Origin of the sequence: Shewanella gelidii (assembly GCF_014647855.1) — a bacterium.
Classification (GTDB): domain Bacteria; phylum Pseudomonadota; class Gammaproteobacteria; order Enterobacterales; family Shewanellaceae; genus Shewanella; species Shewanella gelidii.
Genome location: NZ_BMPZ01000002.1, coordinates 346,028 through 461,370, shown reverse-complemented (window position 1 = coordinate 461,370; position 115,343 = coordinate 346,028). Strand labels below are relative to the sequence as shown.

The window sequence follows — 115,343 nt, the reverse complement described above, 5'->3', positions numbered from 1 at the left end:
CACATGCTAAACAAGGATAACTACAATGATACTGAATCACTTAATGGGGCTTTACACTCATCCGAAACAAGAATGGAAAGCAATTGAACAAAACCATGAGGAGTTAATGTCGAGCCTCAGCCACGTTTTAGTCATTGCACTTATCCCCGCCATTTGCAGTTATATTGCTAATGCACATATCGGTTGGAACCCAGGCGCAGGTGAGCCACTATTTTTGACAAGCCAAAGCGCACTGTTTATGTCTGTGGGGATGTACGTCGGCTTAATTGGCGGTGTTTTTGGTCTTGCTTACTTAGCCCTTTGGATGGGAAAGACATTTGATGCAAACCCGAATTTTTCGCAAGCCTTTGAGCTAGCTTCATACACAGCAACCCCGCTATTTATGGTTGGATTTGCGGCACTATATCCAACACTTTGGTTTATCATGCTTGTTGGACTCGTCGGCTTAACTTATTCGGTTTACCTTCTATATACCGGCGTCCCAATCATAATGAACATCCCCGAAGAAAAAGGCTTTATTTACGCAAGCTCCGTTGTCACAGCAGGACTAGTTTTACTTGTCGCTTTAATGGCAAGTAGTATTATCCTGTGGAGTATGGGATTTGGCCCAATGTACCAATAGCCTAAGCTTCAGAAAGCAACGCTGTTCCATGCCCCAAAGGCTGACACAAAATAAAAAAGAAGGCTATAAGCCTTCTTTTTTTAGTTTGCAATCATTATCAATTACGCAAATGAATCTCTTAACGGTACCGTCAAATTAAACACCAAATGCGCTTCACTTGAGTCTTGGTTATCAGCACAGTAATAGCCTTCACGTTCAAACTGATATGCTCGCTCGACTTGCGCATCTACTAAACTCGGCTCAACAAAGCCATTCACGACAGTTAGTGAGCTTGGATTTAGCACCTCGTCGACAGTATCTGCAGCTGCAGGATTAGCATCAAGGAATAAACGCTCATAAAGTCTAAACTCCGCAGGCTTAGCAGAAGAAGCTTCGACCCAATGAATCACGCCTTTTACTTTACGCCCATCACTTGGGTTCTTACCAAGCGTTTCAGGATCATAGGTACAATAGACGGTCGTCACATTTCCTTCAGCATCTTTCTCACAACGCTCGGCCTTAATAACATAAGCATTACGCAACCGGACTTCTTTGCCCAAAACCAAGCGCTTATACTTTTTATTTGCCTCTTCACGAAAATCTTCAGTATCAATGTAGAGTTCGCGTCCAAAAGGTAGTGTGCGAGTCCCCATTGATTCAATATTCGGATGTGCTGGTGCCGTCAGTTGCTCAAGTTCACCTTCAGAGTAGTTTTCAATCACAACCTTGATAGGCTTGATCACGGCCATAGCACGTGGTGCATTCTCGTTGAGCTCTTCACGAACACATGCATCGAGCACGCCCACTTCAATCATATTCTCTTGTTTTGTAACACCGATACGATGACAAAACTCTCGGATAGAAGCCGGTGTATATCCACGACGACGTAAGCCGGCAATCGTTGGCATTCTAGCATCATTCCAGCCAGTAACTAAGCCACGCTCAACCAAGTCGTTTAGCTTACGTTTAGACATTAAGGTGTATTCTAAATTTAAGCGAGAAAACTCATATTGACGCGTTCGGTTTGGCGCTTGAAAGTCATCTAAGTTATCCAAAACCCAATCATATAAACGGCGATTGTCTTGGAACTCTAATGTACACAACGAATGCGTAATATCTTCGATTGCATCTGAGATACAATGTGTAAAGTCATACATGGGATAAATGCACCATTTATCGCCAGTTTGATGATGGTGCGCATAGCGTATGCGATAAATCACCGGATCTCGCATGCACATAAACGAAGACGCCATATCAATTTTGGCTCTTAGCGCGCATTCACCCTCGGAAAATTCACCAAGGCGCATCTTTTCAAATAACTCGAGGTTTTCTTCTGGTGTAGTGTCGCGATACGGACTATTTTTCCCAGGTTCCTTCAAAGTGCCACGATATTCTCTCGTCTCTTCGGCATTTAAGAAGCAAACGTAAGCTAGTCCTTTTTCAATCAGCTCTACCGCATATTGATGAAGCTGATCGAAATAATTTGATGAATAGCGAATATCGCCATCCCATTGAAAACCTAACCAACGCACATCTTCTTGGATAGAGTTTACGTAATCGATATCCTCCTTTTCAGGATTGGTATCATCAAAACGTAAATTACATTGCCCTTTATAATCTTTAGCAATGCCAAAGTTCAGGCAAATCGACTTTGCGTGCCCAATGTGCAGGTATCCGTTTGGTTCCGGCGGGAATCGGGTATGTACACTGGTATGCTTACCGCTTTCTAAATCTTCATCGATAATGTTTCTGATGAAGTTGCTTGGACGAACGTCAGTGCCCATTTCGCTCATGGAATTCCTCTTAGCCACACATAATAAATTTTTGACAAACTGCAATGATCCTATAGATCTCGCGTAGTTACAATGCCCAAATTAACAATTTACGTCAATGATTGCTTAAAATCGGTGAGTCAAAAGCCCATAAAAAAAGCAGCTCAACATGAGCTGCTTTCTAATCGTCCGCTAACTCGCTCTATTCTGTGATAATTTTAATTGTCGGTATGATTTCTTGTGAGCGGGCACCTTTGCGTTTTAACCAATGGTAAAACACAATCAAAGCTCCGCTAAAGAACACTATCCAAGCCGTGGATTGCAACGGGTGCGCATTGAAGGTTGCTGCCTGATATACAACCGTTGCGACACCGTAAGCTAACCCAAAGGTCCATAGCGCCGAAAAGCGAGCCCATTTTGCACCATACTCAGCCACCAGCGCGCCAAGTGCTGCAACACATGGGGTATAAAGCAAAATAAATAGTAAATATGCAAAAGCGGCTGCCGTTGTCGTAAATCCAGATTTCAAAGCCGCAAATGTCGAACGGTCAACGCCCTGCTCTTCAGCTGCAATTTCTTCACTCGAGACATCACCAACTGAAATTGAAAGCGGATCTTCCGGTGCAATTCCAAATAGATTTTCAGGAATGGTTGCCAATGCCTCTTGCATACTGTCGCTGATCGAGGCAAGTTCTTCGCCACCTTCGTCGGCCGAGCTATAGAGGCTATTCAAAGTCCCCACAACCGCTTCTTTAGCGAAAATTCCCGTAATAATTCCAACCGTTGCTGGCCAATTATCTTGTTCTACACCCATAGGTGAAAAAATCGGCGTAACTTTTTGGCTCGCAACACTTAAAAACGAACCTTGGCTATCTTGGTTACCAAAGCTACCATCCACACCAATTGAGTTTACAAAGTTCAGTAAAGTGACCACCACGACAATGGTTTTACCAGCACCGAGAATAAAACTCTTCGTGCGCTTACCGGTTCGTGACATCACAGCTTTTACTTTCGGCAGTTCATAACTCGGCAATTCCATCACCACCGCACTGCTACTACCCGGCAATAAAGTACGGCTTAGCATCAATCCCGTACCAATCGCTGCAAAAATACCTATGATATAAAGAAGAAAGACTAGGTTCTGTCCGGATTCTGGGAAAAACGCAGCGGCAAAAAGCGCATATACAGGAAGGCGTGCACCACAGGACATAAACGGTGCCATCATGCCAGTAACAATTCGCTCACGCTCACTACCGAGGGTTCTCGTTGCCATAATTGCAGGAACCGAGCAACCGAAACCGACAATCATAGGCACGAATGCTTTCCCCGGTAATCCAATGCGACGCATTAAGCCGTCAATCACGAACGCCGCCCGAGCCATATAACCTGAGCTTTCTAAAACTGACAAAGCAAAGAACAATGCTGCGATTACCGGTATAAAAGTCGCGACCGTCTGAATGCCCTGACCAATACCACCGGCGACAATCGTCACTAACCAATCTGGTGAGCCCATATTCGAGAGGGCTGCGCCCATATGGTCCACAAAAATTGCACCCGCAGTAATATCAAAAAAATCAATAAACGAGCTGCCAACATTGATGCTGAACATAAACATCAAATACATCACGAACAGGAATACAGGGATACCAAGGATTGGATGTAAAACAAGTTTATCAAGCTTATCACTCATGGTTAACGCATCATCTTCGACGACAGAAGCGCGGAAAACAGTTTCTACAAAATTGAAGCGAGTGGTCGCAACCATGATTTCAATATCTTTGCCTTGGCGGCTGAGCTCGTCAGTTACTTGGGTAACTTCAGACTGCATCTTGCTATTCTTGCAGGTTCCACACCCAAGGCCATTGCCTAACATTGCTAACGCACGCCCCCGAACGAGCTGACTATCTTTACTCTGCAGCGCGTTGACACCAGCTTCAATAGCATCATCATATTCAAGTACTAGAGCTTCTTCTGATACGCGACCTTCAAGCAGATCGACAAATTGCTCTTTGACACGTTCTACATCTTGCTCTTTTCTCGAGCAAACCCCGATAACTGGACAACCTAACTCCGCACTCATTTTCCCGAGGTCAACACGGATCCCGCGTTTAGTTGCGGCATCAATTTTATTAATGACCACCACCATGGGTATCCCTAACTCTCGCAGCTGCGCAGTCAGGTAAAGGTGGCGTTCTATATTCGTCGCGTCGACAAGGTTAATAATGCCGTCAATATGTTGATCCGCGAGATATTGCTGAGCAATTTGCTCATCTAAAGAACAGTCGCAAGTTTTACCCGCAGGCAATAAGTCATAAATTCCAGGGAGATCGGTTAGGAAAACATCGGTATCTTCAATAGCAAATTGACCGGTCTTCTTTTCAACAGTTACACCCGACCAGTTACCCACCTGTTGGTTGGATCCCGTCAGAGCGTTGAATAAAGTTGATTTGCCAGCATTTGGGTTGCCGACTGTGACGCAATGAAACTGCTTAGTCATTAGCTTTAACTACCTCAATAATGTCGGCAAGATCTCTGCGCATACATAGTTTACTGCCACGAATATCAAGCTCAAGTCCTGAGCCCATAGGCGCTCTTCTGAGCATCGTAAAACGAGTATTTGGGGTAATCCCCATCGAAAGCAATTTTCTTTTCACTGTCTTTGGAAGGTTTATTTGACCAACTTCGGCAATCATGGCTCTTTCACCAGGATTTAACTGACTCAATTTCATTTATACTCCAACCATCAACAGCTCTTGCCACTTTAATGCTAGCGATTTTATCTGAACTTATAGGGCAATGATTTTACCTAGATCAAACTTTCAAACTGAAATGATAATAGTTTTCACTTATATTCATTTAAGAAGAATTTTGAAGATCCCTATCTAAATTATCATCACGCCAAATCGCAAACGAAAATGATTATCAATTTAATTCACCCAAAAGTCTAGTCTGATATCGATGCAATGTCGGGGCAACCCACAGTGACACAGGTCACACATAAACCAAGGTCGAACATCCCTATTGTTGGGCGCTTTGATTTTAGAAGACGCTAGCGGTCGATACCCACCATAGGAGCGCCAGCAGGAAAAAGTTACATTCCGGTGTTATATAACAACGAGTTAGCAATCATTGGCACATTCCCAAATCACACTTCAGCCAATAAAAAAAAACCAACAACTACCTCTAAAGGTATAGTAAGACCTAGCTCACAAAATAGTCGGTCATTTCCTGTTAAAAAGTACATAATTGGTTTGTTAATAAATGCGACAATTCCAATCAGTTAAATCTTGTTGACGAAATATGCCTTAATCAAATGGGTTTCAATTAGAACAATAACGAATTGCAGGGAAAATTATGATGAGACGCTTTAGCTTAAATACCGCCACAAAAGCCTTATTGGGAGCCGGTATGCTCTCATTCGTGCTTGTTGGGTGTGGCAGCGACGGTAAAGACGGAGAAGATGGCAAAGATGGTGTCGTTGGTGTCAGCATTGATACAACCTCTAGCCTCACAGCAACGTTTACCAATGCTTCAATAGATGCAGGAACAGTTACCGTTGATTTCGAACTAACCAATGCCAATGGTGTTGCTGTTTTAGGCCTCAACAAAGATTATGACCTTAGATTTGGTATTGCTCAGCTCACGCAAGTATTCGAAGCTGCTGGCGATGCTCAAGTGGATAGAGGCTTACAATGGCAAGCCTATATCAATAGCCAAAAGGAACCAAATCCAGATTGGATCCCGGAGGACGACGATAATTTAAGTCCGTCAACACAGTTCCAAGCAGGTGTTGAAGCGGCGAAGAACTGTGACGATTGTTTAATTGATAACCTTGACGGAAGCTATACCTACACTTATCAAATTGATGTCGCTAATGTTACCACCCCACTCCAAGTAACCTACAACGCCGACAATACCCAAAGAGCAACCCTCGAACTAAAACTTCCACAAATCACGGCAAACGCGGCTTATGATTGGCAACCTTCTACGGGCGCAACCGAGGGGATTACCAGTAGGGAAGTCGTTTCAATTACGGCCTGCTACCAATGTCACCAGCCTGAAAGCTTAGCTTTACATGGCGGCCGCCGACTTGATTTAGAAAACTGTGCATCCTGCCATACTGCAACGTCTGGCGATCCAGAATCAGGCAACAGTGTGGACTTCACCTACATGATCCACGCAATTCATAAAGGCAACGAACGTATGATTGCCACTGAAGAGGGTATGGTCCCTGCACCGTATAAAGTCATTGGCTACGGTGGTGGAATGCATGATTATGGCAACGTGATGTTCCCTCTATATCCCGCGACTGACTGCTCATCTTGTCACGTCGAAGGTGAAGGTGCTCCGGCAGATGCAGCATTGTTTAAAGCAGATAAGAGCAATACAGCATGTATTGCTTGTCATACTGAAAAACCATCCATGAACCACTCCAGCACTGATTGTGTGGCTTGTCATAATGCGACCGATCCATACAACGGCACCAACAACGCTGAAAAACGTCATGGTGATGTCAACAAACGTTATCAAGTGAGTAAACTGTATTCTGCAGTGTTCACAAATATTGCACCTGCTGGTCAAGGCTTAAGCTTTGATGTGCAACTGCTTGACGATAGCGGCAATCCGATTGCTAAAGAGTTTGTTTACAAAAAAGGCTTCTCTAAGCCGTATATTGTCGTCTCTTGGGATATCGATAAAGATTACCCGGCCTATGAGACGGGCAGCCGTTACTCAGAAAGACGTATCGATTTATATGATGACACGCAATCTGTTTATGATACTGCAAGCAAAACATTCAGCGTCACTAGTGCCAACATCGTTTTGCCTGCTGATATCAACGGTAAATCATTTGAGCTTCTTCCCTTAGTGAAAACCTGTTTCAACACTGGAGGTTATGGTGTCGACGAAGTCAATCCGATGGCATGTTACGACACTGAAGGTGAACTCTTAAATAATGCTGCACCAGCATATATTCAAGATCAGCCACTCCGGTTTACTTGGAATAACGGCTATAGCGATACAGCAGCAACCGCGCGCCGCACCATTATCGATGATGCGAAGTGCCATGCCTGTCACGGAGCGGAATTCTATCATGACTCAAATGGTGTGAATTGTATGTCGTGCCACACACCAGATAAATCACTCAAAGAGTCAGTGCGAGGATCTGGCGAATTTGATAAACCAACAAGCTTTGCCTATAAGGCACACCATGCTGACGGCCATTACCTCAAATATGCAGGTGTACAGTCTGGTACCGTATTGAAGACCGACTGCTCTACTTGTCATACCGATGGTGGCTTTGCTTTAGGCCGCTCTAGCGACCGAGTTTGGCACTATCCAAATCTTGATACCAAAGATGCTGATGGTGTTTGGGTCTCATCAGACGCAGGAACCTGTTTGAGCTGTCATCAACCCTATCTTAATGATGCAGCCATCAATCACATCGAAATCAATGGCGGCATTATCGATGGTGTTGACGCAGATGATGTACGTACTCGCGCTAAAGAAACCTGCTCTACTTGTCACTCGAGCGAGCAAGTTCTGAGCGTTCACGGGCATTAGTCCGATATCGTTATTCATGGCAGGAATGGAGAGCAAATCGCTCTCCATTCCATACCACTGAATATCACTCGACTAGTAACACCTTTTAAATACAGGTGTTTAATCAGTTATTTTATCAGCATGTTTTAAACATATTGAAAATTAATAGAAATATACACAACGGAAATATCAAATACCTCTAAATGAATATGAGGACCTGTGTCACATTAACGCTTACAATATGCGGATTTTAATCTTAGATTAAGCTAGCATTTTTGTAGGGAAATTTGATTTTCCGCATCGATTTAGAGACTGCATTGCGATCTGTCTTTGCTTATTTACCTCAGTCTCATTGTTATCGATGTCTAACCTATGCAGGGAAAAACGATGACCATGAACAATAATTCTAAAAAAAGCATAATGTTAATCGCTAGTGCGATAACGTTAGCATTAACTGGGTGTGGTGGTAGTGATGGCAGTTCAGGTGAACCTGGAAATCCAGGCGGCCCCGCTGCAGAAGCCATTGAAACGCTCCACCTTAAAGTGACAAAAGTTACTTATACAGATGGCTCACCGAGCATAGAAATCTATGCCACTAACCAGAATGATGAGCCCATTGTCGGTATCCAAGATTTTGGTGTGAAAGCCGCTCAGCTGTATCCGATGGGAACCACTGGCGCCGGCAATAGTGCCCAATGGCAAACCATTAGTATTCGTTCAAACCCTGCAGTCATCGTCGATAACAAAAACGGGAGCTACACCGCAACCGTTCCGGTTGAAAATCTCAACCAAGATCTAACTCAAAGATTTAATGTATATGCCGGAGGCCCAGACGCAACTCTGCTTGATGGTGTCACATCCCTACCTCGCCGAGAAATTGTCGCAGATTATGATGGTGAAGGTTACGCGGCAAAGTACACAAAAAATGTTGTGTCTCATCAAGTTTGCGCTAAATGCCATACCGAAGGCGAAGCACTAACTCGTCGCCATGGCAGCTATCAAACTCACGAAACCTGTGCGACTTGTCATAACGGTAGCTTTAACGAAGACACACAATGGAACCATTTAGTCCATAACATTCACAACGCAAACAAAAGCTTCACTGATAAATACGACAATGAATATACCGGTGAAGCCGCTGAAGCACTGCTACAAAACAACTGTCAATCGTGTCATGTTGAATCCGAAACCCTTACCGAGTGGGCAAACTACACGCGCGTTCCTACCATGGAGACGTGTACAAGCTGCCACACCAATATTGACTTTAAAGCAGGTGAAGGCCACTCCCAGCAAGACAACAATGCCAATTGTATCGCTTGTCACAATAGCCAATGGACAGCTGAAATTCATAGTGAGCAAGCCCTGGCCAAAAAAGCAGTGATCGATCAACTCGGTCTTAGTGCATCACTTGTCGGTAATTCCGATGACACCGCAACACTGACCATCAGCTTACTCGATGCAAACAGCCAAGCGGTTGATATCAATAGCATGCTTAGCAAAATTCAACGGGTTGAAGCCACCACAAATGTGGGACCTAATTTCCCGCAGCTGGGCTATCGTGGCAAAGACAGCCTAAACCTCGTCGAAAATGGCATACTACAAGACGGCGCCAGTATCGTTGATGGTAACCTTGTTCGCATCACCCCAGCATTGCCTTTTGGTGATGGAGATACGGATACCGCATTCAGCTTTATTGGCTTCTCAGTCTGTGTCGAGGGCGCAACTATCATTGACTGTGCACCGGACGGCAGTAGTGAATATACTGGCATGAAGGCCGAACTCGCTTTTGGTACAAAATCAGGTAATGCCGCATCAATGCGCCATATTGACTCGGTAAACTTTGCCAGCTGTGAAAATTGCCATGGTGACACTTTTGATATCCATAAAGGTTCACATCACCCAGGCTTTGTGATGACCGAGCAACTCGGCCGCGAGATAAACGGTGAAATAGTTGTTGGTATTGATGGCTGTGTTTCCTGTCATACACCAGACGGCACTTATGCTGGCGGGGTGAATAAAGGGGCAATCGAAATGAAGCTACACCGCACGCACATTGAAGATGCCTTTGCTCTTGTCGGCGGTGATTGCAAACAATGTCACAACGATCTGAATTTAGATGCATTTAAAGTCAAAGGTGCATTAGCAACTGCCGGCGGTCTCTACACCACACCGGTCACCGCAACCTGTACTTCATGTCATACCATAGGCTCTCCTTACATGGTTCATAGTAAAGAGTTTCTCGAAGCAAACGGCGCAGTGGTTGACGGCGATAAGGATACTGCAAATCAAGCGGTGACCTCTGAGTCTTGCTTGTTCTGCCACAAACCTACAGTCGACGACCATACCAAGTTGAATTAATCACTTGCTCACACGGGGAGACAACTCTCCCCTTCTTTTATTGGTTCGAGCAAATTGGGAAACGATATATGAAAATCATAAAGCGAATAAAAACTGTACTTGCGATCACAGCAGCCTCCTGCTTGTTGATGGTCAGTGCAATATCGCCAAGCTACGGGGCAAAATGGGACAAAACCATGACGCCAGATGAAGTAGAGGCAAGCCTAGATCTCAAATTTTCTGAGGGGAAATACTCTCCCAAAGGCGCAGATACTTGCTTGATGTGTCACGGCAAAGAAAAAAAGGTCACCGCACTTTTTCAAGGCGTGCATGGCGATACCAATTCAAGTAAAAGCCCTATGGCAGGATTGCAGTGTGAAGCATGCCATGGTCCATTAGGTCTGCATAATCGTGGTGGTAAAGAGCCAATGATTACCTTTGGCGAAAAATCCACATTAAACACGCAAAAGCAAAATAGCGTCTGTATGAGTTGCCATACCGATACACAACGCATGGCTTGGACTGGTGGACATCACGATAACGCTGATATTGCTTGTGCATCATGCCATCAGGTGCACGCCGCCAATGATCCAGTACTATCGAAAGAAACCGAAATACAAGTTTGTACCAACTGTCATACCAAACAAAAAGCAGAGCTGAACAAGCGCTCTAGCCATCCGATTAAATGGGCCCAAATGGTGTGTACTGATTGCCACAACCCACATGGCACCCTCAGCAATGCGGATTTGGTAGCACCAAGCACCAATGACAATTGCTATGCCTGCCATGCTGAAAAGCGCGGGCCAAAGCTCTGGGAGCACTCCCCTGTCACTGAAGATTGTTCAACCTGCCATAACCCACATGGTTCGGCCAACGAAGGCATGTTAAAAACACGCGTACCACAGTTGTGCCAGCAATGCCACGCAAATGATGGCCATGCGAGCAATCCGAACTTCGGCAACACGTCTGCGGGCTCTTCTGTCAATGACAACGCATTTACTGGCGGCCGAAGCTGTCTGAATTGTCATAGTCAAGTACATGGCTCGAATCATCCGTCAGGCAAGTTACTACAACGTTAATCAGGAGTGCTACCGATGAAATTTAACTTAAATTTGATCACTCTCGCCTTGATTACGAGTGCGGGAACTACCTTAAGCGATGATGTCCAAGCAGCAACGGGCTACAATCTTTCCAACGCAAAAACCGAAACGGTTAAATTTGATAAATGGGTTTGCAAGCGCTGTAAACCCACCGTTGGATATCAAGGCCAAATTGGCGTGGGCGCAGGCTATCACGACAGTGATGACCTACATTCGAGCAATGCATTTGCAACCGAAGATGAGTTTGTCGGTAAGCTCGACGCTAATGTGCGATATAAAAGCGAAACCGGTTATCAAGCCAGCCTAAAAGCAGAAAACTTGGGGATGGAAAACGGTCGTTTGAGCGCAGAAGCTGGGAAGGCAGGGCAATACAAACTGGCTGTCAATTTAAGACAATTTGCTAGTTATCAAAGCCAAACCGTTCAAACCCCTTATCAAGGCGTGGGACACGATCAGCTTAATGCACCCATTGGTTGGCAAACTGCAGGTTCTAGCAGCCAAATGCCTATGCTTGAACAAAGCTTGCAACCTTTTGAGCTATCATTAAAGCGCCGTCGAGAAGGAATTCGTTTCGACTACCAAGCACCATCCAGTTGGTCTGGCTATATCGGCTATCAGCATGAACAAAAAACAGGAATAAAAACTGCATCAGGTAGTTTCTACAATCAGTCCATCATGTTGCCAGAGCCAGTGGATACCAGCACAGATCAGCTTAATGCCGGCCTCAATCTACACGGACAGAATTGGTTTGCAAACTTAAGCTATACTGGCTCAAAGTTTGATAACGACCACAACCAACTCGGTTATGACAATTTGTTCAACCCGACATTTGGCGCTCAAACAACTGGCTACATGGCGCTTGACCCTGACAATGAATCCCATCAGTTTGCCCTGCAAGCAAGATATATGCTTGATAACACGGTCTTCAGTGGACGTTTGCACTACGCAAATATGACCCAAGACCAAGATTTCGTTCAAATGGGTTACCTATATCCAATGCCCGTACCATCATTGGATGGTCAAGTTGATGTTTCTGGGCTGACGTTAAAAGCGACCACCCGTATGAGCCGGGCACTACAAGTCAATGTTAGCTATGACTATTACAGCCGTGACGATGACACCCAAGTCGAAGCTTGGACTCAGTACACGGTCAGTGATGTCAACGGCGAAATTTATTACAACCTGCCCTATGATCATGACAAACACCTTGCGAAAATTAGTGCGAACTATCGTTTAGCACGAGGAATGAAGCTAGAAGCCGGATTGGACTATCGCAAAGATGAGCGAAACTACCAAGATCGTGAAACAACGGATGAGCAAACTTTGTGGGCCAAATATAGCCTAACGAATATTCCGATGTGGAACTTCTACCTCAAAGCCGACTACGGACAAAGGGATGGCTCTAAGTACCAAGCTTCTCAATGGACGTCGTCACAGTCCAACGATTTGCTGCGTAAATATCACCTTGCTGATAGAAAACGGAGTCAAATAGAGGCACGAGTGAGCCATACACCTACTGATGCACTAACGCTAGATTTCGCTGCGCGTTTCGCCCTTGATGATTATAATAAAACTCAAATAGGCTTAACCGAGTCAGAGGATATCGGTGTTGATTTCAGTCTGAGTTATCAGGTCTCGGATGATCTATATTGGAGCGGTTTTTATAGCAACCAAGTCATTGAATCAACCCAAGCTGGCAGCACCAATTTTGGGGCACCGAATTGGTCGAGCCAAGTTGAAGATCAAGTCGATGTTGTCGGTGTCGGTATGGACTATCAAAACTTGATGGATAACAAACTAGCCCTTGGAATCGACTATAGCTACTCAAACTCAGATAGTAACACCCAAGTCACCCAAGGACTCACGGGCGACTATGGTGATTATTACGCCAAAGTTCACAATATCAACCTCTATGCAAAATATCAGGTCGATAGCCAAATGAGCTGGCGATTTGACTATCAGGTCGAAAACTATAAAGACAATGATGCTGCAAATAGCATTGCAGCCGATGATATATGGAACGTTGTTAGTTTTGGTTCACTCAATCATGACTACACTGCGCATCTTGTTATGATCAGCTTGCAGTACAAGCTTTAGTTTCGTAAGAAAGCTTACGAACCAAGCTCACAATCCGTCATTTCTTTTAAAAGCCCGCAATTTGCGGGCTTTTTTATACTCAACCTCTGCGAACACAAAACCAAAACCATCGACAGGTGTTGAATAAAAAACGTTCAACATTAGCAATAAGCAAGATATTCTTGCAGCAAAGCTTGAATTCAGCACAAGTTTGATAGATCGTGACAACAATCTTCATCACCAATGTTAAAAATATGCGTTTAATACTTCTTTTATTACTGCTCATTTCTAGCCCTGCATTTGCGTTTTCACAACAAGGAAATACAGCAACGCTCATGCTATTTGTTGGGCTTGGGGGCTTTACAACGGCGAACTTGTTACTGCAACTTGCCTTCTATTTATCCGGGCGTTTACAACATCCTACATTTCTTCGTCGTTACGTGAATTTATCATTAATTCCAAGTGGATTGATGTTACTTATCGCTTTATGGGATTTTGCAGGCTTTGGCCCGCTGATGATGAATCTTGGTGGCATCTTGATTGCGGCAGCATTTGCGCTTATTCCATATCAACTCGTGCAACTCAAACAAATCAGCAGTCAACGCCCATGGTTATTATCCGCTGCCGCAGCTACCTTTGCCGCCATCGGAGCCTTTCTTGCGCCGGTTAATCTATTTGCTATCGCATGCGGGCATGTTGCTTTGCAGCAACAAAGCAAACTCAAAATCATCGATGGTGCAATCGTACTCATTAGCTATGGCGTGCTCGGTTACTGGATTTGGCAAACTGCCCAGAGCTGGATCTAAATTAAGTAGCCAGAGCTGGATTTAGATAAGTGCCCAGAGCGGGCGTCTAAATCGGTGTTTTCTTCTAGGCTGAGCAATCGCTCATAGCTAAAATAGAGGAAAACCCAAGGCAAGGTTGAATGAAAGCCAATGATAATTCGGCACCCGCAATCCAAACTTTAATGAAAAAAGGATGATAAAAAAACTTTAGCCACGCCTAAAATACAACCAAAGCGATATACTCTACCGAACAAACTGACGATGATGGTCCAAAGCATGGAGGTGTTGGACTTGCATTGAAACGATGAATTCACCGCTGATCAAGGTACAGCAAGAATTCAGGTTTAACAGGTCAAAACGAGATAAAAGGGATTTACTACATGAAAAGAAATCTAGCAATTTTGTTGTCAGGATTTATTTTAATCACCACTGCAGCATATGCGCTGCTCCCGAATTCAACGCTATTTAAATATTTGGTTCATGCAGAGCGAAGCTTGGCAGGCCTCGAGCTAAAGCGAATCCATGTTGATGGATTAGACATTGAATACCTGCGTGGAGGAAGTGGCCCAACATTAGTTTTGCTCCATGGGTTTGGGGCGGATAAAGACAACTGGAATCGAATTGCTGGCGACCTTGTGAATTACTTTGATGTCATTGCCATTGATTTGCCTGGTTTTGGCAACAGCACAAAACACATGGCATTAGACTATGATGTACGCTCCCAAATCGACCGTCTAAAACGGATCATCGATGCTTTCAAACTGGTAAAGTTTAATCTCGCAGGCAGCTCTATGGGGGGGTACATTGCTGGGAACTTTGCCGCTCAATACCCCAGTGCAGTCGAACATTTATGGTTAATCAGTCCTTTTGGAGTTGAGAACTCGAAAATCAGTGATATGTTTACAGCAACTCAAGAAGGCAAACACCCCGTCGTTTTACCGCGGACAGAATCAGAGTTCTTACAGCTGTTCGACTTTTTGTTTGTTGAGCCACCTTTTGTTCCTTCACCCATCGTGAATCATCTCGCCAATAAAGCGAGTCAAAACGCCGAAATCAATACCAAAATATTTGAGCAAATACATCGAATGCAAAATGGAGAACCACATCCAGATTTGCCACTTGACCGAGCCCTAAAAAACTATCGTGGCCCAGTCTTAATTTCTTGGGGAAGCAAAGATAGAATATTACATGTGTCGGGCGCAATGGAGCTTAAGCAAGTCATCCCCCATGCAAAACTAGACATCACCCCAAATATTGGCCATTTACCCATGATGGAATCGCCTTCGACAACGGCGAATTCATTCCTCTTATTTACAGCGGCTCTCTAATTTACAGAGCATAGGGCCATGATACAGCACCAGTTTGACACCATTAAATGACAAGCTTTAACCTATGCGTGTCTTCTGTCATTCAGTGACAAAACAAACGCCACATCCGTAACTGTATTTGACACGCAGGCACTCTATTCTTGCGGCTTGGTGCTTTGATAACTCCGAAATAGTGCGCACCACACATGCATAGCAACAGTGGAACGATAGCGATTGAACGAGTCAAACACTGCGATTTGCGGTTCACAACGGCGAACTTGGTAAAACAATGTTCATTTTCAATAAGATTGAGCGGTTATAGTTGCGGCCTGTTAAAGACAAAGGATAAAATATGCCTCTGCATACGGCGAGGTATCCTGAAGAGATACCGCTTCAATCGAAGGCTTGTCACCATGGATATCATGAATAAAAAACACTATAACTTCAGCAGCTTTGTATTTGCTTCTCTGATTCTAGGCATACAAGGGTGCGGTGGTGGCGCAGGTAGCCAAGATGATATTCAGGTCTCCCAAACGGAATACAGCTTTTCTCCGCTGTATGTCAATTTACTCTCTGCCGCCAATAGTTCGCATGACGACCCCATGGTTGATGTTTATTATCAGCAAGGAAGTAATGAATCATACCAGATTGTTGAAAACCTAAGATACTTGCAAAGCGTCAATACCTATTCTTTTGGATGGACCGGCTTACCACAAGCCAATGCAACATTTACAACCCGAGACGCGCTGAACAATCAAGCTCTGCTAACAACAAGCAATTTGACATTAAATGGAAACCAAACTGATTATTTTTTGCTGCTAACCGGCGCCATTGAGCAAGCGAACTCCATTCGAGTGCAGCGTTTACTCAAACAGCAAGGTGAAGATCCTACGGTACGCTTTTACCATGCCAATCCATTTTATGATGGCCCATTAGATATCTACAACGTGACCACACAACAAAGAATTGTAAGCAATCTGGCACGCTATCAGGCTTCTGCTGCAATTCGTTTTGATCAAAACGTGGCGCAAACTCCTGTCATTATGGTGCCAGCAGGAGTAAGCCCTGACTATACCAATACCAGCGGCTACTTGTTTCAACACACCTATGACACACCAACGACACAGCATTTATACGTTTTAACCTCAAACCAACCATCAAACTGGCAAAACGTTTCGCTCAGAGATTAACGCCTGCTTGGGTAAACCCATCAAAAGTCGACTGAAGGCGACTGTTAGCGTTCATTTCCTGAGCGCTAACGAAATTGCAACAAGCAAAGTTCAATGACTACAGACTCCGACCACCCGCTCGTCCAATGCACGTGGGTTAACAACTTGATTTAAATTGATAATAGATTACATCAGAACTAATTGAGCTAGATAGACGAAGCATATACCTGACAACTTAAGCATTAACAAATAATTAGCCTTTCATTACAGCTCACACGCGCTTTTTTGAACAAACATTTCTGGTTCACGGATTTATCTTTAGCCCTTGATGCGATATAACTCATACAGTAAAGTGAGCACCCTTTAGAAAAATGCTCCATTCTTTACCGCACGACAGATTGAGCACGACACAATAACAATAGAGATGGCCAGTCACATGACATCCAGACACACGCGTCAAGCAACGGCTTCTGAAGAAGCGCTTATGCGCATCTTTACAGTACCCGAAGCTCCCGAGTCCGCGTTAAGCATCATTGAGCAACGCCTGTCAGAAAATCTTACTGGTTTTCTGGGTGAGAGCATTGTCGCGGTAGAAAAGCCGCTTTCCTCAATTGAGCAGGATTTTCTGACGCATGAAATTCCGCAGTTACCGAGTTTTGTATCCGATTATGCTGATGAAATGATGCAGAAATTGGTTGCCCACTCGGTACATACTGCGTCGCCTAGCTTTATTGGCCATATGACTTCTGCACTCCCCTATTTTGTGTTACCACTTTCGAAAATGATGGTGGGCTTAAACCAAAATCTGGTCAAGATAGAAACGTCTAAAGCATTTACCCCGCTCGAACGCCAAGTGATCGGCATGATGCACCATTTGATTTATGGCCAGTCTGCTAGCTTTTATGAACAGTTAATGCATAGTGCAAACCACGCACTCGGCGCATTTTGTTCTGGCGGCACAGTCGCTAATATCTCTGCTCTATGGATTGCTCGAAACAAACTCCTACAACCCGATGGTGAGTTTACCGGTATTGAGAAACAGGGTTTACATCGTGCACTGCGCCATTACGGATACGATGATTTAGCGATATTGGTTTCTGAGCGAGGCCATTATTCTCTAGGTAAAACTGCTGACCTTTTAGGTATCGGCCGCGATCAAATTATCCAAGTTCCGACCGATGCCGACAATAAAGTTGACGTGACACTCATGCGTCAATATGCACAAAAACTTGCAGCGAAAAACATCAAAGTCATGGCCATTGTGGGCGTCGCGGGTACGACAGAAACTGGAAGCATCGATCCTTTGCCGGAACTCGCAGCATTAGCGCAAGAAATCGATTGTCACTTTCATGTTGATGCAGCATGGGGGGGCGCAACTTTGCTCTCCAGCAAATACCGCGCGTTATTGAAAGGGATCGAGCTAGCAGACTCCGTCACGATTGATGCCCACAAACAAATGTATGTCCCCATGGGCGCTGGAATGGTTATTTTCAAAGATCCGAGTTCAGCAAGCGCGATTGAACACCATGCAGAGTATATATTGCGTCGTGGTTCAAAAGATTTAGGCAGCCAGACCCTAGAAGGCTCTCGCCCAGGCATGGCTATGTTGGTTCATGCCTGTATGAAAATTATTGGCCGCGACGGATACGAGATCTTAATCAATAACAGTATTGAGAAAGCGCGCTACTTTGCCGACCATATCAAACAGCAACCTGACTTTGAATTAGTTACCAATCCAGAATTATGCTTACTCACTTATCGATATGTGCCTATTGCTGTCAGAAACGCGATGGATATTGCCCGTGAACGAGGTGACACTGAGCTATTAGCCCGCTTTAATACACTTCTTGATGGGCTAACCAAGTTTATACAAAAACGCCAACGTGAAAACGGCAAGTCATTTGTATCTCGTACTCGAATTACGCCTGAGCGAGACTTCAAACAACGCATTGTCGTCTTAAGGGTCGTACTCGCAAACCCTTTGACCACCCGTGAAATTTTACACGATATCATTGCCGAGCAACGCCAACTGGCAGAGCAGAATATTCGCTACTTACCGCCGCTCCTAGAGCTAGCGAGCTCAGTAGCAACCCCACAAGCGTGTTGAGCAAATGAAGGCTAGTCGATAAATCCCTATGAAAAAAGGACGCCTTGCGCGTCCTTTTTCATCAATTCATACATTATGATCTTAGCGCTTCTCCTTGAAGCCAATCCTGTAATCGCTTCATCCCCTCATCCATCGAGATTAAAGGTGAGTAATTCAGATCATTCTTTGCCGCACTAATATCAAAATAGTGACTCGTTGATAGCTGCCGCGCGACAAAACGCGTCATCATCGGCTCCTGTTGCTTCCCTAAAGCACGATAGAGGATTTCTAATACTGAACCCACGGCATACGCCAACCGTGCCGGTACACGCTTTGATACCGGTGGCAAAGCCGCTGCGGCAAGAATTCGATTAAGCATTTTTGCCATCGTAATGGGTTCGTCGTTACTCAGGTAGTAAGCTTTACCTGCACATTTAGAATCTGGTGACATTAACTCTAAAGCCGCAAGTAGATGAGCATATGCTGCGTTATCGACAAAAATAGTATCAACTAACTTGTCTTGCTGTCCCACTAACTTTAACCGACCAGCTTTTGCTCTCTCGATAACACGCGGCACGAGGTGTGGGTCTTCCGGGCCCCAAATCAGGTGCGGACGCAATGCAACTGTCTTTAGCCTCGCTGAATTGGCATTAAGCATCAGCTGCTCAGCAATCGCTTTCGACTCACCATAATGATTTAAAAAATGTTCTGCATAAGGCGTAGACTCATCGATCCCAGACTCATCTTGGCCATCAAAGGTTACACTCGGCGTACTGGTGTACACCAAATAATGAATATTAAGCGCTTGGCATGCTTGAACAATATGCGTTGCACCCGCCACATTAGGTGAGAAATAACTCGCTTTGCTCCCCCAAACTCCGGCTTTAGAAGCCACATGAAAAACTAAATCACATCCTTGCATGGCTCGTTCTAATTCGGCTGCATTGGCGATATCGCCTTGGCGCATATCCACTCCAAGAGCTGTCATTTCTGGGTAGCTAGATCGTGCAAAGCCCGTCACTTTGATGCCTTGAGACAATAGACGTAAGCAAATAGATTTCCCTAAAAACCCTCCCGCCCCAGTCACAAATACGCGCTTTACCTTGGGTTTTAAAGCTTTTAATACTTCGACTTCAAGCGGATGTAAGGGAAGTTCCGTCGCAACCATTGGTTATTCCTTTGCGTATTTTTGTGCCCAAACCGCTAATTTTTCACGGAATATTTTCGCATTGTGGCGAATATCTACTGGGAAATCAGGATGGATTAAAAAGCGGTCAATGCCATTGGTTTGAGGGTGCTTTGAAGCCAAATGACATAATTCATTGTAAAGCTTGCCGGTTTCATCACAGCTCACCTCTTGACTCAATTCGATACAGATCAGCGGAGTCGTCACCTCGGCAATTTTTATAGCGACCAATGCTGAACGCTTTACTTTGGGGTGTGTATTGATAATGCGCTCACAAGGAATGGAAAAATAGCGTTTTATACCCGCTGAATTGCCACTGGCACCGTCACATTGTTCGCCATCAAAATCCGCATGAGAATAAATGGCAACATCAACTCGGTGGGCCTTACGACCGCACATCCATAGCAAGCCTTTATCGTCTAAATAGCCTAGATCTCCCATACGATGACGAATAGAGTCACCATCTTGAATTTTAGCAGCCAGAGTCGCACTCTCCCGACAATAGTAGCTTTGACTCACCATGGGACCTTTGACCACAATTTCTCCGATTTGATTTGGAGGGAGCCGCTGCGCATCTTGCCATTGCACAATATCAGATTCATCAATGGCAATGATGTCAATTTCAACGCCAGATATCGGCGAGCCGACACAAATTCCGCCACCATTATCTGTCTTAGCCGTGGTTTCAAATAACGCCTTACTGCCGATTTTACTCAAGGGCAAAGATTCAGTGGCACCATAGGAATTTAAGACTTCTACCCCAGGGTTGAGCATTTTGCTAAAACGCTCAATGGATGCAATTGTGGCTGGTGCCCCCGCGGAAATCACTCGCTGGATACTGGAAAGCTGCCTTGGCGGTGTCGCATCCAAACGCACACCTGCTTGGCCTAACCGCTCAATCAAGGCTGGATTCACAAACATATTGCTGCATTGGTATGCTTCAATGGCAGCAAATAGATAGTCAGGGTTTGCGGTGATCGGCTTACTGGCATCCATATCGGGCACTATCGATGCCATCCCTAGCGCAGGACCAAACAAAGAAAATAGAGGAAATGTCGCCAAATCTCGCTCACCAGGCTTAATTTGGTAATCTCGCGCTAACGCATCAATTTGCGCTTCAAACATTTGATGGCTGTATACCACGCCTTTTGGCGTTCCCGTGCTCCCGCTGGTAAACAATATTGCCGCCATGTCCGCATCTTGCTTCGTCACCATAGGGTACTCAGCTAAATTTGGCTGGCGCATCATTTCACGATAACTGGTATCACAAGCCATCACCGCTGCCAATAGACGTTCAGCTGGAGAATGGTCACCAACCATCACTCGGTGTCGAATACTTGCTTTGCCCCAAGCAAATAATTTTCGAGCGAGATGAGCTTTGGGGATCCCAATAAATGCATCCGGTGCAGACTCAATAAAACACTGCTGTAGGTTTTTCACTCCCATTCCTGGGTCGACCAAGATGGGAACAATACCCGCTTTAAATAGGGCAAACGTCAATTCAAAAAATTCAAGGCTAGGCGTTACCATTAGCACAGCTTTCATCCCAGCTTTTAAGCCCTGCTGATTCAGGGCAAAAGCGAGCTGATCACTGCGGCGATGAAGCTCACCAAAGTTGAGTTCAGCATATTGAGCCGTGGTCGCCTTGCGGCCAAACCGACGGGGATGAGATTGCACAGCGACAGCCAGTTGCTCGGGAAAGTGCTTTGCAGCATGACGTAGATGACGGCAAAGATTGGCTTTGCCGCTATCGGTCATCGACGATGTGTTGATTTGGGGAGCATGGGTTTGTTTTCGGGGCATTAATCTGCCTCCCCAGGGACCTCTTTGGCTTCATGGTTAGACAGAAAGTCTTGAATATGACCAATCACCTCTTCCGCCGCATCTTCTAGAATATAATGACCACAATCAGCAAACTCATGAATTTGCGCATGGGGCATTTTTTGCTTCCAGACATCAAGGAAGTGCTTATCAAAGACAAAATCTTGCAAACCCCAACAAATTAAAGTCGGCACTTGTGCCTCTGCAAACTGTGACAAGCTATTCTCAATGTCGGTAACGAGTTGGTAGTTACGATCTCCGGGCTTTAATGGAATATCTTGCACAAACCGCAAAGTAGAAATTCGATTCGCCCACGAGTTAAAGGGAGCCACATAAGCTTTACGAATATCGGCAGCCATAGGTTTACGCTTGACTCCCACATAGGATGCAGCAGATGAAAATGCATTCAGCCCTCGCACCAGAAGCGTTCCCAATAAGGTATCACGACAAATGCGCAATCCAAGAGGAAACGGCTTGCTTGAAGGCAAATGAAATGCTGCCGTATTGAGAAATACCAGCTGTTTAATTCTATCTGGATGTCGCGCTGCGTAACCCATGCCAATCATCCCCCCCCAATCATGTACAACCAGGGTGATATTCTCTCGAATATTTAAACTCTCAAGCAGCGCCTCTAAATCATCGATACGGCAGCTTAAGGTATAATCATAACCTTGGTCATCGGGCTTATCAGATAAGCCTGTACCAATATGATCAGGCACAACGCATTGATGTGTATCGGCTAAAGCAGTCACGAGATTACGATAGTAAAACGACCAGCTAGGGTTACCGTGTACCATCACGACGGGTTCACCTTGCCCCTCGTTGATGTAATGCAGCTTATGACCATTGCGGTCGAGAAAGTTTCGCTTAAAGGGAAGCAGAGCGTCCAACATGACGTTTCCTATTATAATTAACCCCAGACTTACTCTTGCAATTGGCGTGAGTGAAATTCTGGGGTTACGTTTATTCTTTAACTAATAAGGTCGAATTAATCTGTTCAATCAAGCCGCAGCTTTACCACTTAATACCAAGCATCATGCAGTTTAGTCCGCTACCAATACCGAGGAAACTGACTTGATCGCCACGCTTCAAAAAGCCTTGGTCATGCGCCATTGCGGCGGTCACGGGTAAGGAAACCGTGCCCATATTGCCTAGACGTTGGTAGGTTGGAAACTCTTTCTCTACCGGAATATTTAATGCACTTAACACTTGCTTACGGTTAGAAGCTCCCACTTGGTGGCAAATCACTTTATCCACTTGCTCGACGACCCAGTCCCGTTGAACCAAGAAGTGATCCCATGTTGATTTCGCTAACCCAACGCCTTCTTTCAACAAAGAGACAGCATCGGTACGCATAAATTCACGGTAAAGTTTCTGGCCAGCTTCCTGTAATCCCCACTGACACAAGTTGTGATGCTCGGGTGCCGATAAATGGCTTGCTCCCAGCAACTGGTGCTGACGATCATTCACAAGGGGTAAGCTGCCATCGGTCAAAATAACGGCCACCGCACCTGATCCACCGGTCAAAGTCGCCAGTGATTGTGCAAAATTAGGCATCGTTGGCTCTTGCAACATATTATCAATGGTCACATCAACAATATCCCGCGCTGATTCACAAGATACAACCATGCCAGCTTTTATTTGCCCAAGCTCAATACGATTTGCGATATCTAAGATCCCAGATAAAACACCTAAGCAGGCGTTACTGATGTCATAAATCGCAGTGTCTTGAGACACCCCAAGCTCGGCGGCAATACGACAAGCCGTCGCTGGTTCGTGCTGATCACGGCACACACCGGTATATACCAATGCGCCAATGTCTGCGACATCAATGCCAGTTTCTCGGACAGACTTCTGCGCAGCAGCAATTGCACCATCGGACAACCGATGACCTTTCGGCCACCAGCGACGCTCGGTAATACCGGTCAAAGCAGCCAATTGCCCCATTGGAATGCGAAACTTTTGATAAAGCGGGGTCAAACGAGTTTCCAAATCTGAACTGGAAACTACTTCAGGGGCCAGTTCGTATGCCAGGCTATTAATAAACACGCGGGAATATTTCATGAAACTGTTTTATTTACTCACAATACCCGGTCATATTCACCCGGTACTTAATTGTTATTCTTAACTGGTGCGACATTTGAACAAGAAAAGGCGAATGATTCAATAAAAAACCCAAATTAGTAGCTCGTTCAAAAGCCTTGTCAGCACTATTTTCATTTGCAGCACATTCTACAGCATCTAGATTTAATCAGAAAATCAAAGAATAAAACTGAAGAAACATCATGTTATCCATCATTTACAGCAAAGCTTTGCTCACTCTTGTGCCATGTTGCATGAATTAAAGCATTTCTAGGGGTTAACTGAACGTCACAAAACGCTTGTAACGAAACGCAATAGCCCTGCTCTTCCAGAAAACAGCATCGATCAAGTAGCAACCACAGCTCTATAATTGGCCGGAACAAGTGGGCCACCAGATCAATCCGGCGCGTTAAGCGCTGCCGCTGAATACCCAATAACAGAAATGCATCAAAATCTATCGCGGGGTTCAGCTCCAGATTTTTCTGAGCAGCAGCCCAATGGCAAAACTCAACAAAGTTACCACTTAACTGGCTTTGCTTGACTGTGGGGATGGGTAAATATTCATCCACGCCTCGCGTTTGCCGCTGCAAACTATCAAAAGCAAGCCGCCAAGCCACTTCTTGTAATCGAAGAGCCTGTTGCTTGGGGTTAGCGATCACGCTTTGTTGTAATGGCAATTGTAAATCACGGCGACTAAGCCGCATTGCGCTCGCTTGAGCCACTTCTGATATTGGTTGATAGGTTTTATGTTGGATCAAATGATAACAGCAAGGCGAAAGGCTAACCGCTTGGGTCTGCGCTTGGCTCGCTTGCTTTAGCAATGTCACATGTAAATCACCACAAGCATGCAAAGCAACTGCATGCTGCCGACATTTAAATGGGCTTGGGTGCAGTTGAAATGCATCAGCACAGATAAAAGTTTGCGGTAATTGTTTTTGCAATGCCAATTGCTCCCCGGCATCACATAATTGCGCTTGCCACTCCAAGCTAACCACTGGCACCTGAAAACGACTCGCCAATAAACGCCCTAAATGCCCTTTCCCCGCACACCATTCGAGAACCGGCCGCGAATCACTGGACTGATTGTGAAGAGACTTGTTTTGAGGAAATTTGTTTTGAAGAAGCTTATTCTGACAAAGGCTAGATACATTCTCGCCTTGAATATCATCGTTCTGCTGCGAGTATTGACGGTTTAGATAGCCATCACTGAATTGACTGATGGCATCACTAAACGCGCAAATTTGTTGCCATTTACGCCCTTTAATTCCTGCGCTGAGGCGACTCAACTGCTGGGAAGTAAAATGACTTGCCGTTGAATGAGATACATCAGGGTGCGCTATAGACTGGTCGCAATGGATGCTGCTTCCCCCAGCCACTTGATCCCACGTTCCCTGAAACAAATGCCAACGCCAATCTAACTTGTCAGCGCGAGTTCCACTAGCACTCCTTTGGGTTTGTACCTGTTGGGAGACATCTTGTTTGAGTGCAGGCAGTAACTTCTTTATTAACTGTTCGGCATCGCGATCGATATCATCAATCTGGGCATCTTCGATCGCCCAAACCACCTGACTTAATGCGGGAAAATCACCCTCCCATGGTAAGCCCTTCGCTTCAAAGGGAGCGACTTGCCACAAACAACGACTTTGCAGTAATAGGGTATCCAGTTGGTGAAACAGACGGGAAAATTCAGATTCCAAAAGCAGTAGAACTCAGCGATAAACAAGTGTGAAGATCATATCACAGCAATGCCCATGACGCCTGTCTACACACTCAAGAATCTCTGTTGCAGTTACCGATATAAATAGCTTTTGTCTATATACGGTTCAATCCCAATAATGGGATTGGAAAAACGCCTTTATTTTCTCAAAGCTCAAAGCTCAAAGCTCAAAGCTCAAATTCCATAGTTTATGCTCATAAACTATGGCAATAAACATTGCCATCACTCAAGAGAAATTGTCCATACTGATCAATAACAAATTTTTGAACCTTCGCAGGCTTTCGCGAGGTACATCTGCTCGTCGGCCAAGCGGATGAGCTGCTCATCATCAAATTGGTCATCTGGTTTCAGGCTCGCAATCCCCATACTAAGAGAAGAATCCGGATAACGTTTTTCATATCTATCGATGATGTATTGGCAAATCCGTGCTGCATCAATCAATTTGCACTCAGGTAATATCAAGCAAAACTCATCGCCACCGTAACGACAACAAATGTCCACTTCACGCACACTCTCTTTCATCGCTTGACCAATATGCTTGAGCATTTCATCTCCTTTGATATGCCCTTGCTGATCGTTCACCAATTTAAATTTGTCCACGTCAAAATATACCAGCGATAGCTCCGTCCCACGGCGTTTGGCCGAAGACATTTCTCGCCGCAACCCTTCTTGCATGGCCCGTTGATTGGAAATTCCGGTTAAAGGATCGATTTTCGCTTGTGCCTCAAGCTGTTTAGTACGCTCCTGCACTTTGGCTTCTAGGCTTTTTGCGTACGCCTCTGTCTTGCGTTTGGCAGATTCGATTTCACCGACGAGGCTGTCAATGTAGGTATCAAAAACTAGGGTCGTATCAAAAAAGATGAGCCCGTTCAATGCAGTGACTGTGTCATAGAGCAGATCTTGATCTTTAATATTGTCCCGCAAAATGCTAACTATCAAACCTTTCAGGGTTTTAACCGCTGACAAATACAATTTAGGTTCAACACCGATCCGCTTATGGACGAGACCAATCCGCAATCGGTTGTTCACATATTCACCGTCATAGATCCCAGAAAACAAATCCAATACATAGCGACGCTGAGCATTCGTTAACCGCTGCAGCGTATCGGCATCACCAATCAATAGAGAGATTTCTTCAACGCTGGTTTGACGCTGGTAAAATTCTTCAACAATGAGATCAATATTTGTTTCAATTAAATGCTTTTGATTGGCTATCAGCGTTAGTGATGCTTCATCAAGATCAAGCAGCTTCATACGCGTGTTGATCTCCTCATCATTAATCCGCATTTGTTCTAAAAGCGTTGTATCCGTTCTTCGCATCAGCTAATCCTTACTGAATATATTTATCGATTCTACATCTCTTGCGTAAAAGGCTTCGGTCTTTGCATGAAGATGCAAGGCTCTTGACCTGCCGTAATTAAGGTGATTCATTTTAAGCTCAAGCACTCTCAAGCTTGTTTTAAACTTAACCGCTCGCAAGCATATTTTCAATTTATCAAAAGTAGGGTTCGACTTTTGATTCATGCCTCACCGAGGGACTACCAAGCGAAATCCATAACAATTTCCCGTCCATTAGCTCAACAAGCACGCTTACACAACAGGCACACTTTGGTTCAAACTTACATTCAATTTTGTCGCTATTTGCTGAATACAGGCTTCTTTATCGACAACCCATAAGCCATAGCTCACCGGTAAGACTTCTACACCAGCTCGCTTAAATAATTTATAGGTGTTGAGTTCAAAGAAGTCTTTCCAAGGTCCAGGGAAACCAATCAAGTCAATCGCAAGATATCGGTTCTGGTAACGACACAGAATATCAACTTCGGTTCCTGCAATGGTATACCCGGGCCAAGTTTTGACCTCTAGCATTGCAAGCTCTTTCACAACCTCATTTTGAAACTCATCAAGTTCAGTCACCGTAGAGTGTGTCGCTTCAAACTCATTCATTGTGCCTAAATACCGTCGTAATAAATTGCTTTTTGGCAGCAGCGTTTCATCAATTGACAAAAACAGGATTTGCTTCTGTCTTGCTCTGGTAATCGTCACGTTGAAAACATCGGCTTTGTTCAGGTAAACCGCTGCACGTTTTGATTCATTATCAACAGAGAAAGAGATAAGCATAATGTCTCGTTCTTCTCCCTGAAACCCAAAAGGAGTGGCCGAACGCAGCTTATGCTTGAGAATTTCAGCTTCACTGAAATTGGCCCCAATCTCTTTGGCAATGTATTCCGCTTGATGCCTAAAAGGTGAGATAACTCCAATGCTGTGACAGATACCAGCGCTCAAGTCTTCGCTAACTTGCTCTCGAATAGCGGCGACGACTTGAGCCGCTTCGATATGGTTGATTCCCGAGCTATCACGTACGCCTTCTAACCGATTCAAGTGCAGATGACCACTACTGGTACACGGCCTGTGCTGCATCACCTTGAGTTTGCCCTGATAGAACGACTGATTACTAAAGTGGATTAACTCGGGTTTACTCCGAAAGTGTTCATCCAAGAATGCGAGTTGATCATGGCTACTCAAAGCACTTAAGGTCAGGTCGAGAATGGAGCTATCTCGATAACTCGTTATTCCCTCGGTACTGAGTGACAATTCATATTTCGACATGATCTGCGCTTCTTTGCTTTTTGCTAAGAAGGAGTAATGTCGTAGCTGTTTTGTATCGCCCACCACCATCGCTCTCTTAGCTCTATAGAGCGCGGGCAAGCAACTACTAATATTGCATTGTGTTGCTTCATCGATAATGACCAAATCAAACATTTCAGCTTTCAGCGGCAGCACTCGGTACAAGGTATTTAAGCTGACCAGCCATACGGGAAATGCCGACAGCAATGCTGAATACTCTATGTTGTCAAACAACTCAAATTGCCGCTTGGATGTTCGACTTCTTATCGCTTTATTAAACGCTTGCAATGATTGGCGCTGTGTTTCCACTAAGGTTTTTAAATTGGTATTTTTAAGTGCGCTGAGATAACCGCTTGCGAGTTGCTCCCTACTTTCATGTTGATTAATGATGTCATTTAGCGACGACCACTGCATGACGAGTTTGCGAATGCCACTGGTCGCCAAGGCTAAGTAGAGCCGCTTCACCCATTGGATATCGCGCTCTTCTAGCCCTTTTAAGCGTTGGCCTCTCACAATTGCTTTATGGCAAAACTTCACAAAACGAGCTTCTGCTTTATCAAGTGAACGATTGAGCTTTTTAAGTTCCGACTCACGTGCAAGCGGTTCTTGGTTTAATTCTTCGTTGAAATACCCTGATAATAGATCAGCAATATAGCTTTTTAGCTTCTTTAAAAACTCTTTCTGCCCTGCTCTGATAGATACATCACTAAGGCCAAAATTCTCATCCAACTTGTCTGCAATGACGTCTAATGCCGCATCATTGTTCGCGACAATCAGCACAGATTCCCCTCTTGCCATATGCTCTGCGGCAATCGCAGCGATAGTATAGCTCTTTCCGGTACCCGGCGGCCCAGAAGCGCAACCTAAACTGGCATTGGCCGCAATAGATATAATTTTCTTTTGCGGCGTCGACAATAGACCTGGTAGGTAATTGAACTTCAATGGTTTACTGGCTTGAGCTGGGGCCTTCGGGGAAAAAAGGTGATTGATTGGTGATGACAATTGCGGAGACTCAATCAGCTCTTCTAATTCATGTAGCACGCCTCGGCTGCTGGTCGAACGCTCCACAAAAACTAACATCGATGCAGGCAGTAGTGTGGCTGTTTTTCGCCTCAGGGCACGCTTAATTTCATCATTGCCTACCAAGTTCGGAAACTTTAGTAGCTCAAGAGAATTAAGCGCTAACGGGCAGTCTTTAAGCCATGATGTCCATAAGGAAGGCGATTGAATATGCGTCATATTATCGACGACGGGCATGGTATGCCCTTCTGGCATCAGCAATTCTATTAACGATTCATTGATCTCTGGCGCAGGGTTGTTCACTGAGAAGTAATAATAATCGTCTTCTTTATCGATTGTTGCTTCGTTAAATAAAAGTGGTGATACGACTTGCTTCATCTCTCCTTTTATTTCTACCTTCCCTACCAAGATAAAGCTCGCGTAAAGCAGCACTCGCTCGCGTTGATAGACCTCAACACGCTTCATCATCTGCTCGCCAAAACTGCTTGGAATTGGCAGACGAGGGAGGAAACCGGTGCCCAAGTCATCTTGGCCTTCTAGCACCAGTCGATCTTCATCTTTCAGCTTATTCAGGTTCCACAAATTTAGATCGGCACTATCTTCTTTATAGCAATCACGGTAGTAGGAAAGAATATTGGGGAGGCTCAAGGGCAAAATTCCATTTTAAGTTCGTGTGTAGCACTTCAATCTAGGAGAAACCCCAGATCATTCCTTTTACAGTCAATAACTAGGCATCCACGATACAGTGAGAGCAAATCAACTTCGCTAACAACAAGCGGAAAATGCAGTATGTGAACACAAGAATACTACACGACTTTGCCACCTAGCAATGTTCCTTCATTCACAAAAACACCCTATTTCTCTTATACTTGTTACGAAATAAATGCCCAAACGTTATCAGCATTTTGAAACACAACGAATACAGCTAGGACACTTCTCCACGGTTTATTGTGTCGTTAGCCGCAACCCGATGCCATGCAGCCAATTTATATGGTTTCCAGCACCTCGTTGGCAATATGTGCACCATTGCATGGGATTGAATTTGTGTGATTAAACCACTTTCACTAAAACAAAATAATACAGGAGGATTCGCGCTTGCCTCTTGAATACATGCCATACATGATGCTTAATAAGTAAAAACTAAAAAGGAATTTTTGAATGCTATCCCCTTGTGTTGCACGCTGTGGCTTAAATGATGACAACTATTGTATGGGCTGCTACCGGCATATCGATGAGATTGTTGGGTGGGGACAAGCTGACGAATCTCGCCAACAGGCAATTATTAGCGCACTTGCAGAACGAAAACAGAAATATGAAGGGATGGTAAACCAGAAGACACTCAATCGAGAGCAATGGCTTGCTTCTGAGTCCAGAATTGCAAACCATTCAAATAAATCTAAAAACTAGCTAAAAAATAATGCCGTGCAAGGTTATTTTTTATTTCCCATCATCGCTTTCAGATCTGCAAATGGGTTGTGTGTCGCGGCTTCAACTTGATTCTCTTGAGTCGAACCGTATTGAATCAGCTCTTCATATTTAGAATGCTCATTGTCATGACAATACAAACACAATAGTTCCCAATTTGAGCCGTCTGAAGGGTTATTATCATGGTTATGATCCACGTGATGCACCGTGAGTTCACTTAAATTTTTATGCGTAAACTCTCGCGTACAGCGACCACAAATCCACGGATAAAGCTTTAATGCTTGCTCGCGATATCCCTTTTCTCGATTTTGCTTATATTCACGTGCTTCGGCTAGCACTTTATCTAATTTACTCTGCTCTTGACTCACGTTTTTCTTCGCCATTTTCGAAATTTATCAAATAATTATAGCATGGCACCTCACCTATAAAAGCGCGCTTTAAACACTTTTTAGGTCAAAGCTACAAAATAATTAGCCTATATAAAAAAAGCTTATAGTACATAACCTTACCTTATAAAGGTGACTGCCAAAAGTCATAACAAAAGTCAATCACTTTTGACTTACAATGGTCTGATCTGTATGGTCTGCGACAAAATAAAATTCAATTTGAGTATGAGGCTCTTATGAAAAAGACTTTATTGGTCGCTGGATTCCTAATGGGCTCACTACTTAATCCGCCTGCTTTTGCTGCTGAACAATGTGGCAAAGTCACCATTGCCGACATGAACTGGAGCTCAGCTTCATTAATGGCAAATGTCGATAGATTTATCCTAGAGCACGGTTATGGCTGTGAAGCTGAACTGGTACCTGGCGACACCATGCCAACAAGCACATCTATGATTGAAAAAGGCGAACCAGATATTGCCCCAGAGATGTGGAACAATAGTGTAAAAGAACTCATCGAAAAAGGCGTCGCCGCTAAGCGAATCGCAGTCACGGCACCATCACTTGCAGACGGCGGTGAAGAAGGTTTTTGGGTACCCCAATACATGGTCGATAAAGACCCAAGCTTAGCAACAATCGCAGGGGTCATGGCAAATGCCGCGTTATTTGAACACCCTGAAGATGACGATAGGTCAGCATTTTATGGTTGTCCTGCTGGGTGGGGTTGTCAGCTTTCTGCAGAAAACTTATATCGTGCACTTGATTTAGAAAGTGCTGGCTTTGATCTGATTGATCCGGGTTCAGGTGCAGGTCTTGCTGGTGCCATTGCTCGCGCATACGAACGCAATAAACCTTGGTTTGGTTATTACTGGGCCCCCACCGCTGTACTGGGTAAGTACAAGATGGTTAAGGTTGATTTTGGTACTGGTGTAGATGTTGAGCACTTTAGAAACTGTATCGGTCAAGCCGAGTGCGAAAACCCAAGAGTCTCTATGTATCCTTCAGCAGACGTGAATACGGTCGTTACGACCGAGTTTGCAGAGAGCTCCCCAATCATTGTCGAGTACCTGACCAAGCGCGCGTTCACCAATGCTCAAATGAACGAACTTCTCGCATGGATGGAAGACAACCAAGCTGACGGTATGATTGCCGCTGAGCATTTCCTTTTAAATAGCCCTGAGCTTTGGTCACAGTGGGTGTCCGCTGATGTTGCTAAAAAAGTTACGGCTGCTGTTAACGATTTATAATCGATTTTAAAAGCGAGGTCCTATTGGGCCTCGCTTTTTTTATGCGCCAAATATAGACCAAAATCAGGTTTATAGTTTCATTTTTTGACTCGTCCCCATGAGTTAAATGCATTTGTTAATTTTTTAGATTAGAGGTTAAATACCTATGGCTGACTCTTCTTGGCTCAGCAAGTTTCCGAAGATGGATCGCTCTACGCTTTTGGAAATCCGCAAAACCCTTGATGGACTCTACCGCGACTTTTCCCGTGAATACGGTGATTTAATTGAGTCATTTTTTGACCCACTCCTCGACTTTTTGATTTGGTTCGAAAAGTTGCTTGTTCAGTCGCCTTGGTGGGCGGTACTCATATGTATCACTGGCTTTGTTTATATGGCCAGTCGCTCGAAAAAACTCTCTGTAGGTGTCGTTGTTGCATTTTTGCTCATCGGTTACTTTGGCATGTGGCAAGACACGATGCGAACCCTCAGCATTATTACCGTGTGTACTTTGCTCGCTATAGCCCTGGGAGTCCCTATCGGCATTCTGATGGCGCGATCTAATCGCGTGCAATCCGTCGTCACACCAATATTAGATGTAATGCAAACCATGCCGGCATTCGTATACCTGATCCCTGTCGTAATGTTACTGGGCATCGGTAAAGTACCTGGTGTTATCGCGGTCATCATTTATGCCATTCCACCGGTGATACGACTTACAAACCTTGGCATACGCCTCGTCAATAAAGAAGTACTTGAAGCAGCAACGGCATACGGCGCTACCCCGATGCAACGACTGCTTGGCGTTCAATTGCCCTTAGCCGGTCCCACGATCATGGCCGGTATAAACCAAACCATTATGATGGCACTCGCCATGGTGGTAATCGCCTCGATGATCGGTGTGAAAGGTTTGGGCCAACCGGTTCTAAAATCTATTACCAATCAATACTTCACCCTCGGCTTATTTAACGGATTAGCAATTGTTGCTTTAGCAATTATTTTCGACCGTACATCTCAGGCCTATGCCAAACGCACACAAAAACATGTTCAGGGCGGTCACCATGACTAATCAACAAAACAAACCCGTCATTCAAGTGAGAGACCTTTACAAAGTTTTTGGTAAGCATCCAGCGAAAGTGATGCCAATGGTCAAAGAAGGGTTAGCGAAAGATGAGGTTTTTGCTAAAACCAATCATAACGTAGGTTTACGCTCGATTAATTTAGATATTGAGCGCGGCGAAATCTTCGTCATCATGGGCTTATCAGGCTCAGGGAAATCGACCCTGATCCGCCACTTCAATCGGCTTATAGAGCCAACTGAAGGCAAAATTTTGGTAGAAGATGTGGACGTCATGAAGCTCTCACCAAAAGAGCTAGAAACGTTTCGTCGTTACAAAATGTCCATGGTATTCCAAAGCTTTGGTCTATTACCCCATCACACTGTCATTGATAACGTTGCATACGGTTTATCTATTCAAGGCGTTGACAAAGCAACGCGCAATGCCAAAGCACATCAGTGGTTAGAGACCGTAGGCCTCAAAGGTTATGACGATCAATACCCCGCACAACTTTCGGGTGGTCAACAGCAACGTGTCGGGTTAGCACGCGCATTGTGCACCGATGCGGAAATCTTGTTAATGGACGAAGCATTTTCGGCACTTGACCCGTTAATCCGCAGTGAAATGCAAGATCAGCTCATCGAGCTCCAGAAAGATCTCAACAAAACCATTATCTTTATTACACATGATCTTGATGAAGCCCTGCGTATTGGCGACCGCATTGCAATCCTTAAAGATGGCAATCTGGTTCAAGTCGGTAAGCCCGTTGATATCTTGCTTAACCCAGCGGATGACTATGTTGAAGCATTTGTAAAAGACGTGAATCGTCCGCGCGCTTTAACCGTAGAAACCGTCATGCGCCCGCCAGCGCACCGCCTCACCGCAGATACCATTGGCGAGGCACTCAAAGAAATGAAGCGTATTCCGTCTAACTACGCATACTATATCAACGAAGATGGTTTCCAAGGCGTTGTCTGTCAAGAAGCGTTAGAAGAAGCCGCAAAAGATGATTTAAAAGCGCCGATGGATGAATTTGACACCGAAGGCGTTGAACCCGTCTTACCGGGGGCGTCACTGGAAAGTATCATCCCTGAGACCTTAGAAGCAGACTTCCCTATCCCTGTTGTTGATGCAGATGGTGACCTTCAAGGTGAATTATCACGAACACATCTTGCAGGAGTCCTTTCGGACTTCTACGAGACCGAAGAAACACAACAATCTGAAAAACAATAGGATAATCATAATGCGCACTACCCTAGCCATGTCGTTGGTCGCCTTAGCGCTTGCGTCTAATGCAAACGCAAATACGGTTGACCAAGAGCTTGAGTCGCTAAAAGCAAGAATTGCCCAGCTTGAATCAGACAAAGCAAATGAAGAAGCTGCTGCTGAGACAAAAACGAAACTGAACATAGGTGGCGCAGCTCGCTTTCAATATGCCTACCTAGACTACAGTGAGAGTAACAAAGACCGCGGTGGCGATTTTGACTTTGATGTTTTCCGCCTTGATGTGGATGGTTCACACGGCGACCTACTTTTCTCTGCTCAGTATCGCTGGCACCAATACATGGATATCGTCCATCACGCTTGGGTTGGTTACGACTTTGACGAAAAGCAGCAAGGTAAAATTGGTATCACTCAAGTGCCATTTGGCATCTTAACGTGGGCATCAAACAGCTTTTTCTTCAGTTCAAACTTCTATACTGGTTTAGAAGATGACTACGATTTCGGTCTCAACTACACCTACAAAACAGATATAAATCGTTTTGATTTTGCTTTCTACAAGAATGATGAGCTCGGCGGCATCGACGGTTATGTTTCTGACCGCACTGAACGTTATTCGTATGACGTTATTGGCGTGCGCGCTGACGGCGAAGGCACTTATGATGCACCAAGCATTGAAGTGGGTGAAACAAACACCCTTAACCTACGTTACGTACACAACTTTAAGTTTGATGATGTGGCACTGGAGCTCGGTGCTTCGGGTCAAATGGGTCAACTTGAATTTGCTGATAACACAGATGGCGATCACACCGCTGCAGCTATTCACGGCGTCGTCAATTACGATCGCTGGAATGTGAAACTACAGCTCACTGATTATGAATATGACGTGGAAGGTATGGATGTTGAGCAAATGGTTGTAGGTGCGTATGCGTTCTACGATTCAATTCCTGCAGAAGCAACCAGCTATATGGCAAACGTGGCGTACAGTCTTCCTGTTGAGCTAGGTCCGATTTCTAACCTAACCTTCTACAATGATTACACGGTCGTAACTGACAAACCCGGTGCACTAAAAGACACCTTTATGAACGTTACCGGTGTTGCCATTACCTCAGGTGGACTATACACCTACGTTGATTTCGTTGTCGCTGAGAACCAGCCGTTTATTGGCGGCAGCATGGTCGGCGACGGTGATACCAACAAGCGCCTTAATATCAACTTTGGTTATTACTTCTAAGTTGAACAAGCTTTAGCATATGGGGCCTCGCCGCCCCAACAAAAAAGCCGGCATGGTTTCAAATTCGTTTTTGAAATCATGCCGGCTTTTTAATTAAAAATTTGGCCTTAGAACTCTTTTTCCATATCTTCATAAGAAATATGTCGCACATCTTTACCTTTGACGTAGTAAATAATGTACTCACAAATATTCTTACAACGATCACCCACACGCTCGACTGCACGCGCAGCCCAAAGCACATCGAGGATATCTGGAATTGAGCGCGGGTCTTCCATCATAAACGTCATTAGTTGACGGATAATCCCCTCATACTCTTTATCAATTTTAGCGTCAGACTTATGTAGCTCTAACGCGGCATCCGCATCCATACGTGCTAATGCATCTAGGGTAGAGTTGAGTGTACGAGAGGCATGTCGTCCCATATTCTCAATGCTGACCAACAGCGGTTTTTGAGCATTAAGATCTTTATCTAATGCTGCTTTGGCAATGCGTGTACATGAATCGCCAATTCTTTCAAGATCGGTGATGGTTTTTGAAATCGCAATAATCAGGCGCAAATCGCTCGCTGCAGGCTGACGCTTCGCAATAATACGGGTGCACTCTTCATCAATCGAGACTTCCATACCATTCACTTTATGGTCACCACTTATCACTTTCTGCGCAAGTTCAGCATCCATAGCAATTAATGCATTCAAGGCACTTTCGAGCTGCTGTTCAACCAAACCACCCATGGCCAATACTCGGTTGCGAATGTCTTCTAGCTCTGCGTTAAACTGACCTGAAATATGCTTATTTGGATTGATATTTTCCATAAAAATCGAACCTTTTCCTCATTCAAATTGAAGTCGCTTAACCGTAGCGTCCAGTAATGTAATCTTCCGTCTTACGTTTCGTTGGCGTGGTAAAGATCGTATTGGTGTCTGCATATTCGATAAGCTCACCCATATACATAAACGCTGTTTGATCAGAAACACGAGCCGCTTGTTGCATATTGTGCGTCACAATGACGACGGTGTATTTAGACTTCAAATCAGAGATCAATTCTTCAATCGTTAGCGTTGAAATCGGGTCAAGCGCTGACGTTGGTTCATCCAAAAGTAAAACTTCGGGCTCAATCGCAATCGCGCGAGCAATCACCAAACGTTGTTGCTGACCGCCTGAAAGACCAAATGCGTTGTCATGCAAACGATCTTTTACTTCATCCCATATCGCAGCGCCGCGCAGTGACCGCTCCGCAGCCTCATCCAGTTTGCGGCGGTCATTGACACCTTGAAGACGTAAACCATAAACCACATTCTCATAAATTGACTTCGGGAATGGGTTTGGGCGCTGGAATACCATACCGACATTACGGCGTAGCGCAGCGACATCTACTTTTTTGTCATAAATATTTTGACCATGCAGCAGGATTTCACCTTGAATATTGCACGTCTCAACCAAGTCATTCATACGGTTTATACAGCGTAATAAAGTAGATTTACCACAACCACTTGGTCCAATAAAAGCAGTCACTTGCTTCTTCGGGATCTTCATCGAAACATTGAACAAAGCTTGCTTGTCGCCATAGCTTAAATTCAAGTCACGGATCTCAAGAGCGGTTTGCTCTTGGCTTAAGTTTTCTAAGTCAATTTTTGGGGTATTCATTACTGATGAATCTATAGCAATCATGTTCTGTCCTAATTAATTCAGGATAATCGTTAATTAATGCTCAAGCGAACGAAATTTTTCGCGTAAATGGTTTCGCACACTAATGGCCGTTAGGTTTAACGCCACAATGACAGACACCAGCAAGAAAGAAGTCGCATACACCAATGGGCGCGCTGCTTCTACGTTCGGGCTTTGGAAGCCCACATCATAAATATGGAAGCCTAAGTGCATGAACTTACGCTCTAAATGCACAAACGGGAAGTTCATATCAATCGGTAGAGTCGGTGCAAGCTTAACCACGCCAACCAACATTAATGGCGCAACCTCACCCGCAGCACGGGCAACGGCTAAAATTAATCCGGTCATAATTGCAGGACTCGCCATCGGGATAACAATGCGCCACAGGGTTTCAGCCTTAGTTGCACCAAGCGCTAAGCTTCCTTGGCGCACAGCACTTGGGATCCGGCTTAGGCCTTCTTCCGTTGAAACAATCACAACCGGTAATGTCAAAATTGCGAGGGTCAGTGCTGACCAAATAACACCTGGAGAGCCAAATGTCGGTGCAGGTAATGCTTCTGGGTAAAACAATTGGTCAAGAGAGCCACCAACCATATAGACAAAGAACCCAAGTCCAAATACACCATAAACAATTGACGGTACACCCGCTAAGTTAATCACGGCAATGCGGATCATTTTAGTAATAGGGCCTTTCTTCGCATATTCATGAAGATAAATAGCAGCGACCACACCAAATGGAGTAACGATGACAGCCATCAACATTACCATAAATACGGTACCAAAAATCGCTGGGAATACACCGCCTTCGGTATTCGCTTCGCGAGGATCATCACTTAAGAACCGACCAACGCCAACAAACCAGTGTCCTACTTTTTCGATAGCAGACAAACGATTCGTATAGCTGACGTCGATAATGCTATCGAGCTTTAGCGTGACATCTTGACCACGCATATCCTTGACAATTACTGCATCACGCCCAGCTTGATCACGCAAAGAAAATAGCTCTTTTTCTAGAACAAGGTAATCATCATTCAGTTGCTTGGTTTGGTCGATAATTTCTTGTTTACGAGTCGCGGTTAAGTCACCATCAAGCTCATAGCCTCGTTCTTTGAGGCGTAATCTCTCCAACTCGTAGTTGATAGTACCAATATCGCTTTTTTGTAGATCTAAGGCTCGTGCCGTCAAGTCTGATGAACGCTCAATCAGTTGCATTAACTTCTCTTGCACACCTTCGCCATCTATGCGTTTACCCGCTTCAACTACGGCGATTGGATAACCATAAAAGTTACCATTTTTAGTCCGCTCTAAAACGGCCACATCAGAAGGTTCTTCACGAGAAATGATGTCAGTCGCAAGAATCCATCTAAAATCTAACCCAACAAATTCACGGTTACCGGTTTTCACAAGGTAACGTTTAACCGTGTCCCCTGGGTGTTCGTTAAACTTGTGGCCAGCGGATACCAAGCGCTCAGTTGGTACCTCTTCAACATCATAAATCTCACCGATGAGAATAGATCGCTCACCTTGCTGGTTTTGCAACTCCCATTGATAAACGGTTGCTGGCCAGAAGTAGCTCAAGCCACGCCAAGCAATTAATAGCAATAGCCCCAATACCGCAATCAAACTGAGACTCACTGCGCCGCCAGTCATCCAAATCCATGGAGAGCCTGATTTAAACCACTTACCCATTGTAAGCACCCCTTTGGATCTCTGGAAAAATAACTAAATGCTTCATTTAAAATCCCCTATCACAGTGAGCTGTAGCGTTCACGCAGGCGTTGACGAACAACTTCTGCGATAGTGTTAAACAAGAAAGTAAAGATAAAGAGCACAAATGCCGCGAGAAATAGTACTCGGTAATGGGAGCTACCAATTGCAGACTCAGGCATTTCAACCGCAATGTTTGCAGCAAGCGTTCTCATGCCTTCAAACACACTCCACTCCATAATTGCCGTGTTACCTGTGGCCATAAGCACAATCATGGTTTCACCCACCGCACGCCCAACGCCCATCATGACGGCAGAGAAAATACCTGGGCTTGCCGTAAGCAATACCACACGCGTCAGGGTTTGCCACTGAGTTGCACCCAACGCCAAACTACCATTCGATAAATGACGTGGCACCGAGAACACTGCATCTTCAGCAATAGTGAAAATGGTCGGAATGACAGCAAAGCCCATTGCGATCCCCACCACTAAAGCATTTCGCTGGTCAAAGGTAATACCTAGCGTATTGGTAATAAACTGACGTGTATCGCCACCAAAGAGTGCAATTTCAATCGTCGGGCTAATCGCAAACGATGCCCAGCCAACAAAACACAGCACAGGGATCAACATCAGCTCTTGATAAGTATCAGGGAAACGCTGCTTCACCGAAGCTGGCAAGTTATGCCAAATAAATGCAGTACCGAGAATAGAGAGTGGTAGCAGGGTTATCATCAATAAAATGCCCGGCAAATGTTCTTCAATTAACGGCGCTAACCAAAGTCCAGCTAAGAAACCTAGGATTACGGTTGGCAATGCTTCCATAATCTCAATGGTTGGCTTAATAAAACTACGAACCGAAGGAGACATAAAGTATGCGGTATAGATTGCCCCAGCAATCGCAAGCGGTGTTGCGAACAGCATGGCATAAAATGCAGCTTTCATGGTGCCAAATGCCAATGGCATTAAGCTAAGTTTCGCTTCAAAGTCATCGGAGCCTGAAGTCGACTGCCAAACAAATTTCGGCTCGGGATATCCTTCGTACCAAACCTTGTGCCATAACGCACTCCATGACACTTCAGGGTGAGTATTCGACACACTAAATAGGTGCAGCTGGTTGCCCGCCTCAACCACTAATGCATTTGAACGCGGGCTAAAACCAAGGGTTTTCGGCTGAGCGATATCAAATTTTTCTTGGAACACCTGGCGTTCACTGGTCGTATAAAGCAATGTCAGTTCACCTTGCTCACTGACCACGGCAAAGCTCTTTCGGTAAAACTCTGTGGTGGCACTCGCGACGCCTTCTAAACCGTCGAAACTACGAATTTCTTCATAAAGCCGGCCTTTATCACTACGAACTTGAAACAGCTGTATCACTTCACCGTCGCTATAACTTACAAGCAGTGAGCTCGCACCCGCCAAAAGACTCACGTTAGTAATTTTTGCTTTGCCATGAGTCATATCAATAACTTGAAGAAGGCTAACTTCATCAATATCTCGAATATCATAGACAAAGATTTTGTTTCCCGTTTGCAACATCAATTGACGCTGATCCGGGGTAATAAAATAGTTCTCCACTTGAGTCGGCGCATCTTCAATCACCACTTGCGTTGCAACCCACTCGACCTCTTCGGTCATCATGTTTTCTTCACCTTCAAGGCGATTAACATGCCAGACATTTACGTCATCTTGGTATGCAAATGTCATAAAGTCGCTAGCATATACATAGGCGAGACGATTGAGACGATGACCTTGCTCATCAACTGTCATAGGTTGCGAGCCAGCAGGAAATCCAATTTTTGGTGTAATGGTGCGCACATTGTTCGGATACGTCACACCGAACTCTACATTCACCATCAATACCTGGCCATTACTTAAGCCCAATGCAAAACCCTGCTCCGCAGGAGAAGAAGCCGCACTGCTCACCACCTCAACGCCCTCAGGAAGCTGAGGTTGATAATGGAGAATTTCTTGCTGGGTATTGACACGATAGAACTTGGTTTCACCCGATGGCGCAACACGATACATAATTTCGTTTTGCTCATCTGTACCAACCAACAATGCCTTTTCACTCCCTTGAGCAAGTTCAATTTGCGTCACGGGTGTCACTTGGGCACTATCAAAAATTGGCTTAACGACATACAGTAAATAGAAAAAAATCAGCAACAAAGCAACAAACACCATGGTACCACCGACTGTGACTCCCCATCGTGCTGCTTTGTCCTTAAATGCTCTGCGGCTTGCGCCTTCGCCCATTAAGATTGAGCTAGTTGCAGGAACAGGTGAAGAAACCTGATTTTCCATTAAGAACCTCTATTATTAATAAATCTAACGACTGAATCTGAGTTTTATTCGCTTGTATTCACAGGGTGTGAGGGACACAATCGAGTAATAAAATCAGGCGCTATGCTAAGTGGCGCTGATTATATGACGCAAAGATGACAGTAGTGTTACACTGCTGGCAATCTCATCAAATGGAGAAAAACATTCTATGCTACGCTATTTATTAACGCTGCAAGTTCCTGATAGAAAAGGTTTAGTTGAACAAATCGCCCATGCAGTAAGTCGTCATGGTGGGAACTGGCTCGACTCAGAAATGCGTCATATGGACGGCATATTTGCCGCAATATTACTGTTAGAAGTAGAAAGTAAGCATTGGGATGACTTAGTTGAAGCATTGGAGTGCATCGAAGGCCTTGCATTAACTTATGCGAAAACTCAAAAGAAAATAAAACCGTTGCAGCGAGTGAGTTATAGTTTAGTCGCTTATGATCGCCCAGGGCTTGTCCATGATGTATCTAACATCATCAATGGTTTGGGGATCAATATAGAACAATTTAGTAGTCAATATGAAAGTGCAAGTCATACCGGTATCTCACTATTCCGAGCAACTATTGGCTTGAGCTTACAGGATTTATCAGTTGAAGATACGCTCGCAGAATCCTTATATACCATTGGCGATGACTTGGTACTTGATCGCCTTTCATAGCCAACCGAAAAACGTTGCAGTCATGATTCAGCAGCGCAGATGCGCTGCACGCAACATCCTTCATAAATAGCGATAGTCCAACCCTATTCTCAAATTCAAACCCGCAATCAAAACTTCTTGTGACAAACATTCAAATAATTAAGACCCGTCACACTAAAGCTAGCCGTAGCCTATATTATAATCAGTAGGAGCTTTGCGCTAAATTACTTTTTTCGCATATAAATGATGTCTGAACTGACCTATCAATATAAGCGGCTTTAACGTTCATACCTCGGGGATGTCTTGAATAGGCCCTTGAAACCCACCGGAGCATTCACCCAATTGGCTTACAGATGGCGCGTAATCATAGCAGCAACTTTAATGAGCGGCATATTAGGCTTATTCGGCACCGCAACTCATAGCTACGCAAAAAGTAAACCAACACACGTTTACCAATTTGTGGCGATTCAAGGCTTGATTGAACAAGAAATTGCTTTGGATATATTTCAGCGCATTAGCGAGCAAGCACAACTCAACATCACGGTCAGTCCACTTCCCGCAAAACGAGCAGAACATTCAGTTTTTAACGATATTAAAGATGGAGAAATTCTGCGGATTTTTGAATATGGAAAAAACAACCCCAAGGTTATACGTGTCCCAACGCCCTACTACAAACTAAGAACCGCAGTATTTTTCAATAAAAATAAACCACTACAAATCACTCAAGCCAGTGAGCTCGCGCAATATCGAGTTGGCGTGGTCCGCGGGGTGAAGCATACACAAGTGATAACGAGAGGCTTAAACAACGTTATTCAATCGAATACAACCGAGCAACTCTTTTCATTACTCAACTCGGGTCGCATCGATATCGCCCTTACCAGCAAAATTGACGGTTTAATGACCTTGAATCAGCAAAATTTACATAGCATCAGTCATCAAGAGCAATCACTTGCAACCTTAAATCTCTATATCTATGTCAATCATCGCTACCCGCAAATGGTGAATCAATTAGAACAAGCAATTGTAGAGCTCACTCGCAATGGCCAATTGCAAGCCCACACTCAGCAATCAGAACAAAACATTCTTGGTATAGCTCAATAACTTCATTTGCCTTTTCGCAACGACTTTTACTAAGTGATTACATTCACTTTTAAGATAACTGATATCCACATTTTGCATATGTCGCCATAGATTCTCAATTTGGAAACAAAGCCTGTTCGTATTGATTTTATGAGCTTTTAAGCAATTGTATCCATGATTATGGGAGCGTAAATTTATAGAAAACATATCGTAGGTTTTCGCCATAAATGTTACGCATAATCCAATTACTTTTCGCCTTCATCGTCCTCGAGCCATCATCGGCAATAGCCAACGATGCGCCACGACTGGCTCAAGTATTTGGTCGTACAATGGGAAATGCATATTACGTCGCATGGCATTCTGAAAAAACTTCTGCGGAGCAAGTGGGCGAAGTACGCAGCCACATAGAACAGCGGCTTCACGCATTGAATCTATCCTTTTCCAATTGGAACTTAGATTCAGATATTTCACGCTTCAATCAGTCTGGAGCTTTGCAAGCTACCAAGTTAAACCCTGATCTGCAAAAAATACTTCTACAATCAAAAAATGTTCACCAGCTGAGTCAAGGCGCTTTTGACGTCACCCTAGGCCCACTCGTTAAACTCTGGGGATTTGGTCCATCAAACCGACAACGCAGCATTCCAACAATAGAAGAAATACGAAACGTTCAAGCTTATACCGGAATGCAACACCTTATCATTGAAGGTGATCAGCTTTATAAGGACCATCCAGCAACTGAAATTGACCTATCAGCCATCGCAAAAGGCTATGCCGTCGATGAAGTATCAAAACAACTCACATCTCTAGGAATTCACAACTTCCTGATTGAAATTGGTGGTGAAATTACCACTGCAGGATACGCATTAGATCAACAAAACTGGCGCATTAAAATCGAGTCGCCGGTGGTCAAAGAGCAACCTACCGCTAAGGTGTTAACTTCCTATCGGTTGCACCTTAGCGGTGAATCCGTCGCAACTTCCGGTGATTATCGTAATTTCTTTGACCAAGATGGTGCCCACTATAGTCACATTATCAATCCAATAACTGGCCGCAGCGTATTAAGAGATGTCGTTTCGGCCACGGTCATCGCTGACGACTGTGCAATCGCAGATGGTCTGGCAACATCGCTAATCGCAATGGGGACAGATAAAGCCATTTCTTTTGCACAGCAGCATCAACTTGCAGCAATGATTATCAGTTTTCAGCAGGGAAAAATTAGCGTCTTCGAAACCCCAAAATTTAAGCGGTTTGAGCGCTAAATGTACAAAGCCAACAATAGTAAAAAAACAAGCAATAGAAATTTTGACTTGTGGGAGATGAAAGTCATGAAATATAAAAAAGTTACATTGGCCATGATGATAGCCAGCAGTGTATTTGTCTCAGGTTGTAATGACGATGAAGTCGAGTACAAAACACCACCGGAAGATCTTGCAAAAATTACTCAGCTATCTGATGAAGTGAGCGAGCTGCAAGCAACAAACCATAATTTGCGAGTCCAAAATACTGCACTCGTCGCCCAAGTTGAAAAACTCAGCGTACCCAAATTTGAAGCTTATGATTTTGTGACCCAATGTGCCGCAGCTGGGATCACTTTTAGTTATAAAGATCCCAATGCGCCAGAGCTTGTGAAAGCACAGCCAGCTAAAGCCGCAGACCGGAGCACCAACTGCTCAGACTGCCATTCCTATGATGGGGATGACACAGGCGTCACCATTCCCCATGGTGATCAAGGTGATTGCGCAAACTGTCATGATGCCCATAGTGTCGTAGATCCCGACGCTCCCACTGGCGATGCCACAGACCCCACCTTTACCCAGCCCGAGTTTGGTTCAGGCGCCATTGATGGCTTCACCGGCGCTTCAGGTGGCGCATATTATAAATCTGGCTCATACCTTAATGCTGAATGGCTTAAAAAGCAGCTGAATACCCAAGTTAAGAATTATCGTTGGCGAGAAGCTGGTGAAGAAGAAACGGGGGTATCAACGATTGCAGCAGCCTGTGTGGTTGAAGGTCGAGAACATATGCTCAACATGTTCCCTACCGATGGTAAAAGCTATGTGGTCGACATCAAAGAAAACGCCATTGGCGCTAAACTCGTCTCTACAGTCAACAAAGTAAGTGGCACCGGTAGCAGTATGGGTTCAACCACACCAAACATTGCCACATTTGGCTTTGGTCTAAAAGAAGTTGATGGCGACTACTATGCCAATATGTTCATCGGTAAAAATAACACGTGCTATAACATCATCATGAATGGTGAGGCGAGACTGTCTTACTATGAATATGATCCGACGCAATTCCAAAAAACCGGTCTTGATACCAGCAGCCGCAATCGCGGAGCACGGATCTTAACCACTACAGATTATGCTAAAACCGGGCTTTACGGCTTTGATTGGTACACCCCTGTTGAAGGTTTGGGTATTGGTGAGGCATTTACACCTGAAGATGTCGACTGGAGCAAAGTTGGCGCTTGTAACATCACACTTAAAGTAGAAAACATTATCCCACTCGGTTAACCCCAGTAAAGGATGGTAGCGTTGGTTTCTCGCATGACGCTACCATTCTTTGCTTCCATGGTTTCCAGCTTTCTTTAGCATTTATCAGACTATCGCGGCGTTATTTGTTATCAATCAACTTCTTCCAAACACACTAGCCTTCATCCGCTACTTTTTAGCGCAGGTTGTCTCATTTAAAAGCTCAATACCTAGCCATTAAAAACATCAAGCCACTGTTCTAATACCTTGGTCGCACCTCAATTATTATGCGAGCCAACTCACAGCAAAAGTTCACTAACTGGGTAGGATAATTACTAATTTCATGGGGGTTTTGATGCAAAAAAGTTTGTCTAAGCTCGACTATTTCACCTTGAGTGTACTCGTTGAGTTGTTCGAAAAACAAAGCGCGACCGTCGCGGCATGTCAACTGGAAACGACCCAACCCAAAATCAGTCGAGCACTGCACCATCTTCGCGATCTTTTCGGCGATGAGCTATTTGTACGTCACCAGCACGGGCTAGAGCCCAATGCGATGGCGGCCAAAATATACCCCATAGCAAAGACCATTGTAGAGCAATATCATCAACTTCAACCTCACATGCAATCCAACATGCAAATGAAGGAACTCAATATTGCGGCACAACCCCATTTTTGCCCTTTGCTTGCTAAAGCGATTAAGCACACCAATGAAACCTGTCAGAAAAGCTATACCATTAACTTTCTGCCATGGACCAAAGACTCCCAGCGACAGATTGGCACCTCTCTGCTCGATTATTGTGTCACAGTGAATCCAGCAGCCGAGCCAAATATTCAGCAATATCCACTTTTCCAAATCAAACGTTTTCTGTTTGTAGCGCGTAAAAACCATGTGGCACTCAAGCAACCCTTAACATTAGATAATGTTTTTGATTTTCCGCTCGCGTTACTAAACTACCCATTTAATAGCAATGCGACCCATAAACTGGTGACCATCGCCGAGCATTTAAAGAAAGACTATTCGGTCTCGATGAAGACCCATGATTTAAATTTGCTACTTGGGCATATTGCCAGCAGCAATGATGTCGGGTTAATGGCCGATTTACTCGTGCACCCTCTGATTGCAGCCAACCCAGAATTAACAAGCTTAGAGATCAATAGTCTGTGGCGAGATGCCAATGTCCCCTCGGGAGCACGCCCTGAATATCATTTAATCCTACAAGCAGCTGATACTTGCGATAGTGAATATAGCCAAGCTTTAGCGGAACATATTTGTACACTAATAGCGCAACAAGAAGCAGCGCTCTAACGTTCAAAGCATGATGTATACCCAGTTTGCGATGATTGAGCCTTGTTGATTATCGCTGAGGGAATAGCTTTTGCAGTATTCGAGCTGTAACGACATATCGCCATGAAAGTTGTGAAACTAACATTCCCAGCAACATCAAGGCGCACCCCAACAAAGCCTTGAGCGACAAGCTTTCACCAAGCAAAAGAATACCGCCAATTGCTGCAAAGACAGCTTCTAAACTTAAAATAATGGCGGCATGGGCAGGATGCGCTCGCTTTTGCGCAACCACTTGCAATGTATAGGCAACCCCGACTGAAATTAGTCCTGCATAAGCCAAAGATTTCCACGCCAGTTGAACCTGAATCAATGTTGTAGCTTCAATTGCCCACGAAACAAGTAAACTCATTCCACCACAAACAATGAATTGCAATAAGGCCAATAGAATAGGCGCAGAGCGCTTCGCAAAATGGTCAACAGCTAAAATATGCATTGCCCAAAACAGCGCGCCCACCAACTGCAATGAATCTCCAAGGCCTACGGTAAAATCATCTTGAACGCTCAGTAGGAATAACCCAATCGCGGCGATGACACACCCGACCCACGTGTTGGTGCCGGTAGAGTGCTTGAGAGCCAGCCCGAGGATTGGTACTAACACGATATACAAGCCGGTAATAAATCCAGCATTCGCTGCGGTGGTATATAGCAAACCTACTTGCTGAAAAGAAGCGGCTATAAACAGTAAACTCCCGACCAGCAAGCCACCTTTTGCTGTCGCCATAGGCTGCCAACGCAACAGTTTTCGTTGATGCTGCCACCAAATCAATGGCAACAGGCTCAGCGCACCAATTAAAAAACGTATGCCATTAAACGCAAACGGTTCTAGGTGCTCCATGCCTAACCGCTGGGCAACGAAACCAAAACCCCAGATTGCTGATGCAAATAAAAGTAATAAATTGGCGTGCAATGGATATTCCTATATCAATTCGTTGGTTTCTGTTTGCCTCTAGCAATGACACCGGGACAAAACAGTGTGCAGCGCATCCTAAACGAATTCACGATGAATTGTCTAAAGCCAATGCCATTTGTGCCAACAAGTCACACCAAACCCATCAAACCGATTCATCGGCACCACCAATTGAACAGCAATCGATAAAAACGTTTCATCTGCACAATTACAAACTGTTAGAATCCTCGTCACTAACACAACTATGGCGATTGATATGCAAGGCACTCTCAGGAAAATGCGCGCCCACTTGGATGGGCAACAAGTACAATATCAGCTGCCAGTCGGCGATGATCTTATTGATTTAAATGCACTCATCGGTCAAACGGTGACATTAACCCACAGCGGTAATATTTTTTGTAGTAGTTGCGGTAAAAAAACGAAGAAAAGTTACTCTCAAGGGCATTGCTTTGTTTGCATGAAAAAGCTCGCCTCATGTGACATGTGTATTATGAAACCAGAAACATGTCATTATGAACAAGGGACTTGCCGCGAACCACAATGGGGCCTAGACAACTGTTTCGTGCCTCATTACGTTTACCTGTCGAACACCTCAGGGATAAAAGTTGGCATTACACGACATACACAGCTACCTACTCGATGGATCGATCAAGGTGCAACACAAGGTTTGCCCATTTTCAAAGTTTCAAGTCGCCAGTTATCGGGATTAATTGAGGTTGAATTAGCCAAACTTATCGCAGATAAAACCAACTGGCAGAAAATGTTAAAAGGGAATGCGGATGATATTGACTTAGCCAAAAAAGCCGAAGATTTGCTGCCACAAATTGAGGCAAAGTTACAAGAACTGTCAATGGCGAAAGGAGACTATCGCATTGAAAGACTTGCGCCGGAAACCGTTACGATTCAATATCCAATTGACGAATTCCCGACAAAAATCAAGTCTCACAATTTTGACAAAGACCCAGTGGTAACCGGAGTTTTGCAAGGGATCAAAGGTCAATATTTAATTTTTGATACTGGTGTTATCAACATTCGAAAGTTCACCAGCTATGAGGTGAGCTTTAATGCTTAACACGCGCTCCTCACCACATGAGTCGAGGCTTAATACTAGCGTGTGATCCCATCTATAAATAAAAAGCGAATCAACTTAGATTCGCTTTTTCATATAAAAATTTGGAAAGAAGCTTGGCTTGCATCTGCCGGCTTCCCCCTGACTTGCAGGGCTCGTGTCGCAATGGGAGCTTTCAAGCTAGCACTTTAAAAATGACCGAGCTACACGATAGCAATCACTTCCTCAATGGCCATACGCGCTTTAGGAAGACCATAGTTATAGTCTTCCCCCTCTTTGTGGTATCCCATCGCTAATGCGACCTCACATATATGGCCGTCTAGCTCCTCTTTAAATAGCTCCCCAATACGCTCTGCGTCAACGCCTTCCATCGGTGTTGAAGCAATGCCAAGCCGCGCAAGGACATGCAACATATTACCTAGCGCTAAATACACTTGAGCTTTTGTCCAATTCCCGTTAAATCCGCTGTCATCGGTATTAGCTTCAGCAAAAGCATATGCCCCCATAAATGTATCGTACATCTCAGCAGGAAGATGACCGGAGCTCACTTCAGCATCAACCCGCTTGCTAAACTTATGTTTGGTAAAATTCGGATCATACGCGAGTAAAATCGTATGCGATGCTTCTTTAGCATGGGGTTGATTAAACTGATGCTTATTTGCAAAAGAATCATGCAAACGCTGTTTGGCTTCGGTACTTTCGACCACGATAAACTTCCATGGTTGTGAGTTAATAGACGATGCAGAAAGACGCAACGCTTCTAATATCACGCGTAGTTCTTCAGCCGAAATCCGCTTTGTCTCATCATATTTTTTTGCGGTATAGCGCTTGTTTAAATCTTTAATAATCGGATGCTGCATAATGTTTTCCCTATTGTTCATAACGTTACCGTCTGATGAATAAAATGGAGCCCCTCAGGTGGAGGCCCAATGAATATAAAATTTACAATTCTGGATTTTTCGCCGTCCAGGCGAGATCTAGTGCCGAGGTTCCCGATTCAAGATCCCGCTTCATCAATGTTTCCAAGTCCGCGTGCTTTTCTTGATATCGCGCAATATAACGATCTTCTTCATTCTGCAATTGATAGAGTTCTGGCATCATTTCTTCATCATTTTTCTTAAAGATCCGCACCAAACGGTGAGCCTCATAAGGGTCAACCCCGAGTACTTGCAATGTATCCTGACCTAGCGATAACGCACTGCCAAAGGTTTCTCGGCGAATGGTGCTCACAGGGAAGTCCATCAACTGGAACGCGGCTTGTCTGTCATGGGCATTGACCACGACTTTCAAATGGGGGAAGTGCTTTTGAGCAAGTTCAATCAAATCTCTCGACTTCGCAATTTCGCCAATCGTAATCACCAAGACTTCGGCTTCTGCAGCACCCGCTGCCTCCAACAAATCTAGCCTTGTGATATCACCGTAATAAACCTTAAAACCAAGCTTTCTCAGGACATCAACGTTGGCCGCATCATGATCCACAATCACAGGTTTCACACCGGCAGATAGCAAAAAGCGACCTAAGTCAGTCCCTAACCGACCAAAGCCAGCCAGAATCACTTTATGTTTGCTGGGGTCGATCGCATCGCTTTCACGTGTTTGCGCTGATTCATTGTTACTGCGCTTGGCAAATTTTTCATAAGCCATAAACATCAGTGGTGTTAGGAACATCGAGATCGCTACTGACGAAATAAAAGGTTCAATCGTTGCCGCAGGTAGAACGCCATTCACTTTTGAAAATTGAAATAACACAAATGCGAACTCCCCCCCTTGGGCTAAAGCAATGGCAAATAGTGTCCGTTCACTGTTTGCCATTTTGAAGCTAAAACCAGTCACAACCAGTACCAACCATTTGATGATGATTAGCCCTGCCGTCATCCCGGCAATGAGCAACGCGCTCTCACCAATCAAGGCAAAATTCAAGCTCGCACCGATAGAGATAAAAAATACCCCCAACAGCAATCCTTTAAACGGTTCAATATCACTTTCTAGCTCGTGACGATATTCACTATCAGCAAGCACGACACCCGCAAGAAAGGTTCCTAGCGCAGGAGAAAGTCCCACGACCGTCATCAACAAGGAAATCCCAACCACCAGTGCCAGAGCCGCAGCGACAAATATTTCACGCACCTGAGTCGCAGCGATCGCCCGAAAAATAGGACGGCTCGCGAACTTCCCCAATAGAAAAATAGAGCCCACCGCTAAAATAGTGGCAATAAACTGCTGATAACCGGGCAACAGGCTAATATCAATTAAAGCTGAATCGTGATGGCCATCATTTGGAAGAGCAACCGTTGCAAGCAAAGGCAACAATGCCAGCATCGGAATAACCGCTAAATCTTGAAATAACAAAACAGAAAACACTGAACGACCCGGCGCAGTATTCATCAATCCCTTTTCTTTCAAGGTTTGCAGTACAATTGCCGTAGAGGAAAGGGAGAGGATAAGACCTATCGCCACAGCCTGCTGCCAAGGAAGAAAACATAGTGTCACACCACAAATGATCAGGCTCGAAACAAACACCTGCATGCCACCCATACCAAGAATTGGCACACGCATTTGCCATAGCATTGACGGCTTTAGCTCTAATCCAACTAAAAATAACATCATCACAACACCAAACTCCGTAAGGTGCATGACTTCTTCTACATCATGGATTAACGAGATACCAAATGGGCCAATCACAATGCCCGCGATGAGATAACCTAATACCGACCCCAAGCCAAAACGTTTTGCTATTGGCACAGCAATCGCTGATGCTGCAAGAAAAATGAACAACTGAAGAAGAAAGTTCTCCATCATTAAGGTCTCCTGATCAAGTTGTCTAGCTGATGATTTAGCAAAGGGGATTGAGCGGCTTGGCTGACGTCGAATCGGTCATCGCGAATCGCCATCATGAGACGACGATAGTCCTCAGCATTTGCCTGAACTTTCTCATCCGCTAATTCGCGGTGAACGCCCATGACAGCAAAAGGGGGTAACCAGTGCATATTACAAAGCTTGGCTGTTGCTCGATAAGGAGAAGTCAGTTCAGCAATCGTAAATTCATTAAAACCCTGGGGTTGATATGTGCTGGCATCTCCGCCTGCGGTCAGGGCTTGAAATACGAGCTTGCCCTCAAGGGCTTTGCCTGCTGAGCCGTATGCCCACCCATGCTCTAACACCAAATCTTGCCACTCTTTCAAAATGGCGGGAGTTGAGTACCAATAAAATGGGTGCTGAAAGACAATGACATCATGGTTTTCACAGAGGCATTGTTCACGCTGAACATCGATATGAAAATCAGGATATTGGCTATAGAGATCGTTCACAGTCACCCCATCTAAATCTGCAATCGCATCTCGCAGTGCAGCATTAATCTTTGAACGTCGTTTCGCAGGGTGGGCAAAGTTAATCAATATTTTTTTCATCTCAGGCTCCTGAAATCACAATCGATAACGGTTGAAAACCAGCATAATTACCAAGCGAACGTCTGAATGACGTTTTGCTTGGTAATTGGGTTATGCGCAATTTGAGAATTAATTTCATCGAGAAACGATGCACGCTGCTGGGGAAAAACACCCCGCATTGGAGAAATGTTATTGCCGTGATCACCCCAGTAATAGCAATCAAAGTCTTGTAGGTTTTCTAAAAGGTATTTTTCCTCTTCAAGAATTTGCAGAGGTGTCGGTAAGATAAACTCCCCCCGTTGCACCTCTTGCTCTAATATTGACCCCGGTTGAATTGCCAAAGCCATCGGCGCGATTGCATCGGGCTGCATGATATTTAAAAGACTCGTCGTATGGATTGCATGCGCTTCAGAGCGCTCCTTGCCCCCAAGACCAAAGATGAATGAAGCGAGTACGCGAATCCCTGCTTCTCTAGCCATCGCCATCCCCTCAATAGCATGCTCACGCGTCATTCTTTTTTGAATCCGCTCGAGCACGATAGGATCGCCAGACTCAAGACCGGAATATGCAATATCGAGCCCCGCGGATTTGATCTCTTTAAGCTCTGCTACGCTTTTACGACGAAAATCATTAAATCCGGCATACAGCGCAATATTTTTTATCTCTGGAAATGTATGTTTAATTTTATCCAAGATTTTGATCAGCATTTCTGTTCTGATCGCCATGACATTTCCATCAATTAAAAAAATTGACTCAACATGTGAGTAGCTTCGTCTCGCTTCTTCAATGTCCAGGAAAATATCTTCAATATCTCTAACCTGAAAACGCTTGTCATCGAACATGGTACAGAAAGTACATTGATTGTTGCTGCAACCTAAAGTGGTTTGGATTAACACGCTTTGCGCTTCCATCCACGGCCGATAAATCTTTCCAACGTAGTGCATCATTTGCTCCAGATATCACTTTATATGGGTGATAAAAACTATGCAGAGAGTGTAACCATGGGGGGTGGGTTTGATAATTGCGGTCGTGACTGAATCAGTTTTAAAAAAACATTAATAATGTTGAGGTTTAAGGGTTGAGTTGCCCCATTAGTGTAAAGATAGAAGCCTATAGAGCGCAGAATAACAGGAGAAAAAAAATTGCATCAACAGCGCACAGCACCAGTGAACGCAGATAAGTCGGTGCAGCCAAAGAGCTTCTAAAGGACACATCAAATTCAGATCAGTTTAAGAAGAATGAGCAAGGTATCGTAATCTGCAGAGACAAGAAAAATAGGCCCAAACCTAATGAATTGTGCTGATGATGAAACACAACTAAAAACGTTTAGGCCTATGGGTTAAAAATGGAGTGCCACACTACCATTCAGTGAGAGATAACTAGCGACTTGCCTGTAGTAATCGTTGATACAACGAATCTTTTAGCACTGAACGTTGATGCTTCAGTTGATGCATTGCGCCATCCACAATGGGGGCACCGTCACACTCAAGCTCGCGTATTTCCGCGTCCAGCTGATGGTATACTTTGGCATCTCGATAAAACTCAGCATTATTTTCAATCAACCGCTCAATAACAGCTTTGAATGCTGGGAACTCGTTAGTCAAAGAATGATTTTCTCCTAACATAAGGGCCTCCATGTTGCGTGAGTGAGTAACAATAAATTCTTCATAAATCCAACCGATTTCAATTCAGCTTTTTAGCCAATATGGTTTCAATCGCAGCGACAAGCTGCTGGCAATTCACAACATGTAACGCATCAGGGTGAGGTGAGGTAAATTGCCCGGTATCATTATCGAAATACTTGCCCGATGCATTCGCAAATTCTTGGGAAAGCGCTGCAGCACATAGAATGTCGGCACCGATACTCAAATCACCACCCGCCATACCATAAGCTTCTTTCACCATTTTACTGCCAAGAAATGAAGCGGGGTTCACGGCAATAACCGCGGGGCCCTGCTCATTGAGCTGACGAGCCATATGTAACGACCACATGGTCAACGCCAACTTACTTTGCGCATAAACAGCACCATCTGCAGCAGCAACATTCGGCCCGACAAGACTTTTCAGGTTCACGGGAGATTGCGCCGCCGATGACAAGTTCACAATACGGCTTTCCCCATCAAGCAAGGGCAAAAGCCGCTGCGTCAACAAATATGGAGCAATGGTATTCACCATAAAACGTACATCTAAATTATCTGTGGAAACCACCTGAGACACGTTATAAACGCCCGCATTATTAATCAATGCATCAAGTTTCTTATGTTTGGCCGTTATCGCCTCTGCGAGAGAAATGACATCTGCAAGCCGTGAAAGATCTGCAATATAACTTTCAACGGTTCCAGAGCCTGGCAATGTCTTCAGCATCATTTCCACATCAGCAAGCTTAGTTTGACTCCGACCATGGATCAGAACATGGTGACCTTGAGAAACCAGATTTTTTGCAGTTTCGAGGCCAATACCGTCGGTGGACCCCGTGATTAGAATTACTTTTTGCATGATGTCGCTCTCTTTTGTCAATGAACACTCAAGCCGTATCACTAATCTCAGCTTGAGTATTCTGGGAATTACCCATATGCAATTGTTTACAAAATTTAACCCTGTGCATCGGTCTATCAGTCGCGCCCCTTAATCAAAGAATACGTTAAAGGACTCATTGAAAGGTGACAGTTCAAGCTTATAGTCATGACAAGCAGAACAATAAGCAATTAAATCACTGGACGCTCAGGAATAGACAGCGCAAAAGCCCTTTAATTAATCTCTTGTACGCTCATCACTAAATCGTTCCAGTGACGTTGATTTTCAACGTCATGCTGCAGGCCTTTTTCATCAGCTATAGTAAAGCGCTTGATGGCTGGTGTTTTGCTGGTCGCCTGATAGAGCCAATAGGCTTCTGCTTTGAGCGCTTCATCGATAGGTTTATCAATCGACTCATAAACTGCTTGCTTACAAGCATGAATAGATTCTGCAGGAAACTGCGCAATTCGCTGCGCAAGCTTACTGACATACTCACCAATTTCATCAGGCTCTAGCGCCTTATTAATTGTGCCGTATGCTTCTGCTTCATCCGCGGTAAAATCTCGGGCACTTAAGATAATTTCTAATGCACGGCCGAGTCCAGTCTGACGAGCCATACGCGATGCACCACCGCCACAAGGGAGGATGCCCATGCCAACTTCCATTTGCATCAGCTTATATTTACCACGTGCAGCAAAACGCATGTCGCAGGCCAATGCAAACTCATGCCCCCCACCACGGGCAAACCCTTCAAGCTTAGCAATGGTTGCTTGCGGCAATTTACTAATGCGCTCAAGCACAGCCTGTAAATCCAATAATTGAACATCTTGACGAGATACCGCCTCAGTGGACATATCTTTCAACAAGTTTGTGTCGTAATGGCAAACCCAAATTTCAGGGTGAGCAGACTGAAAGACCACAACTTTTACATCACGGTCGCGCTCTAATCGCATCGCAAGCCCATTGAGATCGGCTAGCATCTCCTGACCTTGTACATTCACACTGCCAAAGTCAAAAGTCACGGTAAGAATCCCGTTGGCTTGTGCTGCAGTAAACGTTGTATACCCTTCATACGCCATGTTGATATTCCTCTTTTTTGGTTGCTTGTATCGAGGCGCTCGCCTCAACTTGGGAATAAGGTTATCAACACAACAATCGAATGATAATTGAGCCGCGAACCAAAACAGTCTTTAAAATTTATTAATAAAAAGAACTGTAATAGGCCAATAATTAGATTTATCTAAACAATCACCCCCCCCCCTTTTATGTGCAAAACCGACTATTGCGTCAAAAGGTTACATTTTGAGCAAAGCCAGCATAAAACAAATATTTTGATGAATTGGCAGGTAGAAAGCTCAAGATAAAAACATATATCTTCGTAATTGAAGGGTTGATTTCAGGCTATATCGCAAAGAAAAAACGGATTATTAATAAAAAGTGAAAACTCATTCGCCCGGAGCTCGAATGATCAATAGGCCATTGCTCAATATACTTAGCACCCGAATTCATAAAAACTAACTGTTTTATGCCAAGCATTTCTCCGACCATAAAAATGGTAATTAGCAAAACAACGCCTTTAACAATAGGGCTCTTTGCTATTATGTTGACTCAGTTAATTGATTCAATATTCATTGGTATACTGGGCATCGACGCCCTGACGGCTCATGGGGTAACCTTACCGTTTCAAGTGGCGCTTGTCGGCATACAAGTTGGGATTGGTGTCGGCGCAACCGCAATCATGTCTCAGGCAATTGGAGCAAACAGGCGCAATAGTGCGAGAGCAACGGCAACGATTTCGTTGGTTTTTGGCGCTTTATTCATTAGCGTTGTCTGCGTAATTTTGTGGGCTCTCAAAGACTCAATATTCCGAGCATTTATTCCCTCAGAAACAAGCCCGTACCAATATCAAATACTTCTTAACCTGTTTCATTGCTATTGGCCAATTTGGCTGTTTAGCGCCATCTCTATTGCTGGGCTTTATCTTGTCAGTTGTATTTTTCGAGCCAATGGCGACACTCAAACCACCGGCATGACGTTTGTGATTGCTAGTATTTTAAACTTGATGCTTGACCCTGTACTGATGTTCACATTTGAGTTAGGGATCACAGGCGCAGCGATGGCCTCCAGTATTGGCTTTTCATGTGGCTTTATATATATGCTTATCAAAGCTATTCGTCAGCACTGGCTGTTCCCCATTAAGCAAATAAAAAATGCTGCAAAGCATTTAACTGCGCTGCTCACCATGATTGTCCCCACAACTTTGAATCAAATGCTACCGTCATTCAGTGCGCTTATTGCAACTTTATTGATTGCTCAAATGGGAACCGATGTCCTAGCCTTCTGGAGTATATTCAGTCGTATTGAAAGCTTTATCTTGGTTTTTACATTGGCTTTAACGATGTCAATTCCCCCCATGATTAGTCGCTTTTTAGGCGCCAACAAACTTGATGATATCTCACATTTACTGAAGGCCACCGCCAAGCTTTTACTGATTTTACACCTCGGTATTGCAATTCTGCTGGCTGCAACAGCAGATATTTTAATCCCGATGGTTAATAATGAAACGCAAATGAAGGCATGGCTTGAAATCGCTTTGTGGATCATGCCCTTGAGTTATGGGCCGCTTGGCTTATGCATTCTCACGGTTTCGGCTCTCAATGCACTCCTTGAGCCCAGAAGTGCACTCAAGTTGGTATTTTTGCGTTTGTTGGTATTGTATATTCCTGCAATCTGGCTTGGCTCATCCACTGGCAGTGTCGCCTATACACTTGTAGCTGCGATGGCGGCCAATATATTGGCAGGTATTTTTGCGTGGTACAGACTCAAAGCTCACTTGAATGCGCCACGGCAGCTTCATTCTCGTGTGCACAGCACAATCATAAAATCCTATAGCTAACTGGCAGCGAATCATGAATATTGAACACCTCAAACTGTTTGTTCGACTCGCATCAACAAACAATATCAGTCAAGCAGGGCAAGAGCTCGGGATCTCTCCCCCGGTCGCCAGTATCCACATTAGTAAGCTCGAAGAAAGTCTGGGGGCTCGATTAGTTCACCGTACCACGCGCAAAGTATCCCTTACGGAAGAAGGAATGGCTTTTTTACCCCATGCCGAGGAAATTTTGCTGAGTATTGATGCTGGGCGAGCATCTGTGGGTACGGGCAATGCACAGCCTAAAGGAACTTTACGAATTACCGCACCCGCTTCTTTTGGTCGTATGCATCTGATGCCGGCACTAAAGGGGTTTTTAGCTCAATACCCAGAGTTGTATTTAGATATACGCCTAACAGACTCGATTGTTGATTTGGTTGAAGGTGGCTTTGATATTGCGATTCGAAATGCAGAGCTCAAAGACTCAAGTTTGATCGCGCGAAAACTGGCAGTGGACAAACGCATCATGTGCGCCTCACCTGAGTATATTGCAGAGTTTGGTCGCCCCACAAAACCTGAAGATCTTAAAAGCCATCGCTGCATTAACCATACAGGACTAGAAAGCTGGGCTTTTCAAACGCCAAATGGTCCACTGAATATTAAAGAAAAGGGTCATATTCGAGTCGACCATGGTGAAGCAGTTCGAGATGCGTGCGTAAACGGTATGGGCGTCGCTATGTGTGCCACCTGGATCGTATACAAACACCTATTGCGTGGTGAGCTCGTGGAGGTTTTGGAAGACTTCCCTTTAATTGCAGACACTTCAATTTGGGCGGTATATCCAAGCTCGCGTCTTTTAGCCCCCAAAGTTAGAGCATTTATCGACTACTTTTCCCAATACTATGGCACACCGCCCTATTGGGATACGCAAAATGAAGCATAGGGAGCTTCTCCTCTTACTGACGACAAAGTTACTTTAACCTTCGTAATTTGGTAAGTCAGTAGGAAGCAGCCCGTGGATTCATCGATCACGTTGCAAATGAATACCAAGTCGGAGGCGTTCAATGCTTATGTGTTGCCGGCTTAAATCACAATCACCGGATAAATCACAAGGAATACAATTAAATCACGTTGAGCATTCTTGAAAGTAAACGCTGATATTGTGCTGATGTCTTCTGTGGTTGTTCTGATAAATCCGTATACCCTTGTGCAAGTACACGCCAGATCATCTGGGTTTGCTTCGGTTTGGAAAAACCGATAAATACTGAACCTTTCTCGAAATGGCTTGGCGTACCAGCATTGGAGGACAAGCCGGCAACAAGCCCTGCTTTCGACAAAATTTCGTCATCTGAAATGCTAGACTCTAACGCGATACCAAAACCTATCAGAACATCAGCCTGCCGGCTATTTTCCGCCAGTTGATAGCCTTTTTGTTGCATGATTTCAGTAATATATTGCTGCGTTCGAATAATCACTTGCTGTGAATCTAGCTTGTTATCAGCAATGACTTTGGCAACGGCAGGATGCCAAGCAAAACGTTTACCCAGTTGCTTCACTTGTTCAATATCACCGCTCATCACCATCGTGGTTCTGGCAACGGGGTCTTGCATACTTGGATGATTAGCACTGACACATGCGGTCATGACTATCGCAACTATCGGCATTAGGAGCAATTTCAATAACGACAGCATCTGACCTTCAAGCCGTGGGCGCACAGTTTGAGCTCGGTGGAAAATACGCAACTGCTTTAATTGATGGTCCATATGAACTCCGGTGTTTTTGAGTCGTGTCATAAACGACTCGCTAAACAACATGCATGTCAGGGGGAAGTCTGTTGAGCCAGCAAAAATTTTGACTCGATTAAACAGTAGCATAGCTGACCATTCTTTAACCACAGCTGACTCATCCACCCAGTTTCTTCTAAGCCAGATGTTTCTGGTTGACGCATATTCATTATGCAAAGCTTGCTGAGGCAAATATTGTCGTTACAATAGCTGCCCATTACCGCCCGAGACCTAAGATAACAAGATACTTGGGTGTGTTATTTAAATTAAACCGTAGAGATAGTTATGGAGCTGATTTTCGCCATTGCCCTGTTTGCATTTTCATCAGGGATCACGCCAGGGCCAAACAACATTATGTTGATGACTTCAGGTGTGAATTTTGGTATTCAGCGCAGCATCCCCCATTTACTTGGCATTACGCTCGGTTTTCCCTGTATGGTTCTCGCCATCGGCCTCGGTTTAAGCGGAATTTTCCAGCTCTACCCAATACTGCACGTGATCATCAAATATATAGGCATTGCCTATCTACTCTATTTAGCTTGGCTCATTGCGAATAGCAGCAGTAAGATGGAAGGTAAGTCTAAAGCCTCCCCTCTAAGCTTTATCCAGGCTGCGGCATTTCAATGGGTTAATCCAAAAGGGTGGATTATGGCGGTCGGCGCCGTTGCAACCTTTACAAATTTAGATTCCCCACTTACGCCTCAAGTCATCACGATCGCGCTCGTCTTTCTAAGTGTGGCTTTTCCATGTGCCATGGTATGGCTCGGGTTTGGCGTGGCACTTAAACGTTTACTTAAAAATGAAAAACAACAACGTTTTTTCAATATCACTATGGCACTTTTATTAGTTGCATCAATTCTGACCATGGTAGACTAGCGCTAAGTTCTTATCTCACCATAACTCTGGTTTATATAGGATTTTGCGATGCCACAACGAGACAAAACACCGTCACCAGAGCAGCAAGATGTCATGCTTCACACTGAGAACTGGGTCAAACAAGTGATCATGAAATATAACATCTGCCCCTTTGCACGCCGTGAAATCGAACGTGCAAGCATTCGATATGCAGTTGTTGAAGCCCGTCAAATCACCGAAGCACTACTTAGCCTCATTGAAGAATGCCAATACTTAGACAAACACCCAGAAACAGAAACCACGCTCGTCATTTATCCCCATGGCTTTGAAGGGTTTTATCCCTATTTAGATCTGGTTGACTTAGCCACCGAGCTTCTCACTGAGCAAGGCTATGAAGGCGTCTATCAATTGGCGAGTTTCCATCCAGACTATTGCTTTGATGAGGAGCCACAAGATAGCGCCGCGAACTACACCAACCGCTCGCCTTACCCTACAATCCACATTATTCGAGAAGCCAGTATGGAACAAGCGTTGGCAACATATGATGACCCAGAGTCTATTCCAGAGCGCAATATTGAGTTTGCACAACGTAAAGGCAAAGACTTTTTTGAAAAGCTTTTGCTTCAATGTATGACATCAACACACAAGCCCAAATAACGCTCTGTGAAGTCACGCAGGTAAAATTGCGATAAACCCTAGCCCAGCTTGGCTGCTTGTGCGACAATCCGATCAATGAAGATATATAAGCACTTTCATAAAGCGCCCATTCGCGTTAGCCGCATTAGCAAGCGTCGTTTCCGTCTGCGACTACGACGGGACATGCTGCTTTTGAAAGCTGCACTCGCTCAAGAAAAGCAAGAAACCATTGAAATGCTTGAAATCTACAAGCGCTTCACCAAAAGTCAGGCCAGCAAAAAAGAACTCACAGAAGCGAATCGCCAATTTGCGGATCTCCTCAAAGGCCTTGGGCTTGGCGTTGTCGCAATGATGCCGTTCGCCCCAATCACCATCCCCATCGTGGTCAAAGTTGCCAAATATGCCGGCGTTGACGTTCTCCCCAGCTCTTTTGATTATTTAGTCGACAAGCCAACCAAGAAATAAGCTTTTACATCCTTTTAGCTAAAAGGCGCTTGTCATAATATTTGAAGCCGTTAACCTAGCAGCCACAATCATTTTTTCTGTAAACAAATGAGCCTTCTATGACTGACTTATTGATAAGTGGTGCCAGTGGCACCCCGTTCGCAATTCTCACAAGTGAAGAATATTCTGACTGGCTTGCACAGCAGCCGACTCATGTACAAACTTGGTTAAGCAGTACCGGCTTTGAAGGCAAAGGCCTCAGCCTAATACCTGGCACAGATGGCAGTCTATTCCAAGCAATTCTAGTCAGTGACGACTGTCATTCCTATTGGTTATGTGGCGATGTCGTGAATGAGTTACCCGCCGGTCAATATCAAATTCAAGGCTCTGATGAACAAATCAAAGTGGCAGCATTTAGCTGGGGACTGGGTGCTTATCAGTTTGATCGTTACAAGCAGTCTAACAAAGAGTTTCCACAACTCATCTTGCCGGACCAAGCGCTAGTCGACGCAACGAATAAGCTCGTTCGAGGCGTTTCAATTGTACGTGACCTAGTCAATACACCTGCTGCAGATATGATGCCACAGCACCTCTCCGAAGTGTTGTCTAACCTCGCGCAAGAATTTGACGCAGAGTTTAACGAAATTGTGGGAGATGAGTTACTCGATGCAAATTACCCCACAATTCATATGGTTGGCCGAGCGAGCGACAACAAACCACGCTTACTCGATCTCACGTGGGGAGATGAGGATGCACCGAAAGTCACCCTCGTTGGTAAGGGAGTTTGTTTTGACTCCGGTGGCTTAGATTTAAAACCAGCCGCTGGCATGCGTCTGATGAAAAAAGACATGGGCGGCGCTGCCCATGTTATTGGCCTAGCAAGCATCATTATGGCCAACAATTTACCTGTTCGTTTACGCGTCCTTGTCCCAGCAGTAGAGAATGCAGTTTCTGCGAATGCATTTAGACCAGGGGATGTGATTAAAACCCGTAAAGGACTCACCGTTGAAATCGACAATACTGACGCTGAAGGTCGCTTAGTTTTATGTGATGCTTTAAGTGAAGCCAGTGACGAGCAGCCAGAAGTCATTATTGACTTTGCGACCCTTACCGGTGCAATGCGCGTAGCTTTAGGGACCGAACTCCCCGGTTTTTTCAGCACTGACAATAAGCTTGCGCAGCAACTAACGGAATCGGGACTCGCAGTTCAAGATCCGGTGTGGCAGATGCCACTACATGCCCCTTATTTCGACCTGATTAAATCCAATGTGGCCGATTTATCAAATTGTGGTCAAGGGCCATTTGGTGGCGCCATCACCGCAGCACTTTATCTTCAGGCATTTGTCGATGAAAACATTAGCTGGACGCATTTTGACGTGATGGCATGGAACAATCGCAAACTGCCCGGTCGCCCAGTGGGGGGAGAGGCCTTTGGTATCCGCGCCGTATTTGATTATCTAGCGAATCGGTATGAAATTGATAAATTGTAGTTTTCCAATTGGCGCATTCATAATAAAACGATGAATACGCTAGAACTAGTACCTTAATTTTATTAATAGAGAATTTAAAGTTCAGATTAGTCAAAGCCCTTAAAATTAAGTTTGAGGGCTTTTTTATTCGAAAAAAAGAAGTGAACACACTTTAAGAAAAGACAATTAAGATGAAAAGTTCAATTGGCAAATAATAAATATTCAAACCATTAATTATCAGTAAAATCTCTTAAGGAAACACATCTCGCCCTTTTTGCAAACAGATACAACTCCTTAACGTTTTTATGCTGCTTAGTTCTACTTAGTATTACAAGGATAATGCTAAAGACTTATTTAGCATAAGCACAAAAAGCAACATAACATTTTGAACTATACGAAAATCAACTAAGCTTATGTAAAGCATAAGTAAATATATATCCCCTGCATTTTCTCCATAATATTTAAACCTTCTCGAGCAAATGTACTCAATCTTATTTAGCGACTTGCAAAAAACATAAACCACTTAATATCAGCAGCTTATGCAGGCAATTAAATTCCTGAAAATAAACTAAAGCCAAATACAACGCATCGCCCTCACATTCTTGTAACAATTGCCATCAACTCCTATATTTATTTTGCGCCAATTAATTGGCACTTGGACAGAACAGAGCATGAGCATCAACAAATCAATGTATTAATCGAGATGTTGAGTCATTCCCAAATTCAATAAATGAAGGGCAAGAACATGTTAGTACGGAAACTTTTGTTAGTGGTTATTGCATCAACCCTCTCACTAACCGCATATGCTGGAAAAGATAAGGTAATTCAAGTTAATGGCAAACCGTTTCAACAACTGAATGAAGAAATTCAGAATAATAGTGCAGCAATTTCTGAACTTGATGGACGTGTTGATACAATTGAAGGGCGTGTAGAAACACTTGAAAGCGAAGTCGCAACTTTAAAGTCTGATATGGCAACTACCCGCATGGACTTAGCTGCTCAAGTGTTACAAATCCAATCAATTCTAAACACAACTGAAGAGTTATCAGATGATTTAGCCACGCTGATTATTCGCCACGAAACTGACTATAACAATCTACTAGATAGGTTCACGCAAATCCAAAATCAAATTGCCAGTATCGAAATAGCAATTGCCGAAACTCAGGCAAACTTACAAGCCGAACTGGATGCGCTAGCTGGTGATTTGTCGGCTTTAGATGCTTCAACTTCAGCAAGAATTGCCAGTTTGGCTTCAAGCTTAGATGACCTCAATGCCGCTTTAGAAACTGCAGAGTCCTCTATCGTGGCGTTGCAAACGGGGTTTAACACACTTGACGCTGAAATCGCTGGTATGGGTCTAAGGCAAGATGCCTTGGAAGGCAGAGTATCAACTCTTGAGAGTTACCATGGCGCTCAGCAATGTGATCGTGGTAACGACATCGGAACTGGTTCACGTTATGTAGTTTGCGAAGCAGATAGCAACCAAGCATGGGTGTCCGCAGATAACGCAGGTCGTTACCATGCAGAGCTAATTTGCCAAGAACTCGGCTACACCACGGTATCATCATGGAGCGGAACCTGTGGCAACGTTTGTGGTTACTGCCAAGGCCCAACATCTTGCGAGTCACCCGGTACACCTCCTGAGGCCCATGGTCGATCCTGGGCACAAAACAATGCAGGCTCTGATGCACTAGGTAAAATGATCGCGAGCACTGTTCAATGGCGGTGCGCAAATTAAATTACGCCATTTAAAAGCGAGCACAATTGTGCTCGCTTTTAATTAGTCGTTTATTTCAGCCAAGCTTCTCTACTCATCAACACCTTTGCTTTTCAGGAACTCATCATAGGTTCCTTTAAAGTCGGTAACACCTTCAGAGGTAATTTCGATAATCCGGTTGGCAAGAGAGGATACAAATGCACGGTCATGGCTGACAAATAATAGTGTACCTTCGTACATTTCAAGCGCGTTATTGAGCGACTCAATCGATTCCATATCTAAGTGGTTGGTCGGTTCATCCATCACTAAAATATTTGGCTTTTGCATGATCATCTTACCAAACAGCATACGACCTTGCTCACCACCAGATAAGACTTTAACTGACTTCTTAATATCGTCCGAGCTAAATAGCATACGACCTAAATATCCGCGAACAGATTGGTCATCATCTTCGGGTTTGCGCCACTGGCTCATCCAGTCAAACAGGGTCATATCGTTCTCAAAGTCAGAAGCATGATCTTGGGCATAATAACCAATCGCATGGTTCTCTGACCATTGAATCGTCCCTTCATCCTGTGGCAAATCATGAATAAGAGTACGCAGCATGGTTGTTTTACCCACGCCGTTCTCACCCAATATCGCAATGCGTTCACCCACTTCAGCAATTAAATTAAAGTCTTTAAACAATGGACCTTCATCGAACCCTTTGCTTAGGTTTTCAATTACCAAAGCGTTGCGGAAGAGCTTCTTTTCCTGCTCAAAGCGAATAAATGGATTGACGCGGCTCGAGGCTTTGACTTCATCAAGTTTAATTTTGTCAATTTGACGGGCACGAGACGTTGCCTGTTTCGCTTTTGAAGCGTTGGCAGAGAAACGAGCCACGAAGCCTTGTAGCTCAGCAATCTGAGCTTTCTTCTTCGCATTTTCAGACATTAACTTCTCACGAGCTTGAGAAGCAGCCATCATGTACTCATCGTAGTTACCCGGATAAACTCGAAGCTCACCGTAATCCAAATCAGCCATATGGGTGCAAACCGAGTTTAAAAAGTATCGGTCATGCGAAATGATGATCATGGTGCTATTACGCTGATTTAGCGTGTCTTGTAGCCAACGAATTGTATCAATGTCCAAGTTGTTGGTCGGTTCATCAAGAAGCAATAAATCAGGATCGGAAAACAGTGCTTGAGATAGCAGTACACGCAGCTTCCAACCGGGTGCAATCTCACTCATCGGGCCAAAATGCTGTTCTACCGGGATCCCGACACCGAGTAACAATTCACCGGCGCGAGACTCTGCGGTATATCCGTCCATCTCAGCAAATTCCATTTCAAGCTCAGATACTTTGATGCCGTCTTCTTCGCTCATTTCTGGCAAAGCATAAATGCGATCACGTTCTTGCTTGACTTCCCAAAGCTCTTTGTGACCCATGATCACCGTATCAATCACTGAGTATTGCTCATAAGCAAACTGATCCTGATTCAACTTACCAAGGCGCTCATTTACATCTAAAGAAACATTGCCAGCAGTTGGCTCAAGCTCGCCGCTTAAAATCTTCATAAAGGTTGATTTGCCGCAGCCATTGGCGCCAATCAAACCATAGCGATTGCCGCCGCCAAATTTAACTGAAATGTTCTCAAACAATGGCTTAGCGCCAAATTGCATGGTGATATTTGCTGTTGTGATCAAGGTACTTATCCAACTTTAGGTTTTTATCGATAGCCACAGGCCTAGCGCCCAGTGCTGCACACGCCATCGAAAGTAAATATAGGGGAAAAATTAAGCGCGACACTATACCATTCTCGCCCAAATTCGCAACTGGTGGCTGAAGGCGTCTTGAGGGATTTGGCCGAAGTTAGGTAAAAGCTAGAGTCGCTATATGGACTGGATGAAAGCTGGTCGAGGAAGGTAAGTCACAGAAATTCCTCGCTGAAAGCAAATGGTAACTGTTGCTGTCTTCGTTATTTTATCAGGCAGCAAGATATGTTCGCATCAGCTAAAGTAAACTAGTGTTTATGGTTTACTTAGATATTGCTTTTTGACACTAAAATCGATTCCGTGCCCTAATAACTCATTGATTAAATTTTCTGTTGTGGAAATGATTTATAAGCTCTGCAAGATCGCTCTCAGATTTTTCGTACCCCAAGCGAATAGACTCTTCAAATATCGACTTAGCTAAGCGGTATAAATTTTCATCATTTGTCTTATCCCACCTGTAAGCATACATTAATCCAAGGGAGTTCATAGCAGGTAAATCTCCCTCAGAAGATGCTTCTTTGAGTAGCTTTTCAGCCTTAACTGAAAAGATATCCACATACATCAGAAAGTTACCATATTGCCTTTTCGCTTTTACAGATGAGCTGCTAATGGACTTTTCATACCAAAACTTTGCTAACTCTAAATGCTCCATCTTATCTGCATCTAATGTCGATGACATGTAGCGATAAGTGTAATTATTAGCGACCATCACTTGAGCGTTAACATGACCATTTTTTGCAGATTCCAAAAGCCAGGTAAGCGCAACATCTAAATTTTTATCTAAGATATGACCAGTTTGGTATAACGCCCCTATTTGGAACTGAGCCTCTACATAACCTGAGTTTCCAGCACTAATAATATAAGCGAATGCCTCATTAAAATGCTCATTTAAATGAGGCTGATTTCTAATTACGAATATAAAGGAGTCGTATTGACTTCGTACATTACCCTTTTGAGCTAAATTGTTTAGCTTTGCATACTCCCTTTAGATTTCATCAAGGCTATTCTCATCGCTAGCCATGGCTGGACAACTTAAGCATAGCGCAGTGATTATCAATACAATGATTCTAGATAACACAAATCCATCCTTGCAATTCATTATTAATAGTGTCACCCACCGCGATTCTATATCGTTTAAAAATATCTACTCTATAGAAGAAATAGCTATGAGACGCACTGTAAATTCTAATCAAAATTTACCTCCTTACCGCCTCTGTAATCGTAGCTTTCGCACCTTTGAGCACAGTGGCGATTCATGCCAAGCAACTCTTCCAGCCAAACAAAGTTATGACTAACACCAAAAGAAAAGTATTCTTCATTACTTAAATCCTGTCACTGTGAATGACCACCGATAACCTCCCTCATAAGCTTCTATATTAGTAAAGCAACAAGTCGTTTAAATTCCATCAAACGTGCTTAATGGATTTGTCTCTTTAAACCCATAGCCTCGACTTTGCGCCCATGTATGAATCTGCTCAATTCTCGCTTGGGTTTTGGGGTGGGTAGCAAAGTAATGGCCAAATTCTGCGAACTTGCCCTCCTGCTTGAGTAAGGCATCAAACAGCTCGGTTGCGCCGCCAACATGACCGTAGTGGCAGGCCAAAGCTTGCAGCGCTTTGGCATCCGCAGAGGATTCCCGCGATTGGGAGTATTGCGCCTGACTTAATGCGGCAGCAGGGTTGGCCAAAGCAGCCGCATCGCCCATACCAACGACCGCCATCAGTGAGGCAAGTATTAAACCGCGGCCAATGCCTTTGAGATGATCCCGTTGCTGAAAATGGGCAATTTCATGGGCTAGTACAAAAGCAAGGCCATTTTCAGATTGCACGGCATCCACTAGACCTTGATACACAAACACATCATCGCCGGGCACGGCTAGGGCATTGACCTTCTCACTTTTCACCAGCCACAACTGCAGCGGGTAATCGACGTCTAAGCACTGTTTTAAGCCTTGAAACAGGGCTGAATCAATTCGCTTGGCTTCACCGCCATGATCCAACATAGAGCTGGCTATCACATCAACCGAATTGCGCTTAAACCATTGCAGCTCTTGCTCAGGTGAAATATGCTCGGCCACCAGATCCACTGCCAAACCCAGTAGCAAATAAACAACAAAAGCCACAACACTGAGACCACCAAGAAGCAGTGCAAACTCCATGAGTGGGTGCTTATGGCTAATATTGTCATTGTGCTCGGGTAACCCTGGCTGATACTCCATGGTTATTTTTCAGCGTAAATGGCTGTGCCGTAGGCAAGTATTTCAACCGATCCGGTTTGATCTTTGGCGCCTTTAAATACAGATGAGGTTTCAATGCGTAGATTGATAATTTGCGAGGCGCTGGGGCAGCTTTCTTTTAAACGCAAAATAGCCTCACGGCGCGACCTGTCTAACAGGGTTTCATAGGAGCTGACATTGCCGCCAACAATGGCTCTAAGCCCCGCGATAATACGCTTAAAGTAGTCCACTGAAATCACCGCATTGCCGCGTACCAGATGGGTTTTACGCACCGCCCCTATATCACCCACAGGGCGTTTACTGCTGGTAGTGACTAAATGCATGAATTTCTGTTCACGCTCGACAATTGATTTGTAATGCTGCTTCTCGGCATAAGATCCAACAAAAAAACCAAGGCAGAACAAAGTCAGAAAAATACCTAACTCAATCATAATCTAGCCTCACTCAATCACGACTGCTGTGCCATAGATATAGATTTCTGATGCACCAGCTGCAACAGATGAGGTAGAAAAGCGAACATTGACCACAGCATTGGCACCAAGTTGAGTTGCCTGCGACTGCATCCGCTCCATCGCTTCATCCCGCGCCTCGGTGAGTAGCTCTGTGTATCCTCTGAGCTCGCCACCTACAATATTCTTTAAACCTGCCATAATATCTCGGCCTACATGCTTTGCACGCACAGTGCTGCCAGAGACCACTCCGAGGCATTTTACAATCTTCTTACCGGTGACTTCTTCAGTGTTTGTGATAATCACAGAGACTCTCCCTAATGCTTGCAAATCAGCAATCTGACCGAACCCAATACCATAAAAGGCCGGACAGACTTCCCTAAAACGTATTTATATCATGAAGATGCAGTAACAAGAAATGACATGAAGCACATTTAGCTGGTACAGCGAGCACCAGCCTGAAAGGAAGTTATTGACGCTGACCCAACTGCTCAACATTGTCGAGGATCAATGGCTCGATATCATCAGCCGGTTGGATCCCAAAGACCTGACTGAAGAAAGACAATTCCGCATATAAGCTCTTAATGCGGTTTTGAATCCCCCAATAACCATGGCCTTCATCGGCAAATGTTAGATATGCAGTTGGTACACCACGTTGTTTCAGCGCTTGATAGATCTGCTCAGACTGAATCGCAGGTACCACAGGGTCTTTTAAACCTTGCAGCAGCAATATAGGCTCTTCAAACTGGTCTAAATGGTGGATCGGTGAACGGTCGAAATATGCTTGTTCTGCCTGAGGCAATGGCCCGACTAAACGCTCGAGGTAACTGGTTTCAAATTTATGGGTATCGTTATCTAGCTGCTGCATATCGCTCACCCCCGAATAGCTCACCCCCGCTTTAAATACGTGTGAATGAGCTAATGTAGACAGCACGGTTAACCCTGCGGCACTGGCTCCGCGAATTGCAGCTTTAGTTGGATCAATCCAGCCTTTGTTCGCTAAATACTTTACTGCATTCGTCGCATCTTCTACATCGGCTACGCCCCAACGACCATACAAGCTATGACGATAGTCGCGGCCAAAGCCAGTACTACCACGATAGTTCAAATCAAATATGGCATAGCCACGGCTGGTCCAAAATTGAATATCACTGCGATACGACAAGCTAGACTTTGACGTCGGTCCTCCATGCAACATCACAATCAAGGGAGGACGGGCATCATTGGGAGAAGTGTAAAGCGGGTTTCTCGGCGCGTAGAAGTAACCATAAGCGAATTCATTTTCACCCGTTTTAAAGCGAACCGTTTCAGGGCGTGTTACATATTCAGGATCAAGCTTAGCAAGGTCTGGCGCATAGATTAACTCGGTACCGCGGCCACTGACTTTATAAATCCCCTTCTCCGGCGTAATTTTTGCGCCAATAAAATAAATGGAGCCGTCACCACTAATAATATGGGAGATGTCGCCAAAATCCGTGGCGATAGGTTCAACGATATGCTCTGCAACATGGACTCGAATCAGCTGCGAAAAACCATCTTGAACCATGTGGGCAACAATCGTGTTTGCATCTTCAAATGCGTAGTGGCTATTGCCTAACTTCCATTGCGCACTGGCAAATTCCGCTTGTATTGGATAGACGTTTTCAACACTTTCATCCTCATTAACTCGGTAAATATTCCACCAATTGTCGAAGTCAGCGACAAAAAATAATTGCCCATCAGGACTAAACTGCGGCTGATTGATCGCACCTTGCTTCGGCATTTTGATTTGACGTGGATTTTGCATTTGGCCACGCCGATCTAAATCTGCTAGCCATAGCTGGGTGTTGTCCCACGGCATATTGGGGTAATCCCAAGTGATCCAAGCAAGCTGAGTATTATCATCGGAGATCACTGGCGACGTAATAAAATCATGGCCCGAAAAGAAAGGCTCTCCTTCTCCAGCAAAATTAAGATTTATCTTCACCAAACTAGCCTTGGGCATGCCCTTTTCTCGATGATCTTCTCGTACACAAATAATGCGAGAGCCTTTGGTGTAACTCAAACAACTACTGTGGCGAGTGCCATAGGGCGTTAAAGGCACATCCACTTGATTGGGCGCCAGACGATACAAGAGCTGGTCACTCTTCTTCGTTACAAACAAGCTATTTCCAATGGCGAGAAACGGTGCACCACCATATTCATGGACACGGGAACCAACATTAAAATCTGGAGATACAATCTCTTGTACAGAGCCATCTTTTTCGAGGCGTTTAATACCGACTTCACGCCCCCATGCGCCGCGCGATTCGGTAAAGTAAATGGCATCACCGATACTTTGCAGCTCTTTGATGTCATTAGATTCACTATAAACATCCTGCGCGGTTAATGGAGATTGCCAACTGCCATAAGGGGCAATCATTAATTCGCTACGCTCGTCAATGAGAGGTTGAATGTCCTCGGGCGTCACTTTGGGTTCACAGCCACTCACACATACAAACAAAACAACGGCGACCATAAATGTCGCTATTGAATACTGCTTCATGACGGTCTCCTTATATGCCTATATTTGGCTCGAAAGTAAGCTCGTTTCATCCAATAACACACGGTGATTATCGCGCTGTTGGTTTCAACAATTTACGAGAAAACCAATTCAACACACTCAGTTGTTGATGCTGTTCTAAACCAAAGAACACACAGATCCAAGGTGACAATAAAATATACCAGGGCAAAGTTAGCTGAGTTTGCTCAGAAAAACTGAGATAGAAAAAGCCCGCATAAATCACCACCACACCAATACAGCCAATGATCAGCATGATCCGTTTTAAAATCTTTTCTAGACTTGCAATCACGACGTCTCCACTCGTTGATAATACTGCATTTGATCTGATTGACTTGTCTTTACGCAAAATTAAGTAAGACGGCGGGTGTAGCTCTTAATAGCCCATTGGTTTTACATTAAAAACTTCGCATCAGTCCCAATAAATCCCACCTCGGGATAAATCCGCCTATAGCATGGCAAAAAAACACACACTTGCCAACGATACGCTAAACCTCTTGCCAAGTTTCGGACATAAAAAACGGAAACCGTCGTCAACGATTTCCGCTTCTGTTGATGAATGTAAACCTATAACCTTGAAATTAAACAGGCTTAATCATCGGTGTAAAACAACCAAGATGTACTAATTAGATGCGAATGCCGCCATCCACCTCAATAACCCGACCATTAACATAATCATTTTCGATGATAAATTTAACGGTAGAAGCAATCTCAGCAGCTTGACCTAAACGCCCTGCAGGAATCGCTTTCACCATTCTTTCCATGGCTTCTGGCTTCATTGCGGCCGTCATTTCGGTTTCGATCACACCGGGGGCAATCGCAGCACTGCGAATGTTATGGCGTGCAAGCTCTTTCGCCCAGCCCACAGACATAGCAGCAACGGCAGCTTTCGACGCTGAATAGTTTGACTGTCCCATATTGCCCGCTTTCGCTAAGCTGGAAATATTAATAATCACCCCGGCTTGTCCTGATTGGATCATCGCCGCAGCAGCCTCACGACCACAAAGGAATGTACCGGTAAGATTCACATCAAGCACCGACTGGAATTGAGCCAAAGACATCCGGTCGTAGACTTGGCCTTCTTTCGCCTTCAACAACATGCCATCGCGCAAAATCCCAGCACTGTTGACTAAGACATTCACCTGCCCCATATCTTCAAGGATATAGTTAAAGGTCGCGAATACATCTTCTTCATCGGTAATGTCTACGGCATAACCCTGAACTTCAGTATGGACCGCGAGATCAACACAAGCTTTTTCTAGCTTGTCCTGATCGACATCGATAAGGGCCAACTTGGCACCAGCTTGCGCCATCATTTCTGCAGTTGCATAGCCGAGTCCACCTGCAGCACCGGTGATGACAACAACCTTATCTTTCAAATCCATCGAGTTATCCTTTGTTTTTAAATTGTTCAAAAATACTGGAAAAATCACGTCGGCCATGACCTTGACGACCATGATTAACATACAGACTACGGGCTAAAGCACCCATTGGCGTGCTCGAATTTGTCGCCAATGCAGCCTCTTGAGATAGCCCCAAATCCTTCACCATCAGATCCACCATAAAACCGCCTTGGTAATCATTGGATGATGGCACGCTTTCCATTACACCTGGGCAAGGATTATATTTATCTAGCGTCCAATTGCCACCACTACTGACCTTCATAATGTCGGAAAGCACACTTGGATCAAGTCCATGGTCGATTCCCATCTGTAATGCTTCTGAAGTGCCCACCATTAAGACAGACAACAGCATATTATTACAAATCTTTGCCACTTGGCCGGCCCCAGGGCCACCTGCATGAAAAATATTGGATCCCATGGCAGTTAAAGCGGGTTGAGCGCGCTCAAAAGCACGCTCATGCCCACCACAAATAAAGGTTAAAGTACCTGCAGCCGCACCGGCCGTCCCCCCTGAAACTGGCGCATCGATAAACTCAAGTTGTTTTGCAGCCGCTGCATCCGCAACCTGACGTGCACTCTGGGCATCGATAGTTGAGCAATCAATGAGCAGCGTGCCTTCGGCTACAACATCGATTAACCCCTGCTGGCCATTGGCCCCCATATACAACTGACGAACATGCTTGCCTGCTGGTAACATGGTCACAACAACGTCTACCCCTGAGGCTGCGCCACAAGCTGTCGAAGCCACCAATGCCCCTTGGTCTGCTAGCGTCTGCATTGCTTCAGGCACTAAATCAAACACCTTGACGGTAAAGCCTGCTTTGATCAGGTTGACCGCCATTGGCCCACCCATGTTGCCTAACCCTATAAATGCTGCTGTCGCCATTATATGACTCCTCATTCCATTTTATTGGTCTTCCTATCGATACATTCATAACGATAAGACGGCCTACCTATCACGCAGGCAGGCCGAAATAATTTCCCATTAACCCGCGAGCTGGCTTAATGGGTGCGCTGTCGGCGTCCAAGGGGAGGCCATAATCCGTGCCACAAGAGATTCAGGCACCTCTTTGGCCGAAGAATATTTCCATTGCGGATTGCGATCTTTATCGATTAACAGGGCACGTACCCCTTCACAAAAGTCAGCAACTGCACAGCAGTTAACGCTCATGCCAAGCTCTAACTGGAATACCTGCGCTAATGATAGCTCTGTACCTAGTTGTGCTTGCGCGATAATTAAATGCCAACTAATCGGGCTTCCGGCAAGCAAGGTTTTTTGCGCGCGTTGCAACCATTTTTCTTCGGTTTCAAGCGCCTGCATACGATTCACTATGTCTGTGGCAGAGCCTGACATCAGCTCATCAATTTGTGCTTGATGTTGCTGCAATAAACTCGCGCCAAGCGCTATATCACTGGCCGCTTCAAACTCGTTTAACAATCGGTGTAGCGCTTGATGATTGCTAGCTTCATCTCGTTGCCATGTCATATCAGTCAAAGCGGTAATGAGCTTACCTTTATCTTGGTGATGCATGTAGTGGTTGCCAATATCAACGTACTTGGCATCTGCGGCATTCAGGTTGTAAGCCGTCATCCCTAAAAATATTCCGCTCTTACCAGGCATTCGATTGAGAAAATAACTCCCACTGACATCAGGATATAAACCGATAGTGACTTCGGGCATGGCAACACGACTGCGATCGGTCACGATACGATGACTTGCACCGGCCATCAGGCCTAAACCGCCACCCATCACAATGCCATCACCCCAAACGACAACGGGTTTACCAAAGGTATGTAGTAGATAATCCAATTGATATTCTTGAGTGAAAAACTCAACGGCTGGAGCAGGAATTTCACCCGGATGAAGACTCGCTGCGGCATGGATTTCGCGTACATCCCCTCCAGCGCAAAACGCTTTATCACCTGCGCCATCCAGTAAAATACACACCAGGTCTTCATCAGCCTGCCAAACAAGTAATTGCTTGGTTATCTGTTGAACCATGTCTAGATTGAGGGCATTTAACGCCTTTTCCATATTCAAGGTCACGCGCCCAACAAACTGGCCACCTTGGGTTGCAACTTTTTCAAAAAGCACATTCTGTGTTAATGATTGTTCGCTCATTTCTGGCCTCTCTACCGCAGGGGCTAACTGTTTTTCCAAACTGCAGGCCGTTTGTTCAAAAATGCATTCACGCCTTCCGCTTGATCTTGAGTATCAAATAGACGCACAAACAGCTCTCGTTCCCGAGGCAATGCCAGTGCTCGAGGCATGGTTCGGCCAACTTGAATTAACGCTTTGCAAGCCGTCACACTGCTTGGGCTCTGCTTCGCCACTTTCGCAGCCAAGGCAATTGCTGCAGACAAGCCTTCACCTTGCGCGACCACCTCTTCAACTAATCCAATTTTTTCCGCTTTCGTAGCATCAATGCGTTCACCGCAGAGAATCAAACGTTTTGCCCAACCTTCACCCACCAGTGCCGCAAGATTTTGCGTTCCGCCTGCACATGGCAATAAGCCAACGGTGGCTTCTGGCAAAGCCATTTGAGCCTGCTCTTCGGCAATCCGAATGTCACAAGCCAGCGCAACTTCTAAACCGCCGCCCATGGCATATCCATTAATCGCTGCGATAGATACACCTCGGAACGCACTGAGCGTTTCAAAAGCCTCACCAAAGTGCTTGGCCATATCTCCAGCAACAGCTTTATCACCGTCCGCAAACAGCTTGAGATCCGCACCTGCTGAAAAGAATTTGTCACCCTCGCCGGTAATCACTAATGCGTAAATTTCTTTGTTCTCGTTCAACGCAATCACTTTGGCCTTTAAGGCTTGTAAACTCTCCGCAGTCCAAGTATTTGCCGGTGGATTGCTCATGGTCAAAATTGCTGTATGACCTTCAATTCTTTCTAGAACCTGTCCCATTTAAAACTCCTTAACTTTGACCTTAAACAATCGCTGAAGCATTTTCATCGAGCAATCGACGAGCAACGATTAAACGCATGATTTCATTGGTGCCTTCTAGAATTTGATGAACACGAACATCGCGGAAATGACGCTCTAACGGATATTCGCGAACATAACCATAACCCCCATGGATCTGCAATGCACTATCACACACTTGGAAACCGATATCTGTGGCAAAACGCTTTGCCATCGCACAATAGGCAGTCGCTTCAGGATCTCCTGAATCCAGCTTAAATGCAGCTAATCGCACCATTTGTCGCGCAGCTACAAGCTCTGTCGCCATATCAGCTAATTTAAATTGCAATGCTTGAAATGCGGCGAGTGGCTTGCCAAATTGTTTGCGCTCATTCATATACTGGGTCGCACGCTCAAGCGCAGCCTGCGCAGTACCGACGGAACAAGTCGCGATATTAATGCGACCGCCATCGAGCCCTTTCATGGCAAAGGTAAAGCCTTGTCCTTCTTCACCTAGCAAATTACTGACCGGAACACGAACCGACTCAAAGGTAATCTGACGAGTAGGCTGCGCATTCCACCCCATTTTGTCTTCGGCTTTGCCGTAACTTACCCCCGCAGTATCTGCTGGAATTGCGATGGCAGAAATTCCGCGCGGGCCTTCTTCTCCGGTGCGACACATCACAACCAGCATTTCGGTTTCACCGGCACCAGAAATAAACATTTTGCTGCCAGAAATAACATATTCATCGCCATCACGGATCGCTTTGGTTTGCAATGAAGCGGCATCACTACCAGCCCCCGGCTCCGTCAAACAGTACGAAGCGAGTTTCTCGCCGGTTGTCAGTCCATCAGACCATTGACTGCGTAATGTTTCGCTCCCAAAACTCGTCACCATCCAAGTTGCCATATTGTGAATCGTAAGCATGGCCGTTGTTGCGGTACAACCTTTCGCGAGTGCTTCAAAAATAATGGATGCATCAAGACGAGAGAGTCCCATGCCCCCTTCACTTTCTGGCGAATAAAGTGAGCAAAAGCCAAGCTCACCTGCCTTTTGAATTACATCTTTGGGAAAGTGATGCTCTTCATCCCATTTTGCGGCAAACGGGGCTAATTCCTCTGCGGCAAACTGCTCAGCTAAATCAGCAAACTGGCGCTGATCTTCATTCAAATTAAAATCCATTATGGTTACTCCGATGACTTAACTGTCATTTCTATCTGGTGACGCTTTTTTTTTGAGGTGTAGCATTCGATATGCCTTCATCAAATTCAACTTCGATGATGAATGGCTAAAAGCAGAAAAACGGTATTGCAATACGCTCGCAATACCGTTCTTTCAAGCGCTATTTCAGCGCAATCGTCATATTCGGGCCTGTGGCAATATCAGACTCAAACCAGCGCGCGGTTATTGTCTTCGTCTCGGTGTAGAAACGAACGGCTTGCTTTCCGTAAGCATGTTGGTCACCGTAGAAACTGCCCTTCCAGCCAGTAAATGAGAAAAATGGTAGCGGTACCGGAATTGGTACATTGATCCCCACTTGGCCCACTTCAACTTGGTGCTGGTACTTACGAGCAGCCGCACCGCTTGCCGTAAAGATGGACGTGCCGTTGCCGTACGGGCTGTTATTCACCAGCTCAATTGCATCTTCAAGCGAGTCAGTTTCCATACAGCACAGAACGGGCCCAAAAATCTCTTCTTGATAGATGCTCATCTCTGTGGTGACTTTGTCAAACAGCGTTGGTCCCACCCAGTTACCCGACTCATAGCCCGGAACCGTGAAGTCACTACCATCCAACAAACACTCTGCACCTTCAGCTTTACCCTGTGCAATCAGCTTCAATACACGCGCTTTCGCAGCAGGGCTGATTACTGGGCCATAGGCCGCATTTTCATCATCCCAAACGCCAGGCTTAACGTTGGCTAGCGCTTCTTTAATCTCAGGGATCCACGCCTTGGCTTCGCCCACAAACACTGCAACGGAAATCGCCATACAGCGCTGACCCGCTGCACCAACCGATGCACCAACTAAGTTATTGATCACTTGCTGCTTGTTCGCATCTGGCATAATAACGCAGTGGTTTTTCGCTCCAGCAAATGCTTGAACACGCTTCAGGTTATCGGTGCCAGTTTTGTAAATGTACTGACCAACGCCAACAGAACCGACAAAAGAAATCGCTTTAACATCTTCATGACCCAAAATCACGTCAACAGCCGTCTTATCGCCATGAACCAACTGTACCGTGCCTTTTGGAGCACCCGCTTCTTCAAAGAGCTCAATCAAGCGCAGCGGTGTCATTGGGTCTTGCTCAGATGGCTTCAAAATAAAGGTATTCCCACATGCAATGGCTAACGGGAACATCCACAAAGGGATCATCGCTGGGAAGTTAAAAGGGGTAATTCCGGCACAGACACCCAAAGGCTGGGTGTAACTATAGGTATCAATGCTGCGTGCAACGTTTTCTACCGTTTCACCCATCAATAAAGACGCGACATTACATGCATGCTCAGCAACTTCAATCCCACGCCAAACATCCCCTTTTGCATCTTCAAAAGTTTTACCGGTTTCTTGCGCAAGAATGGTTGCAATTTCGTCATGGTGTTCTTTTAACAAGTGCTGGTAGCGCAACATCACACGCGCACGCTCAGATACAGGCACTTCTTTCCAAGTTTCAAAAGCCGTTTTCGCACTGGCAATTGCGCTTTCAACCTCTGCGACAGTGGCGCAATTAATCTCTGCTATCGTTTCGTTATTGGCTGGGTTCGTGACGGCAATAACCTTGTCACCGCTACCCGTTACAAACTCGCCATCAATGTAGTGTTTTACTTGAGTTGTCATGTCGCTTCCCTTTGCTGTTAACGCCAAACTGATCTACTCGAGTCGGCCCTTTAATTTGCTAATTGAATGATGTTCAGTCGTGACTATACTTCGATTGCCATCGCCGTTGCTTCGCCGCCGCCAATACATAACGTTGCTACGCCACGTTTTAAGCCGCGGGCTTTTAATGCATGAATCAGCGTCACTAGAATTCTGGTGCCAGAACAGCCAATGGGGTGACCCAAGGCGCATGCACCACCATTCACATTCACCTTACTTTCATCTAAACCAAGCTCAGAAATCGCTAGCATGGTGACCATGGCAAATGCTTCGTTCACTTCATATAAGTCAACATCACTGGCTGCCCAATTCACTTTTTCAAAGAGCTTGTTCACTGCGCCAACAGGGGCTGTAGTAAATTGAGATGGGTCTTGAGAATGGGTGGTATGGCCTTTAATTGTGGCTAAAACATTGAGCCCCATCGCTTCGGCTTGGTCACGACGCATCAGCAGTAAAGCCGCTGCACCATCAGAAATTGAACTTGAGTTCGCGGCTGTAATGGTGCCGTCTTTTGCGAATGCTGGACGAAGTGTTGGGATTTTGTTGGGACGTGCGTTGCCTGGCTGCTCATCGGTATCAATCGTCACTTCAGCTCGGCGATTGACGATGGTAATAGGCACAATTTCATCCTTAAATGCACCAGACTCAATTGCTGAATTGGCTTTTTCGAGCGAACTCAATGCAAAATTATCCATTGCTTCACGAGTGATCTGGTGAGTATCGGCTGTTTTCTGGGCAAAGGTTCCCATTGCACCACCGGTATAGGCATCTTCAAGGCCATCAAGGAACATATGATCCATCACCTGTCCGTGTCCCATACGCATACCACCACGAGCCCTATCTAACAGGTACGGCGCGCGGCTCATACTTTCCATGCCACCAGCAATCACAACTTTTGCGCTACCCGCTTTAATGAGGTCATGGGCCATCATGGTGGTCTTCATTCCAGAACCACAAACCTTATTCACCGTGGTTGCACCAACCGACAAAGGTAGATTCGCACCGAGTGTCGCTTGTCTCGCAGGCGCTTGACCAAGGCCCGCCGGTAATACACACCCCATCAAGACTTCATCAACGACTTCACCAGAAATACCGGTGTGATCGAGTAATCCTTTCATCGTTGCTGCAGCAAGTGTCGGCGCTGGCACCCCTGCCAACTCCCCCTGAAAACCACCCATAGGTGTACGTTTTGCGGCAACGATAACGATGTCTTGTTCTGATGTATGGCTCATAAGGGCTCCATTGTGCTCCACTCAAATAACGTGACTTCACTATCGAAATCAGCAATCGAGTGATCTTGATCAAATAAGAACCACTTTGACGTTTACGCCAACGTAAAGCAAGTGTTAATCCACCAAACACAGACCAAAGTATTAGCCTAGGTTGTCAGTTAGAATTTACACTAAAGAATAGCCCCGTAAGCAGCTCACCCAGGTCGGGCGCGGCAATAGGAGACTTGAGTGTGCAATCATGCGCAGTAAGCATTTGAGAGCATTGGAATTTGAGCGCTGTCTTTATAAGCCTTTATGGCAAACCGCTGCACAGACTTTATTCCACAGGCTGGAGGGATTAAGATGGCGCTTGTCTCGATAAAGAAATGGAACAAACATGGCCTGTGATGCCTGCTTCTCTACCGTATTTAAACAAAAAATTGGCCGCTGCAAGCGCTGCATGGTGCAACTGACCCTTTTATCGGCGGTCAGCTGGCCACTGTGGTATTGGCTCTATTTCGAAGACATCCGCTCAGTCGAGTCCATCGCACTGCTCTTCTTCGCATTTGCCTTCAGCGGCCTGTTGCTCTTACATCTCATGGTTCTGAGCTATCGAACCCTTCGAGACAAGCTTACGAGATAGTTTAAAGTTCATTCATGGTTATTAATATTTTATCAAGCCAATAAAAAACTTTGTTGTAAAAGTAACGCGAGTCTCACCTATATTTACTATCTATTAAAGGTAACTATAGAAATTTAAGTTGATGATGGTGCCTTTTCTTCAACTTCAGCCTCAAAATCACGCTTGCTTTCATTAATTTCCTTGTATTTATCTTTGAGAGAGTTTAAATATTCTGAATCTTCTTTAAAATCTTGGCTAAAACCAAACTTCTTATCGAGTTCTACCGCTTTCTCCAACCACTTAATGGCCTCTCCAACGTCACCGTACCAATCCGAAGTCTGACCTAAATTATAGTAAGTATAAGAAAGGTTTTTCCAGTCTTGATTGACTTCTAACTGTTCCGCAGATTCCCTATATATTCTAAAGGCTACCTCTAACAGCTTAAAATACTCCTCATTCGAATCTGTAGCTGCGGCTTGTTGCTGATAGGTATTCGCTAAATTGGAAAGTGCTTGCGCCTTTGTACTTATTAATTCTGGATTTTCATCTAAGTAATCAATGACCCACTCAAACTGAAGTCTTGACTCCAAAAACAAGTCAGAGCTAGATTCACTGATTTTGCTATATTCGTTTAACATACGACCATAAGAGAATCGAATTTCATACTCATACCACCCGAACAAAAAAGATGTCGAACAACTTTCAATCGACTTCTCATACAAAATTTTAGATTGATGGAACTCACCTTTCTCAAATGAGTCTTCAGCAAGAAGATAATTCGTATAGGTTGGCGTTGATATGACTGTATTGAATACTAAAAGAGGAGCAAAAAAAATAATCAGCAGCAAATTCCATTTGGTTATCTTTTTATTTTTCATAGATAAACCAAATTTTTCTCGATTTAGCTCAGCAGCAGCACGATTTGCAGGAACTAATGGCAAAAACGAAAACATTCCTAAAATCCAATATAGCTCAGGTAGTTTCCATAAAGCTTGCATAAAAAAATATATAAAAGCAGAAGCACCCGCGAATACTGACAATGAAATGTTTCGCTCATTTACGTCTCTTTGCACTCTAAAAAATACGCTATACGACCACAGCTGAGCAAAAATAGCACGCCAGAAAGGTAAAATTTCAGGCTTTTCTGATTTTTTAATTGCCACCCAGTTTTTATAGAACCAATACTGATTGTAGATTCCCATAGTCAAAAATGACATCATAACCAATTTGTAAGTTGACGCAGTAAAATACTCTATTTCACTGGTAAACTCTTGAGCGTCACTTTCAACCATACAGTTCTTATTTTCCATTTTATATTTCACTCAACTATTCTAGTTCCGTTCTTCAATAACTGTGTACAAATAGGACTTGTTGCTACAACAGAGGTTTTGGGGAAGTTCAAATCGCCACATTTTCCATTGAAAATCATAAGCACTCAATCAAAAATATGCACAATACAACCACAACTTTTATAAACTTTCAAAAGCAATGTGCAAAAACTAATAGAAAAAGCACGTTTTGAGATGTACGAATAGAAACAGACAGTGTAAAAATAAATTAAACTCTAAATTTTACTATATTTTAGCAAGGAGGTTTTATGAGTTAAAAGCCAAAGAAAGCATCGTTATTCATCATTTTAAAACAGCTTACCTAATGAGTACTGATTGCTTAGATATTTTTGTTGCTAGCTCATTTTTCATCACCACGTCTCATTCCGGTCCGCTTAATCGTGTCAGGAGTTTCATCATTGACGCGAACAGAGCGTCATTATCACTAGCACCAGACAGCGACGATCGGTAGAGCTATCAATTGACTACTTGCATACAGGCCGTTGCTACATTGTAAAATGGCGAAAAGCCTCAACTCAAACAGCTTCACCCCCACAGAAGTACGTAGTTTGAATTTTAAGCAAAGCCGTTTCCCCATAGTGCTGCAGTGAGATGTGATGCAGGGACTTCTTGGCAACCGTTTCTATTTTCACCAGCCCATAAGGGAGAGAAGTCAGAACAACCGAGAGCTTCTGCTTTTGACCTCAATGGCGCCATGGCTACCGATGCATAGGGAAATTGGGGAGCTTTGTCTGTTGTAAAGCCTAGATCCTCCATGACTTTATTCGTAATCCCTCGAGCCAGTCGACCAGAGAATATATTCGTTAGCGCAGTCGTCCTGCTTTTCGACAGTATCGCCTGTCTGTGAAGCGCTGTAGTTTTTGCTTCATCACAGAGCAAATATGAAGTCCCAACTTGAATGCCTGACGCGCCCAAATTCATCATTTCTCTCACTTCCACATGGGTCGCGATGCCGCCAGCTGCGACCACAGGCATGGATAATTCATGTTTCAGACTCTCTAAGAGCTCTGTAGTTGACACTTGGGTTAAAGGATCCGAGGTCAAAAACATGCCCCGATGCCCACCAGCTTCTCTCCCCTGGGCAATGACAACATCCGCTCCATTTTCTTGCAGCCAAAGCCCTTCTTCGACAGTCGTTGCCGTGGAAATAATCACGGTTCCCCAAGACTTTATGCGCTTAACCAACGCTTGCGATGGCAGGCCAAAATGAAAGCTAATTATTGGAGGCTGAATCGGCTGCAATACATCGGCATATTCGGCATTGAATGGTGTCCTTAACCCAGAAATATCACTCGGGGGAGACACTGAGTATGACTGATAATAGGGCGCAAGTTCCTCCTGCCAAACCTTAAGTGCCTGATGATCAATCACCGGCATTTCATGGCAGAAAAAGTTCAAATTGTAATTTTTGTCTGAGTGCTGCTTGAAGTGGGAGATCTCAGATAAAACCTGCTCTAGGGTTAGCATTCCGCAAGGAATAGAGCCAAGCCCGCCAGAGTTAGATACAGCTGCTGCCAACTCCCAGTTCTGTACACCTGCCATTGGCGCTTGAATGATCGGCTTTTCAATACCGAGAATGCTGCAGAGTTCCATGATGCTTCTTCCTGAATATAAACAAATTAGAGAAAGGCATTTGACGTCGCCTTACAAGACAAAACTCGATTGAATGGAATCAAGGTGCCATAAGCAACATCTTACTGCTAACGCCCGTTTGAAAGCGTGGCTGTCGTTTTACTGAAACGTATAGACCACAACGGCTCATTTTCATCTAACGCGATCAGACATTGATTCGGTATAACGATAGCCGACTACGAAACACCATCATTGCTATACCAAAGGTATAAAAGCTACATAGCCTTGATTAGACAGCTTATTGGCGAGTATTTACAAATACAATCAACAAAATCGTTTACGCCATAGATGAACCAGATACTCACTATGCATAAAGTACTTCTGTCTAAAACAAATAACGCTGTGCATACAGACCGTGTCGATAGAGGTCATATCTGTAATGGATAGGAGCCGAAAATGCGCATACGTGGATACTGCGTCATCAACAAATACCCCTGCTGGACATACCCAATTCCACATGACGCTGCCGAAATAAGCCAATAAAAATACCGAATGGCATCAAGGAGTAATCAAACCAAGTGGGTCAATTGAAGAGCAACACTTCAATCTCATCCATTGCCTGCCGCAGGCTTTTAGTATCCATACTCCCGTGGGGCGCAGCAAGTACATCCCTATAAGCTTGACGGTGGCAGTCCCTGCCACCAACACCCACTGGATATGGATACTGGACAATGTCGTTGCTTCGATTCACCATTTAATCGAACCCCAAATTGCCCTGCGGATCACAACCAATTCCCCATCGAACTTGCCGAAATAATCCAGTAAAAATTTCGAATGGCATCAAGGAGGATGACCAAGACTTGCGGGACATGGATGTCCCATCTGAGCTGATCGATAATTTATTGGTGCATGAGGAACCACAAATTCGTTTGGGGCATTACAGGTTTACAAAGGGGGACAAACGCTTTCCCCATGTTCGGGTGTGGGCGAAGCGCCACGACGTTCGCGATCGCAAGGCGAATTCAAACTAAGAGGCTTAATTAAAAGCCACTCGTTCAATTCAAAAAAGTATGGAAACACGAGTCGCTGCTCGCCTTCTCACATAACTAGAATAATGGCTATCGCTTGCTATCAAGCGTTCGCTGCAGCTTTTCGAGTTCGTCGAGCACCCCCATAAATTGGCGGCCAAAATCTGTCACCTTATATTCCACACGAGGTGGCACTTCGTGGTAAGAAATCCGCTCTAAAATGCCGAATTCAACATTCTTTTTTAAACATTGGTTGAGAACTTTCGTCGTCAACCCGTCCACACTGCGCACCATTTCACCCGGCCGATTGATTTGATTTGCGAGCAATTGATAGACAGTCAAAGACCATTTGCAGCCATATATGGTTTCAACCATTTTAGCGCTTTCGGTTGGGCCTGATTTTCTGATAAATATTTTTTCTTTGTTTTTCATCAATATGTACCAAAAAGTAAGTACCTTACCTAAATGTACTTACTTTTTAGACTGGTGATTTGCCGATAAATTGAAAGCGTACGTTAACACATATCGGAATATAAATATGAACACATCGAGTATCGCTTTAATTATTGGTGGATCAAGCGGCATGGGCTTTGCTACTGCAAAACAGTTGCTAGAACAGGGCATTCAGACCATCATTATTGGTAGGAATGCCGCAAAATTGGCAACGGCAAAGTCACAACTCGAATCATTGGCCAGCCTTGATGCAAGCGTAGAAACCATAACAGCCGATCTCTATCAACAAGAAGATATCGAGCGGGTGATTCAGTCAATCAAAAGTGAAGCCAGACACATCAAATATCTTGTAAACGCAGCCGGTTACTTTAATCCCAAATCTTTTATGGAGCACACGCCTCAAGACTACGATACTTATGCTGATTTAAACCGAGCGAGTTTCTTTATTACCCAAGCTGTAGCTGGAAACATGCGCGAACATGGCGGCGGTTCAATGGTTAATATTGGCTCAATGTGGGCGAAGCAAGCCATTAAAGCGACCCCTTCATCTGCATATTCAATGGCGAAAGCTGGATTACATGCGTTAACACAACACATGGCAATGGAGCTGGCAGAAGACAATATCAGAGTGAATGCCGTTTCGCCTGCAGTGGTAAAAACCCCCATTTATGAAACCTTTATTGATCCGGCTGACGTAGATGATGCATTAGCTGGCTTTGATGACTTTCATCCTATAGGCAGAATTGGGGCGCCAGATGATGTGGCCAATAGTATTCTATTCTTGCTACAAGATAAGGCAGACTGGGTCACCGGCGCGATTTGGGATGTCGATGGCGGGGTTATAGCGGGCAGAAACTAAAGCGATTACTCAATAAGGCACGTGAAACATGAAAACATTGATCAATGCAGACTTTACGCAACGAATTGTTGTTCGACCCGATGAGTATCAATGGGTGCAATCGCCAATGAAGGGCGTAGAACGCATGATGCTCGATAGGAAAGGCGGCGAAGTTGCACGGGCAACGTCGATTGTTCGTTACGCGCCTTTTAGTAAATTTTCGTCCCATATCCATAGCGGAGGCGAAGAGTTCTTTGTGCTTGAGGGTGTTTTTGCTGACGAGCATCAGTCCTACCCAAAAGGCAGCTATGTACGAAACCCTATTGGCTCTTCACACACGCCCAAGATTTCAGCAGAAGGCGCAATTATTTTCGTGAAATTGCAGCAATTTGATGAAGACGATACGCAGCAAAAAGTTATGGATACTCATACATTGGCTTGGCATCAAGGACTGGTAGACGGCTTAACGGTTATGCCACTCCATGAGTTTCAAGGTGAGCATATCGCTTTAGTGAAATGGGCACCCCATACAAGGTTTACTCGCCATCAGCATTTTGGTGGCGAGGAAATTTTTGTTTTGGAAGGAACCTTCTATGATGAACATGGCACTTACCCTAAAGGAACTTGGTTACGCAGCCCTCACCAGAGTCAACATCAGCCATTCACCAAAGACGATGGCGCATTGATTTACGTAAAAACAGGCCATTTGCTCAACATGGTCGAGCCCGACTAAAAGAAATACCGCTTGCCACAAAAAAACCTGAAGCATTGGCTTCAGGTTTTTTTAGCGCTATAACACAAATGGTAGATACTCAGCGGCGATATCACTCGGATTCTGTCTCGAGCTCCCATGGTGTGATTGCACTCATATCAGACAAATCATAAGGCGTCAGCTGATATACGTAATAGTTCAACCAGTTACTGATTAATAAGCTGCCATGGCTATACCACCGGGAGATTGGCGATTGTTCAGGGTCGTCGTTCCGGTAATAATTTTCAGGAACATTAGGATCTATACCGAGGTTAGCATCACGGCGGTACTCATCATCCAATGTAAACTTTTGATATTCCGGATGCCCCATCACAAATAGATTACGGTTGCTCTTACTGAGCACCATATATGCACCAGCAACTTCTGACTTTGCCAAAACGTTGAGCTCAGGATGCGCTTCAATATGTGCCACGTTCATCTCTGCAACGCGGGAGTGCGGCGCATAAAACTCATCATCAAAACCGCGCAACAATGGATAATGCTTTGATGCTCTTTGATGAACAAAAACACCAGAACGCTTTTGCGGCAGAATATGACGGTCTAGACCATAGAGATAATGCAGACCTGCGTGCGCTGCCCAGCATAGGTACAAAACAGAAGTGACATGTTGCTGTGACCAATCGACAATTTCTCGGAAGTGGTCCCAAAACGTAACGTCTTCAAACTCGACATTCCCTAGCGGTGCGCCCGTAATAATCAGGCCATCATAGTTATTGTGTTTCACCTCTTCGAAGTTACAGTAAAACGTATTCATATGATCGGCAGAGGTATGCTTTGACTCTCGTTCATGAATACGCAATAAGTCCACATCAACTTGTAACGGCGTATTTCCTAGCAAGCGCAATAATTGGGTTTCGGTTTCAATTTTATTCGGCATTAAGTTGAGGATCAGAACCTTCATCGGACGAATATCTTGATTCTCTGCTCGGGTTTCTGACATCACGAAGATGTTCTCTAACTCTAATGCATGAGCGGCTGGAAGGTTATCGGGAATTCTTACTGGCATGGTTGCCTCTTAAAATTGTGCGAAACGGCTGTTTGTCACTGCTTTCGGACTCGTCATCTCTTTACATGTTACGCCCGTTGTCCGCGGTATTACGTGAATATCAGGTATTAACGCAAACGAAATCGGCAATCACAGTGATGATTCAATCATACATAAAGACTTCTGGATGTCCACACATCCAGACTGTTTTATAGACAAAACCCTGATTAAGCGCCATGAATTATTCTCTACTTTAGCATTGACGCGATTATGTCGCCGCGGGGGTTCGGCAGATCTGTCATCGAAAAAACTGTTATAGTGCTTCAACAACGTATATTTCTTTAATTATGGACGATACCAGCTCACCTATGCCTATCGCGACAGCTTTTATTGTGGGTGCAAGCTCGCAACTCAGCCAAGAAATGGCTCGACAGTTATCAGCACAAGGTGTTGAACTCGCCTTATTTGCGCAGAATAGCGACGATTTAACCCCCTTCATTGAACAGCTACCCTCTGCAGCACACGCCTTTGAATTAAGTATTGATCAGCCTCAGCAAACCGTGCAGCAACTTGAAACGGCTTGGCAACAACTTGGCGGCGCCCATTTAGTGGTTATCAACACTGGGTTCAATCAATACCATCCAGATTTACCTTGGCAGCTTGACCAAGCCATTATTCAAGTCAATGTGCAAGGTTTTGCCGCCATCGCAAACACCTGCTTTAAGTTGCTCTGTGAGCAAGGTTATGGCCAATTGGCCGCGATAAATTCAATTGCCGGAATGCGCGGCGGTTCGAGCGTGAGTTTCCATGCGTCTAAAGCATTTTCAGCGAACTATCTAGAAGGCTTATCAATGCATGCCCAGCGACTCAAACTTCCCATAACAATGACAGATATACAGCTTGGGCTACTTGATAAAGCGGCCATGCAGCAGAGTCGATTATGGTCGGCTCCCATCCCTAAAGTGGCAAAACAGATCCTTGTTGGCCTGCAAAAAGGCAAACGCCGGCTCTATGTCACCAAACGCTGGCGCATTATTGCTTGGTTAGCCAAGTTATTGCCTGAGTACATTTACAATACTCGCCACTGGAAAAGTAAAACTGCAGCTAAAAAAGAAGGCTAGTTCCTGCAATGTAAAATCAATACAGGCGATATATAAACTGTTATTGCGATATTTAGGCCTGCGTCACCAGTTCTATCGATTTTCGAAGAGCCAAATCCCACATACTAAAAAGGAGCCTTACGGCTCCTTTTGGGTTTGATCTTTAGCTTAATTAGAACCTGTAACCAACACTCAACATGTATACCCAAGGGTCGATATCCGTCTCAATGCTAACTGCGTCTGCACCCAAGTTAAATGAAACGTCGGTATTGATTTTGGTATACCAAACCGCACCATTGATCAACCAGTCTTTATTTAGCTGGTAATCCATACCCGCTTGCGCTGCAAGACCCCAAGAATTCGATAAGCTAAGGTTAGATAATGCGCCATCAAGATCGTTGGTGAACTCGTTGTCAAAGAAAACAGTGAAGTTCACACCGAGGCCTAAATATGGGCGCAGTTTTGATTGTGCATCCCCAAAGTAGTATTGCGCCATCAGTGTTGGTGGTAAGTGTTTAGTCTCGGCAATTTTGCCGACATCTTTCAGCGACACATCATGTGTAAAAGGTGAAGCAGCAAGTAATTCAACACCAATATTATCCGTCAACATATAGCCAAAATTTAAGCCTAATTGGGTGTTATCATCAATCAAGAACTCGCCAAATGTTGCAACCTGCTCACTCGACTCATTGGGTGCAACAACAGCAACACCCGCTCTCACGATAATGTCTCCTGCTTGGTGCGCAACAGCTTGAGTGCTCATTGCGCCAGACAAAACGGCAGCAGTTACCAGACCAGAAATCACATGCTTTTTCATTATCTTACTCCATTAATACAACGACTATTTTTATTGTTCATCACGCTCTAATCTTGTTGTGCAAACAGTGCCAGACATAAACAAAGCATCAGTTGATCTAAATCAAGGTTGATCAACCATTAATCTAATAGGGAGAGCGCTTTGTGATCTCGATCACCAAAAGAGCGGGCTCGACCAAATGAAGATCACATTAGCACCAGTAAGGCGTTATGGCCCACATTAAAACAGTCGTTTCTCGAGAAAAAACAATCTACGTTATTTCAAAACAAGATTGCTGTTGCGCGGGTGAAAATCGATAAAACGTTGCCAATGCGTCACAAGTATTAGGCGTCAATCACAACAAATATATATCGAAAGGGATAGAAGAAGATTTAACTGCGATACACAACTACTGGCAACAATGACGTGAGCAAAAATTCAAGTGAGCAAGAGAATGTTTTAGCAGTGAGCTGCAAACCTAAGTCTCTACAAAGCGAAAGCAAAACAATCGCTTCTATGTGCGTCACTTCATTGCAGATGTTTTTCGTTGCACTTGGCACTCTCAACCGCCCCGAGCCTGTATTCGTTAAAACTTGTGTGAATACTGCTGTCGGGGCAGGAAAAACGGGCTATGCGCGTTAACGGGCTCGCTTCATAATCACTTCGGCAGTGGTAATGCCGTTATGAATAACGGGATATTTGTTATAGGTTTGAAAAATCAATTGCCCTTTGTATTGAATAGATGCAACCACCGCATAGTTTATCGAGCGATCGATCGATTCCGCAGGCAATAAAAACTTAAATGGCACGGGAACTCGCGCCACATTAAAGCTCTTTTGCGCGACGATAGCACCAGGCGTGTTTAAATCAATAATCGCAATCGTTATTCGACTATCTTGCGGCAAGCGGACCTTCTCAAGATAACCGGCCACACCGTTAACGATAACTGGCTTTTGCGGTTCGACATTGATACAAGCGCTGGTACACAACACGATGAACAACAGAAAAAATTTAGCAACATAACGCATCTTTAGCTCTCCGTGACTCGCATTAAACCTTCCTGGGTCACTGACGCTACCAATTGACCCTGCTGATTGAAAAACTGTCCAGTCACAAAGCCACGGCCACCACTAGCATTGGTGCTTTCGTTACTAAATAGCAACCATTCACTAAAATCAAATGGACGATGAAACCACATCGCGTGATCTAAAGTGGCAAGCCGTACGCCCGGCGTTAAAAATGAAACACCATGGGGCTGCAAAGCGGTGACAAGAAAATTAAAATCTGATGCATAAGCAAGTAAGTAATCATGCACACAATAATCTTTGGGTGCTTTGCCATTTGCCCGCATCCAAATATGACGTTTGGGTTCAGAGGCTTTAGGAGACAATGAAGACATTGGGTCGACTAAGCGCATCTCAATTGGGGCATCAGCCATAAATAGCTCCAGCGCTTTGGCCGGAATATTATCGCGCATGGTCATGGCAAGTTCTTGCTGATTCAGCAAACCTTCAGGGCCGTTCACTTGGGGCATGGTCGCTTGATGGTCTAGTCCCCACTCTTCGGTTTGGAAAGAGCAGGTCATATAAAAAATCGGGCGCCCTTTTTGAATCGCTTTTACTCGCCGCGCACTGAAGCTACCGCCATCACGCATAATTTCAACGTCGTAAACTATGGGTAGCTTCTCATCCCCAGCACGTAAAAAATAAGAGTGAAATGAGTGTACGTGACGATCTGAGCTGACGGTTTGTTTTGCGGCACTTAATGCTTGGCCCATTACTTGGCCACCGAACACATGGCCAAAGCCCAAATCTTGGCTTTGACCACGAAACAAACCCATCTCTATCTGCTCTAATGACAATAGCTTGAGTAGATCATCCAACACTTGGCTCATAGTAACTCTCTAATTCATACACAATTAACGCAAATGTTAACCTGTTTATGAAGCGCATATCCAGCGAAATGGTATGACGAGAGATTAATCTAAGCCCACATGATGCTGCGCTGCGCTGCGCCTTGCCCACTCCAATATTTGCGACTCACCACAATCGTGGGCTTTAACTGGCATGGCTTGATATATATCCGACCAAGATTGGAGAATTTTTTCGGCATTACATTCTTCATGCTTAAAGAACTTAGGCGCATATTCGGCAAACTGACCATGGCTAATGCTTCCTGCCGCAGCCAACAGATGTTGTCCATTGGGCGCATATTTGCTGGCAAGAAATATCATACATGCGGTAACAGATTCTTTTGTAAACAAGGGTTTTACTGAATCTGCCAAGTGACTATTTGTCATAGCGGTGACTGCTTGCGGCGCAAAGCTATTGACGTGAATATCGTAATACGCCCCTTCAATACACAAGCTATTGACCAAGCCCACCAGCGCCATTTTACTTGCACTAAACGCAACTTCGTTCATGTCCCCATACAAGGCACTAGCCCCTGTGGTCATGACGATTCGTCCATATTCCTGGCGCTTCATCACCGGCCACACCGCTTTGGCAAAGTAGAAACTTCCGTTAAGATCGACATCCATCTGTCGTTGAAAGGTCTTAAAACTGAGGTTTTCGAAGGCGCAAGGTTCATGAATGCCAGCATTATTAATGAGAACATCAATTCGCCCCCACATTTCGATCACTTCATTCACGGTTTTAACGACCGATTCAGCACAAGCCACATCCATTTCAAAGACTAAGACTTGGCTTCCCAACCCTTCGACATCGGCCTGTGTTTGAAACAACGCCTGTCGGCGGGCTTTTCCTTGGGGATCGTCAACGTCGTATTTCCGGTCAATTAAAACGATGCTTGCCCCTCGCTCAGCGAGTGTAATGGCATAGGCTCTTCCTAGCCCTGAAGCCGCACCGGTAATAATTGCAACCTGATTTTCAAATCGCATTCGCTATTCTTCCTGATAAGCCTTGGGGTCACCAAAGGAGCAACCGCCGATTTAATGGCGATTACTTCATTAATATCAATATATTAAATGTACCTTTTGCCCAATAAAATAAGAGTATCTATGAACTATAAAACCACAGCGAATTGGCGAATTCTTTGACATCAGCAACAAAAATCACGTCATCAAATCAAAAATCATGCGTCAGTTCACAAGTTGCTCATTCCTTAGCTTTCAACCCTATAGACAGGGACTTAAAGCCACCCCCGTCCACCTAAGCATCAATTGAAACGCGGATGATGATTCACAAGCTGAGGACGTTTTTTTGAACTAGTTGGCAGACTTCAATTGCAAAATTTTGCTATTCTAATATAAGAATATAGCGCTGTGCGGTGGACAACCTCAGGCGGCATCACAACATATAATAGAATACTGATACTCATGAACCCTTGGATTTTAGCCATTCGGCCTCGTACGCTTCCCGCTGCAATTGGCCCTCTCCTCATTGGTAATATCTTGGCCTTACAACTAGAGAATTTTAGTTGGGCTATAGCCATTACTTCGATGTTTTGCGGTCTACTGTTACAAATAGCCGTGAATCTCGCCAATGATTACTTTGACTTCAAAAGTGGCGTTGACACAGAAGAACGCCTTGGGCCAGTTCGTGTGACCCAAAGCGGCATGATTGCCCCGTCGACGGTTCGTAATGCCATGGTGTTGTGCCTAGTACTTGCATTAACAGTTGGCTCATTTTTGATTTACCACGGCGGCATTCCGATCGCGATACTGGCAGCGCTAGCAATTTTTGGCGCACTTGGTTACAGCGGTGGGCCTTATCCACTAGCCTCACACGGTCTAGGGGAAGTTGCAGCTTTCATCTTCTTTGGTTTAATCGCTGTGGTTGGCAGCTACTATTTGCAAGCGGCTGAAACCAGCACGGCAGCTTGGTTAATGGGATCGGCAATTGGCTTATTTAATGCTGCAATTATGCTGGTCAATAACACCCGAGATATCTCCACAGATACCAAAGCAGGCAAAAACACATTGGCGGTTCGCATCGGCGAAGCACGTGCCAAAGCCGTTTACCAAGCTTTGGTTTATCTGCCTTTTGGTTTGATTATTGGCGGCTACTTCTTAGGATTGTTACCGGGTTTACCCGTATTATTGTCGGGCCTATCCTTGCTAATTGCGCGCAAACTTACGGTGCAATTCCATCAAGAGTCAGGCGCGGCTTTAAACCCGCTATTAGGGGCAACCGCTAAACTCACAATGATCTTTAGCGCGCTATTTAGCGTTGGCCTTGTATTCTCGGCTTAAACCAAGAAAGTTTATGCAGCAATCGCTGCCGCGCACAAAACCGTAAGCGCTAGATGAGGCCATATCGATGTCAACCTAAAGCGTCGAAAAAGAGCACTTACTCAATAAAAATGCCGCAAGTATTGCGGCATTTTTTATGTCAATGAGAAGCGGTAGCGTAAGTTTTAGCTAAAAAGCGAACCACTCACGAAATAAGCAACTAGAGCTCATTAGACCAGCGCATCAGCATATCCCATTCGCGTCAACGTGTTCTTCACTAAATCAAGTGTTTGTGGATCTTCAATTGTTGCGGGCGCTTTATACGATTGATTGTCTGCGATTTTACGCATGGTTCCACGCAGAATTTTACCCGAGCGTGTTTTTGGCAACTTTTGAATCGCACTAACCAATCGGAACGATGCCACTGGGCCAATTTCTTTACGAACCAAAGCAATCAATTCTTTATGAAGCTGCTCTTCAGAAATAGTGGCGCCAACTTTTAACACAACTAACCCAAGTGGTACCTGACCTTTTAATTTGTCACTCACACCAATCACGGCAACTTCAGCGATATCTTCATGCTGACATAGAACCTCTTCAAAACGGCCAGTTGACAGTCGATGTCCTGCGACGTTAATAATATCGTCAATTCGGCTCATGATATAAAGATAGCCATCTTCATCCATGTAACCGGCATCACCGGTGAGGTAATAGCCAGGATACATTGACAGGTAACTGTCTTCATAACGCTTATCGTTTTGCCATAAGGTGGTCAAAGTGCCTGGAGGTAACGGCAGCTTAATCACAACATTTCCAGATTGATTGGCTTCGACTTCTTCGCCCATTTCATCCACAACTTCGACTTGATAGCCAGGAACAGGTTGCGCGGGGGAACCGGGTTTAATTTTAACGGGATCGAACCCCATTAAGTTCGCAGCAACAGGCCAACCGGTCTCGGTCTGCCACCAGTGATCGATCACTGGTTTTTGTAACATCTCTTGCGTCCACAAAAGGGTATCAGGATCACAACGTTCCCCGGCTAGGAATACATTTTTCAAACATTCAAGATCAGTTGCTTTGGCATATTTGGCTTCTGGATCTTCTCGCTTAATCGCACGGATTGCGGTTGGCGCCGTAAAAAAGCTTTTCACTTTATATTTAGAAATAATGTTCCAAAATGCGCCGGGATCTGGCGTTCCTACTGGCTTGCCTTCATACATAATGGTGGTCGCGCCCACAATCAAAGGGGCATACACGATATAGGAGTGGCCTACAACCCAGCCCACATCAGAGGCTGCCCAAAACGCATCCCCCTGACCGATGTCATACACATGCGCCATTGACCAAGCCAACGCTACCGCATGTCCACCATTATCACGCACGACACCCTTGGGCTGTCCGGTCGTCCCTGAGGTATAAAGGACGTAAAGTGGATCGGTAGCTGCGACGGCTACACATCCGACACTCGGACTGTTTGCGACTTCTTGCTGCCAGTTTTTATCTCGACCTTCTATCAAGGTGGCATGACATTGACTGCGATCTAGAATCAAACATTCTTGAACCTGATGGCTCGCTTGTTCTAACGCATTATCAAGCAAGGGTTTATATTCCACGATTCCAGAGGGCTCAACACCGCAAGACGCGGACAAAATGAGTTTAGGTTTGGCGTCATCAATTCGTGTTGCCAATTCGTTTGCCGCAAAACCACCAAAAACCACAGAATGAATTGCACCAATACGCGCACATGCAAGCATCGCAAATGCTGTTTCAGGCACCATCGGCATATAGATAACCACGCGGTCACCTTTCGTCACACCCACCGATTGCATATAACCGGCGAGACGGCTAACTTGCGCTTGCAATTCGTTATAGCTGATACCATATTCGGCATCCGTGACTGGACTGACATATTGAATTGCAATTTGCTCCCCCAGACCCGCTTCGACATGACGGTCAACGGCGTTATAGCAAGTATTGAGTTCAGCACCAGCAAACCATTGATAAAAAGGTGCTTTTGATTCATCGAGCACTTTATCCCATGGTTTGCTCCATGATAGTTTTGCAGCGGCTTCGCCCCAAAACTCTTCTTTATTTGCCAAAGAATTTGCGTGTAATTCTCTTCCCAACTCACTCATTTTTATTCTCCTAATGGGATAAATCCGGCGTCGACTACAACAGGCAAAGCTGTTCTCTAGGTCGAATAAACACCATGACGTCTTAGCACATTATTGGTTTTATCCCCATGACTCCCAATTAGACGTTAGCCTAAGACTAATGTTTATCCAGCCAGCAAATATTTGTTTATAAAGAAATAAATGAGCATTTAATGCACGCGCGGCAGCGAATATTAATCAATTTCAAGTATCACAAACTTTACCTTTACGTAAACTTCATATATCTTGCTTAAAAATGAAATTTAATGGTGTCACGATGAGCTTTAACCAGAATCAACAAGCGACATTCTCTATCAGTGATCTTTCAAAAGAGTTTGATATTACAACCCGTAGTATCCGCTTCTATGAAGACCAAGGCCTCCTGAAGCCAAAGCGCCGAGGTCAAACCCGTATTTATAGTTTGAAAGATAAAGTACGACTCAAACTTATTCTCCGCGGCAAACGCTTAGGGTTTTCACTCGCGGAAACACGTCGCTTATTTGAACTATATGATGCAGACAAAACCAGTACATCTCAGTTACACACGATGCTTGAGTTAGTCGAAGAGAAAAAAAGTGCGTTAGAACAGCAAATGGACGATATCAAAGTCGTTTTAATGGAACTTAATTCCGCTGAGCAACAATGCCGAGAAGCATTAGAAGCCGAGGCAAATTCGGAGGCAAAGTCTGCTTAAACATAGGTAAAGAATTGTTAACCAACAAATTTATAGCTTAGTGCAAAAATAAAGGTCCTCATAAGCGTTATTGGAATTGCTGTTCAATTAAGTACCTAACCTTAATTGAGCCAATAATGCAAAACACAGCACTGTGGCAACAGAATGATAATAAAGGAACTATACAATGAGCCAACTCTACACAAGTTTAAACTTTGGTCTCGGCGAAGAAATTGACATGCTTAGAGATGCTGTCCAAAACTTTGCTGCCAATGAAATCGCCCCGCTTGCTGCACAAACTGACGCAGAAAATGCATTCCCAAACCAGCTCTGGCCAGTATTCGGTGATATGGGCCTGTTGGGCATCACGGTAGCTGAAGAGTTTGGAGGCGCAAATATGGGCTACTTAGCCCATGTAATCGCGATGGAAGAGATTTCACGAGCATCTGCCTCAATCGGCCTGAGTTATGGCGCGCATTCAAACTTGTGTGTGAATCAAATCAATCGCAATGGTAACGAAGAACAGAAACAACGTTACTTACCAAAGCTCATCAGTGGTGAACATATTGGCGCGCTTGCGATGAGTGAACCCAATGCGGGTTCTGACGTGGTATCCATGAAGCTACATGCCAGAAAAGAAGGCGACAAATACATTTTGAATGGCAACAAAATGTGGATTACCAACGGGCCCGATGCTGAAACCTATGTCATTTATGCCAAAACCGACCTCGATAAAGGTCCACACGGGATCACCGCGTTTATTGTTGAACGTGGTTTTAAAGGATTTAGCCAAGCCCAAAAACTCGACAAGCTGGGTATGCGAGGGTCGAATACTTGTGAGCTCGTTTTTGAAGATTGTGAAGTCCCAGAAGAAAACATTCTCGGCGGTCTAAATAACGGCGTGAAAGTTCTCATGAGCGGACTCGATTATGAACGTGTTGTGCTCTCAGGTGGCCCACTGGGCATTATGCAAGCCTGTATGGATATTGTTGTGCCATACATTCACGAACGAGAACAGTTTGGTAAGTCAATCGGGCAGTTCCAATTGGTGCAAGGCAAGCTTGCCGATATGTACACGCAAATGAATGCCGCGCGCTCCTACGTATACAATGTTGCCCAGTCTTGTGACCGAGGTGAAACGACGCGCAAAGACGCTGCTGGCGCCATTCTTTATAGCGCAGAGCTCGCAACGAAAATGGCACTTGATGCAATCCAGTTACTGGGTGGCAACGGCTACGTAAATGAATACGCAACCGGACGACTATTACGTGACGCCAAACTCTATGAGATTGGTGCAGGTACCTCTGAAATCCGCCGGATGCTGATAGGCCGTGAGTTATTCAACGAGTCTAAATAGTAAGCCCTGCCCGACTGTGTGAGCTCAAGTTTTCATTTGAGCTCACCCACATTAAATACCCAGTATATACATATGCATGGTAACAATTGGCCAGCGAATAAAGGACCAGCACTGTGACCCAGATAAGCAGCCGTATCAACGCACGTAGCGATGAATTCAAAACCAAACATGATGAAATGGCGACGTTAGTGGCCGATCTTCAAACGCAACTACATAAGATTTCCCAAGGCGGTGGCGCCGTCGCCTGTGAGCGTCATGTTTCTCGAGGGAAACTGCTGCCCCGACAACGGGTCGAAAAACTACTCGACCCGGGCTCTCCGTTTTTAGAGATCGCTCAGTTTGCTGCGTTTGGCGTTTATGATGAAGAAGTACCAGCGGCAGGTGTTATTGCAGGTATAGGCCGAGTGAGCGGTGTTGAATGCATGATCATCGCCAATGATGCCACAGTCAAAGGCGGGACTTACTACCCACTAACCGTAAAAAAACACCTGCGCGCTCAAGATATTGCAAGTCGCTGTCACCTTCCGTGTATTTATTTAGTGGATTCAGGCGGCGCAAATTTACCCCGTCAAGATGAGGTATTCCCCGACCGGGATCATTTTGGCCGTATTTTCTTTAATCAAGCGCAAATGTCAGCCAAAGGCATTCCTCAAATTGCGGTTGTCATGGGTCTATGTACCGCCGGTGGCGCGTATGTACCCGCAATGGCCGATGAGTCCATTATTGTCAAAGAGCAAGGTACGATTTTTCTTGCCGGTCCACCACTAGTGAAAGCCGCTACCGGTGAGGAAGTAAGCGCAGAAGAACTCGGCGGTGCAGAGGTACATACCAAAATATCCGGCGTGGCAGATCATATGGCGCAAAACGATGAACATGCTTTGGAGCTCGCTCGTAAATCTGTTCTTCGTCTTAATAATCAAAAGCAAATTGAAAGCCTGCTCTGCGCGGTTAAACCACCGAAATATGATATCGAAGAACTGTATGGCATTGTCGGCACCGATCTGAAAAAGCCTTTTGATGTCAAAGAAGTGATCGCCCGCGTAGTTGATGACTCTGACTTCGATGAGTTCAAAGCCGGTTATGGTGCAACGCTCGTGTGTGGGTTTGCCCGTATTCATGGCTATCCCGTCGGCATTATTGCCAACAATGGCATTTTGTTTTCAGAGTCCGCCCAGAAAGGTGCACACTTTATTGAGTTGTGCTGCCAACGCAAAATCCCTTTGCTATTCCTACAAAATATCACCGGATTCATGGTTGGTAAAAAATACGAGCATGAAGGGATTGCAAAACATGGTGCCAAGATGGTGACAGCAGTGTCGTGTGCCAGTGTGCCCAAGTTTACCGTGATTATTGGCGGCAGTTATGGTGCAGGTAACTATGGGATGTGTGGCCGCGCATTTGACCCAACCATGATGTGGATGTGGCCTAATGCTCGTATTTCTGTCATGGGTGGTGAACAAGCCGCAGGTGTTCTCGCAACAGTCCGCAGAGATGGATTGGCCCGAAAAGGCGTGGCATGGTCTGATAGCGATGAACAAGCCTTTAGACAACCCATTGTTGAACAATATGATAAAGAGGGTCACCCATACCATGCCAGCGCACGGCTTTGGGATGATGGCATCATCGATCCTGCACAAACCCGTGATGTCGTTGGCTTAGCACTATCCGCCGCCCTTAACGCACCGATAGAAGACACCAAGTTTGGTGTATTCCGCATGTAATTGTGCTTGCACAGCAACAATAGACTGAATTAAGGAATACACCATGAACAACTCAAAATCAGCTGAACACGCAATCGCACAGTTGGATCACGATCTGCAATACATTCAGTTAACGCTCGACAATGGCGTTGGCGAAATCTGTCTCAATCGCGCAGATAAACACAATGCGTTTGATGAAGTTATGATTGCTGAAATCATTCATGCACTGGCATTGCTTGCCGAACTCTCAACATGCCAAGTCTTGGTCCTCAAAGCCAAAGGTAGAAACTTTAGTGCCGGCGCCGATCTCAATTGGATGCGTAAACAAGCCCAAATGGACTACCAACAAAATCTCGCGGATGCACATCAGCTCGCTAAGTTAATGTCGGATCTCGATAAGTTTCCAAAGCCAACTCTCGCCTTAGTTCAAGGTGCCGCTTTTGGCGGAGCTCTCGGGCTAATTTGCTGTTGTGACGTCGCGATTGCTAATAGTAAAGCAAGTTTCTGCCTCAGTGAGGTCAAACTTGGTTTAATCCCTGCGGTTATTAGCCCTTATGTCATTCGAACCATGGGCGTAAGCGCTTCACGACGCTATATGTTAACGGCTGAGCGTTTCGACGCATTGACTGCGCAACAACTCAATATCATCCATGAAATTGATGATGATTTATCTCTCGCATCAGCGCCCATCATTGAAGCATTTAAAAACAACAGTCCGCAGGCTGTTGCTTGGGCTAAACAGTTAATTCAAGTTCAAGAAGATGGCGTCATCGATAGCAAAACCATAGATTTTACTGCCGAGCAAATTGCCAAAATTCGCGTATCCGAAGAAGGACAAGAAGGTTTAAATGCCTTCTTTGACAAACGGCAACCCAGTTGGATACATGCAATCGATAGTGATACTAAAGACCTTCAAGGAGCGAAATAATGTTCACCAAAATTCTAATTGCTAACCGAGGTGAAATCGCTTGCCGCATTATCAAAACTGCGCGGTCAATGGGTGTTCGAACCGTTGCATTGTATTCCGACGCAGATAAAGACGCTCGCCATGTTGCCATGGCTGATGAGTCCTTCTACATCGGAGCGAGCGCACCCAGCGAATCTTATTTAAAAGGTGAGCATATTCTTGAAATTGCCAAGAAGTCAGGCGCTCAAGCCATCCACCCCGGCTATGGTTTTTTATCTGAGAACGCCGATTTTGCCCGACTGTGTGAAGACAACGGTGTCGCTTTCGTCGGCCCAAGTGCAGATGCAATTGATGCCATGGGCAGTAAAAGTGCAGCCAAAGAAATCATGCAGGCCGCAAAAGTACCATTAGTCCCCGGCTACCATGGTGAAGCGCAATCCGATGAACTATTAGTCACTGAAGCCAACAAAATGGGCTTTCCTTTACTGATCAAAGCAGCCTACGGCGGTGGTGGCAAAGGAATGCGGATCGTCGAAAGTAGCTCTGAGGTACTTGAAGCGATTCATTCTGCAAGGCGAGAAGCAAGCTCTTCATTCGGTAATGACAAGCTACTAATGGAGCGTTATTTACGTCAACCTAGACACGTAGAAGTGCAAGTTTTTGCTGACAGCCAAGGGAACTGCATTTACCTTTCAGATCGAGATTGTTCGATTCAGCGTCGCCATCAAAAAGTTGTAGAGGAAGCTCCTGCTCCGGGCCTCAGCGATGCATTAAGAAAAGCGATGGGGGAAGCGGCCGTTGCCGCCGCAAAAGCCATTGACTATCGAGGCGCTGGAACCGTTGAGTTTCTGCTTGATACCGATGATAGCTTTTATTTCATGGAAATGAATACTCGCTTACAGGTTGAACATCCGGTCACCGAGATGGTTACTGGACAAGATCTTGTCAAATGGCAACTAATGGTTGCCAGTGGCAGTGAGTTGCCACTCACTCAGGATGAAGTTCGTATCCATGGGCATTCTTTCGAAGTAAGAATTTACGCCGAAGATCCACAAAATGATTTTTTACCGGCCAGCGGCAAACTCAACTTCTTGCGTGAACCAGAGCAAAGCATGCATGTGCGTATCGACTCAGGGATCCGTGAAAATGATGTCATCAGTAACTTCTATGACCCCATGATCGCTAAGCTCATTGTTTGGGACGAATCACGCCCGCGCGCCCTTCAGAGACTTGTTCACGCACTCGCTTCGTATCAAATCAGCGGCTTAAAACACAATATCGAGTTTCTCGCCAATATTGTTGAGCATCAATCTTTCGTCGATGCAGACTTCAGCACTGATTTCATTGAGCGTTATGGCGATGCGTTAATTGGTCAAGTGACAAATGACGAGCATACAGCCCTCGCACTCGCAGCGCTTTATCAACTCTGTGCTCGGAAAGCCGCGGCTCAAGCGTCTGCCGTGAACAGTCGAGACCCTCACTCCCCTTGGGGGCAAGCAAGCGGCTTTAGGCTCAACGCCAGTAGTAGCCACTCACTTTCGTTACTTGATGGCCAACAGCAGCTTCACCAATTAAGCGTTGATGAAGTCGCTGGTAAGTACCTACTGACACTCAATGATGTTTCGCTTGAACTCCGGGGTAGTCTGCATGATGAGCAACTACACGCAGAAATAAACGGTCATCGAAGTAAAGTCGCAGTCAGCCATGAAGGGGAAGAATTCACGTTATTTTTTAATTCTGGTAGTTATCACTTTAAGGTCATGCAAACCGAAGTCGTTGAAGAGCAAGCCAGCAGCGAAGACAAACTCAAAGCGCCAATGAATGGCACCGTGGTCACTCACCTAGCCCAAGTAGGCGATACAGTTGAAGCTGGTCAGGGCTTACTCGTGATGGAAGCGATGAAAATGGAGTACACCATTGAGGCACCATTTAATGGTACGGTCAGTGAATTTTACTTCTCTCCAGGAGAGCTGGTTAGTGACGGTGCGCTGCTGCTGAATGTCACCGAACATGCAGGGCAAGCGGAGGAAGCTTAAATGTCGCAATCAAGCAACTTACCAGCACAGGTCAGTATTTTTGAAGTGGGTGCCCGCGATGGCTTACAAAATGAAAAGCCAGTCTCCACGCAGAATAAAATTCGGCTCATTGATGATCTAGCCAAAGCAGGCGTAAAACGTATTGAAGCCGGGAGCTTTGTATCGCCCAAATGGGTCCCGCAAATGGCAGACTCTATGGATGTCATCCAAGAAATGCCAAGAGCCAAAGGCGTTGTTTATAGTGCACTCACCCCAAACATGAAAGGTTTTGAGCTTGCCTTAGCGTCTGGCATTGATGAAGTCGCTATTTTTGGCGCAGCATCAGAGAGCTTTAGTCAAAAAAATATTAATTGCAGCATTGAAGAATCCATTGCTCGATTTCAACCGCTTATGGAAGCAGCGCAAAAAGCCAATATTAAGGTTCGCGGTTACGTTTCTTGCGTGCTGGGTTGCCCTTATGAAGGACACATCGAAAGCACCGCCGTCGCCCATGTTGCCGATGTACTGCATCAAATGGGCTGTTATGAAATATCCCTTGGTGACACCATTGGCATCGGTACGCCCATCAATGCCCGACGGATGGTAGAGACGGTGGCAAGCAAAGTGCCCGTAGAACAACTTGCACTGCATTTCCATGATACCTACGGTCAAGCACTCCCCAACATACTCGCCTGCTTAGAAACTGGCGTCAGCGTAATTGACGCGTCTGTCGCAGGACTTGGAGGTTGCCCTTATGCCAAAGGCGCCTCAGGAAATGTTGCCACAGAAGATGTGGTCTACATGCTCCATGGCATGGGGGTGAGTACAGGTATAGATTTGCATTTGCTTGCGCAAGCAGGTCATCGCATTAGTACGGCATTAGGTCGGTCGAGCGGTTCCAAGGTCGCGCAAGCCATTGGCCATGAATCAGCGGCACTTTAAGGGACAATTTAAAGCGCACTCAACAAATTTGAATGGAGAAACAAAATGATGGGATTCAATAAGCTGGTAAACAGCTATGAAGAAGCGCTAGATGGCCTTCAAGACGATATGACCATTATGGTCGGCGGTTTTGGCCTCTGTGGTATACCTGAAGGGCTAATTGCCCAAATGGTGGAGATGAAAGTTAAAGGGCTCACTGCAATTTCAAACAATGCAGGCGTAGATGACTTTGGGCTAGGTTTACTGCTGAAACAAAAGCAAATCAGTACCATGATTGCATCATACGTCGGCGAAAATGCGACTTTTGAGCAACAAATGCTCAGTGGAGAACTCAATGTCATTTTAACTCCCCAAGGCACGCTAGCAGAAAAAATTCGTGCTGGCGGCGCTGGCATTCCCGCATTCTTTACGGCCACAGGCTATGGTACGCCGGTTGCGGAAGGAAAGGAAACCCGAGAGATAGACGGTCGTCATTATGTTTTGGAACCGGCTTTAAAAGCTGACTTTGCACTGATCCGCGCGTGGAAAGCGGACACTATGGGTAACTTGGTCTTTCGTAAAACAGCGGCCAACTTCAACCCAATGATTGCAACAGCCGGTAAAATTACCGTAGTTGAAGCGGAACATATCGTTGAGCCCGGAGAGCTGGATCCTGACCATATTCATACGCCAGGTATTTACGTCGATCGTTTGCTGCAAGGCACGTTTGAAAAACGGATTGAGCAGCGCACCATCAAAGCAACCGCAGAGTAAGGAGTTCAACATGGCATTATCAAGGGAACAGCTCGCTCAGCGCGTGGCACAAGAATTAAAAGATGGTTACTACGTTAACCTCGGGATCGGCATTCCTACCCTTGTAGCGAACTATGTGCCAAAAGGCATGTCAGTTATGCTGCAATCAGAAAACGGCTTACTGGGTATGGGGGAGTTTCCAACTGAAGAAAACTTAGATCCTGATCTAATTAATGCCGGTAAACAAACGGTAACTGCAGTCGATGGAGCTTCATTTTTTTCTTCAGCAGAGAGCTTTGCCATGATCCGTGGCGGACACGTCGATCTAACTGTTTTAGGTGCATTTGAAGTAGACGTCAACGGCTCAATTGCATCTTGGATGATCCCAGGCAAGTTAATTAAGGGCATGGGCGGAGCTATGGATCTGGTTGCTGGTGCAGATAATATTATTGTGACGATGATGCATGCAGATAAAAAGGGCAACTCAAAGCTATTATCCGACTGTGAACTTCCCCTCACTGGGTATGGCTGCATTCGAAGAGTACTGACGGATCTTGCCTTTATCGAAATTAAAGAAGGTGCATTCCATTTGCTAGAGCGCGCCCCTGGGGTTACCGTAGAGGAAATCATCGCCAAAACGGCAGGCAAACTGGTGGTACCCGAGCATGTTCCAGAAATGTGCCTCTAATAAAGCCGCACTCTCAATTGAAGAAAAGCACGTGAATACGTGCTTTTTTGCTTTATATTAGGCTAAAGTTAAATCAACACAGCCTTAAACTGTGAGTTTGACGGCGTTTGTTACGAATAAATACGCTAACAGATTAATATTGCATACAATCTTGGGTATGATTAAGTATTATTGATTGACCAAAATCAGGTGTGATTACTGCTTTAAAAAGGATCCATGTTGACTTATGAACAATAAAATTATTATTGCTTCTGTTGCCGGAGCTATCATAATCATAGGCATTGTGGCTGCCATTTTAATTATGCCACCAATGGAAGCGCCAGTTGATCGCAGTGCTTGGCGCCGAGACACCACTCGCCTTGAACATCTCAAAATTCTAAGTGACCGCATTCAAGTCTATTGGCAATCCAATCGCCAACTTCCTGCGACTGTAGGCCAGCTGATTGACGGCAAAGAACATAAGAAAAATCCAAAGGACCCAAGATATAGCACTGACTATGAATACAATGTCACGGGTCAACAGCGCTATCAATTGTGTGCCATTTTTTCGATGGATACGCCAAAACGACAGGCGACGAGCTTTTGGAATCACCCTGGTGATCATTTCTGCTTTGATTTCCATATTGGCCAAGAAGTTGAGCCAGTTCCTGCAATGGATTGATAATCAGACGATTCATTGTTCAACAAAACTTGCGATTGAAACAGCGCGTAATTTATAAAACGTGCTGTTTCGCTTTACCATCACTCAACTTGCTACCATCGGCTAGCGCCCTACCACCCACAATATCGCCTACCTTCTCAAAACATGGTGATGGTATAAAAACAATTCGATTCAAAAAGAAGAAGTCGCCATGTTTGGGCTTGCCACTTTTATTGAAACAAGTTCGCGCCCAAACCTGTCTTTATTTAAAGTACGACTTAGCAGTCGTTCCAATTTGAGTGGTCGTCAAACTAATGCTTAAATCTATCCCGCTCACAGGATAGATTGCTTTGTATGAAAGAGTACACCTGATAATTGCTGGAGATGATGATGGCAAACACCACCAATCGCAAACCAATCAATCCACAAAAGCCTGCGACAATGCGGTTAAGTGTGTTCCAAATCACGGCCATTTTTAGCATGCTCTTTGCACTCATTGGTTTTAGCTACAATGTCTGGCGAATGGAAATTACCGAGTACAATAGCAATGTCCGTTCTGCAAGCTTTGAGCTGTTACTGCAGTTGGCGGAGTTAGAAAGCATTGTTTATTCGGCTCATTACGATCAAAATTTACAACAGGGTAACCCGCGTATGGGCTGGGTCAAAGTTGGACTCATTGCCGATCTCAGTATGATTACCGAACCCAAAGTACAAGCCTCTGCCACTCAATTAAAGCAAACATGGCAAAATCAATGGCAAACCATGGCTCAAGAAGAACAAAGCGCTCAGGTTATCGTTGCAGCAATTGATGACGTACGTATTGAAGTACGCTCTCTCATCCAAGCCTTACGTTAAACCGCAATAGCATTATCCAGTGCAACTCTAAAACTCTCCAATTAACGTGCAGGCATTAAAAAGCCCTACAACAATGTAGGGCTAAATATTTAACAGCGTGCACACAGCGCAACCACGACGAATATTCTCAGAGTACTCACGACGACAGATTATTCTTAATAAGTCATCAAAACGACGAGCGAACTAATCCCATATTAGCTCTCTAAAATGCTTGCGGCAGACCGACTCATAGCTTTCATTACCGCCAATCTCTACTTGCTCTCCTTCTCGCAACGCATTGCCCTCACCGTCAAGGCGAACGACCATATTAGCCTTACGGCCACAGTGACAAATAGTTTTGAGTTCAACCAGTTTATCGGCCCAAGCCAAAAGGTACTGACTTCCACTAAAGAGTTCACCTTGGAAGTCATTTCTTAAGCCGTAACAAAGTACAGGTATATTCAATACGTCGACCACATAGGTTAGCTGCTTTACTTGCTCCTTACTCAGGAACTGGCACTCATCAACAAGCACGCAATGTAACTTGTCTGCCTCATGGGAAGTAGCAATCATATCAATCAGGTTATCGGTTGCACTAAATACCTGTGCGTCAGACTCAATACCAATTCGAGACGAAACTTTGCCGATGCCATAACGGTCATCAATAGACGCTGTCATTACAAGAGTGTTCATCCCTCGCTCGCGGTAGTTATAAGACGACTGAAGTAAAGACGTTGATTTACCTGCATTCATGGTCGAGTAATAGAAATAAAGCTGCGCCAAACCGGTATTCCTTTGGATTAATTAGTGGCAAGTTTTCGAGCTCAAGTTTACCACTAGGTGCAAATGCAAACCATATATCAATCTCGATTTGTGTGAGCCAATGACGCGCGTACAATAAAAAAAACCACCGTAAATGAAGGTGGTTTTTATAGATAGTTGCCCGCTGGATAATCTAAGTACGCATGGCTAAATGCCGTACCTGATTTTATTGAGCGTAACGCGCTACTTTAAATTTAAGCGCAAATACACTTGCTACAAACACAATACAGCTGGCAAGCATTCCGATATAAATCGACTCAGTGAAACCAAGAACAATGTAGCCAACTAAGCTAATCAAGGCGACGATGAGTGCATAGGGAAGCTGTGTCACCACATGATCAATATGGTGGCAACTCGCCCCCGTTGAGGACAAAATGGTGGTATCTGATATCGGAGAGCAGTGATCCCCAAATACCGCACCAGCGAGTACCGCTGCCAACATAGGTAACATCATCTCACTATTACTGCCCATCGCCATATCTGCAGCGATTGGTAGCATAATGCCGAATGTGCCCCAACTCGTTCCTGTGGCGAACGCTGTCAATCCCGCAAGGATGAATATCACTGCTGGCAATAGTGCAAAAGGAATATTACCTGTTGCTAAGCTCGCCATAAACTTACCCGTTTCAAGCTGACCAATAATTCCGGCAATAGTCCACGCAAAAAGCAGAATATATATAGCGGGTAACATAGAACGTCCGCCCTGGAGCAAACCGGTCATAACCAAGCTCTTTTCGACCCCTTGAATGGCCACTAGAATGATAGTGACAGCAAGGCCTACAATGGCGCCAAAGAATAAAGAAGAACTCACATCCGTCTTTTCAAAAGCACCAATTACAGAAAAATCGAGGCCTTCTGCGGCCAGTGCCGCCGCACCGCTATTGAGCATAAAAAAGAAAGTGGCAAATACAAGGGTGGTTATCGGCACAAATAAACCAAGAATTTTACCCGTGTCTGCTTCCGGTAAATCTGAATTCGCGCCGGGAGGTAACCCTTTTTCAGGGTCATAAAGCTCACCCATCGCAGCTTTTTTCTCTTGCGTGCGCATCGCGCCCACATCAAGCCCCATAAAAGAAACACACAGCAATAACATCAAGGCAAATATTGCATAAAAGTTCATGGGTACCATTTGTAAGAAAATACCGAGATGCCCTTCATCTGCGAAACCATGAGCCGTTAAAATACCGCCGATAAGCGCAATAATATAAGCACCCCAACTAGAAACCGGTGAAATAACACAAACAGGAGCCGCCGTTGAGTCAAGCAGATAAGCAAGTTTTGCGCGAGAAATCTGGTATTTGTCGGTCACAGGCTTAGCCACGCTACCTACGACCAAACTATTAAAGTAATCATCAATAAAGACGACGCACCCAAGGAACATGGTCAGTAATTTAGCATCTCTGCGGTTGCGAATATGCTGCTGTGCCCAGTCTGCAAAAGCTCTCGCCGAACCACTCACTGTTATCAGCGCCGTAATCATGCCAAGTAAGATTAAAAAACCTAGAATATATAAGTTCCAGGTATTGGCAGCCCCATCATCCCAAAACAAACCTGTGATGCTTGTTAGCAAAAATACGCCACCATCTACCACAGAAAAGTTGCTGAGTAATAACGTTCCAACAATAATCCCTAACCCAAGGGAGATAAGAACACGCCGCGTCACAACTGCAAGTGCAATCGCAATTACTGGCGGTAAAACAGAAAGTGCCGAATCGGCATAACTTAAGACAGTCATATTATTATTATCTTCGTCTTTATTGCGAATGGAGTACAACTGAATGGGAGGCTTTTGGAGAGAAACCAATGTGCGCCAATCCTTTCAGTAGCGCTCCATAGTTAAAATACTTATCAAGACGATAAGCTCTACTATGGCAGTGCTGTACCTTTTCGGTAACAGCCCCAGCAACAAGTTTCGATAGACTTGTCACTTCGGCACCAAATCCTTTTACGGTGGATCGTCGGTATCACCCTACTAACCGCTACTAATATTTGGTGCGCCTCTACTTCTCAGGACGCCTTCAAAAGGCGTGGCGCACATCAAAACACAAGCAGCTAAGAGGATGCTACCTCCAAGCCACTTATCGTGACTTAAATCACAATTTAGATCAACTCAAGTAATTGCGGCACAGCGTCAAATAAATCCGCTTCAATACCATAATCTGCAACTTGAAAAATTGGGGCTTCCGGATCTTTGTTTATTGCAACAATGACCTTTGAATCTTTCATCCCAGCTAAATGTTGAATCGCGCCCGAAATACCGACCGCAATATAAAGCTCTGGTGCCACAATTTTACCTGTCTGACCGACCTGCAAATCATTTGGAACAAAACCCGCATCGACAGCAGCTCTCGATGCGCCAACAGCTGCACCAAGCTTATCTGCCAATTGTTCAAGGATGGCAAAATTTTCACCACTGCCCATCCCACGACCGCCAGATACAATCACATTAGCGCCGCCGAGTTCAGGACGCTCTGACTCTGTCAGGGTTTGACTCACGAAGCTTGTCTTCGCGTCAATGACGGTATCCAGTGCAGTAAGATTTGCATTCCCCGTCATTTCCACTGCATCGAACGCCGCAGCACGAACGGTCAGCACTTTTTTATCATCTAGACTTTGGACCGTTGCTAATGCACTCCCTGCGTAGATTGGTCTCACAAAGGTGTCTGCCGCAATCACTTCCACAACTTCAGAAATTTGAGCGACATCAAGCAATGCTGCAACACGTGGAAGTGTATCTTTCCCTTGGCTTGAAGCTGCCGCTAGAACATAATCAAAATCAGCAGCTAATTGCGAGATAAGCTGTGAAATATTCTCTGCAACCCCTGCTTGATAAGCTTCTGCATCTGCGACGATCACTTGATGAACACCTGCTAAGGCTTGTGCTTGCTCAGCGGCGCCTTGGCATTGATGCCCGACAACTAGTACAGTCACTTCTCCACCAATTTGTTGCGCACATTGAACCACTTTGGCACTGTCCAGCTTCAGGCTGGCATTATCATGCTCTGCTATAACTAAAATGCCCATTTAAATCACCTTCGCTTCATTTTTAAGTTTCTCGACAAGCTCTTCAACTGAGCTAACCATAATGCCCGCTTGTCTTTCAGCCGGCGCTGCAACCTTCAAAATATTTTGATGCTGCTTTAAGGTAACCCCTAAAGACTCTATCGTGACAGTATCCAAAGGTTTGCGCTTGGCTTTCATGATATTAGGTAGTTTGGCGTAGCGAGGCTCATTCAAACGTAAATCTGTAGTTACGATCGCAGGCAGAGGCATGCTTAATGTTTGTAAACCACCATCAACTTCTCGAGTCACAAGTAAAGTTTCACCTTCCACTTTTACTTCTGATGCAAATGTTGCCTGAGGCAATGATGTCAATGCAGCTAACATTTGCCCAGTTTGATTATTGTCACCATCAATGGACTGCTTGCCTAGCAAGATTAAGCCTGCTTGCTCTTGCTCCTGAATAGCTTTTAGTATTTTGGCTATTGAAAGCGATACCAGCTCTTCATCTGTTTCTACTAAAATGCCGCGATCGGCACCCAAAGCCATTGACGTTCTCAATTGCTCCTGTGCAGTCTTAGGGCCGATGCTGACAACAACAACCTCTGAAGCAACACCGGCTTCTTTCAAACGAACCGCTTCTTCAACAGCAATTTCACAAAAAGGGTTCAATGCCATCTTGAGGTTCGCTGTATCAACGCTTGAGCCATCAGCTTTGACGCGAACCTTAACATTAGCATCGACCACACGTTTGACTGGTACCAATACTTTCATAGGGCTTCCTTTCTACACCTTTATAAATGAAGACAATTTCTGGACTTAAAGGAGTGAGTGATCAACATTGCATAAGCATGCACAGCGCTCCTCATACAGTGGGCAACTGACATACATCTCAAAAATGCACCGCACTTTATCCAAAATCACATAATGCTACTCTACGCGCTGTTGACGTTAACGTCAACTGCAATCAAGCGGGTGTTTTGTTCTTTTCAAGGCAATAAAACAATGTAAATAAGCTTGAAATAAATAAAGTTTAATCATCTATCAATGAAAAAGCGGATTTTTTTGTATTTTTATTCAATATAATTTGATTCATAAGAAATAAATTTCTATTATTTACCCGTATTGAATTTATTAACCCTTTTATTAATAAAGTGGAATAGAAACTACTATGAGCGATTTTCTAGAAATATTAACTCACGGGCGTCGTTTAAAAGCGGCAGTTAAAGAACTAGCCCTTGAAGATTTGCGCGAAGTTGCAGTCAAACTTGAGAAAATCATCGCAGAAAAGGAAGCCTCAGTCGCACAGGAAGAAGCAGCTAATGCTGAGCGAAATGCGAAGATTGAAGAAATTCGTCTACAAATGGAAGCCATTGGCTTATCTGTGGATGATTTAGGTGGCGTAGCAACTAAAGCAGCACCTAAAAAACGTGCACCTCGTCCAGCAAAATATAAAATTGACGTTGAAGGCGAAACTATTACATGGACCGGCCAAGGCCGTATGCCCACTGTATTTAAAAACCAAGTTGATGCTGGACGCTCAATGGATGACTTTCTCATCTAATTGACCCTCGTCACTCTTGAGGCTTTTGTCTTTCTGAGACTCAAACCGTATCGTGTAAAAATAAACCCAGTACAACTGGGTTTATTTTTTTCTCACGCAGTAGGATGCCAGCAATCTCTACTCACTTGCAGGCTACCAATGTCTTTATTAGCGTAAAACGGATATTAGTCGACATTTTCGCTCTATTTTTACCCCCGGCCTTTTATTCAAATATCTTATTGGTGTAACACTTCAGATTGTAACTAATGACAGCTGTCTTTGACTCCCACCCCGAATGCAATCTAGGCCGCCGTATATGAATGAGAAGCTTACGGTCGATAGCAATACGCCGCTAACTTCAGTGAGCACGACACTCCTTAATCATCCCCCACAACGACAGCGCTTTGACTGTACTTCAGTTTTTTACCTCTAGTTCAAGGCTCGGTTAAACAAGCTATTCTAAAACTAAATCTTGCTAAACAATTGATTCATTCAAGCCTTACAAAGGCGGAGCTCAAGACGGATACCAGTAAAATAAAACTAAGTTTAACAAAGTATATAATTCGCTTAAGAGCATCGATACCAATGAATTGGCCTCAACAGTGCCAACTAAGCGACAACACTTCAAAGTAGTGCACAAACTCTAATTTGATTTCTGTTTAAACATAACAAACTCAAAGGTGACTTTAATTTGACGCTTTCAATTCATTGACACGATCGCGTTAATAGAATGTAACAAAAGTGCAACGGCGTTTATTTGCTGTGGGGCAAATAATTTATATGAACTTAATGTATTTATTCTGGATCTAATTATGTTTCATGCCCTTTACTGCACTAACTTCCGTCTTTGATACGCCAACTACCTTTCTCCTCAATGACTTTTATAAAATGCCCTTTTAATGGGCGGCTTAAGCAGATTCACACGAATAGATAATGCAATAAGGGACATTTGCAACTCAGTACGAATACGGATGAACTTAGAGCTGAGCTCAAAAACCAGCAATGAAACTTTGAGGCGAATCAACCCACCCTCTTACGGCACTCAAACCGGTATAAAAAGGCGGCATATCATTACCAGCTAAAACGTAGAAAATAACGCAACAGTAAGCAATGCAATAAGAAAGAGCCAAGGGAAACTAAACGACCCAGTAAACAATTTGAATTCTGTAAGCCAGCCTCCTCTGCTCGCTTTAACAACCACTCCATTGAAAGTATTGAATACAAATGAAACATTTCAATGCAGCAGCGCGATTTAAAACAATTGCGCCGGTTACTTTTTACAAGCCCAAGAGGTCGAATTAAATCAGATATCCACTGAAGCGAAGATATTCAGTACACACTCAGAGTGTTAGAATAACCTATTGGCAATTGACTCATTGCTAAAACCACCTCCACTAAACATAACTAGATAGGAATTTTGCATGAAAAATCGCCGTATTCTGATTATCGCCTTGAGCTGTACAGGGCTTTTAAGTGCATGCGCAAATAACTATACCTTTCATAGTAACCTGAATAGCCAAGCGGTCGAGACATATTTCAAGCCTGGGACGGTTGTCGTTTTTGACGAGTCAAATTTGCCGAAGCAAACCTATCAAACGCTTGCATTAGTTGAGGGAGAGTCTTGCCAAGCCAAAGCGAACGATCAACCAGCATCAGCACAAGAAGCTCGAACTCAAGCGCGACTCAACGCAGCAAACATTCAAGCCAACGGGCTTATAGTTAGGCGTTGTACCACTTTTGAACAGGCGGATAACCAATGTATTAGCCGGGTTAGTTGTGTTGGGCACGCAATTGTTCTAGGCAATGGTGAATAGTGTGAGCGCTGATTTTTCTGCAACAATTCAAGCGGTCGGATACTGCTATACCCCATATAAACAAAAATTTGGCATCCCTCGCCAGCCCGGCTTAGTCAATGCTCGGGGCTTCATAAAGCTAGCTGGTGCATTGAATGATCCCGACAGTGTGCGAGGTATTGAGCAATACTCTCACCTATGGATACTTTTTAGCTTTCATCAAAACCTTGAACAAGGGTGGAAAACGACGGTACGTCCACCCCGCTTAGGAGGCAATGAAAAGCTAGGGGTTTTTGCAACTCGAGCAACTTTTAGGCCGAATGGAATAGGACAAAGTGTCGTTCGCTTACACGCTGTGAACAATGAAAACGGTCAAGTCACGCTCGAAATTTCAGGCATGGACTTACTCGATGAAACCCCCATCATCGATATAAAACCCTATATTCCTTTTTCCGATGCAATTGAAGGCGCGCAAGGGGGCATGGCACAACAAGCCCCCGAATTAATGCGTGTGAATTTCACAGAGCTCGCACGCAATCAATTGGCGCAAATAGCCCAACAAGCACCGAACCAAGCGCTCGAGCCGTTAATTCTCGGTGTACTCAGTCAAGATCCTCGCCCAGCTTATAAGAAAAAAGCCGATGACCCCAAAATGTATCAAGTTGCTTTGTACGATTTCGATGTGTTCTGGAAAGTTATAAACAATCAAATTCATGTCATCGAAGTTAAAGAAGGCATGCTCGCCAAGTCGCGTCACCCGAAAGTTAGGTAATTTAAAAATTATGTCCGAAAAACCTGATTATCAAACACAGCATAAAAAACGCCTGTCCTATATGCCATGGCTCTACTTTTCATTAAAACCAAAACACCTTGAATGGGCGATACCTTGGCAAAATAAGATTCAAGAACAGTTACAATTGCTCGAGACCGTTGCAATTGGCAATCATTGTTTCATCGCGCCAGAAGCTGAACTCTTTGCAGAACCTGGCCGAAATATTGTCATCGGCGATCAATGTATGCTGGCAGCCAATAGCTTCTTACATGGCCCAATTGTGATTGGCAATGAAGTTGCCATCAATCATGGATGCTCACTCGATGGCGGTAAAGCCGGCATATCAATCGGCAATAGAACCCGCATCGCTAACAATGTCACTATATATGCTTTCAATCATGGCATGGCACCCAACTTACCGATTTACCAGCAAGCCGTGACTTCCCAAGGCGTTACGATTGGTGAAGATGTCTGGATCGGAGCCCAAGTAGGAATCGTCGATGGTGTGACGGTTGGCAGCCATGCCGTCATAGGGATGGGCGCGATCGTCACACATGACGTTGCTGAATATGCAATTGTCGCAGGCAACCCAGCAAAAATTATTGGGGATCGTCGCGATAAATCAACGACGCTAGCACGAACATCTTTAGCACATGCTTAAAATAATGCTTTCTCTGAATGAAATGCCATTAGAAACCTAAAATACCTTGGTGACAACAGGTGCATAGCTGCTAAAATAGCGGCCATTCTAGTTAACATTGGACATGTTCATGCGCGTCAGCAAGTACCTGCTATCTACACAAAAAGAAACCCCTGCAAATGCAGAAGTTATTAGCCATCAGTTAATGTTGCGAGCAGGAATGATCCGCCGCAATGCTTCGGGACTATACAGCTGGTTACCCTCTGGTTTACGTGTTTTACGTAAGGTTGAAGCGATTGTACGCGAAGAAATGAACAGTGCTGGCGCTGTAGAGATCTTAATGCCAATGGTGCAACCTGCTGACTTGTGGGCAGAAACAG

General features: G+C 44.8%; 99 protein-coding genes and 1 riboswitch (1 of these 100 cut by a window edge). Of the genes, 47 read left to right on the top strand and 52 right to left on the bottom strand.

The features are described 5' to 3' along the window. Nucleotides 1-25 precede the first annotated feature (25 nt). Nucleotides 26-622 (top strand): Yip1 family protein, encoded by a 597-nt coding sequence (locus tag IEY18_RS05515; protein WP_188918640.1) that lies wholly within the window; start codon nucleotides 26-28, stop codon nucleotides 620-622. Between the two features lie 101 nt (nucleotides 623-723). Here IEY18_RS05515 and glnS read toward each other — a convergent pair whose 3' ends face one another. The 3 genes from glnS to IEY18_RS05500 all read right to left on the bottom strand — a co-directional run bounded on the left by glnS (nucleotide 724) and on the right by IEY18_RS05500 (nucleotide 5,102). Then, nucleotides 724-2,394 carry a glutamine--tRNA ligase gene (gene glnS / locus IEY18_RS05510; RefSeq protein ID WP_188918638.1) on the bottom strand — a complete coding sequence of 557 codons (1,671 nt, stop codon included), beginning with the start codon at nucleotides 2,392-2,394 and terminating at the stop codon, nucleotides 724-726. 181 nt (nucleotides 2,395-2,575) lie between these two features. Continuing rightward, the gene (gene feoB, locus IEY18_RS05505; protein ID WP_188918637.1) at nucleotides 2,576-4,870 is read right to left on the bottom strand and encodes a Fe(2+) transporter permease subunit FeoB; all 2,295 of its coding nucleotides are present in this window, start codon (nucleotides 4,868-4,870) and stop codon (nucleotides 2,576-2,578) included. Continuing rightward, on the bottom strand, nucleotides 4,863-5,102 hold the full coding sequence (locus IEY18_RS05500; protein ID WP_188918635.1) for a FeoA family protein: 240 nt from the start codon (nucleotides 5,100-5,102) through the stop codon (nucleotides 4,863-4,865). The genes feoB and IEY18_RS05500 overlap by 8 nt, the downstream gene beginning before the upstream one ends. 625 nt (nucleotides 5,103-5,727) lie before the next feature. On the opposite strand from IEY18_RS05500, the gene IEY18_RS05495 reads away from it, so the two are divergent. From IEY18_RS05495 to panP, 8 genes are all read left to right on the top strand, one after another. Further along, the gene (locus IEY18_RS05495) at nucleotides 5,728-7,935 is read left to right on the top strand and encodes an OmcA/MtrC family decaheme c-type cytochrome (protein ID WP_188918633.1); all 2,208 of its coding nucleotides are present in this window, start codon (nucleotides 5,728-5,730) and stop codon (nucleotides 7,933-7,935) included. A 372-nt stretch (nucleotides 7,936-8,307) separates the two neighbouring features. Then, nucleotides 8,308-10,272 (top strand): OmcA/MtrC family decaheme c-type cytochrome, encoded by a 1,965-nt coding sequence (locus IEY18_RS05490; protein WP_188918631.1) that lies wholly within the window; start codon nucleotides 8,308-8,310, stop codon nucleotides 10,270-10,272. Nucleotides 10,273-10,340: 68 nt separating this feature from the next. Further along, nucleotides 10,341-11,330, top strand: coding sequence for a DmsE family decaheme c-type cytochrome (locus tag IEY18_RS05485; RefSeq protein WP_188918629.1), 990 nt, complete (start codon nucleotides 10,341-10,343; stop codon nucleotides 11,328-11,330). 15 nt (nucleotides 11,331-11,345) lie between these two features. Continuing rightward, complete coding sequence (locus IEY18_RS05480; RefSeq protein WP_188918627.1) at nucleotides 11,346-13,448, top strand: MtrB/PioB family decaheme-associated outer membrane protein; 2,103 nt, start codon at nucleotides 11,346-11,348, stop codon at nucleotides 13,446-13,448. A gap of 233 nt (nucleotides 13,449-13,681) precedes the next feature. Further along, nucleotides 13,682-14,233 carry a hypothetical protein gene (locus IEY18_RS05475; RefSeq protein ID WP_188918624.1) on the top strand — a complete coding sequence of 184 codons (552 nt, stop codon included), beginning with the start codon at nucleotides 13,682-13,684 and terminating at the stop codon, nucleotides 14,231-14,233. Between the two features lie 359 nt (nucleotides 14,234-14,592). Next, the gene (locus IEY18_RS05470) at nucleotides 14,593-15,540 is read left to right on the top strand and encodes an alpha/beta fold hydrolase (protein WP_188918622.1); all 948 of its coding nucleotides are present in this window, start codon (nucleotides 14,593-14,595) and stop codon (nucleotides 15,538-15,540) included. Between the two features lie 401 nt (nucleotides 15,541-15,941). Beyond that, complete coding sequence (locus IEY18_RS05465) at nucleotides 15,942-16,709, top strand: hypothetical protein (RefSeq protein WP_188918620.1); 768 nt, start codon at nucleotides 15,942-15,944, stop codon at nucleotides 16,707-16,709. A gap of 415 nt (nucleotides 16,710-17,124) precedes the next feature. Continuing rightward, the gene (gene panP, locus IEY18_RS05460; RefSeq protein ID WP_188918618.1) at nucleotides 17,125-18,795 is read left to right on the top strand and encodes a pyridoxal-dependent aspartate 1-decarboxylase PanP; all 1,671 of its coding nucleotides are present in this window, start codon (nucleotides 17,125-17,127) and stop codon (nucleotides 18,793-18,795) included. A 73-nt stretch (nucleotides 18,796-18,868) separates the two neighbouring features. Here panP and oleD read toward each other — a convergent pair whose 3' ends face one another. The 7 genes from oleD to IEY18_RS05425 all read right to left on the bottom strand — a co-directional run bounded on the left by oleD (nucleotide 18,869) and on the right by IEY18_RS05425 (nucleotide 29,876). Beyond that, nucleotides 18,869-19,942 (bottom strand): 2-alkyl-3-oxoalkanoate reductase, encoded by a 1,074-nt coding sequence (oleD, locus tag IEY18_RS05455; protein ID WP_188918616.1) that lies wholly within the window; start codon nucleotides 19,940-19,942, stop codon nucleotides 18,869-18,871. A 3-nt stretch (nucleotides 19,943-19,945) separates the two neighbouring features. Next, nucleotides 19,946-21,718: an olefin beta-lactone synthetase gene (gene oleC / locus IEY18_RS05450; protein ID WP_229779765.1), complete on the bottom strand. Its 1,773-nt coding sequence runs from the start codon at nucleotides 21,716-21,718 to the stop codon at nucleotides 19,946-19,948. Nucleotides 21,719-21,762: 44 nt separating this feature from the next. Continuing rightward, the gene (locus IEY18_RS05445; RefSeq protein ID WP_188918612.1) at nucleotides 21,763-22,674 is read right to left on the bottom strand and encodes an alpha/beta fold hydrolase; all 912 of its coding nucleotides are present in this window, start codon (nucleotides 22,672-22,674) and stop codon (nucleotides 21,763-21,765) included. Nucleotides 22,675-22,795: 121 nt separating this feature from the next. Beyond that, nucleotides 22,796-23,845 (bottom strand): 3-oxoacyl-ACP synthase III, encoded by a 1,050-nt coding sequence (locus IEY18_RS05440; RefSeq protein WP_188918610.1) that lies wholly within the window; start codon nucleotides 23,843-23,845, stop codon nucleotides 22,796-22,798. 224 nt (nucleotides 23,846-24,069) lie between these two features. Continuing rightward, nucleotides 24,070-25,560, bottom strand: coding sequence for a methyltransferase (locus IEY18_RS05435; RefSeq protein ID WP_229779745.1), 1,491 nt, complete (start codon nucleotides 25,558-25,560; stop codon nucleotides 24,070-24,072). Nucleotides 25,561-25,829: 269 nt separating this feature from the next. Next, entirely contained in the window at nucleotides 25,830-26,900 is a 1,071-nt protein-coding gene (locus tag IEY18_RS05430) for a GGDEF domain-containing protein (RefSeq protein WP_188918608.1), read from the bottom strand. Nucleotides 26,901-27,170: 270 nt separating this feature from the next. Further along, a complete protein-coding gene (locus tag IEY18_RS05425) occupies nucleotides 27,171-29,876 on the bottom strand; it encodes a DEAD/DEAH box helicase (protein WP_229779744.1) in 2,706 nt (901 codons plus the stop codon). Nucleotides 29,877-30,386: 510 nt separating this feature from the next. Between IEY18_RS05425 and IEY18_RS05420 the strand changes: the two genes are divergently transcribed. After that, nucleotides 30,387-30,635: a DUF1289 domain-containing protein gene (locus IEY18_RS05420; protein WP_188918604.1), complete on the top strand. Its 249-nt coding sequence runs from the start codon at nucleotides 30,387-30,389 to the stop codon at nucleotides 30,633-30,635. A 23-nt stretch (nucleotides 30,636-30,658) separates the two neighbouring features. On the opposite strand, the gene IEY18_RS05415 is transcribed toward IEY18_RS05420, so the two are convergent. Further along, nucleotides 30,659-31,036, bottom strand: a complete 378-nt coding sequence (locus tag IEY18_RS05415; RefSeq protein WP_188918602.1) for a YajD family HNH nuclease — start codon at nucleotides 31,034-31,036, stop codon at nucleotides 30,659-30,661. Between the two features lie 239 nt (nucleotides 31,037-31,275). Here IEY18_RS05415 and IEY18_RS05410 point away from each other — a divergent pair, with 239 nt between their 5' ends. The 4 genes from IEY18_RS05410 (at nucleotide 31,276) to IEY18_RS05395 (ending at nucleotide 35,772) form a co-directional block, all read left to right on the top strand. Beyond that, entirely contained in the window at nucleotides 31,276-32,283 is a 1,008-nt protein-coding gene (locus IEY18_RS05410; RefSeq protein ID WP_188918600.1) for an ABC transporter substrate-binding protein, read from the top strand. Nucleotides 32,284-32,428: 145 nt separating this feature from the next. After that, nucleotides 32,429-33,328: an ABC transporter permease gene (locus IEY18_RS05405; RefSeq protein ID WP_188918598.1), complete on the top strand. Its 900-nt coding sequence runs from the start codon at nucleotides 32,429-32,431 to the stop codon at nucleotides 33,326-33,328. Then, nucleotides 33,321-34,550 carry a quaternary amine ABC transporter ATP-binding protein gene (locus IEY18_RS05400; protein WP_188918596.1) on the top strand — a complete coding sequence of 410 codons (1,230 nt, stop codon included), beginning with the start codon at nucleotides 33,321-33,323 and terminating at the stop codon, nucleotides 34,548-34,550. Before IEY18_RS05405 ends, IEY18_RS05400 begins: the two co-directional genes overlap by 8 nt. 7 nt (nucleotides 34,551-34,557) lie before the next feature. Further along, nucleotides 34,558-35,772, top strand: coding sequence for a carbohydrate porin (locus tag IEY18_RS05395; RefSeq protein ID WP_188919174.1), 1,215 nt, complete (start codon nucleotides 34,558-34,560; stop codon nucleotides 35,770-35,772). A 107-nt stretch (nucleotides 35,773-35,879) separates the two neighbouring features. On the opposite strand, the gene phoU is transcribed toward IEY18_RS05395, so the two are convergent. Genes phoU through IEY18_RS05375 form a run of 4 tightly spaced genes read right to left on the bottom strand, consistent with a single transcriptional unit; the run spans nucleotide 35,880 to nucleotide 41,444 of the window. Beyond that, nucleotides 35,880-36,584, bottom strand: a complete 705-nt coding sequence (gene phoU, locus IEY18_RS05390; RefSeq protein ID WP_188918594.1) for a phosphate signaling complex protein PhoU — start codon at nucleotides 36,582-36,584, stop codon at nucleotides 35,880-35,882. 37 nt (nucleotides 36,585-36,621) lie between these two features. After that, nucleotides 36,622-37,440 carry a phosphate ABC transporter ATP-binding protein PstB gene (gene pstB, locus IEY18_RS05385; RefSeq protein ID WP_188918592.1) on the bottom strand — a complete coding sequence of 273 codons (819 nt, stop codon included), beginning with the start codon at nucleotides 37,438-37,440 and terminating at the stop codon, nucleotides 36,622-36,624. A 33-nt stretch (nucleotides 37,441-37,473) separates the two neighbouring features. Beyond that, entirely contained in the window at nucleotides 37,474-39,126 is a 1,653-nt protein-coding gene (pstA, locus tag IEY18_RS05380; RefSeq protein WP_188918590.1) for a phosphate ABC transporter permease PstA, read from the bottom strand. A 59-nt stretch (nucleotides 39,127-39,185) separates the two neighbouring features. Next, complete coding sequence (locus tag IEY18_RS05375) at nucleotides 39,186-41,444, bottom strand: ABC transporter permease subunit (RefSeq protein ID WP_188918588.1); 2,259 nt, start codon at nucleotides 41,442-41,444, stop codon at nucleotides 39,186-39,188. Nucleotides 41,445-41,631: 187 nt separating this feature from the next. On the opposite strand from IEY18_RS05375, the gene IEY18_RS05370 reads away from it, so the two are divergent. The 5 genes from IEY18_RS05370 (at nucleotide 41,632) to IEY18_RS05350 (ending at nucleotide 46,968) form a co-directional block, all read left to right on the top strand. Beyond that, nucleotides 41,632-42,129: a glycine cleavage system transcriptional repressor gene (locus IEY18_RS05370; RefSeq protein WP_188918586.1), complete on the top strand. Its 498-nt coding sequence runs from the start codon at nucleotides 41,632-41,634 to the stop codon at nucleotides 42,127-42,129. A 360-nt stretch (nucleotides 42,130-42,489) separates the two neighbouring features. Beyond that, a complete protein-coding gene (locus IEY18_RS05365) occupies nucleotides 42,490-43,209 on the top strand; it encodes a substrate-binding periplasmic protein (RefSeq protein WP_188918584.1) in 720 nt (239 codons plus the stop codon). A 206-nt stretch (nucleotides 43,210-43,415) separates the two neighbouring features. After that, a complete protein-coding gene (locus tag IEY18_RS05360) occupies nucleotides 43,416-44,447 on the top strand; it encodes an FAD:protein FMN transferase (protein ID WP_188918582.1) in 1,032 nt (343 codons plus the stop codon). A 66-nt stretch (nucleotides 44,448-44,513) separates the two neighbouring features. Continuing rightward, entirely contained in the window at nucleotides 44,514-45,704 is a 1,191-nt protein-coding gene (locus IEY18_RS05355) for a hypothetical protein (RefSeq protein ID WP_188918580.1), read from the top strand. Nucleotides 45,705-46,017: 313 nt separating this feature from the next. Further along, the gene (locus tag IEY18_RS05350; RefSeq protein WP_188918578.1) at nucleotides 46,018-46,968 is read left to right on the top strand and encodes a LysR family transcriptional regulator; all 951 of its coding nucleotides are present in this window, start codon (nucleotides 46,018-46,020) and stop codon (nucleotides 46,966-46,968) included. 49 nt (nucleotides 46,969-47,017) lie between these two features. On the opposite strand, the gene IEY18_RS05345 is transcribed toward IEY18_RS05350, so the two are convergent. Next, nucleotides 47,018-47,914, bottom strand: a complete 897-nt coding sequence (locus IEY18_RS05345; protein ID WP_188918576.1) for a DMT family transporter — start codon at nucleotides 47,912-47,914, stop codon at nucleotides 47,018-47,020. Nucleotides 47,915-48,170: 256 nt separating this feature from the next. Here IEY18_RS05345 and IEY18_RS05340 point away from each other — a divergent pair, with 256 nt between their 5' ends. Continuing rightward, on the top strand, nucleotides 48,171-48,986 hold the full coding sequence (locus IEY18_RS05340; RefSeq protein ID WP_188918574.1) for a DUF2797 domain-containing protein: 816 nt from the start codon (nucleotides 48,171-48,173) through the stop codon (nucleotides 48,984-48,986). A 200-nt stretch (nucleotides 48,987-49,186) separates the two neighbouring features. Here IEY18_RS05340 and IEY18_RS05335 read toward each other — a convergent pair whose 3' ends face one another. From IEY18_RS05335 to IEY18_RS05305, 7 genes are all read right to left on the bottom strand, one after another. Then, entirely contained in the window at nucleotides 49,187-49,843 is a 657-nt protein-coding gene (locus IEY18_RS05335; RefSeq protein ID WP_188918572.1) for an NAD(P)H-dependent oxidoreductase, read from the bottom strand. Between the two features lie 82 nt (nucleotides 49,844-49,925). After that, entirely contained in the window at nucleotides 49,926-51,782 is a 1,857-nt protein-coding gene (locus IEY18_RS05330) for a monovalent cation:proton antiporter-2 (CPA2) family protein (protein WP_229779743.1), read from the bottom strand. Continuing rightward, nucleotides 51,782-52,390: an NAD(P)H-dependent oxidoreductase gene (locus tag IEY18_RS05325; protein WP_188918570.1), complete on the bottom strand. Its 609-nt coding sequence runs from the start codon at nucleotides 52,388-52,390 to the stop codon at nucleotides 51,782-51,784. The genes IEY18_RS05330 and IEY18_RS05325 overlap by 1 nt, the downstream gene beginning before the upstream one ends. Nucleotides 52,391-52,437: 47 nt before the next feature. Further along, nucleotides 52,438-53,316, bottom strand: coding sequence for a radical SAM protein (locus IEY18_RS05320; RefSeq protein ID WP_229779742.1), 879 nt, complete (start codon nucleotides 53,314-53,316; stop codon nucleotides 52,438-52,440). Between the two features lie 432 nt (nucleotides 53,317-53,748). Continuing rightward, nucleotides 53,749-53,994, bottom strand: coding sequence for an HP1242/YdcH family protein (locus IEY18_RS05315; RefSeq protein WP_188918568.1), 246 nt, complete (start codon nucleotides 53,992-53,994; stop codon nucleotides 53,749-53,751). A gap of 58 nt (nucleotides 53,995-54,052) precedes the next feature. After that, nucleotides 54,053-54,865 carry an SDR family NAD(P)-dependent oxidoreductase gene (locus IEY18_RS05310; protein ID WP_188918566.1) on the bottom strand — a complete coding sequence of 271 codons (813 nt, stop codon included), beginning with the start codon at nucleotides 54,863-54,865 and terminating at the stop codon, nucleotides 54,053-54,055. 251 nt (nucleotides 54,866-55,116) lie between these two features. Further along, nucleotides 55,117-55,962 (bottom strand): enoyl-CoA hydratase/isomerase family protein, encoded by an 846-nt coding sequence (locus tag IEY18_RS05305; protein WP_188918564.1) that lies wholly within the window; start codon nucleotides 55,960-55,962, stop codon nucleotides 55,117-55,119. A gap of 446 nt (nucleotides 55,963-56,408) precedes the next feature. On the opposite strand from IEY18_RS05305, the gene IEY18_RS05300 reads away from it, so the two are divergent. Beyond that, on the top strand, nucleotides 56,409-57,779 hold the full coding sequence (locus IEY18_RS05300) for an MATE family efflux transporter (protein ID WP_188918562.1): 1,371 nt from the start codon (nucleotides 56,409-56,411) through the stop codon (nucleotides 57,777-57,779). A 13-nt stretch (nucleotides 57,780-57,792) separates the two neighbouring features. Then, nucleotides 57,793-58,698 (top strand): LysR family transcriptional regulator, encoded by a 906-nt coding sequence (locus IEY18_RS05295; RefSeq protein ID WP_188918560.1) that lies wholly within the window; start codon nucleotides 57,793-57,795, stop codon nucleotides 58,696-58,698. Between the two features lie 178 nt (nucleotides 58,699-58,876). Here IEY18_RS05295 and IEY18_RS05290 read toward each other — a convergent pair whose 3' ends face one another. After that, entirely contained in the window at nucleotides 58,877-59,548 is a 672-nt protein-coding gene (locus IEY18_RS05290; protein ID WP_188918558.1) for a DUF4136 domain-containing protein, read from the bottom strand. A 276-nt stretch (nucleotides 59,549-59,824) separates the two neighbouring features. Between IEY18_RS05290 and IEY18_RS05285 the strand changes: the two genes are divergently transcribed. The 5 genes from IEY18_RS05285 to IEY18_RS05265 all read left to right on the top strand — a co-directional run bounded on the left by IEY18_RS05285 (nucleotide 59,825) and on the right by IEY18_RS05265 (nucleotide 64,681). Then, nucleotides 59,825-60,415, top strand: coding sequence for a LysE family translocator (locus IEY18_RS05285; protein ID WP_188918556.1), 591 nt, complete (start codon nucleotides 59,825-59,827; stop codon nucleotides 60,413-60,415). 48 nt (nucleotides 60,416-60,463) lie between these two features. After that, complete coding sequence (locus IEY18_RS05280) at nucleotides 60,464-61,051, top strand: DUF1415 domain-containing protein (RefSeq protein ID WP_188918554.1); 588 nt, start codon at nucleotides 60,464-60,466, stop codon at nucleotides 61,049-61,051. Between the two features lie 75 nt (nucleotides 61,052-61,126). Further along, entirely contained in the window at nucleotides 61,127-61,495 is a 369-nt protein-coding gene (locus IEY18_RS05275; RefSeq protein ID WP_188918552.1) for a hypothetical protein, read from the top strand. Between the two features lie 98 nt (nucleotides 61,496-61,593). Next, on the top strand, nucleotides 61,594-62,964 hold the full coding sequence (locus IEY18_RS05270) for a leucyl aminopeptidase family protein (protein WP_188918550.1): 1,371 nt from the start codon (nucleotides 61,594-61,596) through the stop codon (nucleotides 62,962-62,964). A 724-nt stretch (nucleotides 62,965-63,688) separates the two neighbouring features. After that, on the top strand, nucleotides 63,689-64,681 hold the full coding sequence (locus tag IEY18_RS05265; protein ID WP_188918548.1) for a coiled-coil domain-containing protein: 993 nt from the start codon (nucleotides 63,689-63,691) through the stop codon (nucleotides 64,679-64,681). Between the two features lie 69 nt (nucleotides 64,682-64,750). On the opposite strand, the gene IEY18_RS05260 is transcribed toward IEY18_RS05265, so the two are convergent. The 14 genes from IEY18_RS05260 to IEY18_RS05195 form a co-directional block, all read right to left on the bottom strand. Continuing rightward, nucleotides 64,751-66,346, bottom strand: coding sequence for an ABC-F family ATPase (locus IEY18_RS05260; protein ID WP_188918546.1), 1,596 nt, complete (start codon nucleotides 66,344-66,346; stop codon nucleotides 64,751-64,753). A gap of 382 nt (nucleotides 66,347-66,728) precedes the next feature. After that, nucleotides 66,729-67,163: an SEL1-like repeat protein gene (locus tag IEY18_RS05255; RefSeq protein WP_188918544.1), complete on the bottom strand. Its 435-nt coding sequence runs from the start codon at nucleotides 67,161-67,163 to the stop codon at nucleotides 66,729-66,731. A gap of 648 nt (nucleotides 67,164-67,811) precedes the next feature. Further along, on the bottom strand, nucleotides 67,812-68,633 hold the full coding sequence (locus tag IEY18_RS05250) for a M48 family metallopeptidase (RefSeq protein ID WP_188918542.1): 822 nt from the start codon (nucleotides 68,631-68,633) through the stop codon (nucleotides 67,812-67,814). A 2-nt stretch (nucleotides 68,634-68,635) separates the two neighbouring features. Then, nucleotides 68,636-69,082 carry a YbjQ family protein gene (locus tag IEY18_RS05245; protein ID WP_188918541.1) on the bottom strand — a complete coding sequence of 149 codons (447 nt, stop codon included), beginning with the start codon at nucleotides 69,080-69,082 and terminating at the stop codon, nucleotides 68,636-68,638. A 9-nt stretch (nucleotides 69,083-69,091) separates the two neighbouring features. Further along, complete coding sequence (locus IEY18_RS05240) at nucleotides 69,092-69,406, bottom strand: YbjQ family protein (protein WP_188918537.1); 315 nt, start codon at nucleotides 69,404-69,406, stop codon at nucleotides 69,092-69,094. 163 nt (nucleotides 69,407-69,569) lie between these two features. Beyond that, nucleotides 69,570-71,624, bottom strand: coding sequence for a S9 family peptidase (locus tag IEY18_RS05235; RefSeq protein ID WP_188918534.1), 2,055 nt, complete (start codon nucleotides 71,622-71,624; stop codon nucleotides 69,570-69,572). Between the two features lie 67 nt (nucleotides 71,625-71,691). Further along, nucleotides 71,692-71,895: a hypothetical protein gene (locus tag IEY18_RS05230; RefSeq protein ID WP_188919168.1), complete on the bottom strand. Its 204-nt coding sequence runs from the start codon at nucleotides 71,893-71,895 to the stop codon at nucleotides 71,692-71,694. A 370-nt stretch (nucleotides 71,896-72,265) separates the two neighbouring features. Beyond that, on the bottom strand, nucleotides 72,266-73,024 hold the full coding sequence (locus IEY18_RS05225) for an SDR family oxidoreductase (protein WP_188918532.1): 759 nt from the start codon (nucleotides 73,022-73,024) through the stop codon (nucleotides 72,266-72,268). A 4-nt stretch (nucleotides 73,025-73,028) separates the two neighbouring features. Beyond that, the gene (mmsB, locus tag IEY18_RS05220) at nucleotides 73,029-73,928 is read right to left on the bottom strand and encodes a 3-hydroxyisobutyrate dehydrogenase (RefSeq protein WP_188918530.1); all 900 of its coding nucleotides are present in this window, start codon (nucleotides 73,926-73,928) and stop codon (nucleotides 73,029-73,031) included. 99 nt (nucleotides 73,929-74,027) lie between these two features. Beyond that, entirely contained in the window at nucleotides 74,028-75,164 is a 1,137-nt protein-coding gene (locus tag IEY18_RS05215) for an enoyl-CoA hydratase/isomerase family protein (protein WP_188918528.1), read from the bottom strand. Between the two features lie 23 nt (nucleotides 75,165-75,187). Further along, entirely contained in the window at nucleotides 75,188-75,961 is a 774-nt protein-coding gene (locus IEY18_RS05210; protein WP_188918525.1) for an enoyl-CoA hydratase, read from the bottom strand. 22 nt (nucleotides 75,962-75,983) lie between these two features. Continuing rightward, nucleotides 75,984-77,141: an acyl-CoA dehydrogenase family protein gene (locus IEY18_RS05205; protein WP_188918523.1), complete on the bottom strand. Its 1,158-nt coding sequence runs from the start codon at nucleotides 77,139-77,141 to the stop codon at nucleotides 75,984-75,986. Nucleotides 77,142-77,301: 160 nt separating this feature from the next. Continuing rightward, on the bottom strand, nucleotides 77,302-78,795 hold the full coding sequence (locus tag IEY18_RS05200) for a CoA-acylating methylmalonate-semialdehyde dehydrogenase (protein WP_188918521.1): 1,494 nt from the start codon (nucleotides 78,793-78,795) through the stop codon (nucleotides 77,302-77,304). A gap of 83 nt (nucleotides 78,796-78,878) precedes the next feature. Beyond that, nucleotides 78,879-80,066: a thiolase family protein gene (locus IEY18_RS05195; RefSeq protein WP_188918519.1), complete on the bottom strand. Its 1,188-nt coding sequence runs from the start codon at nucleotides 80,064-80,066 to the stop codon at nucleotides 78,879-78,881. Nucleotides 80,067-80,442: 376 nt separating this feature from the next. Between IEY18_RS05195 and IEY18_RS05190 the strand changes: the two genes are divergently transcribed. Next, entirely contained in the window at nucleotides 80,443-80,688 is a 246-nt protein-coding gene (locus IEY18_RS05190; protein WP_188918517.1) for a DUF3624 domain-containing protein, read from the top strand. A 113-nt stretch (nucleotides 80,689-80,801) separates the two neighbouring features. Here IEY18_RS05190 and IEY18_RS05185 read toward each other — a convergent pair whose 3' ends face one another. The 4 genes from IEY18_RS05185 to IEY18_RS05170 form a co-directional block, all read right to left on the bottom strand. After that, nucleotides 80,802-81,977, bottom strand: coding sequence for a tetratricopeptide repeat protein (locus IEY18_RS05185; RefSeq protein ID WP_188918515.1), 1,176 nt, complete (start codon nucleotides 81,975-81,977; stop codon nucleotides 80,802-80,804). Between the two features lie 594 nt (nucleotides 81,978-82,571). After that, entirely contained in the window at nucleotides 82,572-83,609 is a 1,038-nt protein-coding gene (locus IEY18_RS05180) for an NAD(P)H-dependent flavin oxidoreductase (protein ID WP_188918513.1), read from the bottom strand. Nucleotides 83,610-84,171: 562 nt separating this feature from the next. Continuing rightward, on the bottom strand, nucleotides 84,172-84,342 hold the full coding sequence (locus IEY18_RS05175; RefSeq protein ID WP_188918511.1) for a hypothetical protein: 171 nt from the start codon (nucleotides 84,340-84,342) through the stop codon (nucleotides 84,172-84,174). A 364-nt stretch (nucleotides 84,343-84,706) separates the two neighbouring features. Next, nucleotides 84,707-85,048 (bottom strand): winged helix-turn-helix transcriptional regulator, encoded by a 342-nt coding sequence (locus IEY18_RS05170; protein ID WP_188918509.1) that lies wholly within the window; start codon nucleotides 85,046-85,048, stop codon nucleotides 84,707-84,709. A gap of 100 nt (nucleotides 85,049-85,148) precedes the next feature. On the opposite strand from IEY18_RS05170, the gene IEY18_RS05165 reads away from it, so the two are divergent. Together IEY18_RS05165 and IEY18_RS05160 are read left to right on the top strand one after the other, a co-directional pair. Next, on the top strand, nucleotides 85,149-85,928 hold the full coding sequence (locus tag IEY18_RS05165) for an SDR family NAD(P)-dependent oxidoreductase (protein WP_373290721.1): 780 nt from the start codon (nucleotides 85,149-85,151) through the stop codon (nucleotides 85,926-85,928). A gap of 37 nt (nucleotides 85,929-85,965) precedes the next feature. Beyond that, nucleotides 85,966-86,640 (top strand): cupin domain-containing protein, encoded by a 675-nt coding sequence (locus tag IEY18_RS05160; protein ID WP_428848195.1) that lies wholly within the window; start codon nucleotides 85,966-85,968, stop codon nucleotides 86,638-86,640. A 91-nt stretch (nucleotides 86,641-86,731) separates the two neighbouring features. Here the strand turns inward: IEY18_RS05160 and metA are convergent, their stop codons facing one another. Next, nucleotides 86,732-87,685, bottom strand: coding sequence for a homoserine O-acetyltransferase MetA (gene metA / locus IEY18_RS05155; RefSeq protein ID WP_188918503.1), 954 nt, complete (start codon nucleotides 87,683-87,685; stop codon nucleotides 86,732-86,734). A 347-nt stretch (nucleotides 87,686-88,032) separates the two neighbouring features. On the opposite strand from metA, the gene IEY18_RS05150 reads away from it, so the two are divergent. After that, the gene (locus tag IEY18_RS05150) at nucleotides 88,033-88,785 is read left to right on the top strand and encodes an SDR family NAD(P)-dependent oxidoreductase (RefSeq protein ID WP_188919166.1); all 753 of its coding nucleotides are present in this window, start codon (nucleotides 88,033-88,035) and stop codon (nucleotides 88,783-88,785) included. A gap of 151 nt (nucleotides 88,786-88,936) precedes the next feature. Here the strand turns inward: IEY18_RS05150 and ompW are convergent, their stop codons facing one another. The 4 genes from ompW to IEY18_RS05130 all read right to left on the bottom strand — a co-directional run bounded on the left by ompW (nucleotide 88,937) and on the right by IEY18_RS05130 (nucleotide 92,459). After that, a complete protein-coding gene (gene ompW / locus IEY18_RS05145; protein WP_188918501.1) occupies nucleotides 88,937-89,581 on the bottom strand; it encodes an outer membrane protein OmpW in 645 nt (214 codons plus the stop codon). A 617-nt stretch (nucleotides 89,582-90,198) separates the two neighbouring features. Continuing rightward, nucleotides 90,199-90,588, bottom strand: coding sequence for a YbaY family lipoprotein (locus IEY18_RS05140; RefSeq protein WP_188918499.1), 390 nt, complete (start codon nucleotides 90,586-90,588; stop codon nucleotides 90,199-90,201). A 2-nt stretch (nucleotides 90,589-90,590) separates the two neighbouring features. Further along, the gene (tesB, locus tag IEY18_RS05135; protein WP_188918496.1) at nucleotides 90,591-91,454 is read right to left on the bottom strand and encodes an acyl-CoA thioesterase II; all 864 of its coding nucleotides are present in this window, start codon (nucleotides 91,452-91,454) and stop codon (nucleotides 90,591-90,593) included. Nucleotides 91,455-91,538: 84 nt separating this feature from the next. Then, nucleotides 91,539-92,459 carry an SDR family NAD(P)-dependent oxidoreductase gene (locus IEY18_RS05130; RefSeq protein WP_188918494.1) on the bottom strand — a complete coding sequence of 307 codons (921 nt, stop codon included), beginning with the start codon at nucleotides 92,457-92,459 and terminating at the stop codon, nucleotides 91,539-91,541. A gap of 438 nt (nucleotides 92,460-92,897) precedes the next feature. Here IEY18_RS05130 and IEY18_RS05125 point away from each other — a divergent pair, with 438 nt between their 5' ends. After that, entirely contained in the window at nucleotides 92,898-93,773 is an 876-nt protein-coding gene (locus IEY18_RS05125; RefSeq protein ID WP_188918492.1) for a 1,4-dihydroxy-2-naphthoate polyprenyltransferase, read from the top strand. 209 nt (nucleotides 93,774-93,982) lie between these two features. Here IEY18_RS05125 and IEY18_RS05120 read toward each other — a convergent pair whose 3' ends face one another. Next, nucleotides 93,983-95,887 carry a propionyl-CoA synthetase gene (locus tag IEY18_RS05120; RefSeq protein WP_188918491.1) on the bottom strand — a complete coding sequence of 635 codons (1,905 nt, stop codon included), beginning with the start codon at nucleotides 95,885-95,887 and terminating at the stop codon, nucleotides 93,983-93,985. 295 nt (nucleotides 95,888-96,182) lie between these two features. Between IEY18_RS05120 and IEY18_RS05115 the strand changes: the two genes are divergently transcribed. The 10 genes from IEY18_RS05115 to IEY18_RS05070 all read left to right on the top strand — a co-directional run bounded on the left by IEY18_RS05115 (nucleotide 96,183) and on the right by IEY18_RS05070 (nucleotide 106,414). Beyond that, complete coding sequence (locus tag IEY18_RS05115) at nucleotides 96,183-96,599, top strand: MerR family transcriptional regulator (protein WP_188918489.1); 417 nt, start codon at nucleotides 96,183-96,185, stop codon at nucleotides 96,597-96,599. 166 nt (nucleotides 96,600-96,765) lie between these two features. Beyond that, the gene (locus tag IEY18_RS05110; RefSeq protein ID WP_188918487.1) at nucleotides 96,766-97,935 is read left to right on the top strand and encodes an isovaleryl-CoA dehydrogenase; all 1,170 of its coding nucleotides are present in this window, start codon (nucleotides 96,766-96,768) and stop codon (nucleotides 97,933-97,935) included. A 113-nt stretch (nucleotides 97,936-98,048) separates the two neighbouring features. Then, complete coding sequence (locus IEY18_RS05105) at nucleotides 98,049-99,656, top strand: carboxyl transferase domain-containing protein (RefSeq protein ID WP_188918485.1); 1,608 nt, start codon at nucleotides 98,049-98,051, stop codon at nucleotides 99,654-99,656. A 43-nt stretch (nucleotides 99,657-99,699) separates the two neighbouring features. After that, nucleotides 99,700-100,563, top strand: coding sequence for an enoyl-CoA hydratase-related protein (locus IEY18_RS05100; protein WP_188918483.1), 864 nt, complete (start codon nucleotides 99,700-99,702; stop codon nucleotides 100,561-100,563). Further along, nucleotides 100,563-102,578 carry an acetyl/propionyl/methylcrotonyl-CoA carboxylase subunit alpha gene (locus tag IEY18_RS05095; protein WP_188918482.1) on the top strand — a complete coding sequence of 672 codons (2,016 nt, stop codon included), beginning with the start codon at nucleotides 100,563-100,565 and terminating at the stop codon, nucleotides 102,576-102,578. Before IEY18_RS05100 ends, IEY18_RS05095 begins: the two co-directional genes overlap by 1 nt. After that, nucleotides 102,579-103,499: a hydroxymethylglutaryl-CoA lyase gene (locus IEY18_RS05090; protein WP_188918480.1), complete on the top strand. Its 921-nt coding sequence runs from the start codon at nucleotides 102,579-102,581 to the stop codon at nucleotides 103,497-103,499. A gap of 45 nt (nucleotides 103,500-103,544) precedes the next feature. Then, nucleotides 103,545-104,252: a CoA transferase subunit A gene (locus IEY18_RS05085; RefSeq protein ID WP_188918478.1), complete on the top strand. Its 708-nt coding sequence runs from the start codon at nucleotides 103,545-103,547 to the stop codon at nucleotides 104,250-104,252. Nucleotides 104,253-104,262: 10 nt separating this feature from the next. Then, nucleotides 104,263-104,919, top strand: coding sequence for a 3-oxoacid CoA-transferase subunit B (locus tag IEY18_RS05080; protein WP_188918476.1), 657 nt, complete (start codon nucleotides 104,263-104,265; stop codon nucleotides 104,917-104,919). Nucleotides 104,920-105,145: 226 nt separating this feature from the next. Further along, the gene (locus tag IEY18_RS05075) at nucleotides 105,146-105,580 is read left to right on the top strand and encodes a hypothetical protein (RefSeq protein ID WP_188918474.1); all 435 of its coding nucleotides are present in this window, start codon (nucleotides 105,146-105,148) and stop codon (nucleotides 105,578-105,580) included. 369 nt (nucleotides 105,581-105,949) lie between these two features. After that, on the top strand, nucleotides 105,950-106,414 hold the full coding sequence (locus IEY18_RS05070; RefSeq protein ID WP_308424048.1) for a hypothetical protein: 465 nt from the start codon (nucleotides 105,950-105,952) through the stop codon (nucleotides 106,412-106,414). Between the two features lie 183 nt (nucleotides 106,415-106,597). Here IEY18_RS05070 and IEY18_RS05065 read toward each other — a convergent pair whose 3' ends face one another. From IEY18_RS05065 to IEY18_RS05050, 4 genes are all read right to left on the bottom strand, one after another. Continuing rightward, on the bottom strand, nucleotides 106,598-107,176 hold the full coding sequence (locus IEY18_RS05065; protein ID WP_188918472.1) for a thymidine kinase: 579 nt from the start codon (nucleotides 107,174-107,176) through the stop codon (nucleotides 106,598-106,600). Between the two features lie 205 nt (nucleotides 107,177-107,381). Next, nucleotides 107,382-108,950 carry a Na+/H+ antiporter NhaC family protein gene (locus tag IEY18_RS05060; protein ID WP_188918471.1) on the bottom strand — a complete coding sequence of 523 codons (1,569 nt, stop codon included), beginning with the start codon at nucleotides 108,948-108,950 and terminating at the stop codon, nucleotides 107,382-107,384. Between the two features lie 80 nt (nucleotides 108,951-109,030). Beyond that, a riboswitch (Lysine riboswitch) is annotated at nucleotides 109,031-109,226 on the bottom strand. Between the two features lie 89 nt (nucleotides 109,227-109,315). Further along, nucleotides 109,316-110,239, bottom strand: a complete 924-nt coding sequence (locus IEY18_RS05055) for an electron transfer flavoprotein subunit alpha/FixB family protein (protein ID WP_188918470.1) — start codon at nucleotides 110,237-110,239, stop codon at nucleotides 109,316-109,318. Continuing rightward, the gene (locus IEY18_RS05050) at nucleotides 110,240-110,989 is read right to left on the bottom strand and encodes an electron transfer flavoprotein subunit beta/FixA family protein (protein WP_188918469.1); all 750 of its coding nucleotides are present in this window, start codon (nucleotides 110,987-110,989) and stop codon (nucleotides 110,240-110,242) included. It lies immediately after the preceding gene. Nucleotides 110,990-111,386: 397 nt separating this feature from the next. On the opposite strand from IEY18_RS05050, the gene IEY18_RS05045 reads away from it, so the two are divergent. From IEY18_RS05045 to IEY18_RS05025, 5 genes are all read left to right on the top strand, one after another. Continuing rightward, nucleotides 111,387-111,779 carry an H-NS histone family protein gene (locus IEY18_RS05045; protein ID WP_188918468.1) on the top strand — a complete coding sequence of 131 codons (393 nt, stop codon included), beginning with the start codon at nucleotides 111,387-111,389 and terminating at the stop codon, nucleotides 111,777-111,779. Between the two features lie 1,400 nt (nucleotides 111,780-113,179). Beyond that, on the top strand, nucleotides 113,180-113,572 hold the full coding sequence (gene rcsF / locus IEY18_RS05040) for an Rcs stress response system protein RcsF (RefSeq protein WP_188918467.1): 393 nt from the start codon (nucleotides 113,180-113,182) through the stop codon (nucleotides 113,570-113,572). Beyond that, the gene (gene tsaA / locus IEY18_RS05035; RefSeq protein WP_188918465.1) at nucleotides 113,562-114,323 is read left to right on the top strand and encodes a tRNA (N6-threonylcarbamoyladenosine(37)-N6)-methyltransferase TrmO; all 762 of its coding nucleotides are present in this window, start codon (nucleotides 113,562-113,564) and stop codon (nucleotides 114,321-114,323) included. Before rcsF ends, tsaA begins: the two co-directional genes overlap by 11 nt. Nucleotides 114,324-114,333: 10 nt before the next feature. Beyond that, a complete protein-coding gene (locus IEY18_RS05030; RefSeq protein WP_188918463.1) occupies nucleotides 114,334-114,984 on the top strand; it encodes an acyltransferase in 651 nt (216 codons plus the stop codon). A gap of 109 nt (nucleotides 114,985-115,093) precedes the next feature. Continuing rightward, nucleotides 115,094-115,343, top strand: partial view of a proline--tRNA ligase gene (locus IEY18_RS05025; protein WP_188918461.1) — the 5' end (the start) only. Its footprint extends 1,466 nt past the window's final position; the window shows 250 of its 1,716 coding nt (coding positions 1-250); its start codon is at nucleotides 115,094-115,096; its stop codon lies off the right edge, out of view.

Bases quoted from the DNA above. Each gene is read 5' to 3' on its own strand.
- IEY18_RS05515 (WP_188918640.1), top strand. From the start codon at position 26: ATGATACTGAATCACTTAATGGGGCTTTACACTCATCCGAAACAAGAA.
- glnS (WP_188918638.1), bottom strand. From the start codon at position 2,394: ATGAGCGAAATGGGCACTGACGTTCGTCCAAGCAACTTCATCAGAAAC.
- feoB (WP_188918637.1), bottom strand. From the start codon at position 4,870: ATGACTAAGCAGTTTCATTGCGTCACAGTCGGCAACCCAAATGCTGGC.
- IEY18_RS05500 (WP_188918635.1), bottom strand. From the start codon at position 5,102: ATGAAATTGAGTCAGTTAAATCCTGGTGAAAGAGCCATGATTGCCGAA.
- IEY18_RS05495 (WP_188918633.1), top strand. From the start codon at position 5,728: ATGATGAGACGCTTTAGCTTAAATACCGCCACAAAAGCCTTATTGGGA.
- IEY18_RS05490 (WP_188918631.1), top strand. From the start codon at position 8,308: ATGAACAATAATTCTAAAAAAAGCATAATGTTAATCGCTAGTGCGATA.
- IEY18_RS05485 (WP_188918629.1), top strand. From the start codon at position 10,341: ATGAAAATCATAAAGCGAATAAAAACTGTACTTGCGATCACAGCAGCC.
- IEY18_RS05480 (WP_188918627.1), top strand. From the start codon at position 11,346: ATGAAATTTAACTTAAATTTGATCACTCTCGCCTTGATTACGAGTGCG.
- IEY18_RS05475 (WP_188918624.1), top strand. From the start codon at position 13,682: ATGCGTTTAATACTTCTTTTATTACTGCTCATTTCTAGCCCTGCATTT.
- IEY18_RS05470 (WP_188918622.1), top strand. From the start codon at position 14,593: ATGAAAAGAAATCTAGCAATTTTGTTGTCAGGATTTATTTTAATCACC.
- IEY18_RS05465 (WP_188918620.1), top strand. From the start codon at position 15,942: ATGAATAAAAAACACTATAACTTCAGCAGCTTTGTATTTGCTTCTCTG.
- panP (WP_188918618.1), top strand. From the start codon at position 17,125: ATGACATCCAGACACACGCGTCAAGCAACGGCTTCTGAAGAAGCGCTT.
- oleD (WP_188918616.1), bottom strand. From the start codon at position 19,942: ATGGTTGCGACGGAACTTCCCTTACATCCGCTTGAAGTCGAAGTATTA.
- oleC (WP_229779765.1), bottom strand. From the start codon at position 21,718: ATGACCGATAGCGGCAAAGCCAATCTTTGCCGTCATCTACGTCATGCT.
- IEY18_RS05445 (WP_188918612.1), bottom strand. From the start codon at position 22,674: ATGTTGGACGCTCTGCTTCCCTTTAAGCGAAACTTTCTCGACCGCAAT.
- IEY18_RS05440 (WP_188918610.1), bottom strand. From the start codon at position 23,845: ATGAAATATTCCCGCGTGTTTATTAATAGCCTGGCATACGAACTGGCC.
- IEY18_RS05430 (WP_188918608.1), bottom strand. From the start codon at position 26,900: ATGCGAAGAACGGATACAACGCTTTTAGAACAAATGCGGATTAATGAT.
- IEY18_RS05420 (WP_188918604.1), top strand. From the start codon at position 30,387: ATGCTATCCCCTTGTGTTGCACGCTGTGGCTTAAATGATGACAACTAT.
- IEY18_RS05415 (WP_188918602.1), bottom strand. From the start codon at position 31,036: ATGGCGAAGAAAAACGTGAGTCAAGAGCAGAGTAAATTAGATAAAGTG.
- IEY18_RS05410 (WP_188918600.1), top strand. From the start codon at position 31,276: ATGAAAAAGACTTTATTGGTCGCTGGATTCCTAATGGGCTCACTACTT.
- IEY18_RS05405 (WP_188918598.1), top strand. From the start codon at position 32,429: ATGGCTGACTCTTCTTGGCTCAGCAAGTTTCCGAAGATGGATCGCTCT.
- IEY18_RS05400 (WP_188918596.1), top strand. From the start codon at position 33,321: ATGACTAATCAACAAAACAAACCCGTCATTCAAGTGAGAGACCTTTAC.
- phoU (WP_188918594.1), bottom strand. From the start codon at position 36,584: ATGGAAAATATCAATCCAAATAAGCATATTTCAGGTCAGTTTAACGCA.
- pstB (WP_188918592.1), bottom strand. From the start codon at position 37,440: ATGATTGCTATAGATTCATCAGTAATGAATACCCCAAAAATTGACTTA.
- pstA (WP_188918590.1), bottom strand. From the start codon at position 39,126: ATGGGTAAGTGGTTTAAATCAGGCTCTCCATGGATTTGGATGACTGGC.
- IEY18_RS05375 (WP_188918588.1), bottom strand. From the start codon at position 41,444: ATGGAAAATCAGGTTTCTTCACCTGTTCCTGCAACTAGCTCAATCTTA.
- IEY18_RS05370 (WP_188918586.1), top strand. From the start codon at position 41,632: ATGCTACGCTATTTATTAACGCTGCAAGTTCCTGATAGAAAAGGTTTA.
- IEY18_RS05365 (WP_188918584.1), top strand. From the start codon at position 42,490: ATGAGCGGCATATTAGGCTTATTCGGCACCGCAACTCATAGCTACGCA.
- IEY18_RS05360 (WP_188918582.1), top strand. From the start codon at position 43,416: ATGTTACGCATAATCCAATTACTTTTCGCCTTCATCGTCCTCGAGCCA.
- IEY18_RS05355 (WP_188918580.1), top strand. From the start codon at position 44,514: ATGAAATATAAAAAAGTTACATTGGCCATGATGATAGCCAGCAGTGTA.
- IEY18_RS05350 (WP_188918578.1), top strand. From the start codon at position 46,018: ATGCAAAAAAGTTTGTCTAAGCTCGACTATTTCACCTTGAGTGTACTC.
- IEY18_RS05340 (WP_188918574.1), top strand. From the start codon at position 48,171: ATGCAAGGCACTCTCAGGAAAATGCGCGCCCACTTGGATGGGCAACAA.
- IEY18_RS05335 (WP_188918572.1), bottom strand. From the start codon at position 49,843: ATGCAGCATCCGATTATTAAAGATTTAAACAAGCGCTATACCGCAAAA.
- IEY18_RS05330 (WP_229779743.1), bottom strand. From the start codon at position 51,782: ATGATGGAGAACTTTCTTCTTCAGTTGTTCATTTTTCTTGCAGCATCA.
- IEY18_RS05325 (WP_188918570.1), bottom strand. From the start codon at position 52,390: ATGAAAAAAATATTGATTAACTTTGCCCACCCTGCGAAACGACGTTCA.
- IEY18_RS05320 (WP_229779742.1), bottom strand. From the start codon at position 53,316: ATGATGCACTACGTTGGAAAGATTTATCGGCCGTGGATGGAAGCGCAA.
- IEY18_RS05315 (WP_188918568.1), bottom strand. From the start codon at position 53,994: ATGTTAGGAGAAAATCATTCTTTGACTAACGAGTTCCCAGCATTCAAA.
- IEY18_RS05310 (WP_188918566.1), bottom strand. From the start codon at position 54,865: ATGCAAAAAGTAATTCTAATCACGGGGTCCACCGACGGTATTGGCCTC.
- IEY18_RS05305 (WP_188918564.1), bottom strand. From the start codon at position 55,962: ATGGCGTATGAAGGGTATACAACGTTTACTGCAGCACAAGCCAACGGG.
- IEY18_RS05300 (WP_188918562.1), top strand. From the start codon at position 56,409: ATGCCAAGCATTTCTCCGACCATAAAAATGGTAATTAGCAAAACAACG.
- IEY18_RS05295 (WP_188918560.1), top strand. From the start codon at position 57,793: ATGAATATTGAACACCTCAAACTGTTTGTTCGACTCGCATCAACAAAC.
- IEY18_RS05290 (WP_188918558.1), bottom strand. From the start codon at position 59,548: ATGACACGACTCAAAAACACCGGAGTTCATATGGACCATCAATTAAAG.
- IEY18_RS05285 (WP_188918556.1), top strand. From the start codon at position 59,825: ATGGAGCTGATTTTCGCCATTGCCCTGTTTGCATTTTCATCAGGGATC.
- IEY18_RS05280 (WP_188918554.1), top strand. From the start codon at position 60,464: ATGCCACAACGAGACAAAACACCGTCACCAGAGCAGCAAGATGTCATG.
- IEY18_RS05275 (WP_188918552.1), top strand. From the start codon at position 61,127: ATGAAGATATATAAGCACTTTCATAAAGCGCCCATTCGCGTTAGCCGC.
- IEY18_RS05270 (WP_188918550.1), top strand. From the start codon at position 61,594: ATGACTGACTTATTGATAAGTGGTGCCAGTGGCACCCCGTTCGCAATT.
- IEY18_RS05265 (WP_188918548.1), top strand. From the start codon at position 63,689: ATGTTAGTACGGAAACTTTTGTTAGTGGTTATTGCATCAACCCTCTCA.
- IEY18_RS05250 (WP_188918542.1), bottom strand. From the start codon at position 68,633: ATGGAGTATCAGCCAGGGTTACCCGAGCACAATGACAATATTAGCCAT.
- IEY18_RS05245 (WP_188918541.1), bottom strand. From the start codon at position 69,082: ATGATTGAGTTAGGTATTTTTCTGACTTTGTTCTGCCTTGGTTTTTTT.
- IEY18_RS05235 (WP_188918534.1), bottom strand. From the start codon at position 71,624: ATGAAGCAGTATTCAATAGCGACATTTATGGTCGCCGTTGTTTTGTTT.
- IEY18_RS05230 (WP_188919168.1), bottom strand. From the start codon at position 71,895: ATGCTGATCATTGGCTGTATTGGTGTGGTGGTGATTTATGCGGGCTTT.
- IEY18_RS05225 (WP_188918532.1), bottom strand. From the start codon at position 73,024: ATGGATTTGAAAGATAAGGTTGTTGTCATCACCGGTGCTGCAGGTGGA.
- mmsB (WP_188918530.1), bottom strand. From the start codon at position 73,928: ATGGCGACAGCAGCATTTATAGGGTTAGGCAACATGGGTGGGCCAATG.
- IEY18_RS05215 (WP_188918528.1), bottom strand. From the start codon at position 75,164: ATGAGCGAACAATCATTAACACAGAATGTGCTTTTTGAAAAAGTTGCA.
- IEY18_RS05210 (WP_188918525.1), bottom strand. From the start codon at position 75,961: ATGGGACAGGTTCTAGAAAGAATTGAAGGTCATACAGCAATTTTGACC.
- IEY18_RS05205 (WP_188918523.1), bottom strand. From the start codon at position 77,141: ATGGATTTTAATTTGAATGAAGATCAGCGCCAGTTTGCTGATTTAGCT.
- IEY18_RS05200 (WP_188918521.1), bottom strand. From the start codon at position 78,795: ATGACAACTCAAGTAAAACACTACATTGATGGCGAGTTTGTAACGGGT.
- IEY18_RS05195 (WP_188918519.1), bottom strand. From the start codon at position 80,066: ATGAGCCATACATCAGAACAAGACATCGTTATCGTTGCCGCAAAACGT.
- IEY18_RS05190 (WP_188918517.1), top strand. From the start codon at position 80,443: ATGGCCTGTGATGCCTGCTTCTCTACCGTATTTAAACAAAAAATTGGC.
- IEY18_RS05185 (WP_188918515.1), bottom strand. From the start codon at position 81,977: ATGGAAAATAAGAACTGTATGGTTGAAAGTGACGCTCAAGAGTTTACC.
- IEY18_RS05180 (WP_188918513.1), bottom strand. From the start codon at position 83,609: ATGGAACTCTGCAGCATTCTCGGTATTGAAAAGCCGATCATTCAAGCG.
- IEY18_RS05175 (WP_188918511.1), bottom strand. From the start codon at position 84,342: ATGGTGAATCGAAGCAACGACATTGTCCAGTATCCATATCCAGTGGGT.
- IEY18_RS05170 (WP_188918509.1), bottom strand. From the start codon at position 85,048: ATGAAAAACAAAGAAAAAATATTTATCAGAAAATCAGGCCCAACCGAA.
- metA (WP_188918503.1), bottom strand. From the start codon at position 87,685: ATGCCAGTAAGAATTCCCGATAACCTTCCAGCCGCTCATGCATTAGAG.
- IEY18_RS05150 (WP_188919166.1), top strand. From the start codon at position 88,033: ATGCCTATCGCGACAGCTTTTATTGTGGGTGCAAGCTCGCAACTCAGC.
- ompW (WP_188918501.1), bottom strand. From the start codon at position 89,581: ATGAAAAAGCATGTGATTTCTGGTCTGGTAACTGCTGCCGTTTTGTCT.
- IEY18_RS05140 (WP_188918499.1), bottom strand. From the start codon at position 90,588: ATGCGTTATGTTGCTAAATTTTTTCTGTTGTTCATCGTGTTGTGTACC.
- tesB (WP_188918496.1), bottom strand. From the start codon at position 91,454: ATGAGCCAAGTGTTGGATGATCTACTCAAGCTATTGTCATTAGAGCAG.
- IEY18_RS05130 (WP_188918494.1), bottom strand. From the start codon at position 92,459: ATGCGATTTGAAAATCAGGTTGCAATTATTACCGGTGCGGCTTCAGGG.
- IEY18_RS05125 (WP_188918492.1), top strand. From the start codon at position 92,898: ATGAACCCTTGGATTTTAGCCATTCGGCCTCGTACGCTTCCCGCTGCA.
- IEY18_RS05120 (WP_188918491.1), bottom strand. From the start codon at position 95,887: ATGAGTGAGTTGGGAAGAGAATTACACGCAAATTCTTTGGCAAATAAA.
- IEY18_RS05115 (WP_188918489.1), top strand. From the start codon at position 96,183: ATGAGCTTTAACCAGAATCAACAAGCGACATTCTCTATCAGTGATCTT.
- IEY18_RS05110 (WP_188918487.1), top strand. From the start codon at position 96,766: ATGAGCCAACTCTACACAAGTTTAAACTTTGGTCTCGGCGAAGAAATT.
- IEY18_RS05100 (WP_188918483.1), top strand. From the start codon at position 99,700: ATGAACAACTCAAAATCAGCTGAACACGCAATCGCACAGTTGGATCAC.
- IEY18_RS05095 (WP_188918482.1), top strand. From the start codon at position 100,563: ATGTTCACCAAAATTCTAATTGCTAACCGAGGTGAAATCGCTTGCCGC.
- IEY18_RS05090 (WP_188918480.1), top strand. From the start codon at position 102,579: ATGTCGCAATCAAGCAACTTACCAGCACAGGTCAGTATTTTTGAAGTG.
- IEY18_RS05085 (WP_188918478.1), top strand. From the start codon at position 103,545: ATGATGGGATTCAATAAGCTGGTAAACAGCTATGAAGAAGCGCTAGAT.
- IEY18_RS05080 (WP_188918476.1), top strand. From the start codon at position 104,263: ATGGCATTATCAAGGGAACAGCTCGCTCAGCGCGTGGCACAAGAATTA.
- IEY18_RS05075 (WP_188918474.1), top strand. From the start codon at position 105,146: ATGAACAATAAAATTATTATTGCTTCTGTTGCCGGAGCTATCATAATC.
- IEY18_RS05070 (WP_308424048.1), top strand. From the start codon at position 105,950: ATGGCAAACACCACCAATCGCAAACCAATCAATCCACAAAAGCCTGCG.
- IEY18_RS05060 (WP_188918471.1), bottom strand. From the start codon at position 108,950: ATGACTGTCTTAAGTTATGCCGATTCGGCACTTTCTGTTTTACCGCCA.
- IEY18_RS05055 (WP_188918470.1), bottom strand. From the start codon at position 110,239: ATGGGCATTTTAGTTATAGCAGAGCATGATAATGCCAGCCTGAAGCTG.
- IEY18_RS05050 (WP_188918469.1), bottom strand. From the start codon at position 110,989: ATGAAAGTATTGGTACCAGTCAAACGTGTGGTCGATGCTAATGTTAAG.
- IEY18_RS05045 (WP_188918468.1), top strand. From the start codon at position 111,387: ATGAGCGATTTTCTAGAAATATTAACTCACGGGCGTCGTTTAAAAGCG.
- rcsF (WP_188918467.1), top strand. From the start codon at position 113,180: ATGAAAAATCGCCGTATTCTGATTATCGCCTTGAGCTGTACAGGGCTT.
- tsaA (WP_188918465.1), top strand. From the start codon at position 113,562: ATGGTGAATAGTGTGAGCGCTGATTTTTCTGCAACAATTCAAGCGGTC.
- IEY18_RS05030 (WP_188918463.1), top strand. From the start codon at position 114,334: ATGTCCGAAAAACCTGATTATCAAACACAGCATAAAAAACGCCTGTCC.